Annotated in this window: 100 protein-coding genes, 1 tRNA gene and 7 pseudogenes (2 of these 108 running past the window's edge); 69 read left to right on the plus strand and 39 right to left on the minus strand. The window is 61.5% G+C overall.

Translation table 11 applies throughout. The features are described 5' to 3' along the window. A pseudogene (locus P6U28_RS37190) lies at positions 1-944 on the plus strand (mucoidy inhibitor MuiA family protein) (it extends 734 nt beyond the left edge of the window). Positions 945-1,371: 427 nt separating this feature from the next. Here P6U28_RS37190 and P6U28_RS37195 read toward each other — a convergent pair. The 5 genes from P6U28_RS37195 to P6U28_RS37215 all read right to left on the minus strand — a co-directional run bounded on the left by P6U28_RS37195 (position 1,372) and on the right by P6U28_RS37215 (position 7,321). After that, the gene (locus P6U28_RS37195; protein WP_129144623.1) at positions 1,372-2,727 is read right to left on the minus strand and encodes an esterase-like activity of phytase family protein; all 1,356 of its coding nucleotides are present in this window, start codon (positions 2,725-2,727) and stop codon (positions 1,372-1,374) included. 131 nt (positions 2,728-2,858) lie between these two features. Further along, the gene (locus tag P6U28_RS37200) at positions 2,859-3,758 is read right to left on the minus strand and encodes a carbohydrate ABC transporter permease (RefSeq protein ID WP_407120789.1); all 900 of its coding nucleotides are present in this window, start codon (positions 3,756-3,758) and stop codon (positions 2,859-2,861) included. After that, positions 3,751-4,707 (minus strand): carbohydrate ABC transporter permease, encoded by a 957-nt coding sequence (locus P6U28_RS37205; RefSeq protein WP_122405575.1) that lies wholly within the window; start codon positions 4,705-4,707, stop codon positions 3,751-3,753. The genes P6U28_RS37200 and P6U28_RS37205 overlap by 8 nt, the downstream gene beginning before the upstream one ends. A gap of 133 nt (positions 4,708-4,840) precedes the next feature. Then, complete coding sequence (locus tag P6U28_RS37210; RefSeq protein ID WP_407120790.1) at positions 4,841-6,190, minus strand: ABC transporter substrate-binding protein; 1,350 nt, start codon at positions 6,188-6,190, stop codon at positions 4,841-4,843. Positions 6,191-6,277: 87 nt separating this feature from the next. Continuing rightward, positions 6,278-7,321 (minus strand): C-terminal binding protein, encoded by a 1,044-nt coding sequence (locus P6U28_RS37215; protein ID WP_407120791.1) that lies wholly within the window; start codon positions 7,319-7,321, stop codon positions 6,278-6,280. 252 nt (positions 7,322-7,573) lie between these two features. Between P6U28_RS37215 and P6U28_RS37220 the strand changes: the two genes are divergently transcribed. Beyond that, positions 7,574-9,259, plus strand: coding sequence for a methyl-accepting chemotaxis protein (locus P6U28_RS37220; protein ID WP_122405572.1), 1,686 nt, complete (start codon positions 7,574-7,576; stop codon positions 9,257-9,259). Positions 9,260-9,471: 212 nt separating this feature from the next. Here the strand turns inward: P6U28_RS37220 and P6U28_RS37225 are convergent, their stop codons facing one another. Together P6U28_RS37225 and P6U28_RS37230 are read right to left on the minus strand one after the other, a co-directional pair. After that, the gene (locus tag P6U28_RS37225; RefSeq protein WP_407120792.1) at positions 9,472-10,449 is read right to left on the minus strand and encodes a Bug family tripartite tricarboxylate transporter substrate binding protein; all 978 of its coding nucleotides are present in this window, start codon (positions 10,447-10,449) and stop codon (positions 9,472-9,474) included. 232 nt (positions 10,450-10,681) lie between these two features. Beyond that, positions 10,682-11,617 carry a DMT family transporter gene (locus P6U28_RS37230; protein WP_162500443.1) on the minus strand — a complete coding sequence of 312 codons (936 nt, stop codon included), beginning with the start codon at positions 11,615-11,617 and terminating at the stop codon, positions 10,682-10,684. 105 nt (positions 11,618-11,722) lie between these two features. On the opposite strand from P6U28_RS37230, the gene P6U28_RS37235 reads away from it, so the two are divergent. Then, positions 11,723-12,112, plus strand: coding sequence for a DUF1330 domain-containing protein (locus P6U28_RS37235; protein ID WP_209295126.1), 390 nt, complete (start codon positions 11,723-11,725; stop codon positions 12,110-12,112). Between the two features lie 91 nt (positions 12,113-12,203). Here P6U28_RS37235 and P6U28_RS37240 read toward each other — a convergent pair whose 3' ends face one another. Continuing rightward, positions 12,204-13,136, minus strand: a complete 933-nt coding sequence (locus P6U28_RS37240) for a DMT family transporter (protein WP_129144626.1) — start codon at positions 13,134-13,136, stop codon at positions 12,204-12,206. A 133-nt stretch (positions 13,137-13,269) separates the two neighbouring features. Between P6U28_RS37240 and P6U28_RS37245 the strand changes: the two genes are divergently transcribed. From P6U28_RS37245 to P6U28_RS37255, 3 genes and pseudogenes are all read left to right on the plus strand, one after another. Continuing rightward, positions 13,270-13,407: a hypothetical protein gene (locus tag P6U28_RS37245; RefSeq protein WP_160118923.1), complete on the plus strand. Its 138-nt coding sequence runs from the start codon at positions 13,270-13,272 to the stop codon at positions 13,405-13,407. Positions 13,408-13,562: 155 nt separating this feature from the next. Then, entirely contained in the window at positions 13,563-14,855 is a 1,293-nt protein-coding gene (locus tag P6U28_RS37250; RefSeq protein ID WP_122405567.1) for an adenylosuccinate synthase, read from the plus strand. Between the two features lie 37 nt (positions 14,856-14,892). After that, positions 14,893-16,496, plus strand: a pseudogene (locus P6U28_RS37255) (hypothetical protein). Between the two features lie 73 nt (positions 16,497-16,569). Here P6U28_RS37255 and P6U28_RS37260 read toward each other — a convergent pair. The 3 genes from P6U28_RS37260 to P6U28_RS37270 all read right to left on the minus strand — a co-directional run bounded on the left by P6U28_RS37260 (position 16,570) and on the right by P6U28_RS37270 (position 17,576). Then, positions 16,570-16,842, minus strand: coding sequence for a hypothetical protein (locus tag P6U28_RS37260; protein ID WP_312016176.1), 273 nt, complete (start codon positions 16,840-16,842; stop codon positions 16,570-16,572). A gap of 246 nt (positions 16,843-17,088) precedes the next feature. Then, on the minus strand, positions 17,089-17,295 hold the full coding sequence (locus P6U28_RS37265; RefSeq protein ID WP_162500441.1) for a hypothetical protein: 207 nt from the start codon (positions 17,293-17,295) through the stop codon (positions 17,089-17,091). Positions 17,296-17,333: 38 nt separating this feature from the next. Then, positions 17,334-17,576 (minus strand): cysteine rich repeat-containing protein, encoded by a 243-nt coding sequence (locus P6U28_RS37270; RefSeq protein ID WP_162500440.1) that lies wholly within the window; start codon positions 17,574-17,576, stop codon positions 17,334-17,336. Positions 17,577-17,721: 145 nt separating this feature from the next. On the opposite strand from P6U28_RS37270, the gene P6U28_RS37275 reads away from it, so the two are divergent. Both P6U28_RS37275 and P6U28_RS37280 read left to right on the plus strand, forming a co-directional pair. Then, positions 17,722-18,147 (plus strand): DUF5413 family protein, encoded by a 426-nt coding sequence (locus P6U28_RS37275; RefSeq protein WP_122405563.1) that lies wholly within the window; start codon positions 17,722-17,724, stop codon positions 18,145-18,147. Between the two features lie 58 nt (positions 18,148-18,205). After that, positions 18,206-18,748 carry a DUF4112 domain-containing protein gene (locus tag P6U28_RS37280; protein ID WP_407120793.1) on the plus strand — a complete coding sequence of 181 codons (543 nt, stop codon included), beginning with the start codon at positions 18,206-18,208 and terminating at the stop codon, positions 18,746-18,748. Between the two features lie 196 nt (positions 18,749-18,944). On the opposite strand, the gene P6U28_RS37285 is transcribed toward P6U28_RS37280, so the two are convergent. The 4 genes from P6U28_RS37285 to msrA all read right to left on the minus strand — a co-directional run bounded on the left by P6U28_RS37285 (position 18,945) and on the right by msrA (position 20,878). Beyond that, positions 18,945-19,238: a hypothetical protein gene (locus tag P6U28_RS37285; RefSeq protein WP_174221610.1), complete on the minus strand. Its 294-nt coding sequence runs from the start codon at positions 19,236-19,238 to the stop codon at positions 18,945-18,947. A 213-nt stretch (positions 19,239-19,451) separates the two neighbouring features. Continuing rightward, a complete protein-coding gene (locus tag P6U28_RS37290; RefSeq protein ID WP_162500439.1) occupies positions 19,452-19,616 on the minus strand; it encodes a DUF3309 family protein in 165 nt (54 codons plus the stop codon). 108 nt (positions 19,617-19,724) lie between these two features. Beyond that, positions 19,725-20,144, minus strand: a complete 420-nt coding sequence (msrB, locus tag P6U28_RS37295; protein WP_122405559.1) for a peptide-methionine (R)-S-oxide reductase MsrB — start codon at positions 20,142-20,144, stop codon at positions 19,725-19,727. 29 nt (positions 20,145-20,173) lie between these two features. Continuing rightward, positions 20,174-20,878: a peptide-methionine (S)-S-oxide reductase MsrA gene (msrA, locus tag P6U28_RS37300; RefSeq protein WP_122405558.1), complete on the minus strand. Its 705-nt coding sequence runs from the start codon at positions 20,876-20,878 to the stop codon at positions 20,174-20,176. Positions 20,879-21,026: 148 nt separating this feature from the next. On the opposite strand from msrA, the pseudogene P6U28_RS37305 reads away from it, so the two are divergent. Beyond that, positions 21,027-21,140, plus strand: a pseudogene (locus P6U28_RS37305) (tetratricopeptide repeat protein); the annotation flags it as partial. Positions 21,141-21,191: 51 nt separating this feature from the next. Here the strand turns inward: P6U28_RS37305 and P6U28_RS37310 are convergent. After that, on the minus strand, positions 21,192-22,307 hold the full coding sequence (locus P6U28_RS37310) for an ATP-dependent RecD-like DNA helicase (RefSeq protein WP_162500438.1): 1,116 nt from the start codon (positions 22,305-22,307) through the stop codon (positions 21,192-21,194). A 378-nt stretch (positions 22,308-22,685) separates the two neighbouring features. Between P6U28_RS37310 and P6U28_RS37315 the strand changes: the two genes are divergently transcribed. From P6U28_RS37315 to P6U28_RS37330, 4 genes are all read left to right on the plus strand, one after another. After that, a complete protein-coding gene (locus tag P6U28_RS37315; protein WP_407120794.1) occupies positions 22,686-23,891 on the plus strand; it encodes an LLM class flavin-dependent oxidoreductase in 1,206 nt (401 codons plus the stop codon). Positions 23,892-24,106: 215 nt separating this feature from the next. Further along, on the plus strand, positions 24,107-24,601 hold the full coding sequence (locus P6U28_RS37320) for a septal ring lytic transglycosylase RlpA family protein (RefSeq protein WP_407123148.1): 495 nt from the start codon (positions 24,107-24,109) through the stop codon (positions 24,599-24,601). A 141-nt stretch (positions 24,602-24,742) separates the two neighbouring features. Continuing rightward, complete coding sequence (locus tag P6U28_RS37325) at positions 24,743-25,525, plus strand: helix-turn-helix transcriptional regulator (protein ID WP_407120795.1); 783 nt, start codon at positions 24,743-24,745, stop codon at positions 25,523-25,525. A 118-nt stretch (positions 25,526-25,643) separates the two neighbouring features. Then, a complete protein-coding gene (locus P6U28_RS37330) occupies positions 25,644-26,504 on the plus strand; it encodes a L,D-transpeptidase (RefSeq protein ID WP_162500436.1) in 861 nt (286 codons plus the stop codon). 133 nt (positions 26,505-26,637) lie between these two features. Here P6U28_RS37330 and P6U28_RS37335 read toward each other — a convergent pair whose 3' ends face one another. Further along, complete coding sequence (locus P6U28_RS37335) at positions 26,638-27,450, minus strand: hypothetical protein (protein ID WP_245509576.1); 813 nt, start codon at positions 27,448-27,450, stop codon at positions 26,638-26,640. A gap of 22 nt (positions 27,451-27,472) precedes the next feature. Then, positions 27,473-28,654 carry a YncE family protein gene (locus P6U28_RS37340; RefSeq protein WP_164937049.1) on the minus strand — a complete coding sequence of 394 codons (1,182 nt, stop codon included), beginning with the start codon at positions 28,652-28,654 and terminating at the stop codon, positions 27,473-27,475. Positions 28,655-28,982: 328 nt separating this feature from the next. On the opposite strand from P6U28_RS37340, the gene P6U28_RS37345 reads away from it, so the two are divergent. From P6U28_RS37345 to P6U28_RS37395, 11 genes are all read left to right on the plus strand, one after another. Beyond that, positions 28,983-30,017: a Cj0069 family protein gene (locus tag P6U28_RS37345; RefSeq protein WP_407120796.1), complete on the plus strand. Its 1,035-nt coding sequence runs from the start codon at positions 28,983-28,985 to the stop codon at positions 30,015-30,017. Between the two features lie 3 nt (positions 30,018-30,020). After that, a complete protein-coding gene (locus P6U28_RS37350; RefSeq protein ID WP_407120797.1) occupies positions 30,021-30,617 on the plus strand; it encodes an ATP-binding cassette domain-containing protein in 597 nt (198 codons plus the stop codon). Continuing rightward, positions 30,614-31,420 carry an ABC transporter permease gene (locus P6U28_RS37355; protein WP_407120798.1) on the plus strand — a complete coding sequence of 269 codons (807 nt, stop codon included), beginning with the start codon at positions 30,614-30,616 and terminating at the stop codon, positions 31,418-31,420. The genes P6U28_RS37350 and P6U28_RS37355 overlap by 4 nt, the downstream gene beginning before the upstream one ends. Before the next feature lie 126 nt (positions 31,421-31,546). Beyond that, entirely contained in the window at positions 31,547-32,713 is a 1,167-nt protein-coding gene (locus P6U28_RS37360) for a cytochrome P450 (protein WP_407120799.1), read from the plus strand. A 540-nt stretch (positions 32,714-33,253) separates the two neighbouring features. Continuing rightward, positions 33,254-34,204, plus strand: a complete 951-nt coding sequence (locus P6U28_RS37365) for a sulfonate ABC transporter substrate-binding protein (protein ID WP_407120800.1) — start codon at positions 33,254-33,256, stop codon at positions 34,202-34,204. 38 nt (positions 34,205-34,242) lie between these two features. Then, positions 34,243-35,196 (plus strand): sulfonate ABC transporter substrate-binding protein, encoded by a 954-nt coding sequence (locus tag P6U28_RS37370; RefSeq protein ID WP_407120801.1) that lies wholly within the window; start codon positions 34,243-34,245, stop codon positions 35,194-35,196. A gap of 8 nt (positions 35,197-35,204) precedes the next feature. After that, positions 35,205-36,371 carry an FMNH2-dependent alkanesulfonate monooxygenase gene (gene ssuD / locus P6U28_RS37375; protein WP_407120802.1) on the plus strand — a complete coding sequence of 389 codons (1,167 nt, stop codon included), beginning with the start codon at positions 35,205-35,207 and terminating at the stop codon, positions 36,369-36,371. Further along, positions 36,368-37,174: an ABC transporter permease subunit gene (locus tag P6U28_RS37380; protein WP_129144635.1), complete on the plus strand. Its 807-nt coding sequence runs from the start codon at positions 36,368-36,370 to the stop codon at positions 37,172-37,174. The genes ssuD and P6U28_RS37380 overlap by 4 nt, the downstream gene beginning before the upstream one ends. Positions 37,175-37,194: 20 nt before the next feature. Continuing rightward, positions 37,195-38,031 carry an ATP-binding cassette domain-containing protein gene (locus tag P6U28_RS37385; RefSeq protein WP_407120803.1) on the plus strand — a complete coding sequence of 279 codons (837 nt, stop codon included), beginning with the start codon at positions 37,195-37,197 and terminating at the stop codon, positions 38,029-38,031. A gap of 32 nt (positions 38,032-38,063) precedes the next feature. Further along, complete coding sequence (locus P6U28_RS37390) at positions 38,064-38,645, plus strand: flavin reductase family protein (protein WP_407120804.1); 582 nt, start codon at positions 38,064-38,066, stop codon at positions 38,643-38,645. Positions 38,646-38,742: 97 nt separating this feature from the next. Beyond that, a complete protein-coding gene (locus tag P6U28_RS37395; RefSeq protein ID WP_164937050.1) occupies positions 38,743-38,898 on the plus strand; it encodes a hypothetical protein in 156 nt (51 codons plus the stop codon). 87 nt (positions 38,899-38,985) lie between these two features. On the opposite strand, the gene P6U28_RS37400 is transcribed toward P6U28_RS37395, so the two are convergent. The 9 genes from P6U28_RS37400 to P6U28_RS37440 form a co-directional block, all read right to left on the minus strand. Continuing rightward, positions 38,986-40,134: a M20 family metallopeptidase gene (locus P6U28_RS37400; RefSeq protein WP_407120805.1), complete on the minus strand. Its 1,149-nt coding sequence runs from the start codon at positions 40,132-40,134 to the stop codon at positions 38,986-38,988. Between the two features lie 224 nt (positions 40,135-40,358). Further along, positions 40,359-41,744, minus strand: a complete 1,386-nt coding sequence (locus P6U28_RS37405; RefSeq protein WP_122405545.1) for a sigma-54-dependent Fis family transcriptional regulator — start codon at positions 41,742-41,744, stop codon at positions 40,359-40,361. 51 nt (positions 41,745-41,795) lie between these two features. Continuing rightward, entirely contained in the window at positions 41,796-42,146 is a 351-nt protein-coding gene (fliN, locus tag P6U28_RS37410) for a flagellar motor switch protein FliN (protein WP_122405544.1), read from the minus strand. Positions 42,147-42,149: 3 nt separating this feature from the next. Further along, positions 42,150-42,773 (minus strand): FliH/SctL family protein, encoded by a 624-nt coding sequence (locus tag P6U28_RS37415; RefSeq protein WP_122405543.1) that lies wholly within the window; start codon positions 42,771-42,773, stop codon positions 42,150-42,152. Next, complete coding sequence (gene fliG / locus P6U28_RS37420; RefSeq protein ID WP_122405542.1) at positions 42,773-43,867, minus strand: flagellar motor switch protein FliG; 1,095 nt, start codon at positions 43,865-43,867, stop codon at positions 42,773-42,775. The genes P6U28_RS37415 and fliG overlap by 1 nt, the downstream gene beginning before the upstream one ends. Positions 43,868-43,896: 29 nt before the next feature. Beyond that, positions 43,897-45,510 carry a flagellar basal-body MS-ring/collar protein FliF gene (fliF, locus tag P6U28_RS37425; protein WP_407120806.1) on the minus strand — a complete coding sequence of 538 codons (1,614 nt, stop codon included), beginning with the start codon at positions 45,508-45,510 and terminating at the stop codon, positions 43,897-43,899. A gap of 180 nt (positions 45,511-45,690) precedes the next feature. Next, positions 45,691-45,966 carry a DUF1153 domain-containing protein gene (locus tag P6U28_RS37430; RefSeq protein ID WP_002714638.1) on the minus strand — a complete coding sequence of 92 codons (276 nt, stop codon included), beginning with the start codon at positions 45,964-45,966 and terminating at the stop codon, positions 45,691-45,693. A 371-nt stretch (positions 45,967-46,337) separates the two neighbouring features. Continuing rightward, positions 46,338-47,042, minus strand: a complete 705-nt coding sequence (locus P6U28_RS37435; protein ID WP_407120807.1) for a flagellar hook assembly protein FlgD — start codon at positions 47,040-47,042, stop codon at positions 46,338-46,340. A gap of 13 nt (positions 47,043-47,055) precedes the next feature. Then, positions 47,056-48,699, minus strand: coding sequence for a flagellar hook-length control protein FliK (locus tag P6U28_RS37440; protein WP_407120808.1), 1,644 nt, complete (start codon positions 48,697-48,699; stop codon positions 47,056-47,058). Positions 48,700-49,048: 349 nt separating this feature from the next. Between P6U28_RS37440 and mnmA the strand changes: the two genes are divergently transcribed. From mnmA to P6U28_RS37460, 4 genes are all read left to right on the plus strand, one after another. Further along, positions 49,049-50,230 carry a tRNA 2-thiouridine(34) synthase MnmA gene (mnmA, locus tag P6U28_RS37445; RefSeq protein ID WP_122405538.1) on the plus strand — a complete coding sequence of 394 codons (1,182 nt, stop codon included), beginning with the start codon at positions 49,049-49,051 and terminating at the stop codon, positions 50,228-50,230. Positions 50,231-50,440: 210 nt separating this feature from the next. Continuing rightward, on the plus strand, positions 50,441-51,079 hold the full coding sequence (locus P6U28_RS37450) for a class I SAM-dependent methyltransferase (RefSeq protein WP_407120809.1): 639 nt from the start codon (positions 50,441-50,443) through the stop codon (positions 51,077-51,079). A 46-nt stretch (positions 51,080-51,125) separates the two neighbouring features. Further along, a complete protein-coding gene (locus P6U28_RS37455; protein WP_122405536.1) occupies positions 51,126-51,482 on the plus strand; it encodes a hypothetical protein in 357 nt (118 codons plus the stop codon). A 218-nt stretch (positions 51,483-51,700) separates the two neighbouring features. Then, a tRNA-Met gene (locus P6U28_RS37460) sits at positions 51,701-51,777 on the plus strand. On the opposite strand, the gene P6U28_RS37465 is transcribed toward P6U28_RS37460, so the two are convergent. Both P6U28_RS37465 and P6U28_RS37470 read right to left on the minus strand, forming a co-directional pair. Next, a complete protein-coding gene (locus P6U28_RS37465) occupies positions 51,734-53,392 on the minus strand; it encodes a recombinase family protein (RefSeq protein ID WP_407123149.1) in 1,659 nt (552 codons plus the stop codon). The two genes, P6U28_RS37460 and P6U28_RS37465, sit on opposite strands and share 44 nt — an antisense overlap. Positions 53,393-53,770: 378 nt before the next feature. Further along, positions 53,771-54,029, minus strand: a pseudogene (locus tag P6U28_RS37470) (IS481 family transposase); the annotation flags it as partial. A gap of 939 nt (positions 54,030-54,968) precedes the next feature. Between P6U28_RS37470 and P6U28_RS37475 the strand changes: the two are divergent. The 3 genes and pseudogenes from P6U28_RS37475 to P6U28_RS37485 form a co-directional block, all read left to right on the plus strand. Further along, positions 54,969-55,157: pseudogene (locus tag P6U28_RS37475) on the plus strand (integrase core domain-containing protein); the annotation flags it as partial. A gap of 517 nt (positions 55,158-55,674) precedes the next feature. After that, positions 55,675-58,779 carry an efflux RND transporter permease subunit gene (locus P6U28_RS37480; protein WP_407120810.1) on the plus strand — a complete coding sequence of 1,035 codons (3,105 nt, stop codon included), beginning with the start codon at positions 55,675-55,677 and terminating at the stop codon, positions 58,777-58,779. A 1,025-nt stretch (positions 58,780-59,804) separates the two neighbouring features. Beyond that, a pseudogene (locus P6U28_RS37485) lies at positions 59,805-60,970 on the plus strand (MFS transporter). 313 nt (positions 60,971-61,283) lie between these two features. Here the strand turns inward: P6U28_RS37485 and P6U28_RS37490 are convergent. Both P6U28_RS37490 and gmd read right to left on the minus strand, forming a co-directional pair. Continuing rightward, positions 61,284-62,243 (minus strand): GDP-L-fucose synthase family protein, encoded by a 960-nt coding sequence (locus tag P6U28_RS37490; protein WP_407120811.1) that lies wholly within the window; start codon positions 62,241-62,243, stop codon positions 61,284-61,286. After that, the gene (gene gmd / locus P6U28_RS37495) at positions 62,224-63,309 is read right to left on the minus strand and encodes a GDP-mannose 4,6-dehydratase (RefSeq protein WP_122405533.1); all 1,086 of its coding nucleotides are present in this window, start codon (positions 63,307-63,309) and stop codon (positions 62,224-62,226) included. The genes P6U28_RS37490 and gmd overlap by 20 nt, the downstream gene beginning before the upstream one ends. Before the next feature lie 1,003 nt (positions 63,310-64,312). Here gmd and glmS point away from each other — a divergent pair. Both glmS and P6U28_RS37505 read left to right on the plus strand, forming a co-directional pair. After that, complete coding sequence (glmS, locus tag P6U28_RS37500; protein ID WP_407123150.1) at positions 64,313-66,139, plus strand: glutamine--fructose-6-phosphate transaminase (isomerizing); 1,827 nt, start codon at positions 64,313-64,315, stop codon at positions 66,137-66,139. Positions 66,140-66,727: 588 nt separating this feature from the next. Then, positions 66,728-67,342 (plus strand): hypothetical protein, encoded by a 615-nt coding sequence (locus P6U28_RS37505; protein ID WP_407123151.1) that lies wholly within the window; start codon positions 66,728-66,730, stop codon positions 67,340-67,342. Positions 67,343-67,471: 129 nt separating this feature from the next. Here the strand turns inward: P6U28_RS37505 and P6U28_RS37510 are convergent, their stop codons facing one another. The 4 genes from P6U28_RS37510 to dctA form a co-directional block, all read right to left on the minus strand. After that, complete coding sequence (locus tag P6U28_RS37510; RefSeq protein WP_407120813.1) at positions 67,472-67,858, minus strand: response regulator transcription factor; 387 nt, start codon at positions 67,856-67,858, stop codon at positions 67,472-67,474. 85 nt (positions 67,859-67,943) lie between these two features. Next, complete coding sequence (locus P6U28_RS37515; RefSeq protein WP_122405530.1) at positions 67,944-68,624, minus strand: response regulator transcription factor; 681 nt, start codon at positions 68,622-68,624, stop codon at positions 67,944-67,946. Then, positions 68,621-71,296, minus strand: a complete 2,676-nt coding sequence (locus P6U28_RS37520) for a PAS domain S-box protein (protein WP_407120814.1) — start codon at positions 71,294-71,296, stop codon at positions 68,621-68,623. Before P6U28_RS37520 ends, P6U28_RS37515 begins: the two co-directional genes overlap by 4 nt. A gap of 1,090 nt (positions 71,297-72,386) precedes the next feature. Next, the gene (dctA, locus tag P6U28_RS37525) at positions 72,387-73,697 is read right to left on the minus strand and encodes a C4-dicarboxylate transporter DctA (protein ID WP_407120815.1); all 1,311 of its coding nucleotides are present in this window, start codon (positions 73,695-73,697) and stop codon (positions 72,387-72,389) included. 1,175 nt (positions 73,698-74,872) lie between these two features. Here dctA and P6U28_RS37530 point away from each other — a divergent pair. The 30 genes and pseudogenes from P6U28_RS37530 (at position 74,873) to fdxB (ending at position 106,463) form a co-directional block, all read left to right on the plus strand. Next, complete coding sequence (locus tag P6U28_RS37530; protein ID WP_162500643.1) at positions 74,873-75,562, plus strand: molybdenum ABC transporter permease; 690 nt, start codon at positions 74,873-74,875, stop codon at positions 75,560-75,562. Positions 75,563-75,640: 78 nt separating this feature from the next. Then, positions 75,641-76,903, plus strand: a complete 1,263-nt coding sequence (locus P6U28_RS37535) for a serine hydrolase domain-containing protein (protein ID WP_407120816.1) — start codon at positions 75,641-75,643, stop codon at positions 76,901-76,903. Positions 76,904-77,729: 826 nt separating this feature from the next. Further along, on the plus strand, positions 77,730-78,830 hold the full coding sequence (locus P6U28_RS37540; RefSeq protein WP_407123152.1) for a hydrogenase small subunit: 1,101 nt from the start codon (positions 77,730-77,732) through the stop codon (positions 78,828-78,830). Positions 78,831-78,843: 13 nt separating this feature from the next. Further along, a complete protein-coding gene (locus tag P6U28_RS37545; RefSeq protein ID WP_407120817.1) occupies positions 78,844-80,634 on the plus strand; it encodes a nickel-dependent hydrogenase large subunit in 1,791 nt (596 codons plus the stop codon). A gap of 4 nt (positions 80,635-80,638) precedes the next feature. Then, positions 80,639-81,348: pseudogene (cybH, locus tag P6U28_RS37550) on the plus strand (Ni/Fe-hydrogenase, b-type cytochrome subunit). 11 nt (positions 81,349-81,359) lie between these two features. After that, positions 81,360-81,932: a HyaD/HybD family hydrogenase maturation endopeptidase gene (locus P6U28_RS37555; protein ID WP_407120818.1), complete on the plus strand. Its 573-nt coding sequence runs from the start codon at positions 81,360-81,362 to the stop codon at positions 81,930-81,932. Between the two features lie 16 nt (positions 81,933-81,948). Further along, on the plus strand, positions 81,949-82,239 hold the full coding sequence (locus P6U28_RS37560) for a HypC/HybG/HupF family hydrogenase formation chaperone (RefSeq protein ID WP_209296512.1): 291 nt from the start codon (positions 81,949-81,951) through the stop codon (positions 82,237-82,239). A 189-nt stretch (positions 82,240-82,428) separates the two neighbouring features. Continuing rightward, positions 82,429-82,875 (plus strand): hypothetical protein, encoded by a 447-nt coding sequence (locus P6U28_RS37565; protein WP_209296502.1) that lies wholly within the window; start codon positions 82,429-82,431, stop codon positions 82,873-82,875. After that, the gene (locus P6U28_RS37570; protein ID WP_209296501.1) at positions 82,872-83,735 is read left to right on the plus strand and encodes a hydrogenase expression/formation protein; all 864 of its coding nucleotides are present in this window, start codon (positions 82,872-82,874) and stop codon (positions 83,733-83,735) included. Before P6U28_RS37565 ends, P6U28_RS37570 begins: the two co-directional genes overlap by 4 nt. A gap of 100 nt (positions 83,736-83,835) precedes the next feature. Then, positions 83,836-84,930 carry a hypothetical protein gene (locus tag P6U28_RS37575; RefSeq protein ID WP_122406915.1) on the plus strand — a complete coding sequence of 365 codons (1,095 nt, stop codon included), beginning with the start codon at positions 83,836-83,838 and terminating at the stop codon, positions 84,928-84,930. Continuing rightward, the gene (hypA, locus tag P6U28_RS37580) at positions 84,923-85,264 is read left to right on the plus strand and encodes a hydrogenase maturation nickel metallochaperone HypA (protein ID WP_407120820.1); all 342 of its coding nucleotides are present in this window, start codon (positions 84,923-84,925) and stop codon (positions 85,262-85,264) included. The genes P6U28_RS37575 and hypA overlap by 8 nt, the downstream gene beginning before the upstream one ends. Next, positions 85,264-86,220 (plus strand): hydrogenase nickel incorporation protein HypB, encoded by a 957-nt coding sequence (gene hypB, locus P6U28_RS37585; RefSeq protein WP_407123153.1) that lies wholly within the window; start codon positions 85,264-85,266, stop codon positions 86,218-86,220. Before hypA ends, hypB begins: the two co-directional genes overlap by 1 nt. Next, positions 86,217-88,466 (plus strand): carbamoyltransferase HypF, encoded by a 2,250-nt coding sequence (gene hypF / locus P6U28_RS37590; RefSeq protein ID WP_407120822.1) that lies wholly within the window; start codon positions 86,217-86,219, stop codon positions 88,464-88,466. Before hypB ends, hypF begins: the two co-directional genes overlap by 4 nt. A 55-nt stretch (positions 88,467-88,521) precedes the next feature. Beyond that, on the plus strand, positions 88,522-88,701 hold the full coding sequence (locus P6U28_RS37595) for a HypC/HybG/HupF family hydrogenase formation chaperone (RefSeq protein WP_312016232.1): 180 nt from the start codon (positions 88,522-88,524) through the stop codon (positions 88,699-88,701). Then, the gene (hypD, locus tag P6U28_RS37600) at positions 88,698-89,840 is read left to right on the plus strand and encodes a hydrogenase formation protein HypD (protein WP_209296498.1); all 1,143 of its coding nucleotides are present in this window, start codon (positions 88,698-88,700) and stop codon (positions 89,838-89,840) included. The genes P6U28_RS37595 and hypD overlap by 4 nt, the downstream gene beginning before the upstream one ends. Then, positions 89,837-90,883: a hydrogenase expression/formation protein HypE gene (gene hypE, locus P6U28_RS37605; protein WP_209296497.1), complete on the plus strand. Its 1,047-nt coding sequence runs from the start codon at positions 89,837-89,839 to the stop codon at positions 90,881-90,883. Before hypD ends, hypE begins: the two co-directional genes overlap by 4 nt. 390 nt (positions 90,884-91,273) lie before the next feature. Next, on the plus strand, positions 91,274-92,386 hold the full coding sequence (gene ald / locus P6U28_RS37610) for an alanine dehydrogenase (RefSeq protein ID WP_209296496.1): 1,113 nt from the start codon (positions 91,274-91,276) through the stop codon (positions 92,384-92,386). A gap of 660 nt (positions 92,387-93,046) precedes the next feature. Continuing rightward, positions 93,047-93,241, plus strand: a complete 195-nt coding sequence (locus tag P6U28_RS37615) for a 4Fe-4S binding protein (protein WP_122405514.1) — start codon at positions 93,047-93,049, stop codon at positions 93,239-93,241. Between the two features lie 194 nt (positions 93,242-93,435). Further along, positions 93,436-94,932: a Fe-S cluster assembly protein SufB gene (gene sufB / locus P6U28_RS37620; protein ID WP_407120826.1), complete on the plus strand. Its 1,497-nt coding sequence runs from the start codon at positions 93,436-93,438 to the stop codon at positions 94,930-94,932. A gap of 62 nt (positions 94,933-94,994) precedes the next feature. After that, positions 94,995-95,747 (plus strand): Fe-S cluster assembly ATPase SufC, encoded by a 753-nt coding sequence (gene sufC, locus P6U28_RS37625; protein ID WP_209295015.1) that lies wholly within the window; start codon positions 94,995-94,997, stop codon positions 95,745-95,747. 19 nt (positions 95,748-95,766) lie between these two features. Then, the gene (gene sufD, locus P6U28_RS37630; RefSeq protein ID WP_407120828.1) at positions 95,767-97,089 is read left to right on the plus strand and encodes a Fe-S cluster assembly protein SufD; all 1,323 of its coding nucleotides are present in this window, start codon (positions 95,767-95,769) and stop codon (positions 97,087-97,089) included. Continuing rightward, positions 97,086-98,333, plus strand: coding sequence for a cysteine desulfurase (locus P6U28_RS37635; protein WP_209295013.1), 1,248 nt, complete (start codon positions 97,086-97,088; stop codon positions 98,331-98,333). The genes sufD and P6U28_RS37635 overlap by 4 nt, the downstream gene beginning before the upstream one ends. Positions 98,334-98,795: 462 nt before the next feature. Next, positions 98,796-100,298: a nitrogenase molybdenum-iron protein alpha chain gene (gene nifD, locus P6U28_RS37640; protein WP_209295027.1), complete on the plus strand. Its 1,503-nt coding sequence runs from the start codon at positions 98,796-98,798 to the stop codon at positions 100,296-100,298. A 66-nt stretch (positions 100,299-100,364) separates the two neighbouring features. Further along, entirely contained in the window at positions 100,365-101,921 is a 1,557-nt protein-coding gene (gene nifK / locus P6U28_RS37645) for a nitrogenase molybdenum-iron protein subunit beta (RefSeq protein WP_209295012.1), read from the plus strand. A gap of 96 nt (positions 101,922-102,017) precedes the next feature. Beyond that, positions 102,018-103,664 carry a nitrogenase iron-molybdenum cofactor biosynthesis protein NifE gene (gene nifE / locus P6U28_RS37650; RefSeq protein WP_209295011.1) on the plus strand — a complete coding sequence of 549 codons (1,647 nt, stop codon included), beginning with the start codon at positions 102,018-102,020 and terminating at the stop codon, positions 103,662-103,664. A 9-nt stretch (positions 103,665-103,673) separates the two neighbouring features. Beyond that, positions 103,674-105,083, plus strand: a complete 1,410-nt coding sequence (gene nifN / locus P6U28_RS37655) for a nitrogenase iron-molybdenum cofactor biosynthesis protein NifN (protein ID WP_209295010.1) — start codon at positions 103,674-103,676, stop codon at positions 105,081-105,083. Continuing rightward, the gene (nifX, locus tag P6U28_RS37660; protein WP_209295009.1) at positions 105,080-105,475 is read left to right on the plus strand and encodes a nitrogen fixation protein NifX; all 396 of its coding nucleotides are present in this window, start codon (positions 105,080-105,082) and stop codon (positions 105,473-105,475) included. The genes nifN and nifX overlap by 4 nt, the downstream gene beginning before the upstream one ends. 6 nt (positions 105,476-105,481) lie before the next feature. Continuing rightward, positions 105,482-105,958 carry a NifX-associated nitrogen fixation protein gene (locus P6U28_RS37665; RefSeq protein ID WP_209295008.1) on the plus strand — a complete coding sequence of 159 codons (477 nt, stop codon included), beginning with the start codon at positions 105,482-105,484 and terminating at the stop codon, positions 105,956-105,958. Beyond that, entirely contained in the window at positions 105,955-106,155 is a 201-nt protein-coding gene (locus tag P6U28_RS37670; protein ID WP_122405503.1) for a CCE_0567 family metalloprotein, read from the plus strand. Before P6U28_RS37665 ends, P6U28_RS37670 begins: the two co-directional genes overlap by 4 nt. 11 nt (positions 106,156-106,166) lie before the next feature. Continuing rightward, positions 106,167-106,463: a ferredoxin III, nif-specific gene (fdxB, locus tag P6U28_RS37675; RefSeq protein WP_407120832.1), complete on the plus strand. Its 297-nt coding sequence runs from the start codon at positions 106,167-106,169 to the stop codon at positions 106,461-106,463. A 320-nt stretch (positions 106,464-106,783) separates the two neighbouring features. Here fdxB and P6U28_RS37680 read toward each other — a convergent pair whose 3' ends face one another. The 4 genes from P6U28_RS37680 to fixL form a co-directional block, all read right to left on the minus strand. Beyond that, complete coding sequence (locus P6U28_RS37680) at positions 106,784-107,485, minus strand: helix-turn-helix domain-containing protein (protein ID WP_209295006.1); 702 nt, start codon at positions 107,483-107,485, stop codon at positions 106,784-106,786. 258 nt (positions 107,486-107,743) lie between these two features. After that, positions 107,744-108,178 (minus strand): response regulator, encoded by a 435-nt coding sequence (locus tag P6U28_RS37685; protein WP_209295005.1) that lies wholly within the window; start codon positions 108,176-108,178, stop codon positions 107,744-107,746. A gap of 60 nt (positions 108,179-108,238) precedes the next feature. After that, entirely contained in the window at positions 108,239-108,856 is a 618-nt protein-coding gene (gene fixJ / locus P6U28_RS37690) for a response regulator FixJ (RefSeq protein WP_209295004.1), read from the minus strand. A 3-nt stretch (positions 108,857-108,859) separates the two neighbouring features. Further along, positions 108,860-110,377 carry a sensor protein FixL gene (gene fixL, locus P6U28_RS37695; RefSeq protein WP_407120835.1) on the minus strand — a complete coding sequence of 506 codons (1,518 nt, stop codon included), beginning with the start codon at positions 110,375-110,377 and terminating at the stop codon, positions 108,860-108,862. A 204-nt stretch (positions 110,378-110,581) separates the two neighbouring features. Between fixL and P6U28_RS37700 the strand changes: the two genes are divergently transcribed. The 6 genes from P6U28_RS37700 to ccoP form a co-directional block, all read left to right on the plus strand. Then, a complete protein-coding gene (locus tag P6U28_RS37700; protein ID WP_129143757.1) occupies positions 110,582-111,415 on the plus strand; it encodes a universal stress protein in 834 nt (277 codons plus the stop codon). 35 nt (positions 111,416-111,450) lie between these two features. Continuing rightward, a complete protein-coding gene (locus P6U28_RS37705; protein ID WP_407120838.1) occupies positions 111,451-111,876 on the plus strand; it encodes an HPP family protein in 426 nt (141 codons plus the stop codon). Between the two features lie 355 nt (positions 111,877-112,231). Further along, the gene (gene ccoN, locus P6U28_RS37710; RefSeq protein WP_407120840.1) at positions 112,232-113,881 is read left to right on the plus strand and encodes a cytochrome-c oxidase, cbb3-type subunit I; all 1,650 of its coding nucleotides are present in this window, start codon (positions 112,232-112,234) and stop codon (positions 113,879-113,881) included. An 11-nt stretch (positions 113,882-113,892) separates the two neighbouring features. Continuing rightward, complete coding sequence (ccoO, locus tag P6U28_RS37715) at positions 113,893-114,627, plus strand: cytochrome-c oxidase, cbb3-type subunit II (RefSeq protein WP_407120842.1); 735 nt, start codon at positions 113,893-113,895, stop codon at positions 114,625-114,627. A 13-nt stretch (positions 114,628-114,640) separates the two neighbouring features. Continuing rightward, complete coding sequence (locus P6U28_RS37720; RefSeq protein WP_129143753.1) at positions 114,641-114,805, plus strand: cbb3-type cytochrome c oxidase subunit 3; 165 nt, start codon at positions 114,641-114,643, stop codon at positions 114,803-114,805. A gap of 5 nt (positions 114,806-114,810) precedes the next feature. Beyond that, a protein-coding gene (ccoP, locus tag P6U28_RS37725; RefSeq protein ID WP_129143752.1) for a cytochrome-c oxidase, cbb3-type subunit III crosses the window boundary here: on the plus strand, positions 114,811-115,343 show its 5' portion. The gene runs 343 nt beyond the window's last position; the window shows 533 of its 876 coding nt (coding positions 1-533); it begins with the start codon at positions 114,811-114,813; the stop codon falls past the right edge of the window.

Below are 115,343 nucleotides of genomic sequence, written 5' to 3' on the forward strand. Positions count from 1 at the left end.
ATCGCAAGCCGCAACTCGAACTCGTCCGTCGCGCCGAGGTCACGCAGTCGACCGGCGAGGACTGGTCGAACGTGACGCTCGGCGTCTCCACCGTGCGTCTCGGCCGCGGCGGCAGCGCGCCGGAGCTGAGCTCGCTGGTGGCGCAATATCCGCAAGTGCCGAAGCCGCTGGCGCTCGGCACGGCCTCGGATCTGGCGCGGCCTGCACCGATGACGCGTCAGGCGCAATCACCGGCCATGGCCAAGATCGCAGAAGCGGCCGAGCCGCGCGAGCGCGCCGACGAGCAGCAGGCCGTCGCCGAGATCGGCGACTTTCAGGCCACCTTCAAAATTCCCGGCCGCGTCAGCCTCGGCGCTGCCGAGGGCGCCAAGAGCTTGCGTATCGCTTCGGTGAATGTGCCCGCCGATCTCGCCGTGCGCGCGGCGCCGGTGATCGATCCCACCGCCTTCCTCGAAGCCAGCTTCAAGCAGACGGACGACACGACGCTTCTGCCCGGCAAGGTCGCGATCTATCGCGACGGCGTCTTCGTCGGCCGTGGCAAGATCACGGCGTCCGCCAAGGACGACATCGTGCGGCTCGGCTTCGGCGCCGACGACAAGGTGAGAATCGAGCGCACGGTGCTCAAGCGCAACGAGGGCTCGGCCGGCTTGCTCGTGACGACGTCGAAGACCGACGAGCGCGCGTTCAAGACCACGATCCGCAACGGTCACGACTTCCCGATCAAGATCGCGATCGAAGACCAGTTGCCGGTCAGCGAGAACGAGGACATCATGGTCGAGATGCTGCCCTCGAGCACGCAGCCGACCGCAACCAACATCCGCGACAAGCGCGGCGTGCTGGAATGGTCGTTCGACGCCAAGCCCGGCGAGATCAGGGACATCAACTTCGCCTGGCGCGTCCGCTGGCCGAAGGACAAGAGCATGGTGATCGTGCCGGCGGGGTAGATTGCCAGCCGCGAACGAAGTGCGCTCCCTCTCCCGCTTGCGGGCTGGGGTGAGGGCTCACTCCTCTAAAGCATCATCCGGAAAAGTGCGAAGCGGTTTTCCGGAAAGATCATGCGTAAACAACAAGCTAAAGCGCGATGACGATTCATCCAAATCTCATCGCGCTTTAGGGGATTGTCCCGTTTTGGAGACACCCTCTCCCAACGCTCCCCCGCAAGCCCCGTCTACGGGAGAGACCGTGCCCGGGCCGTCTCCGCGACCTCATCGAGGACCGAAGTTCTATCCTCGTCATTGCGAGCGCAGCGAAGCAAATCCAGACTGTCTCCGTGGAAAAATTCTGGATTGCTTCGCTGCGCTACAATGGCGGAGGATGAGCATCTCTGTCATTTGCAACCCTCTCCCCGCAAGCGGGAAGAGGGAGAGAGCTTTACTTCGCCTTCAGGAAATCCGCGACCTCGAGCAGCACGAACTCGTTGTCGTCGGCCTTGTTGGGATCGCGGCTGGAGGAGAACGGCAGGTTATTGTCGTTGCCGACAATGATATGCGTGTCGTCGACGCGATCGACGTTCTCGATGGTGAAGAACGGGAAGGTGTAGACGCCGTCGTTGAGCGGCTTCTTCGCCTTCTTGTCGGGATCCCTGATCTTCATCAGGTCGATATAGCCGATCTTGCGCACGGGCTTGCCGACATTGGCGTCGGTGAGCTCGATCTTGTAGATGCGCTTGAACTTGGCAAGATCCGGGAAGCAATTCTCGCCGCGCGTACCCTGCGGGCACGCCTTGTCGGCGGTGCCTTCGCCGTTGTCGCGCTCGATGACGAGGCCGGAGGCCTGATCGATCATGTTGAAGTCGCCGATGGCGTTGCCGTTCTGCTCGAACACGTACTGCCAGTAGCGGCCGGTGAATTTCTCCGCGGCGACGTCGAATTCGAGGATCCGCGAGGCTTCCTTGCCGTCGACCTTCTCCCAGTCCTTCTTCTCCGCATCCCACAGCGGTCCTTCGAGCAAGCCGTAGATGAACTTGCCGTCCTTCGACGAGGCGAAGCCCTCAAAACCCTTGGAGCGGCGGAGATTGACGTTGGTGTAGGTTGCGCCGGGTGCGCCGGGCGTCGCGACGGCCCAGTTGTCCGGCGAGCGCACCGGCTTGCCGTCGGCGAGGGTCTCGAAAACCGCGAGGATCTTGCCCGATTTATCGGCCTTCAGGACGTAGGGACCGAACTCGTCGCCGATCCAGAAAGTGTCGCCGATGATCTGGAAACCCTCGGTGTCGAAATCGGAGCCGGTGAGATAGCGCTTCTCGGTGTCCTCATGGACGATGCGGAACGGCACCTTCTTGTCGGGATCATGCAGGAAGATGGTCTCCAGCCGCTCGATCTTGCCGTTCGCCCAATCCATCTTGTGGCGGTTGAGGTACAGCATCGAATCCGGCGAGTTGGCGCGCGCACCCATACCGTTATCGGTGATGACCCAGAAGCTGCCGTCGGGCATGGTCTTGATGCCGGAATGGCCCTGGAGTGGCTGGCCCTTGAACGGCAACGACACGCCGGTCGGTCGCTCATAGGACTTGCCCATGACAGTGCCAAGCGCGTCGACCCGCTTGCCAGTGGTGTATTTGCCGGAGGTCTTGAGATCGGTGGGGGCATCGGCCGGAGCATCGATGAAGGTGGCGGCCGGCATCACCACGTGGCCGGCGAGCTTGGCCGGGAATTCGCCCTCGCTCTGCGCGAGCGCGGTGCTTACGGTGAGAATGATCGTTGCGACGGAGCTGAGAAAAGTCGCGCGCATGTGCGTCTCCTGTTGGCGGACGCACGCCTTATGCGGATCGCATGTTGCAGTATTGTGAAGCCGGGCCAAAGGCCGCAGCCCTCTTCGCCTCTCCCCGCAACAACGGGGAGAGGCAGGGCGAGAGAGCGAGGCTACTCCTTCACCGCGCCGGTCAGCGAGGACACGTAATAGTCCACGAACAACGAGTAGAAGATCGCAACCGGCAGCGAGCCGAGCAGTGATCCCGCCATCAGCGCGCCCCATTGGTAGACGTCGCCGGTGACGAGCTCGGTCAGGATCGCGACCGGTACGGTCTTGTTGGCGCCGCTCTGGATGAAGGCGAGTGCGTAGATGAACTCGTTCCAGGACAGCGTGAAGGAGAAGATGCCGGCCGAGATCAGCCCGGGCACCGCAAGCGGCAGCGTAATCCGGCGCAGGATCTGCAGCCGCGTCGCGCCGTCCACCAGCGCACACTCCTCGAGCTCATAAGGGATCGACTTGAAATAGCCGATCAGGAGCCAGGTGCAGAACGGCACCAGGAAGGTCGGATAGACCAGGATCAGGGCCAGCGGCGAATCGAACAGGCCGAACTGCACCACCACGGTGGCGAGCGGAATGAACAGGATCGACGGCGGCACGAGATAGGCGAGATAGATGCCGAGGCCGACATAAGGACTGCCGCGGAAACGCAGGCGTTCGATGGCGTAGGCCGCCAGCGTGCTCGCGATCAGCGACAGCGTGGTCGCCCCGATCGCGACCATCATCGTCGTCCACAGCCAATGCGGATAAGCGGTGTTGAACAGCAGGTGCTTGATGTGCGCCAGCGTCGGCGAGGAAATCCAGAACGGATTGTGCTCCTTGTAATTCATCAACTCCGCGTTCGGCTTGAACGAGGTGATCGCCATCCAGTAGAACGGGAACAGCAGGATCAGCACGAAGCAGCCGAGCGGCAGATAGATCATCATCAGCCGCCGCAGCCCGGAATCCCAGGCCATCGTGTCGGGCGCTGCCTTCGCGTCGGCGACAGCGGCTTGCGCGACAGTATCAGTCATTGCTCTCTCCCTGCTGCCACTTGCGGCGGGCCAGGCCGAAATAGGAGAACAGCGTCGCGAACACCAGGAACGGGATCATCGACACCGCGATCGCGGCACCTTCACCGAGCTCGCCGCCGGCGATGCCGCGCTGGAACGCCAGCGTCGCCAGCAGATGAGTCGAGTTGCCGGGCCCGCCACGGGTGATGGCGTAGACCAGCTGGAAGTCGGTGAATGTGAAGATGATCGAGAAAGTCATGACGATGGCGAGGATCGGCATCATCATCGGAAAGGTGATGTAGCGGAATCGCTGCCAGGCGCTGGCGCCGTCGAGCATCGCAGCCTCGTAGAGCGAGGGCGAGATGGTCTGCAGCCCCGCCAGCAGCGAGATCGCGACGAAGGGAATGCCGCGCCAGATATTGGCGGCGATCAGCGAGAAGCGCGCCGGCCAGGGCGAGCCGAGGAAGTCGATGTTGTCGCTGCGCCAATGCAGCACGTCGACCAGCAGGTAGGAGATGATCGAGAATTGCGGATCGTAGATCCACCAGAACGCCAGCGCCGACAGCACGGTCGGCACGATCCACGGCAGCAGGATGATCGCGCGCAGCACGCTCTTGAACGGAAAATGGTTGTTGAGCAGCAGCGCGAGCCAGAAGCCGAGTGCGAATTTCCCGAACGTCGCGATGGCCGTGTAGACCACGCTGTAGAACACCGCGTTCCACCACAGGGAATCGGTGAGCAGATACTGGAAGTTCTCGAGTCCGACGTAGCTGCCACGCTGGCCGATCGTGGTGTCGGTGAAGGCGAGCCAGATACCGAGGCCGAGTGGATAGGTGAGGAAGACCGTAAGCAGCCCGATCGCAGGTGCCAGACACATCATGATCAGGAACGGCTTGTAGTCGAACAATCGCACCAGCCAGTTCGGTTGCCGCTGGGCCAGCGCGGGAGAGGGGAGGGTGGTCACGGACATCAGCTTTTTGTCCTGTCGTTGAACGTCATCCCACCGCCATTGCGAGGAGCGAAGCGTCGAAGCAATCCAGACTGTCTCCGCGGACGCGCTCCGGATTGCTTCGCTTCGCTCGCAATGACGATCGCTCAGCTGCCTAACGGTTTTGCCGCCGGAAGTACCGCTTGCAGCGCTGCTCGGCTTCCGCGGCCGCGGCCTCTGGCGTGGCCGCGCCGGTCGCGACCGACGAGAACATCTGAATCAGCACGTAGTCTGCGCTGACCGCCCCCGTCGCCGTCGAGATCGGGCCCTTGTAGCCGTCGTAATAGGTGCTGTTCATCGTGTCCTTGAACAGCTTCACTTTGGGATCCTGCGACCAAACGGCGGCCTCGGCATAGGCCGCGAGCGGCTGGGCCCAGTAGCCGGAATTGGCATTGAGCCACGGCTCGTACTGGTCCTTTTCCAGCATGTATTGCAGGAAGGCCTTGGCGGCGTTGGGGTACTGGCTGTGCTTGAACACCATCGCGTTCAGGGTCAGGCCCGCCATCGGCGAGACCTTGGCCAGGCCCTTCGGCAGCAGCTGATGTTCGCTGTCCTCGGCGATCGCCTTGGTGGCAGGATCGTTCTTCAATGAGAAGTACAGCGACACGCCGTTGGCGGTCAGGGAAATCTCCTGCGAGGAGTAGGCGCGGTTGTTGCTGACGTCGTTCCACGACGTCGTGCCGGCGATGAAGGTCGGGTACAACTGCTTGACCCAGTTCAGCGCGGCGATGGTCTCCTTGCTGTTGATGGTGAGGTTGCCCTCTTCGTCGAGCAGGGCGGCATTGTGTGACCACAGCGCCCAGTTCGCAAAACCGTTGCCGTCACCCTTGGCGTTGCCGAGCGCGAAACCGGCCGGCTTGCCGGCCTTGTGCAGCTTTTGGCACAGGTCGACGATTCCGGCATGGTCTTCCGGCACCTTGTCGAAGCCGACCGATTGCAGGACCGACTTGCGGTAGATCAGGGGCCCCGCGGTGGCGCCGAACGGCAGCCCGATCCAGGTCTCGCTCTTGTTCTTCTTGCCGTAGCGTTGCGCCAGCGGCAGCCAGCCGCCATACTTCTTGCCGACATAGTCCGCGATGTCGGTCAGCTCGATCAGCTTGTCGATATAGATGTGCGGCGCATCGGAGAAGCCGATGATGATGTCAGGACCGGCGCCGGAATTGGCGGTCACCGCGGTCTGCTGGTTGATGTCTTCCCAGCCGACGAAGTCGACCTTCACCTCAACGCCGGTCTCCTTGGTGAACTTCGCTGCATTCGCGCGGAATACATCCTCATCCGCCTGGACGAAACGTACGGGCCGCAGCATGCGTAAGGATGCGCCCTTCTCGATCGGCAGCTTGGGCGCCGGAACGTCGGCGGCCTTGATCGCTGATGGTGGTGTTTGCGCTGCAGCACCGGTGGCCGCGAGCGTTGCAGCGGACAGGCCCAGCGCCAAGGCATCACGACGTGTGATGTCGTTCCTCATCAGTAACCTCCCTATGATGTTCCCTTCCCGGCGTTGATCGCCGGTGAAGGGCCGTTTCGGTCGTCGGCGCGTTTTACGCCGGCCCGTCTAGCTGTTCGGTCCGCGGTCCATGCTGACGGGCTGCCAGCGGCGGAGTGCGGTGTTCTGCAGCACCGACGGATTGACGCAGCTTACCGGCCACATGCCCTGAAGCACCAGTGACAATTCGTAGCCCACCCGGCGCTTGCGCGCTTCGTCAAACCGTGCCGAGGCCGAGGCGACGTGGGCTGTCAGCGTCACGTTCTCCATGCCGAGCAGGGGATTGTTGTGCGAGGGGGGCTCCTTCTCCAGCACGTCGAGGGCGGCATGCGCGATCCAGCCCTCTTGCAGCGCCTTGATCAGGCTCTCCTCGTCCACGGTGGCACCGCGCCCGGTGTTGATGAAGATCGAGCCCTTCTTCATCTGCCGGAAGTGCTTTTCGGTCAGCATGTGATGCACCTCGGGCCTCGCCGGCGCGTGCATCGAGACGAAGTCGGATTGCGACAGCACCTCGTTCAGCGTCGCCGGCATCACGCCGTGGTCGTACATCAGCGTTTCCTGGATGAAGGGATCATAGGCCATCATGCGCAGGCCGAACGGCGCGGCGCGTTTCGCAACCGCACGCGCCACGCGGCCGAACGAGATGAAGCCGAGCGTCTGGCCCATCAGCCTCGGGATCTTGAGCAGTGCCGGCCGGCCCTCGGCCCAGCGGCCGTCGCGCACCATGCGGTCCTGCTCGACCAGGCGGCGGAAGCCCGCGAGCAGCAGCATCATGGCGTGGTCGGCGACCTCCTCGATGAAGGTGTCGGGGATGTTGGTGACGGGAATTCCGCGGGCGGTGGCGGCCTTGACGTCGACACTGTCGACACCGACCGAGCCGAGCGTGATGACCTTGCACCTCTCCAGCGCGTCGATGATGGATTTGGTGATCGGGATGCCCTTGGCATAGATGGCGTCGGCATTCTTGGCGGCGGCGATGAACCCGGCCTCGTCGGCCGGCGCCTCGACGATCTCGGCATCGATCGGATCGAGTGCCTCGCGCTCATAGGAATAATCGCTGCCCGCGACGGTGAAGCTCGCACCCTTCGGCGTCACCACCCTGTATTTCGGCATGTCCTGCTCCCGATTTGGTTTCTTGTTGTGACCCGCCTTCGTGGCGGGCCTTTGCGTCTTTTACGCGAAATCGCGGCCGGTGCGTACAATTCGCGGTTGTCGTGAGCGAGGTATATTTCCGATTTTCCGCGCGCGGTCCGGGCTTCTACGGAGGCACGTAAGTAACTTGCTAAGGGCTCGGCCACTAAAAATTGATTCGATTTTGATCGATCTGGTCGCGTGCCCGTGTCCCACTTTTGCCGGAGCTAACCTGTGAAGTTGAGCAATCTGAAGATCGCCCCCAAGCTGGGCATTCTCGTCGGCGTCACCTTGTTCGGCCTTTGCGCCTCCGGTGTTCTCGCCGGCTATCTGATGAAGCGCGAAATGGTGAATGCGCGCGTCGACCAGACCAAGGCAATCGTCGAGCTGGCCCGCAACTACGCCGCGACGCTGATGAAGCGGGTCAATGCCGGCGAGATGACCAAGGACGCCGCGCTCGCGGACCTGCGCCGCTACGGCAACGCGATGACTTACGACAAGGGCTCCGGCTATCTGTTCGGCACCACCTATGACGGCATCACGCAGCTCGCGCCGGATCCGAAGCAGATCGGCCAGAACCGCATGGACGTGGAGACGAATGGCCGCAAGCTGTCCCGCGAGATCATGGACGGCGTCAAGGCCAACGGCGAACTCCTGCTCTTCTATGAGTATGTGAAACCCGGACAGCCAAAGCCGATCCGCAAGCTCGGTTACGCGGTCGCCATCCCCGGCTTCGACATGTATCTGGGCACGGGTGCCTATCTCGATGACATCGATGAGAAGATGGGGCCGGCCTACTGGCTGCTCGGCCTTGCCATGCTCGGCATCGTCATCGTTGCCGGCAGCGTCGCCTGGATGATCGGACGCAGCATCAGCCGTCCGCTGGCGCTGCTCGGCATGCGCATGAAGGATCTCGCCGAGGGCAAGCTCGAAGGCGACATCCCCGGTGTCGGTCGCGGCGATGAGGTCGGTGAGATGGCTTCGACCGTACAGATCTTCAAGGACAATGCAGTCCGCATCCGCGAGATCGAGCGAGCCGAAGCCGATGCCAAGGAGCGCGCCGCGGCGGAACGTCGCAGCGCGATGGAGGATATCGCCAACGACTTCGAACGCAGCGTCAACGGCATCGTCCGCTCGGTCTCCTCGGCCGCGGCGGGCATGCAGACGACGGCGCAATCGATGACTGCCACTGCCAGCGACGCCTCCTCGCGTGCGGCAACGGTCGGCGCTGCCTCGCAAAAGGCTTCCGGCAATGTCGGGACGGTCGCGGCGGCCGCCGAAGAGCTGTCGAGCTCGGTTGCGGAAATCTCCCGCCAGGTCACGCGCTCGACCGAAGTGGCGAGCCGTGCCGTCAATGACGCCGAGCGTACCAACGCCACCGTTCAGGTGCTCTCCTCCGGCGCCGAGAAGATCGGCGAGGTCGTCAAGCTGATCCACTCGATCGCGGCGCAGACCAACCTGCTCGCGCTCAACGCTACCATCGAAGCGGCCCGAGCCGGCGAGTCCGGCCGCGGCTTCGCCGTGGTCGCCTCCGAGGTCAAGGCGCTCGCCAATCAGACCGCGAAGGCGACCGAGGAGATTTCCGCCCAGGTCGCTGCGATGCAGACCTCGACCAGCGACGCGGTCGCGGCCATCTCCGGCATCACCCAGACGATCGCCGAGATGAGCGAGATCACGGCCGGCATTTCCGCATCGATCGAGCAGCAGGGCGAGGCGACCCGCGAGATCGCGCGCAACATCCAGTCGGTCGCGGCCGGCTCGAGCGAAATCAACGCCCATATTGGCAGTGTCACCTCGGCCGCGGAAGCGACCGGCAGTGCCGCCACCGACGTGCTCTCCAACGCCCGCGAACTGGACAACCAATCCGGCGCGCTGCGCACCGCCGTCGACAACTTCCTCGCCAAGGTGCGCGCGGCGTAGTTTTCGCGCGTGCACCGACGCTTCGATCTGCTCCGCCGTCCGCCCGGGACAAGCCCGGCCATCACGGAGAATGCGGAGATCTCGTGCTCCGGACGCAGCGCAGCGCTCCTTCAGCGATGCGCTGCTGAGCCGGGGGCATGCGGCGGTCGGGATCCCGGCTCTGCGATGCATCGCGGACGCGCTGCATCTTGTCCGGAACACGGGGACTGATCCTACTGCTTTTCGATCTTCGCGTTGGTGATCAGCTTCTCCCACAGCACGAGCTGCTCATTGACGAAGGTGCCGAGCTCCTCCGGCGTACCGGAGAAGGCGTCCATGCCGAGTGTGGCGAGCTGCGCCTTGATTTCCGGCTTCTCGACGACCTTGCGGATCTCGGTGTTGAGCCGCGTCACGATCTCCTTCGGCATGCCGGCGGGGCCGAAATAGCCCTGCCAGGACGAGATGTCGAAATCCGGCACGCCCGCCTCCTGCATCGAGGGCAGGTGTGGCACCAGCGGCGAGCGCTCCTTGGTGGTGACGGCGAGCGCGCGCAGGGCGTTGCCGTTGACATGGGGCAGGCCGGTCAGGATGTCCACGAACATCATCGAGACGCGGCCGCCAATGACGTCGTTGAGCGCCGGCGGCGAGCTCTTGTAGGGCACGTGCAAGAGGTCGAGCCCGGCATTGTGCGCGAAGGTCGCACCCGACACGATCGCCGACGACGAGCCCGAGGCGTAGCTCAGCTTCCCGGGATTGGCCTTGCCATAAGCGACGAGCTCGGCGACGGACTTGGCCGGCACTTCCGGATTGATGACCAGCATAAAGGGCAGATCGCCGGTACGGGCGATCGGGGTAAAATCCTTGACCGGATCGTAAGTGAGACTCTTGAGCAGATAGGGGTTGGCCGAATGCGTGGTGTTGGTCGTCACCAGCAGCGTGTATCCGTCGGGGGCGGCCTTCGCGACGTAGGTCGCGGCGAGCATGCCGTTGGCACCCGCCTTGTTCTCGATGAAGATGCCGACGCCGAGCGCCTGCGACAGATGCTGCGAGATCAGGCGCGTCGTGGTGTCGGTGCCGCTTCCGGCCGCGAACGGCAAGACCAGCGTGATGTTGCGGCTGGGATAAGTGTCGGCCTGAGCCGTGCAAGCTGCGGCGAGGCAAAGTGCGGCCGCGCCGATGGTGCGCAGGTTTCGAATCAGCCCTGAAAGCATATGTGGTCGTTCCCTCTTTTTCGTTGGCGGGAAACTAGCGTCTGTTCGCTGAAATCGGAAGACGGGAGTTGCGTGCCCCGGGCGCAGTGCAGCGCGCCGCTTTCGCGGCGTGATGCGCTGCCGAACCGGGGCCGACATTCGCGGCACACTGGATCCCGGCTCCGCGATGCAGCGCTTAGGCGCTGCATCTTGTCCGGACACGAGATCGCACGCGCCCGTCCGTCACGCGGAATTACTTCGCCGCCGAGCCCTGGCGCGATGCGAGCACGACGCCGGCGAGCACCAGCGCATAGCCGATCAGGTGGAACGGCTGGAGCTTTTCGCCCAGCAGCAGGATCGCCATCGCCGAGCCGAACACCGGCACGAGATGGAAGAACGGCGAGGCGCGGTTCGGGCCGATCAGCGCCACGCCGCGATTGAAGAAGAGGTAGGCGAGGGTGGAGGGAAAGATCAGGATGTAGCCCAGCGTCGCCAGCGTCATCCCGTCGAAGTGCAGCACGCGGCCGCTTGCCGCCTCCCAGATCGCGGTGGGAAGCAGCATGGTCGCGCCGCAGCAGGTGGTGAAGGCCAGGAAGGAGAGCTGATGGATCTTCGGCCGCCGCGGGATGAAGGCTGAGTAGAGGCCGAACGCCACCAGCGAGGAGGCGAACATGATGTCGCCCCTGTTGAAGCTGATGCTCGCGAGCGCGGCGAGGTCGCCGCGCAGGATGATGATCAGCACGCCGGCCAGCGAGATCGCGATGCCGCCGAGCTGCGCTCCGGTCAACCGCACGCCGAACAGCACCAGCGACCACAGTGCCACGAACAGCGGCCCTGCCGATTGGATCAGCAGCGCGTTCAGCGCCTCTGTGTATTGCATCGCCCAGTACGAGATCGCATTGTTGAAGGCAAAGCCGACCAGCGACAGGAACAGCATCAAGGGCAGGCTCTTGCGCAAGGCAGGCCAGTCGCGCTTCAGATGCGGCCAGGCGAACGGCAACAGGATCAGGAACACGCCGAACCAGCGGATCGTGGTCATCGTCAGCGGCGGCACGTGCGCGCCGACATGGCGGGCGAGCACGATGTTGCCGGCCCAGAACAGCGAGCTCAGACTGAGCAGCAGATAAGGCTGGTTGTTGAGCCGACTGGCCGGACTGGCGGTCGGTGTTGCGGGCGAAGCGATCGTCATGGGCGTTGCATGCAAGCTTGCGCCGGATCGCCGAGATGACACAAGTCACAGGGCCGCAATGCTACAATGCGCGCATGAGCTGAGGAGGTGCCGTTGGCGGTTAATATGTTGAACATCGAGGGCCTGGAGAAGCTCGAACCGAATGCGCCGGTGGTGATGCTGAACCTGATGCGCTTCCGCGCGCGCTCGCGCGACGGCGATGGGTCCGGATGGGACGCGTATCTGCGCTACAGCGCGATCACGGTGCCGATGATCAGGGCGCGCGGCGGCACGCTGCTTTGGACCGGTGAAGCGAAGGCGGTCGCGCTCGGCCCGCATCGGGGTAACCAGTGGGACTTCGTCGCGCTGGTCTATTACCCGTCCGTCGCGGCCTTTCTCGACATGATGACGTCGGAAGCCTACGAGCGTGAAGCCGATCCCCATCGCGTCAACGCCTGCGCCGAGCACGTCATCATCGCGACAAGCGAAGCGTACAGCAAGTTCAGGCCCAAATAGGCATACCCGTCGCGCGGCGTGCACTTTTCCCCTCTCCCACAACAAGGACAACAAGGGGGAAGGAAGTGCAGAGCCGCGCTCCTGGTGGCGCCTACGCCGCCTGCTTCCTCGAGGCCGCGAACACGCCCGCCAGCACCAGCGCGAAGCCGATGAAGTGGAACGCCTGCGGGTGTTCGCCCAGAAATGCCATCGCCATGATCGAACCGAACACCGGCACGACGTGGAAGAACGGCGCGGCGCGATTGGCGCCGATCAGCCGCACGCCGCGATTGAAGCAGAGATAGGCGAGCGCCGAGGGGAAAACGGCGACGTAGAACAGGGTCAAGAGGTTCGGCCCGTCGAGCTTCATGACCGGACGCGCGGACAGTTCCCAGATCTCCAGCGGAACGAGACAGGCGGCGCCGCAGCCGAAGGTGAAGGCGAGGAACGAGAGGCCGTGCATCGGCGGCCGCTTCAGTGACAGCACCGAATAGAGCGCGAAGATCAGGAGCGCGAGGAGGAAGATCAGGTCGCCCTTGTTGAAGTCGATGCTCGACAGCGTGGTGAAATCGCCGTGCAGCAGGATGGTCAGCACGCCGCACATCGACAGCAGCACGCCGAAAGCCTGTGCCGCGGTGAGCCGGATGCCGAGGATGACCAGCGACCACAGCGCCACCAGCAGTGGCGCGGCCGACTGCAGCAGCAGCGTGTTGAGGGCCTGGGTATGCTCCAGCGCCCAATATTGCAGCGTGTTGAAGGCGCCGATGCCGGTGATCGAGAGCGTGACCATCAGGCCGAGCTTGCCGCGGATGGCCGGCCAGTCCTGCACGAGGTGCTTCCAGGCGAACGGCAGCACCAGCAGGAAGGCGAAGAACCAGCGCAGGAACGACAGCGTGACCGGCGGAATGTGGCCGGCGGCGAGCCGCCCGACGATGGCGTTGCCGGCCCAGCACAGCGCCGTGATGCTGAGCAGCAGATAAGGCTGGTTGGCGACCCAGCTGTGGCCGGATGTTTCCGCGCTCGTGGTCTGGCCGGTGGCGGACATTGTGATGATGCGGGCCCCGCGTGGAGTACGCCGAGCCCTCCGGCCCGGCGGGATCCGGGCCGGCTGATCACCCGGCAGCATCCAAAGACACGGAAAACGAGGTTGCATCAACGGGGGCGGACGCATCGCGACCATGCTGGCGGCGGAGGCGGCCTCTCAGGCTTTGGTCGAAGCCAGCGCGCCGGCTGCGAAGGTTTCTGGATTTTTCGGCGATATCAAAGGCTTGGAGCGCGCGCTGGGCCCGAAAAAAGCCCCGTTCTTGCTTGCCTAGAGGGGCCGCTTCCTTTATCCGGTTGGGCAGCCTCGCGTGCGACCGGCCTCGGCCGGGAATTGGGCTGGGCGCAGGCATGATCCCGGAAGAGTGGGTCCCGGTTTTCCGTTCGGATCATGCCACTTACAGAGAAATCTTCGAAGGATTACCCGCGCATGGCCAATGTTGTCGTCGTCGGCGCCCAGTGGGGCGACGAAGGAAAGGGCAAGATCGTCGACTGGTTGTCGGAGCAGGCGGATATCGTCGTTCGCTTCCAGGGCGGTCATAACGCCGGCCACACGCTGGTGATCAACGGCAAGACCTACAAGCTCGCGCTCCTGCCCTCCGGCGTGCTGCGCGAGGGCAAGCTGTCGGTGATCGGCAATGGCGTCGTGTTCGATCCCGCCGCGTTCCTCGACGAGGTCACCAAGCTCAGGGCCCAGGGCGTGGCGGTCTCTCCGGACAATTTGCGCATCGCCGAGAACGTCACGCTGATCCTGCCGCTGCACCGCGAGCTCGATGCGCACCGCGAATCCGCCAGCGCCGCGACCGCGATCGGCACCACCCGCCGCGGCATTGGCCCGGCCTATGAAGACAAGGTCGGCCGCCGCGCCATCCGCCTGATGGATCTCGCCGACCTCGATACGCTCCCGCACAAGATCGACCGGCTCCTGGCTCACCACAATGCACTGCGCCGTGGCCTCAATCTGCCGGAGTTCGACGGCAAGGAGATCCTGAAGGAGCTGACCGCGCTTGCGCCGCAGCTGCTGCCCTATGCCGAGACGGTGTGGCGGCTGCTCGACATCGAGAGGCGCGCCGGCAAACGCATGCTGTTCGAGGGCGCGCAAGGCGCGCTGCTCGATGTCGATCACGGCACCTATCCTTACGTCACCTCGTCCAACACGGTGGCGGCGCAGGCCGCGACCGGCGCCGGCCTCGGGCCTGGCGCGGTCGGCTACGTGCTCGGCCTGTGCAAGGCCTATACGACCCGCGTCGGCCAGGGCCCGTTCCCGACCGAGCAGGATAACGACATCGGCCGTAAGATCGGCGAGCGCGGCCGCGAGTTCGGCACCAATACCGGCCGTCCGCGCCGCTGCGGCTGGTTCGACGCCGTGCTGGTCCGCCAGGCGGTCCGGACCTGCGGCATCAATGGCCTCGCGCTGACCAAGCTCGACATCCTCGACGGCTTCGATTCGATCGAGGTCTGCACCGGCTACAAGCTCGACGGCAAGGAGATCGACCATTTCCCGGCCGGCGAGGGCGCGCAAAGCCGGGTCGAGCCGATCTACGAGACCATCGAGGGCTGGAAGGAGCCGACCGCCAGTGCGCGGTCCTGGGCCGACCTCCCGGCCCAGGCCATCAAATATGTCCGGCGGATCGAGGAATTGGTTGGGTGCCCGGTCGCGCTGCTTTCCACCAGCCCCGAACGCGAAGATACTATCCTGGTGCAAAATCCGTTTGAGGCTTAACGATATCTTACCGGGACGCGCGTATAGTTGAGTAGAAATGGCTGATTACTACCCGCTGATCGCCCGCGCTATTGCCGCCCTGGACCCCAACGCTCCCGGCGAAAGCCGTCGCGCGCTCTATGAACGGGCGCGCACGGCCCTGATCGCGCAGCTGCGCAGCGTGCAGCCGCCGCTTTCCGAATCCGAGATCACGCGCGAACGGCTGTCGCTGGAAGAGGCCGTCCGCAAGGTCGAATCGGAGGCCGCCCAGCGTGCCCGCGAGGCCTCGCGCCCAGGTGGGGCAGGTGGGGCAGGTGGGGCGGGGCGCCCTGGCGGCAGTGGCGATGCCTTCCGCCGCGCCAGCACCCGTGCCACCGAGGGCAACCCGGCTGCGGCTCCGCCGCGCACGCGTCCGGCCCCGACGCCGCCGCGGGCCGACCGCCCGTCCTTCAACGTCGATGATCAGGGGAGGCCCCGCGTCCGCCGCGCGCTCCCCGTTTCGACGCCCCGCGCCAGGGAGGACCCGCCGCCCCGCCGCCGACGCCGGAGCCGCCGGCCGGGCGCGATCGCCAAGGTGCGCGCCGTCCGCCCGACGCGGGACCGCCACCGCCGCTGCCGCCGTCGCCCGGCGTGCGCGGCTTCCGCGACATCACGGCCGATGCCAATGATCTCGGCGGCGCTGCCGCGCAGGCCAGCCGCGCCGCGCGGCGCACCTATGCCAACGTGCCCTCGCCCTCGCCGGAATTCGACCGGCTGGAGCCGAGCCTGGAAAACCGCGCCGGCGAGTCCGAGGCGCCCTATTCCTACGACGAATCGATCGAGGAGGCCGAGCGCTACGCGCCGCCGTCGCCGCGTCCGCGTATCGCGCCCGACCGCGACGCCAAGAAGCGCGCCCGCACCCGCTCGGGCTTTCCGTTCAAGAGCGCGATCGCCGCCGGCATCGTGCTGATTCTGGTCGGGGCCGGCATTCTCTGGGGCAAGCAGCTGGTGCAGACCGCCACCAATCTGTTCAAACCGTCGGCAACGCAGGTGGTGGAGGCGCCAAAGGATGCCTCGCAGCCGCAGAGCAAGCCAAAGATTCCCGATCGCGTCGGCCAGCCCAGCGACCAGCCGGTCGCACCGGTGGCGCAGAGGGCCGTGCTCTATGACGCGGATCCGTCCGACCCGAAGGGCAAGCAGTATGTCGGCTCGGTGGTGTGGCGGCTCGAGCCGATCAAGGCCTCCGGCAACCAGAAGGCCGACGTTGCCGTGCGCGCCGACATCGAGATCCCCGACCGCAAGTTCAAGATGACGATGTCGTTCCGCCGCAACACCGACTCCTCGCTGCCGGCGAGCCACACCGCGGAGCTGACCTTCATCCTGCCGCAGGATTTTCCCGGCGGCAGCGTCTCCAACGTGCCGGGCATCCTGATGAAGTCGAACGAGCAGGCGCGCGGCACGCCTCTCGCTGGCCTCGCGGTCAAGGTCACCGACGGCTTCTTCCTGGTCGGCCTCTCCAACGTCGACGCCGACCGCAGCCGCAACGTGCAGCTCCTGAAGGAGCGCTCCTGGTTCGACGTGCCCTTGGTCTACGCCGACCAGCGCCGCGCCATCATCGCCATCGAGAAGGGCGCCCCCGGCGAGCGCGCCTTCAACGACGCCTTCGCCCAGTGGGGCGACTGAACTCTTCACCTCTCACTACGGGAGAGGTGAAGCGAGTCCTCTCGCGACGATCATTCAACCAAGGTTGAGCCGGCTACTGCGCCGCGGCTTCCCGCTTGCGCGCTGCTGCGGCGGCTGCGTGCTCGCGGTCCATCACGGCGCGGCAGCCGGGGCTGACATGGGCCTTGTTCCTGACCATGCAGGCGGTGATCCGCGGGATGTCGGGAATCTCGCTGGAGCACAGCCGCATGGCGTCAGCCGAGCACATCTGCTGGGCTTCCTGCGAGAAGGCGAGACTGGGTGATGTCTGGAGTGCGAAGGTGCTGGCGAGTGCGAACAGCGAAGCGATGGTCTGATAGCGTGTCATGAAGGATGGTCCCCGAGTTCCCCTGGGCTTGAGCCGCTTGGTTTTGGGGCGCCGCACGCGGCTTGATCTGCCGCACGTCACAGCCTTCACGCCGGGATCTTGATCCCGCATGTGGTCGCTCGATTACTTGATGTTCGAATCGAAAGTGCTACGCCGCCCGAGCGAAGTATGCGCCATTGTCACGGACCTGCAATGGTCAGCGCAAAGGAATTCGCAATTGTTGCGCGCGAGTCACGTCGCGCGCGATCAGATCTGTTCCGCATCGATCCCGCCGAGAGCGGCGGCGTGTTCCTCGATGGCGGTGACGCCCTTGGCCGTGAGCTCGAACAGATCGCCGTCCTTCATCACGTAGCCCTCGGCGATAAGCTGCCCCACCATGCCCTGCCGGTCGTCGGCAAACGCAACGGATTGGCTGATGTCCCGCAGGATCGAGAGTTGTTCGTCGCGCAACATGGCTTCACACTCCGTTCGCGGGGGATGGGGTTCGGTCCTCACATGCCGTGGCTCTGAAAGACCTTGCTGCAAGCGCGCGACAATTTGGATCGGTTGGCTTGCAGGCAGCTCTGCACCGCGCCGTCATTGCCGAGATCCTTGCGGCAGAAGCGCGAGGCGTCCCGCGAGCAGGCCTTCTGCTCCTGCGGCGTGCCCATATGGTCTTGCGCAAGAGCGGGCACGTCGGACAGGCCGCTCAAGGCTGCCAGCGCGATCGTCGCCAGGAGAAGTTTGCGGGCCATCGGCCCCTCCAATCCGCGAGGGAAAATTCTGGTCCTGTCTGAACTCGTCGTCCTGCCACTTGTTCCCCTAGGCCGCGCCCGCGCCCCGGCTGTTCAAGGTTCCCGCGGCGCTGTTATAACGCTGGCGAAGTGTGAGGGTTGTTGGATGAAACGCTATCTGGTGTTTGCCCTGGTTGGCCCGTTCGTCGGCGGGTTCCTGCTGCTGCTGACGACGACCTACCAGTCCGGCTATTGGGCCCAGACCAGTCTCGGCGAGGTCGGCAAGCTGTTCGTCGTGTTTTTCAAGACCCTGCAATACAGCTATCTGTTCGGCTTCCTGCCCTCACTGATGATCGGCGCGGTCGACGACATCCTGATCCACATTCGCCGGATCGGCCCGGGTTTGCGGATGCTCCTGGTCGGCCTGTTCGCCTTCGCTCTGGCCTCGCTCACCTACAGCTCGCGCGGACCGGATTCGGGCGCGGTGCAGTTCATCCTGTATGGCCTCGTCGGGTTCGTGCCGGCGGTGATGTCGTCCTGGCTCGTGCATCGCTATATCGAGGAGCCGCGAGCGGCGGCGGCGTCGACCTGATGCGCCGCGTCAGGTCGCGGCAGCAACCTCCGCCGCGCTGGCGCGTTCACCGAAAGCCATGATCATGTCCGAGGACGACATCCTTGCTCCGCGCAAATCCCGTACGGGCAGCAGCTCGCGCGCGACCTTTTCTCGCCATGAGGCGCGCGGGCCGATCATCGACCAGGAGGGCCACGAGATCAGGCCGGAAAGCCTGGAGCAGGGGTTTCGCGAGTTTCGCTTCGAGTTCGGGCAAGCGAGCCCGTTCGGCAATCTGACACGCGAGCAGCGGATCGCGCGTTTCGAGGCGATCGCAAAGCTGCTCGACGTCGCCTTCATCCTGCCCGGCACCAACATCCGCTACGGCATCGACGGGCTGATCGGACTGATCCCCGTCGTCGGCGACATCATCACCACCGCGATCTCGCTGTGGCTCGTGCGCGAGGCCCGCGCGCTGGGAGCGCCCTGGTACCTCACCGCGCGCATGCTCGGCAATGTCGCGGTCGACGGCGTGGTCGGCCTGGTCCCGTTCGCGGGCGATGCCTTCGACGTGATGTTCCGAGCCAACATGCGCAACGTCCGTCTCTTGCGCCGCTGGCTGGAGAAGCAGCCGCGGATGTAGCGTCTCTCTAGTTCCTCTGCCTTGCTCTCGTGTCCCGGACGCACCGCAGCGCTCCTTCAGCGCTGCGCTGCGTCCGGGGCACGAGAGTCGTCGCCTCGCTTCCACAAGCGGGAGAGGGAGAACCCAAAACGCAAAAGGCGCGATGACCTCTCGGTCACCGCGCCTTTTGCGCACATCGAAGGTTTTTACGAAAAGCTTACGCCGCGTCGGCGTCAGTCTCCGCAGCCGGAGCCGGCTTGGGCCGACGGGGCAGCGGGAAGGCATCGCTCTCGTACAGCGAGCGAATGCCGTTCTGGTCGAAGCGCGCTTCCTCGACCTGGAGATAGGCGCCGTTCAGCGAGTCCGTCGGCAACTGCTCCATCGCGAACTGCACGGCCTCGGCCGCAGTGCCGAACCGCCGATAGGTGAAGCCTGCACGCTTCTTCTTGCGGATCGCGGCGGGGAAGAGTTCGGCGGAGGTGTTGAAGTTGAACGGACGCATTGGACGCATGGTCAAAGACCTCGTGATCTTCTCTGGGGCTTTAAGCGCGTGGGGTTTGGGGAGGGCAGGGGCCGCAATCGAGCGGGCCCGCCGCATGTCATTTTCGCCCACTAATATAAGCCGATTTGACAGAAATGCGACCCCCGCGATGCGAGATGATGAATCCACGCATGGCAGCTCCGCAGCCGGAATAAATCGAGTAATATCAATGTGTTAAATGGTTTAAATCTTGCCAAGAAGCAGTAGCACGATCAGCACCACGAGAACGACCCCGCCGATGCCCATGCCGGAATGGCCGAGGCCATAGCCGTAGCCGCCGAACCGGCCGGACAGGCCGCCGACCAGATAGATGATCACCAGGATGATCAGGATGGTCCCAAGCGTCATGGCATCCTCCCTGGGCGGTCGCCGAGATGCGATGATCGGCCGCACCGCCAGAGGAGAAAAGCACATCACGCCGCCGGGTTCCACGGGGGAACCCGGCGCGCGCGGCGTTTATTTCGGCTCCAGCTTCAGCGCCGCCGAGTTGATGCAGTAGCGCAGACCGGTCGGCCCGGGGCCGTCGGGAAAGACATGGCCGAGATGACCGCTGCATTTGGAGCAGAGCACTTCGGTGCGGATCATGCCGTGACTCGTATCCCGTTCCTCGTCGATATGGCTCTCGACCGCGGGCTGGGTGAAGCTCGGCCAGCCACAACCGGAATCGAACTTGGCGTCGGATTCGAACAGCACATTGCCGCAGCCGGCGCAGACGTACGTGCCGGCACGCTCTTCGTGCTCATATTCGCCGGAGAAGGGACGCTCGGTCGCCTTCTCGCGCAGCACGGCGTATTGCATCGGCGTCAATTCGCGCCGCCACTGCTCTTCGCTCTTGATGACCTTGTCGTCGGTGGTTTTCGTCTTGGTGTCGGGCATGGGTCTCCCGTTTTCTGGTGATCTCGCGATCAGTTGGTGGCCTTGCTGGCATTCACCAGCGTCGGCTTCTCAATGTAATTGTCCGCGAACAGCTTTTTCAGGTTCTCGACCTTCGGGATGTCGTTGTAGGCGATATAGGGCTGGTTCGGGTGCAGCGTCAGATAGTCCTGGTGGTAAGCCTCCGCCGGATAGAATGCCTCGAGCGCGCCGATCTTGGTCACGATCGGCTTGTTGAAGACCTTCGCACTGTTGAGCTGCGCGATATAGGCCTCCGCCACCTTCTTCTGCTCGTCGGAAGTGGTGAAGATCGCGGAGCGATATTGCGGGCCGACGTCAGGGCCCTGGCGATTGAGCTGGGTCGGGTCGTGCACCACCGAGAAGTAGATCTGGAGGATCTTGCCGTAGGAGATCTTCTTGGGGTCGTACTTGATCTCGACCGACTCGGCGTGGCCGGTGCGGCCGCTCGAGACCGTCTGGTAATCGGCGGTCGCCTTGGTGCCGCCGGCATAGCCGGAGACGGCGTTGACGACGCCTGCGGTGTGCTGGAAGACGCCTTGCACGCCCCAGAAGCAGCCGCCGGCGAGCACGGCGGTCTGGATGCCGCTCGCGGGCGCCGCGTCCACGGCGGGGGCGGGGATCACGACCGCATCCTCCGCGGCCCGGGACGGCATGGTGAAAGCCAGCGTCAGGGCGGTGGTTGCGGCGAGCAGGGAGGCGAGTGCGGTTCGGCGCATGGCAATCCTCTTTCGGAAGGGCTGACAGTCTAGGGCGGTCGCGACCGGGCGAACAGTCTGCCCGGGGATGTTTTCGCATCATTCGAGATACGGGCACCGCCGGTGATTGTTACGGCGGGGTGGACACGAGGCCGTGAAGACCGGCGCCTGGACCAATCGCGCCCGCGCGCGAACGCTGATGAAGGATTTCGACGGTGCAATCGCGGATTTCGCCGAGGCCGAGAAGATCGATCCGTCCGCGCCGCAGATCGCCGGCAACCGCTGAGTCACCTACGGCATGATGCGTAAATTCGACCAGGCCCTCGCAGCGGTTCTAAACTACGATGCTCAGCCTTTTCGCCGCCCGCGTGATCCCCGTGTACAGCCACCGCGCCCTGGACTCCTGAAACGCAAAGCTCTCATCGAACAGCACGACGTCGTCCCATTGCGAGCCCTGCGATTTGTGCACGGTCAGCACGTAGCCGTAGTCGAACTCGTCGTAGGGCTTGCGCTGCTCCCAGGCGATCTGCTCGATGCCGCCCTCGAAGCAATCGGCGCGCACCGAGACTTTCGTCACCTTGTGGCCGAAATCCTCGTCCGGCGACAGCCGCATGGAGAGGATGCGCGACTTCGAGCGCGAGGTGTTGCGCGACTTGACGCGCCACAGGCCGCCGTTGAACAGGCCTTTCTTGCGGTTGTTGCGCAGGCACACCAGCTTGTCGCCCGCGACTGGAAACTGGTCCTCGATGTTCTGGCGCTGGCGGACCCTCATGTTGTAGGCGCGGCGGGTGTTGTTGCGGCCGACCAGGATCTGGTCGGCGCCCATGACGCGGTCGGGGTCGAGCTCCTTGCGCGAGACGACCTCGCTCTCGCCATAGCGGCCGATGTCGAGCTCGCGTCCCTCGCGCACGTCCATCGACATCCGCACGATCGGATCGTCCTGAGCCTGGCGGTGCACCTCGGTCAGCATCGCGTCGGGCTCCGAATTGGTGAAGAAGCCGCCGCCCTGGATCGGCGGCAGCTGCGCGGGATCGCCCAGCACCAGGAGGGGACAGTCGAACGACATCAGGTCGCGCCCCAGTTCGGCGTCGACCATCGAGCATTCGTCGATCACGATCAGCTTCGCCTTGGAGGCCGGCGCGTCGTCCCACAGCTCGAAGCTCGGCTGCTCCTCGCCGGATTCCCGGGCACGGTAGATCAGCGAGTGGATGGTTGAGGCGCCGTCGCAGCCCTTGTTGCGCATGACGAGCGCCGCCTTGCCGGTGAACGCGGCGAACTTCACCTCGCCATCGACGCCATCGGCGATGTGCCGCGCCAGCGTGGTCTTGCCGGTGCCGGCGAAGCCGAACAGGCGGAAGATCGGCGGCGTGCCGCCCCGGCCCGGCTTGGCCTTGAGCCAGTCGCCGACGGCCTTCAGAGCGGCATCCTGATGCGGGGTGAAAGTGGCCATGTCTGTCTTGATGAAGGGCGAAAGGCGGCGATTCGCAATCCTCAAAACTAACCATTCGTCCCGCCGGTTCAAGCGCAGGGCAGGCCGTTTCTCTGCGGTCCATCCTTCGGGACGCCCGCCTCTGGCGGGCCCTCCTGCGCGTCGTCCGGATGCATCAAGCACACGCCCTCGGGGAAAGCTCTGAACAGCTCGGCCACGCGGCGTCACGGTGCCGGAATGTCAGTGCTCCAGCACGCGGCGGCCCGACAGCCAACAGGGAGAGTGCTGCTATGCCAGGCTCGGAATCGTTCTCCCGCGCGGCGAAATTGCAACGCCGTGGACAGCGCCGCCTCGCCTATTAAGATGACCTCAACGACAAGAATGCGGGAGAGCGACGCCATGAAGTTCGGCATCTTCTACGAGCTGCAATTGCCACGGCCCTGGGTGGCCGGCGACGAGCTCGCCCTCTACCAGAACGCGCTGTCGCAGATGGAGCTCGCCGACAAGCTCGGTTACGACCATGCCTGGGTGGTCGAGCATCACTTCCTCGAGGAATATTCGCATTCGCCTTCGCCGGAATCCTTCCTCGCCGCGGCGAGCCAGCGCACGCAGAAGATCAGGCTCGGCCACGGCATTCTCCAGCTCACCACCAATCACCCGGCGCGCGTCGCCGAGCGCGTTGCGGTGCTGGATCTGCTCAGCAACGGCCGCTGCGAGTTCGGCATGGGCGAGAGCGCATCCATTACCGAGCTCGAGCCGTTCGGCCGCGACATGGAGACCAAGAAGGAGGTGTTCGAGGAGGCGGTCGCCGCGATCTTTCCGATGTTCAAGGATGCCGGCAGCGAGCATCACGGCAAGTATTTCGACATTCCGTTGCGTAACGTCGTGCCGAAGCCGGTGCAGAAGCCGCACCCGCCGCTCTGGATGGCCTGCTCGCAGCTGCCGACCATCGAGCGCGCCGGCCGCCACGGCTTCGGCGCGCTCGGCTTCCAGTTCGTCAGCGCCGATGCCGCGCATGCCTGGGTGCACGCCTATTACAACGCGATGACCAAGCGGCTGCACAAGCTCGCCGACTACGAGATCAATCCGAACATGGCGCTGGTCTCGTTCTTCATGTGCGCCAAGACGGACGAGGAGGCGCGCGCCCGCGCCGACGGTGCCACCTTCTTCCAGTTCGCACTGCGCTTCTACGGCGCCGCGCAGAACCGCAAGCGTCCCGCGCCCTACACCGTCAACATGTGGGACGAGTACAACAAGTGGAAGCGCGACAACCCCGAGGCGCAGGAGGCGGCGCTGCGCGGCGGCCTGATCGGCTCGCCGGAGACCATCCGCAGGAAGCTGAAGCGCTTCCAGTCTTCGCATATCGACCAGGTGATCCTGCTCAATCAGGCCGGCAAGAACAGGCACGAGCACATCTGCGAATCGCTCGAGCTGTTCGGCCGCGAGGTGATGCCCGAGTTCCAGAACGATCCGGCGCAAGCGGCCTGGAAGCAAGGCGTGATGAGCGGCGAGATCAAGCTGGAAGAGATCGACACCCGGGCTTTTACGGATCGCTACGGCAAGCTCGCGATCAATGTCGCCCCGGTGAACGCCGCGGCGGGCTAGGCTGTCCGTTAAGTCATGTTGCTGACGCAATCTCTGTCTTAGTCGGTGACAACTTAAAACACTGCGTGGGAACCGCCCTGGTTCGCACACCGGTTCCATAGCCAAGGGGTTGGCGCGAATCCGCAAAACATCGGCGCAAGCATCATGAACGCATTCGCGTTCGCTTGCCCGCGTTTGCGGGGCCGGGAACCGGACGACGAAAAATCAGAGGAGTTATGATGACGTTCCGCTCGAGCGCCGCACTTTGCGGCGCCCTGGTTGCGCTTGCCGTGTCTGTTACCGTTGCTAGATGTGAAACGCGTGGGGTCCACTCAAACGCCGTCGCCGATGCCGCCTCCAGGGATGCGGTCGTCGGCGCTGCATCCATGTACAATCCATTCAAGCCGGGCAAGGAGGAGGGCGGACCGCGCACAGCCTCCGGCGAGCGTTATGATCCCTCTGCCTGGACGGCTGCGATCAAGACGAGCCTGCGAAAGAAATTTGGTGGGGTCCAATTTGGCGCGAGGCCGAAATATGCCCTCGTCGAGGCCGCAGGCAAGAAGGTCATCGTCAAGATCAATGACGTGGGTCCACTCAGGCCCGGCCGCATCATCGACTTCAACGAGCGCACGATGCGCCATTTCGATCCGAGCCTTGCGCGCGGAGTCATCAAGGACGTGAGAGTCAGCCCGCTCTCAGGGGGCGATTGGCCTTTGGGGCCGGTGGGCTGAACGTCGCACGCGGTCGAATGACAAGCCGAACTCGTCGCTTGAACTGCTCAGATGACGATCGGGGGGCTGAAAGGTCTCTGCCTTCCGCCGAAATCACCTTGCTGCTATCCTCCCGCAAAACAAGATCTTGCGGAGGAAACGATGCAATCTCAGGCGATGCCCGCAAATCCGGTACCTGGCGATGTCACGTCCGCGGTGCTCGCCATCGGCCGCCCCGATTTCCCAAAAGTCCTGATCGACACGCTGCGCCGGCAGGCAGAGGTCGGTCACTGCATGGTGTTCGCGCTGAGCCGGGCCGGTGCCGCGCGCTGCCTGCTCGATGCCGGCAACATCCCGATCGGTGGCGATCTCGGGGCGGCCTATGCCGGCCAGTTCCACGAATCCGATCCCAACCGCGATGCATTGTTCGAAGCCGAGGGCAGCGCGCCGATCGTGCTGCCTCAGTTCGCGCCGCGCATGTACGGCGCGCGTTACCGCAAGATCTTCTTCCAGGATTCCGGCATCGTCGACAAATGCGCGACCGCGATCTGGACCGGCGACACCTGCTTCTACATCAATTTCTACCGCATCGCCGCGCAGGGACGTTTCAGTGCCGCGCAGCGTGAGCGGCTTGAGGCCATCGCGCCGGCGATCGCGGCAAGCGTCGCCCGCCATTTTCAGGAGGCGGCAACGCCGGATCAGTCTCTCGCCGCACTGTTTGCGACCCGCCCGCCGCTCTCCGCTCTCACGCCGCGCGAGCAGGACGTCTGCCGCCGCATCCTGGCAGGCTTCAGCTCCGAGGCGATCTCGCAAGCGCTCCGCATCAGCCTGCATTCGACGCTGACCTACCGCAAGCGCGCCTATGAGCGGCTCGGTATCTCCTCGCAGAACGAGCTGTTCGCAATCGTGCTGCGGCTGCTCTCGGCGCCTCACGGCCTCAACTGAGTTGCCGAACTAGTTCGGCGTTAACCATCTCTGACGGTTCCGGCTTGGGCGATATCGCTTCGAAGTTTCTTAAATTTTGCTGGGTACCTCTTCCAGGCATGGTGACCTGGGGAAAGACATGAGCAAGCGGGCCAAACGCAGAAAGGCAGAGGCCCTCGCAATACCCATGGCCGCGAGAGTCGCAATCGGCGCCGTGGCTGTCGCCGCATTGGGGTACGGTCTGCTGTATCGCCCGGCGAGCGTGCAACCGGTCCGCAAGCCGTCCGCACAGGAAGCCAAGGCATCGTCAACTCCGGTTTACGTGGCACCTCCAGTTCATGCATCCGTGCCGGCTCCGGCACCGATTCCGGCCGCGGCGCCGCTGGTCGAACCACCAAAAGCCGACGCTGACGTTCCCGGAGCATTGGTTCGGCAGGTGGTCGACTACGCCAGTCACCAGGCGCCGGGCACCGTGATCATCGATACCGGAAACACGTTCCTCTATTTCGTCCTGAACGACAGGCAGGCAATGCGCTATGGCATCGGCGTCGGCCGCGAAGGTTTCACATGGTCCGGTGAGCAGACCGTGGCCCGTAAAGCCGAATGGCCGGATTGGCATCCGCCTGCGGAGATGGTCTCGCGTCAGCCTTATCTGCCGCGGTTCATGGCAGGCGGTCCCGGCAACCCGCTCGGCGCGCGCGCGATGTATCTGGGCGAGACCGAATATAGAATTCATGGCACCAACAAGCCCGATACGATCGGCAAGCGGGTTTCGTCCGGCTGTATCCGGTTGACCAACGAGGACGTCGTGGATCTCTATGAGCGGGTGAAGGTCGGAGCGAAAGTGATCGTGCTTCCGGCAAATGCTGCCCGCAGGCCGTCCCAGGGAGCGCCGGCCGACGCCGCCTCCCGATCGCCCGACCCGGCGTCGTCCAACCGGACCTCGGCAGCCAACGCGCAGATGCTGTCACCTGAACCGAAGATCGCCGAGGCCCGGTAACTCGGTCCTCCGTCTACGCGTAGGAAAGCGAAGGCAATCGCGACCGTAGCGAGCACGTCGACACGTACAGCGCTCGCGAAACGGTAAGCCGCGACTGGCGGGCTCACCCTGATCGCCTGGAATCGTTGGAGCTTCAACGCAGGCCCGGCAACGCGTCCCGGTGTGCGGCGTGGCTCACGATTGACGACAGCGGGAAGCCGAATGTCAGGCCGGCGCGAATTTCGTTCACTGGATGATGGTTCGTCAGTGCGTGACGGACGGCGATGTCGAAACTGAGATTGTCGCGAACCCGGTAGATCAAGCCGACCAGTCCCGATAGCGTCTCCGCCTTTCCGAACTCGTTTTCGTAGAAGACCTCGGCGACGGGCCGGACCGTCCAGGTCGACGGACCTTCGAGGATCGCACCGACGAAGACGTCGGCATGATGGTTTCGGGTCAGCACCGTCTCGACGTTCAAATGGATCGTTCCCCAGTCCCAGCGTTGCGAGACGATGCCGGCCAGGCTGGCACCGACGCCCGAATTGCCGGTGCTGTCGGGAAGCAGGACACCGAACTCCGTCGCAATGCTCGGCCCCGTCTTGTCCTGGAGGCTGCCGGGAACCACGACGTGCTTCAGGAATGCGCCCGCAGCCGTGAGGTTCGTTGCTCCAGGCGGCGAGAGCGGCGTCTGGCCGATCCCTTCGAGCACGGCCTCCCAATCCGCGGTCAGTCCATAGTTGATGACCGTGCCCGGCGCGATCAGGCTCGCCCCGCTCTCATCGCGCAGGCGTCCGGCAGGCTGCAGCTCGATTTCGACTTCGCCCTTCGCCGCGACCGCGGCATCGGTGCCGTCGAATGGACGATAGGCCAGCACGGGCCGGGACCATGCCACGAAGCACAACGCCGCGATGCAGCCCTTCACAAGCTCTTGCGGAATGCTCGCACAATGACGACGTCGCTTGGACATGGCGACCTCCCACCCGCATACGTCAAGGTCTTGGTCTCAATATCCATATCGCCGCTGGCCCGGCGAGGCTCTCTCGGACGGCCACGATCAGCCGATCCATCTCCGGAACGAACAGCGACGTCCGCGCTCCGGCGACGGTCGGAACGCGAGCTATTTGTCGATACGCGGCGCCATTTGCCTCGAGGACGTCGACAAAGCCCTGGCCGCAACTGACATAGATGCGCTTGCGCCTGGCATCGACAAAGAGATCGTCAACGTCCCTGCATGTCTCGACGGTCGCGACGGACTTGCCGCCGCTCAACTCGAGGACTCCGAGTTCGGGCGGTTCGCGGAACGCGATAAGAAGCGCATTTCGCTCGCGGTCGATCGCCATCGCATAGTTTCCGCTCTTCTCCACGGGCCAGTTGGCGAGCTGCCTGCCGGATTTTCCATCCACCACGGCCACGGCGTGAGCGCCGGGAAGGTTGATGAAAATTCGATTCGTGTCGGGATCGAGCTGAAAGCTCTCGGGGTGAGCCTTTAGCGGCGAGCTCCGGACCTTGCTGCGGGTCACCGGATCGATGTAGCCCAAAGAGCCCTTGCCGTAGCCGACAATCACGACCCGCGCGGCGACGTCGATGCGGATGTTGTCGGCATCTCTTCCGAGTTCGATTTGCCCCGCCGCCCTGTAGTCGTTGCCGTCAAACAGCTTGACCGTACCGTCCTTGGCGTTGGCAACGAAGACAGTGTCGGTCGTTGGCTCATAGCCGACGCCTTGCGGCTCCTTCAATCCGGAGATCGTGTGAATCACGCTGCGATTGGCGAGATCGACGATACCGACGCTGTCGTTGCCAAGCTCAGCTATGAACAGACGTTGACGCTTCAGATCGACCGCCATGTGATCGATCCGGCCCCGCACGTGGCCGAGCAATATTTTGGCTTCCAACTGCAAGGGCCCGCCGTCTTGCGATTCAGCGCCTGCCGGAACGCCGGCGAGCAAGACGCTGGCCAATGTCGCGACCAGTATCTTGAGCGATACGGAGGCGATGCCTTTGATCCTGAGACGAGCTTGCGTGACCCACACCGTGCGGCCGCGTCCGTTGTCCTCGGTGGCGATGTCGCTGCATCGGTGCCACGCCGCTCCTTCGCTCAGCGCCGGTGCAGCTGCCGTGCCGACCAATCGAGACGGTTTGTCGGGCGAAATGGAGGTGTATGCTGAAGACATGCGGCGCCCTCGGTGACTAAGGACGCGATACTTGGGCATGTCGCCTCGCGGGGAGATCGCAGATCCCCGAGCCCGGAATAGAACCCCTGATGAGGAGGCTGTCAACCCGCTCGAGCTCGACAGATCGCGCCGGAAACGTCACCAAGATTTCCCTGGTTCCAACCGCTCCTGCGATGCGACCCGAGCTGCGGTCCTGCACCCGAAATCCCGACCCGTCGTCTTGAAAGATCCAGACGTTCTCCCGTAGAGTGTTCCCAAGGGGGAAAGCAGACCCCCCTAGAGACTTCGGTCCAAGCTCTGCGCAGCACGCACCACGTGGAGCTCGCGCATGGACACCGAACATCGTTCCCCTCTCCGACATTCCGTAGCCATTCTCTCGCGGGGCGATGCTTCCGCCCGACGGGACGCGACCGCGCACAACAGCCGCTTCGTGCAGGTCTTCGACGCGCTCGCTGCCTTCGGCATCGATGCGCGCCCTGTGATCTACGATGAAAGTTTCGCCGAGGAGGTCCGCGAACAGCTGCTCGCGGTCGACGGCGTGCTCGTCTGGGTCAACCCAATCCAGGACGGCCGAACCCGCGCCGGTCTTGACGCCTTGCTGTGCGACGTCGCCGCGCGCGGCGTGTGGGTCAGCGCTCATCCGGACGTCATCCTCAAGATGGGCACCAAGGAGGTGCTCTATCGTACCCGCTCGATGGGCTGGGGAAGCGACACGGCGCTGTATCAAACCGTCGAGGCGATGCGCGACGAACTGCCGGAGCGGCTCGTCACCGGTCCACGTGTGATCAAGCGCAGCCGGGGCAATGGCGGCCAGGGCGTTTGGAAGGTCGAGAAGCTGCCGACTTCTGCCATGCTGAGGGTGCTGGACGCGACCAAGGACGCATCCGAGGAATTGACGCTTGACGATTTTCTCCGCCGCTGCGCCGAATACTTCGAAAACGGCAGCGTGGTCGATCAACCATACCTGCCTCGCTTGGGCGAAGGTGTCGTGCGCTGCTATATGGCAGGCGATCGCTGCGCCGGTTTCGGCCACCACAAAGTCAAAGCCCTGGTCGACTCGCCCGCCGCGCGTTCGGAGGCTGGACCGCGGCTGTACACATCCAACGCAGACCCGCGATTCCAGCGGTTGCGTCGGTTGATGGAAGACGAGTGGACGCCGCAGCTCGCCTCGTCGCTCGATATTGCGCGAGGTGACCTGCCGATGATCTGGGACGCCGACTTCATGCTTGGCCCGGTGCAGAGGGACGGGAGCGACAGCTACGTGCTGGGCGAGATCAACGTCAGCTCCGTGTATCCTTACCCGGACGAGGCGCCGGCGGAGATCGCCAGGCGGGTTGCCGACCGGCTGCGGGACAAGCTTTGACACATGCTGACGGTCGACGCGCTCAAGCGCTTGCACATCTGCGTCTCATTCGACTTGCATGACGGGGAATGCATCGCCCTGCAAGGACCGTCCGGCGCCGGGAAGACTCTGCTGCTTCGCTCCATCGCAGATCTCGATCCAAACGAAGGAACAGTCAAACTGGACGGAACGCTGAAGGAGGCCATGCCCGCCCCCGTCTGGCGGAAACGAGTGACCTACCTCGCTGCAGAGCCGGGCTGGTGGTCGGATACGGTGCAAGGGCACTTCAACGACTGGAATGATGCATTGCCGCTGGTCGAACGATTGGGATTGCCGCCCGGTTGCGGATCTTGGTCGATCCAGCGACTTTCCACCGGAGAGAAACAGCGGCTGGCACTTGCGCGGGCCCTGATGCTGCGATCGCGGGTTCTTCTCCTGGACGAGCCGACTTCGGCACTCGACGCGGCCTCGACCACGATCGTGGAATCCTTGATCGCTGAACGTATTTCGAATGGAACGAGCGTCATTTGGAGCACGCATGACAACGCCCAAGCCCGTCGCGTCGGGTCCAGGGTCCTGGTGATGAGTGCCGTCGGCGTGCTCGGGGAAGATCGGTCGTGACTTACATTCAATTGGCCTACGCTGATTTGATCCTGCCCGCGCTCCTCGTCGTCATGGACGGCGCCCTCTCGATTGTTTTGCGCCTCAAGCTTGAAAGACAACTGGCCATCGCGGCCCTGCGGATGGTGCTCCAGCTCGTCCTCGTTGGTTACGTACTGACGTTCCTGTTTGCCGCGGTTTCGCCGCTTTGGACCGCCCTCACGGCCTTCATCATGGTTCTCTTCGCCTCACGGGAAATCGTCGCGAGGCAGAAGCGGCGCCTGCCAGGCATTTTGAGCTACGGCCTGGGCGCGGGATGCACACTGCTCGCAGCCGGTACGGTTACGATCTTTGCGCTGTTGACGGAGCTGCGGCCGGATCCCTGGTATCATCCGCGCTATGCGCTACCCCTGTTGGGAATGATCCTTGGCAACACCATGACCGGGATAAGCTTGGGCTTGGATGTGCTGACAAATGGCTTGGTGCGTGAGAGAGCCGCGGTCGAAGCCTGTCTTGCGCTGGGGGGCACCCGGTACCAGGCCGTGCTGCCAGTCATACGGGACGCCCTAAGAAGCGGTTTCATGCCAATCATTAACAGCATGGCGGCGATCGGCCTTGTTTCCTTGCCGGGGATGATGACTGGCCAGATCCTTGCGGGCGTCGAACCGGTCGATGCAGCAAAATATCAACTGCTGATCATGTTCCTGATCGCCGGTGGGACCGGGCTGGGAACGCTGGCCGCCGTCTTGGGTGGCGCACATCTGCTGACCGACCATCGACATCGATTACGTCTCGATCGAATTGCGGCCGAAAGCTCAGTTTAACTGTTTCTCCTTTGGTTGCGATCGATGCAGGCTCGTCCCGAAGCCGCCCGTCCCAATCGCTGGGGACAGACGGCGGCCCCCTAAGGCGCTAGCCTCGGCTTTGAGGACACAACAAGGGAGCGAAGCTTGAGCACGGCGCCGCGCATCGAGATCGACCCCGCCGCATTCTGGGCAGATCCCTATCCGATGCTCGCCAGGATGCGGAAGGAGGCGCCGATCGCGTTCGTGCCGCAGCTCGGCTCGACGCTGCTGACGAGCCGCGACGACATCTCGATCTCCGAGAAGCAGATCGACGTGTTCTCCTCGCACCAGCCGGCCGGTCTGATGAACCGGCTGATGGGCCACAACATGATGCGCAAGGACGGCGAGGCGCACCTGGTCGAGCGCCGTGCGATGTTTCCGACGGTGTCGCCGAAGACGGTGAAGGCGCACTGGACTGCGCAGTTCCAGGCCCATGCCGATCGCATCCTCGACGCCATCGTGCCGGGGCGGATCGATTTCATGCGCGACTTCGCGCTGCCGTTTTCCGGCGAATGCCTGAAGTCGATCACCGGCCTCACCAATATCGGCTTTGAGGACATGGATGCGTGGTCGCAGGGCATGATCGAGGGCATCGCCAATTACGCCGGCGATCCCGCGGTCGAGGCACGCTGTCACGCCGCGACAGCGGGCATCGATGCCGCGATCGACGACATCCTGCCGGTGATGCGCAAGCATCCCGACCAGAGCATTTTGGGCGTGCTGCTCGCCTCGGGCATGCCGATGGAGAGCGTGCGCGCCAATGTCAAGCTCGCGATATCGGGTGGCCAGAACGAGCCGCGCAAGGCGATCGCCGGCACGGTATGGGCGCTGCTCACCCATCCCGAGCAGCTCGATCTGGTCCTGCGCGGTGAAGTGTCCTGGCTGCAGGCCTTCGAGGAATATGCCCGCTGGATCTCGCCGATCGGCATGTCGCCCCGCCGCATTGCCAAGCCCTGGACCATTCGCGATGTGTCGTTCGAGCTCGACGAGCGCGTGTTCCTGATGTTCGGCTCCGCCAACCGCGACGAGAAGCATTTTGACCGCGCCGATCAGTTCGACGTGCGTCGCGACACCACCAAGAGCGTCGCCTTCGGCGCCGGCCCGCATTTCTGCGCCGGCGCCTTCGCCTCGCGCGCGATGATCGCCGACGTCGCGCTGCCGACATTGTTCGCGCGTGCAAAGCGCATCGAGATTGCCGACGACGAGCCGGTGCGAATCGGCGGCTGGGCGTTCAGGGGGCTGCAGAATCTGCCGGTGATGTGGTTGCATTAGGCCGGTGGTGCTTGTGGCACGTGACCCGTCACACGTTCGGTGTCATCGCCCGGCTTGACCGGCGATCCAGTACTCCGAGGCAGTCGTGGCTGAATCGATGGGCCGCGGCGTACTGGATTCCCCAGTGCGCAATTGCGCACAAGGCGGGGAATGACAGCGAGGTGGTGGAGGGGCCTTGCGTCACTCCAGCCCCAGTCCGCGATGATGCCATTCTGCTCCTGTTTTGCCCGACGAGTCAAACGAACTTCGGATAATGCGTAAGTCGTTGTTTTCGCACGCCCCGTCTACGGTGCATGGGGTTGTTTTCCGACTTTTTATTCTCCGGTCGTCTGGGCTCGGACGGAATCCGAGCGGCTCTCACATTCGCGTGCGGAAAATTCCGTCTGAATCCTCGCGACCGCTTGAAAGATTAATCATGCGGTCCGCCGCACACGCAGTGCTCGCATCGCTATTTTTCCGCGCGTCTCGACACGTCCGATAAGGCGCACCATCATTCCCGAACGCAGACGAATGACGGCCGCGTGCGGCCGGGAGTGTGGAATGCAGCGTCGGGACTTTCTGAAACTGTCGATTGGAACAGCGGCCGCCGCTGTCTTCGCGTCACCCGCCATCGCGCAAGGCGCGGTGAAGGAAATTCGTATCGGCTATCAGAAGACCGGCGTGCTGGTCATCACGCGCCAGCAGGCCGCGCTGGAAAAACATTTCTCGCCGCAAGGCATCGAGGTGAAATGGATCGAGTTCTCCTCCGGTCCCCCGATGATGGAGGCGATGAACGTCGGCAGCGTGGATTTCGGCGCGGTCGGCGATTCCCCGCCGGTGTTCGCCCAGGCCGCGGGCGCCGCGATCGTCTATGCCGCCGGCCAACCTATCACCAACGGGCAGGGCATCCTGGTGCCGAAGGATTCACTGATCCGCGACATCGCCGACCTGAAAGGCAAGCGTATCGGCTTCACCAAGGGGTCCAGCGCCCACAACATCGCGGTGCAGACGCTCGAGAAGGCCGGCCTCACCTATGCCGACGTCACGCCGGTCTACCTGACGCCGCCGGACGCGGGCCCTGCGTTTGCCAATGGCAGCATCGAGGCCTGGGCGATCTGGGATCCGTATTTCGCGATCGGCGAGACCAAGCAGAACGGCCGCATCCTGATCAATGCGCGTGAGGTCACCAAGACCAATTCCTTCTACATCGCCAATCGCGAGTTCGCGAAGAATCACGGCGCGATCTTGCAGCAGATCGTCGATGTGACCACCGCGGCCGGCAAGTGGGCCGAACAGCATCGCGACGAAGTCGCCAAATCGCTGGCGGCGATCACCGGCCTGCCGCTGGATATCCAGACCGTCGCCGCCAATCGCGCGAACTTCGTGGTCGGCCCCGTCACCGACGACATCATCGCGACCCAGCAGGGCGTCGCCGACCGCTTCCACAAGCTCGGCCTGATCCCCAGGCCGATCGTGATCCGCGACATCGTCTGGCGCAACCCGGCGGCCTGATCGTGCCGACCGATCTTCCCATCCAAAAAGGTCTGAACATGAAGCGTATCGTTCAACGCTTGATCGCAGCCATCGTGCTGTCGATCGGCATCGTCGCGGCCGCTGTCGGCACCTCCTACGGTCAGGACAAGGTGGTCCGCATCGGCTACCAGAAATACGGCAAGCTGGTGCTGCTCAAGAGCAAGGGCACGCTGGAGCCGAAGCTCGCTGCCGATGGCTACAAGGTGGTGTGGACCGAGTTTCCGTCCGGGCCGCCTCTGCTCGAAGCGCTCAATGTCGGCGCGATCGATTTCGGCAACACCGGCGAAGCCCCGCCGATCTTCGCGCAGGCCGCCGGCGCGCCGATCCAGTATGTCGCCTATGAGCCGCCGGCGCCGAAGGGCGAGGCGATCCTGGTGCCGAAGGACAGCCCGCTGAAGTCGGTCACTGATCTCAAGGGCAAGAAGGTCGCGCTCAACAAGGGCTCCAACGTCCATTATCTGCTGGTCAAGGCGCTGGAGAAGGCCGGCGTCAAATACTCGGAGATCGAGCCGGTATTTCTCGCGCCGGCCGACGCCCGTGCCGCCTTCGAGCGCGGCGCTGTCGATGCCTGGGTGATCTGGGATCCGTTCCAGGCGGCGGCGGAAGCGGCCACCGGCGCGCGCACGCTGGCCGACGGCACCGGCACCGTTGCCAACTACCAGTTCTACTTCTCCTCCAAGAAATTCCTCGAAGCCAACCCGAAGATCGTCGAGGCCGTGTTAGCCGAGCTCAGCACGGTCGACGATTGGGCCAAGGGCGACATCCATGCGGTGGCCGAGCAGCTCGCGCCGTCGATCGGTCTTTCGGTCCCCGTGGTCGAGGTGGCGCTGAAGCGGCAGGCCTACGGCATCAAGCCGATCACCGACGCTGTCATCGCCGACCAACAGCAGGTTGCCGACGCATTCTTCGCGCTGGGCCTGATTCCCAAATCCATCAGGATTTCCGACGTGGCTCGGAAGTCAGGTTCGTGAGCACAGTCATGAGTAAGCAAGCAAGCGCCAACATCCTCTGGTTCCTGCCGACGCACGGTGACGGCCGCTATCTCGGCACCGGCATCGGCGGGCGCGAGGTCAACTTCAACTATCTGCGCCAGATCGCGCAGGCCGCGGACCAGCTCGGCTATTTCGGCGTGCTGCTGCCGACGGGGCGGTCCTGCGAGGATTCCTGGATCGTCGCTTCCTCAGTCGCGCCGTTCACCGAGCGCCTGCGCTATCTCGTGGCCGTGCGCCCCGGCCTGCAGTCACCGAGTGTCGCGGCGCGCATGACCGCGACGCTCGACCGTGTCACCAATGGCCGGCTTCTCGTCAACGTCGTCACGGGCGGCGATCCCGTCGAGAACAAGGGCGACGGCATCTTCCTCGCTCACGACGAGCGTTACGAGGTCACCCGCGAGTTCCTGGGCGTCTACAGCGACCTGCTTGCCGGCAAGACCGTGAACGTCGAAGGCAAGCACATCCATGTCGAAGGCGGCAAGTTGCTGTTCCCGCCGGTGCAGTCGCCGCGGCCGCCGCTCTATTTCGGCGGCTCGTCCGATGCGGGCATCGACGTCGCGGTCGACACCGTCGACAAATATCTCACCTGGGGCGAGCCGCCGGCGCTGGTCGCCGAGAAGATCGCGAAGGTGAGGGAGGTCGCGGCCGCGCGTGGCCGCAAGCTGTCATTCGGCATCCGCCTTCATGTGATTGTCCGCGAGACCAATGAGGAGGCCTGGCGCGCCGCCAACGAATTGATCAAGCACGTGAGCGACGACACCATCGCGCTGGCGCAGAAGAACTTTGCCCGCATGGACTCGGTCGGTCAGCAGCGCATGGCGCAGCTTCATGGCGGCAAGCGCGACAAGCTCGAGATCGCCCCGAACCTGTGGGCCGGTGTCGGCCTCGTGCGCGGCGGCGCCGGCACGGCGCTGGTCGGAGACGCCCAGACGGTGGCGGCGCGCATTAGGGAGTATCAGGACCTCGGCATCGATACCTTCATCATGTCGGGCTACCCGCATTTGGAGGAAGCCTATCGCTTCGCCGAGCTGGTGTTTCCGCTGCTCGCGCTGGATCAGCCCGGCAACGTGACCAGGCTGCATTTCAACGGCGGCCCCTTCGGCGAGACCGTCGGCAGCGATTTCCGTCCGCAGCATCGGGTGTCGCAATCATGAGCCTCATCGACAGCATCTCGCTTCCCCGCAGCATCCGCCTGCCGCGCGTGGACGGCCTGATCCAGTGGATCCTGCCGCTCGCCGTCATCGCGATCTGGCAAATCGCCTGCGTCACCGGCTTCGTGCCGACGCGCGTGTTGCCGGCCCCGAGCGACGTCGCGCTGGCCGGCTGGAAGCTGCTGCTCTCCGGCGAGCTCGTCCGCAACATCTGGGTCTCGTTCTGGCGCGCCTCGGTCGGCTTTTTGATCGGCGGCAGCATCGGCTTCGCCTTCGGCCTCGCCAACGGCCTGTCGCAGCTCTCGGCCAAGCTCACTGACACCACGCTGCAGATGGTGCGCAACGTGCCGCATCTGGCGCTGATCCCGCTGGTCATCCTGTGGTTCGGCATCGACGAGAGCGCCAAGCTCTTCCTGGTGGCGCTGGGCGTGTTCTTCCCGATCTACCTCAACACGCTGCACGGCATCCGCACCGTCGATCCGCAGCTGATCGAGATGGGTCGCATCTACGGCATGACCGATGGCGAACTGTTCCGCCGCGTCATCTTCCCGGGCGCGCTGCCCTCGATCTTCGTCGGCATCCGTTTCGCGCTCGGCATCATGTGGCTGACGCTGATCGTCGCGGAAACGATCGCGGCCTCGTCGGGCCTCGGCTACATGGCGATGCAGGCGCGCGAGTTCATGCTGATCGACGTCGTCGTGCTCTCGATCCTGATCTACGCCCTGCTCGGCAAGCTCGCCGACAGCGCCTCCCGCCTGCTGGAGCGGGCGACGCTCGCCTGGCACCCCGCCTTCCAGAAACGTTGAGCAGAAATACTGGGACTCACATGCAGACAGCGCTTCGCACCTCCCTTTCCGAGACCGAGCTCGCCAGCCGCTCCAATTTCGCGCCACATGCCCGCGTGGTGCGCGAAGAGCGCCCTGTTCACACCAGCGGCCTGCCGCTCAGCATCCGGGGCTTGCGCAAATCCTTCGGCGATAACGAGGTGCTGCGCGGCATTGATCTTCACATTCCCGCTGGCCAGTTCGTCGCGATCGTCGGCAAGAGCGGCTGCGGCAAGAGCACCCTGCTGCGCCTCATCGCTGGTCTGGAAAAAATCGATGCCGGGAGCATCAGCTTCGGCCAGGACATCCAGCCCGAAGACATCCGCGTGATGTTCCAGGAGCCGCGGCTGCTCCCCTGGGCGCGCGTGCTGGCCAATGTCGAGGTCGGCCTCGGCCGCGATCGTGCGTCGAAGGATGCGCATGCCCGCGCCGAGAAGGCGCTGACCGAGGTCGGCCTCGCCGACAAGCGCGACCAGTGGCCTTCGCTGCTCTCGGGCGGCCAGAAGCAGCGCGTCGCGCTTGCGCGCGCGCTGGTGTCCCGCCCGCGCGTGCTCGCCTTCGACGAGCCGCTCGGCGCCCTGGACGCGCTGACCCGGATCTCGATGCAGCGCCTCCTGGAGCGGGTCTGGCGCGACCAGGGCTTTACCGCGATCCTGGTGACCCACGACGTCTCCGAGGCGGTGGCGCTGGCGGACCGGGTGCTGGTGATCGAGGAGGGCCGCATCGCCCACGATGTCGTGGTTAATGCAGGCAGGCCGCGCCAGCGTGGATCGGCCGAGCTGGCCGGCCTCGAAGGCTCGATTCTGAGCCACCTTTTGTCGGCGGACGATCGTACCTAAATAGAGGGAACCCCATTTCGGGGAGCAATGCCATGAATGTAGTGCCCCGCGATCTCATGACTGAAATCCCCGTTTCGCCCGCCGATTTCCGCGGCGCCATGCGCCACCTCACCGGCGGCGTCAGCATCATCACCGCGGGGCGGGGCAAGGATATCACCGGCATGACCGTGACCTCGGTGACGTCACTGTCGGTCGAGCCGCCGACGCTGCTGGTCAGCATCAATCGCGACGCCTCGTCCTTCCCGCTGATTAAGCGGCATGGTGCCTTCGGCGTGAACATCCTCAATGCCGACCAGCTCGATGTTGCCGAGCGCTTTGCCGGCAAGGGTGGCTTCAAGGGTGCCGATCGATTCGCGGGCAGCCAGTGGGTGACGGCGGTCTCGGGTGTCCCGCTCCTGGTCGGCGCGCTCTCGGCCTTCGATTGCGAAGTCGAGGAGATCGTCGAACGCCATTCGCACGGCATCGTCATCGGACAGGTCAGGAACATCAGGAGCTCGGCTCGCACCGCTGCACTGGCCTATTGGCACGGCCAATATGTGGCGGTCGATCAGGACGAAGATGCGGCCAGGCTCGCAGATGTCAGCCTTCCCGCACGCGGCCGGCGCGGCATTTGATCGCCGCGGGCTATCGGCGCAGGGGCTGGCCTTTTCCCTGACACCGCTCTAGAAGCGCCCAGAGCCTTCCGCATCGGGACGGCAATGGAGCGGGACAATGAAGCGCGTGGCGACCTGGTTCTTCTACGCCATTGGTGCGCTCGCGATCGTCTATCTCGCGCTCTACGCTTACACGATGTTCTCGGGCCAGCCGATCGTGCCGGGCGATCCCATTCACATCTTCCGCAAGCCCGACGCGCCGAGTTATTCGTGAGGTGACCGCGCGCGGCGAATGTGGCGCGCGGCTCTCTCGACCGTCACGCCCGGATCAAGCCGGGCATGACGAGCGAGCGCGCAACGGCTACCCCCGCAAAATCGCCAGTGCCAGCGCCTGCGCACGCGGGACGATGCTGTCGATATCGAGATATTCCTCCGGCGTGTGCGCGAGCCCGCCGACCGGGCCGAGGCCGCAGATGGTCGGCGTGCCGACTGCGGCGGTGAAGCCGGAATCGGCGCAGCCGCCGGAGAACTCGCCCTGCAGCGTGGTGAGGCCGACCTGTCTTGCCGCGGCCTGATAGTTCTCGAACAGCGCCTTCGACTCGGCGCTCTGCACCACCGGCACGAACTCGCCCTTGATGGTGAGCGTCGCGCTCGTGCCCGGCACGTACGACGTCGCGGCGATGTTTTCGATCGCGGCCATCACGGTCGCCCGATCTGCCGGATCGACGTAGCGCAGGTCGATCTGGCCCTCGGCGTAAGGCGCCGTCGTGTTGACGGACTGACCGCCCGAGACGAGGCCGACATTGAGCGTGATGCCCTTGTCCAGATTGGTCAGCGCGTGGATCTGCACGATCTTGTGCGCGAGCTCGCCGATCGCGCTGACGCCGGCTGCGAAGTTCGCACCGGAATGCGCGGCCTTGCCGGTGATGGCGAGATGCATGAAGATGCCGCCTTTACGTCCTGTGACCACATTCCCGGTGGGACGGCCAGGCTCGGAATTGAACACGGCGCGCGCGGCGCGTCCCTCGCGTTCGATCACGGGCCGGGAGGAAGGCGAGCCGATCTCCTCGTCCGAGGTGATCAGCACCTTGATCGGATGCGGCGCGCCGCCGAATTTGTGGAAGGCTGTTGCGACGAACACGTTCATGACGAGGCCGGACTTCATGTCGGCGACACCAGGTCCATAGGCGCGGCCATCTCGGATCGTGAACGGACGCCGTCCAGCCTCGCCCTTGCCGAACACGGTGTCGCGATGCCCCATCAACAGCACCGGCTTCTCGTTGCTGCCGGGCTTGGCCACCTCGGCATGGATCGCATCGCCGAAGCTGTCGTTTTCCTCGCGCCGAAAAGGAATGCCATGCTCGGCAAAATGCCGCTCGAATCGTGCCCCGACCGCATCGACGCCTTCCTTGTCGTAGGACCCGGAATCGATGTTCACGACGTCGCGCAGCAGGTCGATCATGGCCTGCTTCTGCGACGCCAGCCATTGCGTGATTTGAGCTTCAGACATGTGGTCCCTCGCGTGGTTGTCGAGCGGGGTTATAGGGCCTGGCGCACGCGTGACCTAGTCGCCGGATGCGGTGCGGCCATGTGTTCAGCTCCCGTAGATGGGGTAACGGGCCGACCAACCAAGCCGCCCGCTCCCCCCATCTACGAGACCTTCCCGGTGGACGCACGAAACAAAATGCCCGGGACCAGCCCGGGCATTCGTATCCTCTCGACGATCGTAGCCGGTCACGCCCCCACCATCGGCATCCGCGGATACTCACCCGGCGTTCCCGCAGGGGGGATCGGGATGCCGCCGTCGGCGTATTCGTTGAGCTTGTTGCGCAGCGTGCGGATCGAGATGCCGAGGATGTTGGCGGCATGGGTGCGGTTGCCGAGGCAGTGCTTCAGCGTCTCCAAGATCAAGTCGCGTTCGACGTCGGCGACGGTGCGGCCCACGAGCGCGCGCGTCACCTGCTCGGCGGCCATGGTCGCATGCGCCACGGCCGGAGGCGTCCTGGCGAGATCGAGACGGTCGCCGTCCGGAGTGATGATCGCGTCGGGTCCGATCTCGTCGCCCTGCGCCATCAGCACGGCGCGGTGCATGGTGTTTTCGAGCTCGCGGACGTTGCCCTGCCAGCGGTTGGTGGAGAGCACGCGGCGGGCTTCCGCCGAGATCGGGCGCAGCGGCACGCCGTTGGCGTCGGCGTATTTCTTCACGAAATGCTGGGCGAGCTCCAGGATGTCGGCCGGTCGCTCGCGCAGCGGCGGGATCTTCAAATTGACCACGTTGAGGCGGAACAGCAGGTCTTCGCGGAACGTGCCCTCGCGCACGGCCTCCGCCAGGTTGCGGTTCGAGGTCGCGACGATGCGGATGTCGACCGGCACCGGCTTGGTGCCACCGACGCGATCGATCACGCGCTCCTGGATGGCGCGCAGCAGTTTCGATTGCAGGCGGACGTCCATCTCCGAGATTTCGTCGAGCAGCAGCGTGCCGCCGGTCGCTTCCTCGAACTTGCCGATACGACGCGCGACCGCGCCGGTGAAGGCGCCCTTCTCGTGGCCGAACAGCTCGGACTCCAGGAGATGCTCGGGGATCGCGGCGCAGTTGATCGAGATGAAGGGCCGCTTGGCGCGGGCCGAGCGGGAGTGAACGTAGCGGGCCAGCACTTCCTTGCCCGTGCCGGATTCGCCGGTGATCATCACCGAGGCGTCGGAGCCCGCGATCTGCTGGGCGAGCTTGATCACCTTTGCCATCGCTTCGTCACGATAGACCAGCTCGCGGGAATCGTTGGCGACGGCAGCCAGCACCGCGGCAATCAGCTCCGGATCCGGCGGCAAAGGGATGTATTCCTTGGCCCCCGCGTGGATCGCGGCGACGGCGGCGCGGGCGTCGTTGGTGATGCCGCAGGCGACGATCGGAGCGTGGATGTGCTCGGCCTCGAGCCGCAGCGCGAGGTCACGGATGTCGAGCGCGACATCGACGAGCAGGAGGTCGGCGCCCTTGCCGCCACGCAGCACACGCATCGCCTGCTCGTGATCTTCGGCATGGGTCACGGTGGCGCCGTTCTCCATCGCAATCTTGGTGGCGGTGGTGAGCTGGCCCTTCAATGTGCCAACGATGAGAAGCCGCATGTCAGTCTCCTGTCCGTCTGCCCGCGCTGCCGCGCGTCATGTCCTTGTGTGTTAGCCGCGTTCGGCCTTGATGATTTCCGTCATGGTTACGCCGAGCTTGTCCTCGACCAGGACGACTTCGCCGCGGGCGACCAGCTTGTTGTTGACGTAGATGTCGATGGCTTCGCCGACGCGGCGGTCCAGCTCGAGCACGGTGCCTGGTCCGAGCTTCAGGAGCTCGCCGACGTCCATCTTGGAGCGGCCGAGCACGGCCGAGACCTGCACGGGAACGTCGAACACCGCTTCGAGGTCGGCGGCCGCGCGCGCCGCATATTCGTCCTCGTTGTAGCCGATGTCGGTGCCGGCAGGCGGCATCGGCCCATTGAGATCGGGCAGCGGGACCTGTCCGTCAGTGTCGCTCATGGTTTAGCTCCCCCTGCGGGACGCGATATAGCGTCCGACCATTTCATCGATCTTGGCCGCGATGGCGCCGCGCTCCAGCACGACGCCGCCATCGGCCCATTCGATCCGGCAGTCGCCGGTGGCAATGTCCGGCTCGGCCAGGATCACCAGCCGGCCCTCGAAGCCGCTCTGCTTGGCGAGCCGCTCGATCTTCTCGCGTGCGCTGTCGTAGAGCGAATCGTTGATGCGGACGACGAGATGCGGCGTCGCGACCAGATGCGAGAAGCAGTCCTTGACCAGCGCGATGACCTCGCCGAGCGGCTCGGCCGCGATGAGATCGGCGCACAGCTTGCGCGCCACCGCGACGGCGACCTCGACCGCCTCGGTCTCCATCTTGGTCTCGATGCTGCCGATGCCCGAGGCGACGCCCCGAATTGAGATGTTGATTTCTTCCATGGCGAGTGCAACGCGGCGGTCGCTCTCGGCCTTGGCTTCGCGCTGGCCGGCGGCAAAGCCGTCCTGATAGGCGCGCGCCTCGGCTTCCGCGACCTTCTGAGCGATCTCGGCTGCGGTCGCGGCTTTCTCGTGCGTCGACCGCTCGGGGGCCGCGAAGTCGGTGTCGAACAAGAATTTTGCCGGAGCGGCCATCAGTACACCAGCTCGTCGTCGGCGCGGTTCTTGGTCAGCATGATCTCGCCCTTGGCGGCGAGGTCCTTGGCGAGGTTGACCAGCAGAGCCTGGGCCTCGTCGACGTCGCGAAGTCGGACCGGGCCCATCGCCGCCATGTCGTCCTGGAGCATCTTGGCCGCGCGCGAGGACATGTTGCCGAAGAAGAAGTTGCGGACGTCCTCGTTCGCGCTCTTGAGCGCGACGCCGAGCTTGTCCTTGTCGACGTTGCGCATCAGGGTCTGGGCGGAGCCGGAATCGAGCTTCACGAGGTCGTCGAAGGTGAACATCAGCGCCTTGATGCGCTCGGCGGATTCGCGGTTGTCCTCTTCCAGCGAGGTGATGAAGCGGGTCTCGGTCTGGCGGTCGAAGTTGTTGAAGATCTCCGCCATCACCTCGTGGGCGTCGCGGCGGCGGGTCTGCGACAGGTTGGACATGAATTCGGTCCGCAGCGTTTTTTCCACGCTCTCGATCACCTCCTTCTGCACCGCTTCCATCTTCAGCATGCGGTTGACGACGTCGAGCGCGAGCTCCTCGGGCAGGATGGCGAGCACCCGGGCGGCATGCTCCGGCTTCAGCTTCGACAGCACCACCGCGATGGTCTGCGGGTATTCGTTCTTGAGATAGTTGGCGAGAACCTCCTCCTGCACGTTGGAGAGCTTCTCCCACATGTTACGCCCCGCGGGACCGCGGATCTCGTCCATGATGCCGTTGACGCGCTCCGGCGGCAGGTATTGCTGGAGCAGGCGCTCGGTGGCGTCGAAATTGCCCATCAGCGCGCCCGAAGCCGACATGCGCGAGACGAATTCGAGCAGCATGTCCTCGACGGTGTCGACCTCGACCGTGCCGAGCGTCGACATCTCCAGCGAGAGCTGGCGCACCTCGTCGTCGTCGAGCAGCGACCAGATCTTGCCGCCATATTGCTCGCCGAGCGCCAGCATCAGGATCGCGGCGCGCTTCGGCCCGGTCAGACCTTCGGTCTTGGCGCCGCCCGCGCGGTTGCCGGCGCGCTGACCGAGCGTTGAGATCACGCTGGTGATGTCGTTGGAGTTGGCGTTTTGCAAAGAGGCGGCCATGTCAGATCACTTCTTGATTCGCTTGGCTGTTACTTGGCTGGCTCGGTCAGCCACTGGCGGATGATGGCGACGGTTTCGTTGGGGTTGCGCTCGGCGAGTTCGCCGACGCGATGAACGGACTGGGCGTGGACCTGGCCCTGGATGGTGGCGACGTCGATGGCGCTGGCGGCGCCGCTCGGCAGCAGCGGCTGGCCAGCTGCCGGTGCTGCCTCTTCCGAGGCGGCTGGGCCCGTCAGCACGCCGGAGATGGCGGCGGCGACCTCGTCGGAGGCCAGGATGCGCTTGACCAGCGGGCGGATCACCAGGAACAGGACGACGAGGCCGAGCAGCATCATCACGCCGAGCTCGACGAAGTACATGACATCGTCCTTCGTGAACTGCAGCATGCCGAGGAAGCCTGAGGGTTCACCGATCGGGGCGGTGGAGGGGGCGTCGGCGAAGCGCAGGTTGACAACCTCGACCTGGTCGCCGCGCTTCTGGTCGAAGCCGATCGCCGAGCGCACCAGCGCAGCGATGCGGTCGAGCTGCTCCTTGGTGCGGTCCTGATAGGCCAGCTCGCCCTTGTCGTTCTTGGTGTAGATGCCGTCGACCAGCACCGCGACCGAGATGCGGTTGACCCGGCCGGCCTCGGTCACCTCGGTCTTGGTGGTGCGGGAGATCTCGTAATTGTTGGTCTCCTCGGTCTTCTTGCTCTGGTCCTTGGCCGCGACGCCGTTGTTCTGCTGGTTGCCGGGCAGCTCGTTGTTCACGGTGACCTGGCCGTTGTTGTCGGCCGTCATGCGCTGCTCTTCGCGGGTCTGGCTCGAGCGCAGCACGCGGCCTTCGGGGTCGAACTTGTCCGAGGTCTGGGTGATCTTGTTGAAGTCGAAATCGGCGGAGAGCTGCACCCGGGCGCGGCCCGAGCCGACCACGGAGGAGACGATGTCCTCGACCTGCTTGCGCATCCGCTTTTCGAAGGCGATGCGGCGCTCGTCGCCGACCGCCTGTTCCGGATCGGTCGCCGCGCCATCGGCGAGCAGCTGGCCGGCCTCATCGACGATCGAGACCCGCTGCGGCTTCAGTCCGTTGACGGCGGAGGCGACGAGGTGGCGGATGGCGCGGATCTGCTGGGCTTCCAGCGAGCCGCGGACGCGCACCACGATCGAGGCCGACGGCTCCGGCGCCTCGCGCGCAAACAGGGGGCGCTCGGGCAGCACCAGATGGACGCGGGCGGCCTGGATGCGGTCGATGGCGCGGATGGTGCGGGCGAGTTCGCCTTCCAGCGCGCGCAGGTGATTGATGTTCTGGACGAAAGAGGTGGTGCCGAGGGCGTCGGACTTGTCGAACACCTCGTAGCCGACACCGCCGCCCTTGGGCAGGCCGCCCTCGGCGAGCTTCATCCGCAGCCGGGTGACCTTGTCCTTGGGCACCATGATGATGGAGCCCTCATTGCGGATCTCGAACTGGATGCCCTGGCGTTCCAGGTCTTTGATGATGCTGGAGGAATCCTCGACGGACAGATCGGTGAACAGCGTCGTCATCTGCGGCGTGGTGACGCGCATGATGACGAAGGCAAAGAAGCCGATGAGCGCGGCAGTGACCGCGATCATCGCCCCGAACCGGGCGGCACCGATACTCTTCAGAAAGTCCGCAAGCCCTTGCAAGCAACCGCCCCACAGATTCGGCTGCTTTCACCGGAAAGGCCGACTGGGCAATTATTGCCTAGGTGATGGTTTCCATATGGTTAACGAAGATTAAGAGGTCGGACAAAACTGCCTCATGAAAAAAATCGGCCTCGCAGGGCGAGGCCGATTTTCGTCGAAAGCCGCAGATTTCCGGATCGCTTACTGGCGATATTGCTGGATGCGGGTGGTGCGAAGACCCGCCAGACCGTGCTGGTCGATGGAAAACTGCCAGGAGAGGAATTCGTCGACCGTCAGGGTATAACGGCTGCAGGCCTCCTCGAGGGAGAGAAGTCCGCCACGGACAGCGGCGACGACTTCGGCCTTGCGGCGGATGACCCAGCGTTTGGTGCCGGGTGCAGGCAGATCCGCGATCGTCAACGGACTGCCGTCCGGCCCGATGACGTATTTTACCCTCGGGCGATGGGGTTCTGTCATGGCGTACTCACAAACTCTCAACCACTGAACTCACGCCGTAACCCTACGCCTCGCGGCTTAAAAATCCGCTAAGCCTAAGGCTTCAATACAATTCTCGTTGAAACTTGCGGGAACGCGGCCGGCCCGGCGGGCTGAAAGGCCGGCCGGGCAATGCAGAAGGTAAATACTTTACTAACGCCGAACGGCTTTTGCGGGCTCGGCGCGAGCCCGGAACTCTGATCCACCTCTCCCGGAGGGCCGGAGGGAGAGGTCGGACCGCATCCGAAGATGCGATCCGGGTGAGGGGTTACGCTCTCACCGGACGCTGCGGCTCCTCACCCGGACTGCTGCGCAATCCGACCTCTCCCCGTCGGGGAGAGGTGTTACGAGCCTCAATTGCTGCTCGCGATGATGCTCTTGACCTGGCTCAGCGTGTAGCTGGCGCCGTCGATGGTGAGCAGCGGCGGCGACTGGGTCAGGTCGACCGACGACACCACGCCCTGCACCTGCGCGGCGATGCCGACATTGTTGTTCGCAACGTCCTTGCCCGTGGCCGAGATCGTGTACTTGCCGTCGGGCCATTGCGTGCCGTCATTGCCCATGCCGTTCCAGGTGAAGGGGATGTCGGTGCCGGCGGCGGCAGTGTATTTGCCGGTGAACACGGTCTGGCCGCTGGAATTGGCGATGGTGATCTCGACAGTGGAGTCGGTGGGCACGTTGAGATGCCAGGTCGCCGACGAGTTCTTCATCGTCGCGGTCGAGCCGTCGACCAGGGCGGTCTTGCCCACGAAGCCCAGCGCCTGGGTCGCCTGCGTGGTCTGCTGCAGGGTGACGAGCTGCGACAGCGAATCGTTGGTCTTGAGTTGCTGCTCGACGCCGGCGAACTGCACCAGCTGTTGGGTGAACTGGTTGGTGTCGAGCGGATCGAGCGGGTTCTGGTTCTGCAGCTGCGTCGTCAGCAGCGTCAGGAAGGTCTGGAAATTGCCGGCGAGCGTCGACCCCGTGGTCGAGCTCATCGACGAACTCGACGAGGATTTCGGGATGTCGGTCGTCCCGGAGACGGGCGTCGGGGCGGTGGCGGCATTCGTGGTGGTCATTGTCGAATACTCCTCACACTCTGATGTCGACGCCGCCGCTCGATCCGAGCATGCGGCCATAGCCGCGCCCGACGGGCGCCGCGGGAACGCTGTCGTCCTCGCTGATGATCAGCCGGCGGGCATTGCCATTGTCGTTGTTTTGGCCGGACTGCTGTCCCGATGAATTCTGGTCGCGCAGACTGAAGGACAGCCCGTTGTTGCCGGTCTTGAAGCCGGCATCGTCGAGCGCGCGCTGCAATTGCGGCGCATCCTGACGCAGCATTTGCAGCGTCTCCGGCTTCTCCACGGTGAGGTGCGAGGTAACCTGGCCGTTGCGGTCGACATTGATGCGCACGTCGATGCGGCCGAGCTCGGCCGGGTCGAGGCTGATATCAAACCGGGATTTGCCGGCGCGAATGGCGGCTGCGATCTCGATCGGCACGCCGCTGATCGGCACGGCGGTGTGGGTCGCCGCGGTCGCGGTGAGCGTCGCGGTCGATGCCGTGGCAGCCGAGGTCGTGTTGGTCAGCGGCGCCTGTACGGCGGAAGCGGCTTGTGCGCTGGTGTCCGTCGGGGCGGCAGCGGCTTGCGTGCCCGCATGCGCGGGCGCGGCCGGCGCGCCTTGTGTCGGATCGGCGGGACCTGCCTTCGCGTCGGTCGCTCCGCCATCTGCCTGTGGCTTGACGCCTTGGGCATGCGAGGCGGTCACGGTCGCTGTTGCCGGAGCCTGCGTCGTCGCGGCGTTCGCCTTGCCGGCGTCCTGGCCGATATTCGAGACGTCGGTCTGAGCCTGCGCGGTGGCGGCGGCCTTGAACGAGGTTTTTGGCGTGCCCTGGCTGACGACGGCGATCAGCCCGCCATTGGCCTTGGCATCGGTCGCGGCGGCCTCGCTCGTGCCGGTCGCGATCTCGCCGAGCGCCGTCGTGGTGCCGGCATCGACCTCGGCGCCTGCAGTCTTGGCACCTGCAGCCTTGGCGCCTGCAGCCTTGGCGCTCTTGTCGCCGGCGGTGGCGGTATCGGTCTTGGTGCCGGCGATCTGCGCCGCAGTGGAGGCACTGGCGGCTAGACCTGCCGCGGCGATCGTCAACGGTGAGGCGGCGGCATCGCCGGCCTGGCTCGCAGCCGCATTCGGATCGACTGGGACGACCGGCGCGGCAACGACGACGCTGGGATCGGGCAGGGCAGTCTGCGCCGCATCGGCCGCCACGGCGGCAGCCGCATCGGACGCGGCGGTGAGGGCGTCGGTGCCCTCGGTCTTGTCGGCCTTCTCGTCGGATTTGTCCGCCGGTTTGGCGTCCGATGTCTCGGACTTGTTCTTGATCTTGCCGGCGTCCTTGCCCGCGTCCTTGGCCGGATCGCTGGTCGCATCGCTCTTGTCATTCTTCGCCGGCGCGGGCGTATCGGTATCGTCGCTCGCCTTGCTCTGCGCAGGCTGGTCCGTGGACGAGGTGTCGCGTGAACTCCGGTCGGATGCAGTCGAGGATGACGCGGAATCGCTCCGGCGCGGCGCGCTGTCCTGCGCCTGCGCATTGTTGCTGATCGCCTGGGTGTTGCTGTCGACCAGCGAGCCGAAGGAGTCTGTCGCGGACGCGTCCTTCGGGGCCTGTGAGCGGGCAGGTTTTTGCTGCGCGTTTTGGACTTGCGCGCTTGCCACGACATCTGACGTACGACCAACCACAGCAACCCCTTGGAAGCAACTTCGGACAAGTGGTAGCAAGGAGCGGGCCAGCGTCTCTTCGCGTCAGTTTATCTAGCAAAATCAACATTTTGACGATTTGCGGCGGCAGCCGGGCAGCGCTCTGCGGCCCCGCCATTTCTGCCGCCTCGGCAAGAATTGCCCAAAGCCGGCGGCCCGCGTGATTGCTTCACCGGAATGCCGCCTATATTAAAGAGGTTACTCTCAACCGCTTTCGACTTGGGCAGTCGTGCTCTTCGGGAACTAAAGTTCCGGGGGATTGCCGATGTCCCGCGAGAAGGCACAGCAATCGCGGATCGCGCTACGCCGCCGTCACAACGCTTTAGGGCCCATGCTCAATAGTCTGGATCTCGAAGGCCGTCCCGAGGACACAAGAGTCGTCGTCGCCATGTCGGGCGGTGTCGATTCCTCGACGACGGCTGCGCTGCTGAAGGCTGAGGGCTACGACGTCGTCGGCATCACGCTGCAGCTTTACGACCATGGCGCGGCTACCCACCGCAAGGGCGCCTGCTGCGCCGGCCAGGACATCCACGACGCCCGCGACGTCGCCGCCAAGCTCGGCATTCCCCATTACGTGCTCGATTACGAGGACCGCTTCCGCGAGTCCGTCATCGACAATTTCGCCGACTCCTATGCTCTTGGCGAGACGCCGGTGCCCTGCATCGAGTGCAACCGCAGCGTCAAATTCCGCGACCTCCTGAAGACCGCGCGCGAGCTTGGCGCCCAGGCGCTCGCCACCGGCCATTACGTCGCCTCGCGCCGTCAGCGCGACGGCTCGCGCGCGCTGGTTTGCGCGGCAGACAGCGACCGCGACCAGAGCTATTTCCTGTTCGCGACCACGCAGGAGCAGCTCGACTTCCTGCGTTTTCCGCTCGGCGACATGACCAAGCCCGAGACGCGCGAGCTCGCGCGACGCTTTGGGCTCGCGGTCGCCGACAAGCACGACAGCCAGGACATCTGCTTCGTGCCGACGGGCCGTTACACCGACATCATCACGCGCCTTCGCCCGAATGCGATGGATCCCGGCGACATCGTCGATCTCGACGGACGCGTGCTCGGTCAGCATCACGGCATCGCCAATTTCACCGTCGGCCAGCGCCGCGGCCTCGGCATCGCCTCCGGCTCGCCGTTGTTCGTGGTGCGGCTGGATGCAGCGCACCGCCGCGTCGTCGTCGGCCCGCGCGATGCGCTGAAGATGCACCGCATCAGCTTGCGCGACGTCAATTGGATCGGCGGCGGCGACATCGACCGCGCCATCGGCGGCGGCCTCGAAATGTTCGTACGCGTGCGCTCGACCCGCAGCCCCCAGGCAGCGTGGCTGCGCGGCGGCAATGGCCATTACGAGGTCGAGCTCGTTGCCGGCGAGGAAGGCGTCTCGCCGGGACAGGCCTGCGTGTTCTACGACGCACCTGGCGGCCAGGCCCGCGTGCTCGGCGGCGGCTTTATCCAGAGCGCCGCGGCGAAGGTCACGAACGATGCAGCGAGGCCACTGGTGGAAGCAGTCCGCGGCTGAGGGATGACGAAATCTAGCGCAACTGATTGGGCTGGGTTTACCTCTCCCCGACGGGGAGAGGTCGGATTGCGCCTGGCGATGCGAAGCATCGTCCCGTGCAATCCGGGTGAGGGGCCGCAGCTGTCATTCAGACCGCAACCCCTCACCCGGATCGCATCGTCGATGCGATCCGACCTCTCCCTCCGGGAGAGGTAAAGAAGGGCAGGGGGCATGGCAGCAGACATCTCGCGGGCCGGGGTCGAGAGGGCCTATGGCCGCTGGGCACCGGTCTATGATCTCGTGTTCGGCAAGGTGTTCGACGCCGGCCGGCAGTCGACCATTGCGGAAGCCGACCGCATCGGCGGCCGCATCCTCGACGTCGGCGTCGGCACCGGGCTGTCGCTATCGGACTACGCGCGCACCACGAAGATCTGCGGCGTCGACATCTCCGAGCCGATGCTGCGCAAGGCGCAGGCGCGCGTGCGCGCGCTGCGCCTCTCCAATGTCGAAGTGCTCTCGGTGATGGATGCGAAGAACCTCGCCTTCCCCGACAACGCCTTCGACGCGGTGGTCGCGCAATATGTCATCACCGCCGTGCCCGATCCCGAAGGCACGCTCGACGAGTTCGTGCGCGTGCTCAAGCCCGGCGGCGAGCTGATCCTCGTCAACCACATCGGCGCCGAAGACGGCCCTCGAAAATTGTTCGAGCTCGCCTTTGCCCCCATTGCCCGCCGCCTCGGCTGGCGCCCGGAATTCCCGTGGGCCCGCCTCGAGGGCTGGGCCGCCAAGCACGGCGGCATCACCCTCACCGAGCGCCGCCCCATGCCGCCGATGGGCCACTTCTCGCTGATCCGCTACCGCAAATCGTAATGTTCTGGGAGCGGAACAGCCCGCCCACCGCGCGCGTTTTTCTCTCATGCGCACGACATCAAACATCATTCTGGTCGGCCTCCTGATCGCCGCTTCAGGCGCTGCGATCGCGCAGGCCCCGCCCGCCCCGGCGACGCCGCAGCAACAGACCGCGCCGCCATCCCCGCAACATGCGACGGGTTGCACCCCGCAGGACCGTCCGAATCGCCAGTCCGACGGCACCACCACCGGCCAGTCCCGGGAACCGCTCGGAGACAAGCTGGCCAAATCGGAGGGCGTGCTTTGCCCGCCCTCCGGCATCGACCCCGAGATGCACGCCCCGGCCCCCGACACCGGCGCCAATACCCCGGTGATCCCGCCCCCCGGCAGCCCCGGTGGCGACCCCAATGTGAGACCGAAATAGGGGTCTCGTCCTTTGGCTCTCCCCGCGCGCGGGGAGAGGCCGAAATCCTGCACGGATTTCGGGTGAGGGGACTCAGCGCGAGTCTGAAGCCTGAAACAAGCGAATTCGATCGCTAAATCAGCCGGCCTCGCCGGCTACTTTGCTTGACAGCCCGCCGCCCCCTTCCTTATATGCCGCGCGTTCGCGAGATCGGCCTTATTCGCCGCCGCGATCCCTGTGGCGGGGTAGCTCAGCTGGTTAGAGCACGGGAATCATAATCCTGGGGTCGGGGGTTCGAGTCCCTCCCCCGCTACCACCTTTCCCCACACTCCTTTGACTTGGTTGGGATAGGCCTTTTCCCCAAGCAGGGCATTTAGCCGGCCTGCTATCTCCACGGCTACACCACCGGGCCGGGCTTTATCGCGGAACACAGTGACTGTGTCGACCAGGTCTCTGATGGCTTCGGCGGCCTCTCCGTCGCCCGCACTAGCACCTTTTGCTAGCGCTTCTTCAAGCCGGCCGAGCTGCTCCTCGTATCGTTTGAGGATGGCCGGATGCAGCGCGACTTCCTTCGGGGCGAGCGGTTCACTCTGCAACTCCTCAGATATCCGCCTTCGTTGGGCATCTAAGGCCGTCGATCGCGGCCCGAGAACGGATGGATCGCCATGTCCTTTTGCGATCGCATCCACCAGTCGTTCGATTTCCCGGTTTAGTTCCCCAAGCTGCTGCTCTAGGCGGTGCCGTTTTGCATTGGATGAAGCCGCGAGGCGCTTCCGCTCCTCGAGATACGTGCGCACGTATTCCGAAATAACCTTCGGCGCGCGCAATTCGGCCTTTAACCCACTGAGAACCGCACTCTCGACTGTGTCCAAATAGAAAGTCTTGCCATCAGGACATGTGCCGCTCTCTGTCGATGCCGAGCAGCGAATACGCACGCGCCCCGATTTGTCGCGCCCATTCGTTGCCATACCCGAGCCGCATGAACCGCAACGGAGTAAGCCAGATAGCATCCGACGGGCCCGACGTTGATGGCTGGGGTGGCCGTGGCTGCGCTCCCCTTTGCGTTGCTGGGCAGCAGTGAATAGTTCTGGATTGACAATCGCAAGATGCGGCACTTCAGCAACCTGCCAGTCACTCTTCGGATTAGGTCGTGACAGGCGCTTTCCCGAGTCGGGATCTTTCACCATCCTGACCTTATTCCAGATGAGGCGTCCTACATAAAGCTCGTTCTGCAGAATTCCGGCGCCGCGCTCAACGTTGCCATTGATAGTTGAAGCATTCCATGCACGCCCTCGCGGAGGTGATACCCTTTCCTTGTTGAGATCGTGTGCGATCTCGCGAGGCGTTCGACCGTCCACGTATTCCTGAAAGATGCGCCGGATCACTTGTGCCTCGGCCTCGAGGATGACCCGTTCGCCGCTTTTTCCCGCGACAGCGGCGTATCCGTATGTCAGGCCACCTCCCGCCAAACCTTGCTTGACCCGCCCTGCTTGGCCACGACGCACTTTGTGAGCGTTGTCCTCGCGATAGAGTTGCCCGACCAGGCCGCGAAGGCCGACCAGCACCGTGTTAACGACGCCTTCGTGAACCGCCCGGATCTCGATCCCGAGAAATGACAGCCGCTTATGAATGCCAGCGAGATCTTCCATGTCGCGAGAGAGGCGATCGAGCGCTTCGACGATCACCACGTCAAAGGATTTCTCCCGCGCTTGGTCCAACATCCGCAAAAGGCCTTCGCGGCCCATGACAGACCCACCTGAACGAGCCCGATCTTCATGGGTACTGACAACAGTCAAGCATTCGCGCTCGGCATAGCTCTGACAAAGTGAAACCTGATCCTCAATCGATCTCTCGTTCTGTAGATCGGTTGAGAATCGAGCATAGATCGTCGCCCTTTTCCTTATCGCTTCCATCGGTGAGCTGTCTTTCATGATCTTCCCTCGCGGCCACACGCGCAAGTACTCGCGCGAGACGTAAGATCGCCTTGTCTGGATTCGTATGCAACGAAAAGTTGCGATTGACATCCCGCACGATCGAACCTTTAAGCCATCGCGCAGCTCAACCAGGTGCACGCACCTGCGCTGGGGCCAGTGGACAAGACGTTGGGGGAGCTGATCATTTCGAGCATCCTGCTCGGATGAGAACTAATTGCAACGGGCCCTGTGAGCTCGTCGTGCAATCGGATGCCCAGGCGAAGAAAAAGAGAGAAGCCAATGGCTTTGCTTGTGCGGAATTGATACCGCTGGGAAGGTGCGCACCCTCTCCATCTAGCGCATACCTGAGTGGAAACTCCGGGCCTCGCCAGAGCTCTAGGTCTTTAGTCCCGGCATTTGCTGGAGCAGGTTGAGTTTGAATCGCTCTGGCTGGGACGTCCAGCTTTTGCAGATGTATTCGTAGGGTGTGAAGCCGGTCTTCAGCCGCCGGGCGTAGGTGAGCTTCGAGCTGATCGTGTAGATCGTAATGGTAGCGTTGGACGGTCGCTTACTTGATCGTGCGGTTCATGCGCTCGACCTGACCATTGGTCCAAGGACGCTTGATCTTGGTCTGCTGATCTTCGATCCCGTTTTCCTGGTGTCGAATAAGCGGCGCGACGTATTCGGGTTCGAATGGCCAATCCTGGGCCTTTCGTTTTGCAAATTGCTGCGCAGCTCTGTCAGCTTTCGGTAAGCTAGCCTCGATAAAAGATTCGTTGGGTTTAACGGGGCGTGGCAGAGACAGCGCATGAGCTGAAGGACCACCGTGTGCCGAGTCACGCTTCCGTTAAGCTCATTGCACTGCGGCAAAATAGTGCCTAATGATGCCCCCCACCGAAAGGCGCCGAGCCGCGTTCGCACCGCTTCTAACTCACGAATTACTTCTCGTTCTCTCGATTTTGCTCTTTTTGCGAGCTGATAAGCTCCCGATCAGCTTCTTGCCACCGGTTGAAGCTGAGTTTGGAGCAACTAGCTGGGTTGGAGGGACAGCGCTGCCCCTGTGTATGCGTGCGGGACAAGCGCTGGGTCAAGTTCTGCTAAGTTCAACTGGCAGTGCGGGCGGGGTAGGGACAGCGTCTGCTCCAGCGCAACCAAGCGACGCCGAGTCGCGTCCGCACTGCTTCCGAAATCACCAGCAACACCCAGGAAGAAAAGGGCATTGCCTGGCTGAATTCCGTCCGCTGTTGTCTTGATGCAATTGTCTCCGCCAAGGGGATGACCTCCCCCATTCTTCGGTACTTCCTGTCGCGTTTTTGAGGTCTCGGATAATCTTTCCAACGGACTGCTTCTATCGCGCTCAGTCTGGATTTACTCCGCCAACATCCTTGCGTCTCTAATGTGTGTTTGGCCTATCATTCTTGTTCATGCAACGCGCACGTGTCTGGACATGCTGGTGTCTCCAATTTCTTCAAGGCAAAGACCCAGCTTAGAGAGTCGCCGATGAGGACGGGACCAACCGATTTTGGTAGGTGCCCTTCGTTACTTCTCGAAGATAAAACTTGGTAGCCCTTGAGAATTTGAGCCACTTGGGAGCAAAGAGGAATTTTTGAACGCGACCCTGTTCACTTCGCTGGCCCAGGCCAGGGTCGAACTCGGACATTGGCGGGCCGACCACAACGATACGCGACCCCTCGCAGCTCGGATGGAAAACACACCATCCGAGTTCGCCGTCACCTGCAATCCGCGACGGGATCTGGCGCTGCGCTATGCCGATGGCTCCACACGGAATATCGTGGGGCCGAGAACTTTCTGTCCTGCAACATCACGACTTGCGCAATGGCGATCAGCGAACCAATTCGACAAACGTTGGTATAGTGCTTTTCACCTCAAGCTATATCACCCATTTACCTTTGTAGAGTTGAGCAGGCGTCAGATCGCTTGTACTTTCGATGTCGAACCTGGATCATTCGGTCTGCGAGTCAGTGCAACCTGAACTGATGCATTGCTATGAGCGCTTGATCAGGTGTCGGACCTTTGGCCGATAGCACGCAAGAAGACAGGGGCTTGATACAAAGTGCCCACCATCGAGATCGCGATCTGCCATATCAGAGCAACGGAATAGCATTCACTCGAGCGACGAAGATGGAAGCGAAGGATAAGGCGTCCGCGCTCGCGAGCCCTTAGAGTAGCGAACAGCACGTCCCTCATACGGGGGCTCTAGCACAGCCCCCGCATTGGTCATCATTGCCGCTTTACGAGTTGCGGCGAATTTGCCTCCCCCTTTTGAAACGCGAATCGAGATGGCATTTACCGAGCTTTTCATCAAACGTCCGGTATTGTCTATCATCGTCAGTTGCCTGATCTTACTGATCGGCTTTCGCGCGGCCGCCGTCCTGCCGATCCGGCAATATCCCAAGCTATCTAATACGGTCGTCAATATCACGACTTCCTATCCTGGGGCCTCTGCCGACATGATCCAGGGGTTCATCACCACTCCGCTAGAGCAGGCAGTCGCTTCCGCCGAGGGCGTCGACTACATTAGTTCCTCATCGGTGCTCGGTACCTCCACGATCCAAGTCTACATCAAGCTCAATTTCGATCCCAACGAAGCGCTCACCGAGGTGCTCTCGAAGGTCAACTCAGTCAAATACCTAATCCCGAAGGAATCAAACGATCCGGTCGTCAGTAAGTCGACCGGTCAGGCCACCGCTGTCATGTATATCGCCTTTTCCAGCGAGGAACTGGCGGCCAGCGCGATCTCCGACTACCTCTCGCGCGTTGTGCAACCTGTTATGTCAACCGTCGACGGCGTCGCAGCGGCAGACATTCTGGGCGGCCAGAGTTTTGCGATGCGGCTATGGCTCGATAGCGCGAAAATGGCAGGGCACGGCGTGTCGCCGGCTGAAGTTTCGGCTGCAATCGCCGCTAACAACTTCCAGGCCGCGGCGGGCCAGACCAAGGGTCATTTCACTATCTCCGATGTCACTGCAAACACGGATCTGCGGAGTGTGGATGACTTCAAGCGCATGATCGTCAAATCCAATGACGGTGGCTTTGTGCGCATGGAGGACATTGCGGTAGTCGAGCTTGCCGCGCAGACTACAGACACTAGCGTCGCGATGAACGGCGAGCACGCGGTCTTTGTCGGCGTTCGAGCAAGCCCGCAAGGCAATCCGCTAAACATAGCGCGAGGCGTTCGGGCGCTGTTTCCAGAAATGGAGCGCAACCTGCCGCCGTCACTGAAGATGAAAGTGGCCTATGACTCCACCAAATTCATTCAATCGTCGCTCGATGAAGTGGAGAAGACGCTCATCGAGGCCATCGTGATCGTGGTGGTGGTAATCTTCCTGTTCCTGGCCTCGCTGCGGTCTGTCATCATTCCTGTGGTCACTATTCCGTTCTCGCTCGTTGGTGTCTGCAGCATGATGCTGGCGCTGGGGTTTTCATTCAATCTCCTAACTTTTCTTGCAATGGTTCTCGCAATCGGTCTCGTGGTTGATGACGCGATCGTTGTGGTGGAGAACATTCATCGCCATTTAGAAGACGGTGCGCCGCCTCTACAGGCTGCTATAAGGGGCGCGCGCGAGATCGTCGGCCCCGTTGTCTCCATGACGATTACCTTAGCCGCCGTATATGCCCCAATTGGGTTTCTCGGTGGCCTCACTGGTGCGCTGTTCCGCGAGTTCGCATTTACGCTAGCGGGAGCGGTGATCGTGTCGGGCGTGATCGCTTTGACGCTGTCGCCGATGATGTGCTCGGTCTTTCTCAGGCGCGCTGAGGGGGGGCGGTTTGCAAGCATTGTGAACCGCGGGTTCAGCACCATGACACGATGGTACGGTGGCAAGCTTGACCGCTCGCTCGACTATCGTCCGATTACCGGCCTGTTTGCGCTGACCATGCTGGGCCTCGTCGCCTTTCTCTATATGAATACTTCCAAGGAGCTCGCACCTGAGGAGGATCAAGGTATCGTATTCGCTGTAACCAAGGCGCCGAAATACGCCAATATCGACTACCTCGACTATTACGGCACCAAGCTCGAACACGCGTTGCAGAAATTTCCAGAGACTGATTTAAGTTTTGTGCTCAATGGCGTTGGCGGCCAGCAGAGTGGCATGGCCGGCATGTTGCTCAAGTCATGGGACGAGCGCAAGCGATCATCGATCGTGCTAAAGTCCCTTGTCCAGGCCGAGCTGTCCAAAATCGAAGGCATCAACGCGTTTGCCTTTAGCTTGCCGCCACTTCCGGGCGGTTCGGATGGCTTACCAGTGCAGATGGTGATCAATTCGACGCTCGACTTCCAATCCGTCTACGAGCAGATGTCGAAGCTGAAGGAAGCCGCGCGGAAGAGCGGTCTGTTCGTGGTGAGCGACTCCGACCTCGAATTCAACCAGCCGGTGGTACGAATCAAGGTTGATCGATCCAAGGCCAACGAGCTTGGCATCACCATGCAGACCATCGGAAACGCGCTCGCCACCTTACTTGGCGGAAACTACGTCAACCGCTTCAATTTGCAGGGCCGCTCCTACCAGGTGATCCCGCAGGTGCCACGCGAGGAACGCTTGGTGCCGCAAGCAATCGGGAGCTATTATGTGAAAACTGCGGCGGGGTCGATGCTCCCGCTGTCGACAGTAGTCTCCATCGAGACTGCGGTCGATCCGAACGCGCTCACCCACTACAACCAGCTCAACTGCGCGACCTTTCAGGCCGTGCCGATGCCCGGCGTCACGATCGGTCAGGCTGTGGACTTCCTCGAAGCGGAGGCGAAGAAACTGCCCGCAGGTTTCAGCCACGATTTCCTCGCCGAGGCGCGCCAATATGTGCACGAGGGCAACCAACTGGCCATTGCCTTTGCATTTGCACTCATAATCATATTCTTGGTGCTTGCGGCACAGTTCGAAAGTCTGCGCGATCCCCTCATCATCCTAATCAGCGTGCCGATGGCAATCGTCGGCGCCTTGATTCCGCCATTCTTTGGCTGGGCGACGATGAACATCTACACCCAGGTGGGACTGTTGACACTGGTCGGGTTGATTTCCAAGCACGGCATCCTAATGGTTGAGTTCGCCAATGAGCTGCAGCTCAGGGAGAGACTTGACCGTCGCTCGGCTATTGAGATGGCGGCGCGCGTCCGACTGCGTCCAATCTTGATGACAACTGCGGCGATGGTCGCGGGCTTCATACCCTTGATGACCGCAACGGGAGCTGGCGCGGCGAGTCGCTTCTCGATCGGACTCGTGCTCGTCGCGGGCATGTCCGTGGGTACGCTGTTCACGCTCTTCGTGCTGCCGGCGGTCTATGTCGCGATCGCGTCCGATCATCGTGCCGATGCGAGCTCCGGCCGCGCGAAGTTTGGCACCGAGCTCAACCCCACCGGCGCTGCTGATGCCCAGATGGCCAAGCCATGATGATAAAATCAATCCGGGTTGGCTCAGTGTAGCGAGCGAAGCAGCCTGCGGTGCGCTCCCTACGCATTGAGATCGTCACGCCCGTGCTGCCGAGCTTGGCGATCATCAGTTGCCCGGTTGAGAACACGTCCGGTGATCCGCGGCTGCTCCGCTAAGGTGAATTGCACGCGACTTCACGGCAGCGGAACGCAAAAGCGCGACCTCGCCGATGAGAAGAGAATTCATGGTCTCCTGAAAGAAGATGGCGTTGCCTCTTGTGTCAAGGGCTTTTGAGGGACAACTAATTGCTTCCGCCCGACCGCGTTGCATTGCTATCTGAAAAAAGATACCGCTGGTTTGAACCGCCTTAGGATTGATTGAGTTCAATTCTCTGGACGAACGGATCGAGAACGGTCGTCGTCAGGAGCCCTCTATACATGACCGACGCAGGTCATCTTGAAGTTTTCGTCAACGTCCCCCCTCGTCAATCTGAAGGCCATGCCGGCGGCTTGGAGACGAGTGCCACCTTGCTTTTCTTGCCAGGCCTTGCGCAGCAGGCGCGGTGCGGGGAACAGCAAAAAAGGAATATTCGAATATCAAAATTGTTTTGGCTGACATTGACAGCCTGCGTACGATGGCGGTCGACTTAGTGAGTCAACGCGATTACTCGCGATGAGAGCTGCCGATTTTGCAGAAGCTGTCGGAAAACCTACGACGGGTTTCATGCCAGGTACATTTGTGGCGCGGGCGCCGTTGGCCTTCCAGGGTTTGTAGGCTTTGCGACAAAGCCATCCTGAGCGTTGCGCCTCCGTTGTCGCAGACCAGCGAGAACTGTCATCACCCCTCGCATGGCTAATCCATCCGGGAAGGGACAGCCGAAACACCGTATCTACGGGCTCGATGATTGCCGCCTAGTTGGCACTCGCCCAGTCACGTAGTCCAGTTTGCGACGGCATTGCATTTGCAGGGATAGAGAATGTCAACTTGAGGCATTGTCGATAGCCGTTTGCAGGCGGCGCACGCAGGATGAGGAGCGTCGCGCTCGCATGCCCGTTCTCTCAGGAGAGCCCGTGATACTGTCTGCTAATTGGTATGCGGGCCTGCTTGGGACACGGCTCGCATTCTTTGTTGCCGGGTTCGGCCTCGCGGCCTGGGCGCCTTTGGTGCCACTCGCCAAGCAGCGGCTCGCGGTGGATGACCGCATGCTTGGTCATCTACTGCTCTGTCTCGGAACGGGATCCGTTATCGCAATGGTTTTGACCAGCGTGTCGAGTGCGCGGTACGGCAGCAAGCCCATTATCCTCGCGGGTGGACTTGGACTCGCGATAATGCTGCCGTGCCTTGCAATTGCCGACACACCTGTCAGGCTCGGTGCTACGCTGTTTGCTTTCGGCGGTTCACTCGGTTCGATCGATGTAGCCATGAACATTCATGCGATTGATTGGAGCGCGCCACGGGGCGTCCATTGATGGCTGGCTTCCACGCCCACTACAGCATTGGGGAATTCACCGGCTCTGCCGCCGCGACCTCGTTCCTGTCGCTGCAGCTTGGCCCGTCTTTTTCGACGTTGGTCTGTTCCGCGTTAATGACGATCGCGATTGTATCAGCCTGGCCGGGGTTGCTCGCGACGGGTTCGGGACAGAAGGACCCATTATTTATCTTACCCCATCGCAGTGTGTTGCTAATAGCTGTGCTCGCGGCTATCACCTTTCTTGTCGAAGGTGCAATCCTCGATTGGAGCGCTTTGCTTCTCGTTGAACGAGATCTTGTCGCGGAGGCGCACGGGGGCGTTGGTTGTATGCTCTTCTCAATCGCAATGGCCGTAGGACGTCTCAGCGGAGATGCCGTGGTGGCACGAATCGGCGACCGTGCCACATTGATGCTGGGGACTCTGCCTATCGTGACAGGCTTCTTGGCTGTGATGGCCGCGCCATTTGCCTTAATTGGTATGGCGGGGTTCCTGCTTATTGGATTAGGTATATCAAATGTCGTACCCGTACTGTGTCGGTGCGCCGGCAAACAGAAAGTGATGCCAGTAGGCCTTGCGATCGCGGTCATCACGACTGGGGGCTATGCGGGTATACTCGTCGGACCCGCCGGCGTTGGGCTCGTCGCCTACATCTTTGGCTTACCTTTGGCGTTCGGGATGTTAGGCGCGCTCATGTGCATCGTTACGCTGTCGGCGAGAATAATAATGACAGACCATCGTTAACTCGTTGGTCGGAAGGAAAATTCCGGCTAACGACATTCCACGGCCGGCGTTTAGGGGCTTAGAGTCGATGAGCTCTCAAGTTGGTGGCGGCAGGTTTCGACCATGGTCACTCTCCTTTTCCTGGAAGTGGTTGGTCGCCTCGTATCGAGGATACGGCGCGTGACTCGGGGGTCTTGTCGGACTGAGCCCGGTTGTTGACAATGAACGCTTATCAATTGCGAAGCAAAGTAGGTCGTACGTGAGCGGCAAGTTCAGTAGGCTAGACATTCACTGCCGATTGGTAGCTTGGATTGGCTCGTTATGGGGGAACCGATCACTCTGGTGCCACTGCATCGCTGTCGGCGCGATACGCCCGGTATGCCAGCCGAATGCCGTCCTCAAGTGAGGTCGTGGCGCGCCAGCCGAGCCCGGACAGCCGCTGTACGTCGAGCAGCTTGCGCGGTGTGCCGTCAGGGCGGGACGTGTCGAAGCTGATCTCGCCGCCAAAACCGATCGCAGCCGCGACCATGAGTGCTAACTCGGCGATGGTGATGTCCTCGCCGGTGCCGATATTGATCAGTTCCGCTCCGGAATAGGTCTTCATCAGGTGCACGCAGGCGTCGGCCATGTCGTCGACATAGAGGAACTCGCGGCGCGGCGTGCCGGTGCCCCAGACCACCACGCTCTTCGAGCCCGCGAGCTTCGCCTCGTGGAAGCGGCGGATCAGGGCGGCGACCACGTGACTATACTCCGGGTGATAATTGTCGCCGGGACCGTAGAGATTGGTCGGCATCACGCTGATGAAGTCGCTGCCATACTGGCTGCGATAGGCCTCCGCCATCTTGATGCCGGCGATCTTGCCGATCGCATAGGGCTCGTTGGTCGGCTCCAGCGGGCCTGTCAGCACCGAGTCCTCGCGCAGGGGCTGCGGCGCGAGCTTCGGATAGATGCAGGAGGAGCCGAGTAACATCAGCTTCTCGGCGCCGCTTTGCTGCGCGGCCTGGATCACGTTCGCCGCGATCGTGATGTTGTCGTAGATGAACTCGGCGCGCAGCGTGTCGTTGGCGACGATGCCGCCGACCTTCGCGGCGGCGAGGAATACGACCTGCGGCCGCACCCGCGCGAACCACTCGAACACGGCGGCCTGGTTGCAGAGGTCGACCTCACGCCGGTCCACCGTGATGATCTTGACGTTCTCGCGCGCCAGCCGGCGCACCAGCGCGCTGCCGACCATGCCCCGATGGCCCGCGACGTAGACGCTCTTGCCAGTCAGCTCAAACGCTGCGCTTGCCATGGACCGCGTCCCGTTTCGCCTCGGCGAGATCGCTCGCCATCATCTCCTCGACGAGCTGGGCAAAGGTCCGCTTCGGCTTCCAGCCGAGCTTCTCGCGCGCCTTGCTGGCGTCGCCGACCAGGAGATCGACCTCGGTCGGCCGGAAATAGGTCGGATCGATCTTCACCACGGTCTTGCCGCTCTTGGCATCGATACCGATCTCATCGACGCCCTTGCCGCGCCATTCGATGCGGCGGCCGACCTGCGCGAAGGCAAGCTCGACCATCTCGCGCACCGATCGCGTCTCGCCGGTGGCGAGCACGAAATCGTCCGGCTTGTCGGCCTGAAGGATCATATGCATGCCCTCTACATAGTCTTTCGCGTGACCCCAGTCGCGCTTGGCCTCGAGATTGCCGAGATAGAGCGTCTGTTCGAGACCGACCTCGATGCGCGCGACGCCACGGGTGATCTTGCGGGTCACGAAGGTCTCGCCGCGAATCGGACTCTCGTGATTAAACAGGATGCCGTTGGACGCGAACATGCCATAGGCTTCGCGGTAGTTCACGGTGATCCAATAGCCGTAGAGCTTGGCGACGCCATAGGGCGAACGCGGATAAAACGGCGTCGTCTCCTTCTGCGGGATCTCCTGCACGAGGCCGTAGAGCTCGGAGGTCGAGGCCTGGTAGAACCGCGTCTCCTTCTCCATGCCGAGGATGCGGATCGCTTCCAGGAGCCGCAGCACGCCGATCGCATCGGCATTGGCGGTGTATTCGGGGCTCTCGAAGCTGACGGCGACGTGGCTTTGAGCTGCGAGATTGTAGATCTCGGTCGGCCGGATCTGCTGCACCAGGCGGATCAAATTGGTCGAATCCGTCATGTCGCCATAGTGCATCAGGAATGGAACCTCGCCGACATGCGGGTCCTGGTAGAGATGGTCGACACGCGCGGTGTTGAATGAGGACGAGCGCCGTTTGATGCCGTGCACGACGTAGCCGAGCGACAGCAGATGTTCGGCGAGATAGGCGCCGTCCTGGCCGGTGACGCCCGTCATCAGCGCAACGCGCCCCTTTGATTCCTGAGCCGCCATGGTCTCCCTTAGTTGCGCCGCAAAGAGCCTCGCTGTGAAACACCATTGCGAAGCCGTTTCTCGAAAAATCTAGATGCGCACGCGCGCTCCCACCCGCCATTAAAGGAAAGCGATCGTTAGCTCCAGTCATACACATCATGCAGGAATGCACACTATATACATTGATTTATATTTGGACTGGAGGAGCCTTGGGCTTCAAAGATGAATCTCACTAACCCCAGCGACGCGATACTTAGCAGGCGAGATGGATGGCAAAACGCCATTACGCCTGGGCGCGCTTGCCCTCGGGCAATCTTTCCAATGAGATCAAAGTGAGGTCCGTGCTGCTTATCTATCCGCGGGCGCATGTGCGCATTCGCGTGGTCTCGTCATGGCGGGAGAGAGCGCGACGTGCTGAGGCCGCATTCGTCAATGCATTTGTTGGAATGACGGCATGCAAGCCAGCACACAGACAAGCCTGCCCATAGAGCCGCAGTCTACAAAGCGCTGTTAACTGCCGAACAGAATACGAAGTCTGCAGGTCCACTCACAAAGCGCCGTTGCCAATAACCAACTCGCGGCAGGCAGTGGACGGTCGACGCGAGACAAAGTGAGAAGGAGTAGCAAACGTTGGTATAGATCGTCGAACGTTTTAATGCCGAGAGCTTACCTTCGTACAATGGAGCTTCGACGCCAATCCTTTAATCTTGACCGAGCGTAAGTTGCCTCGGTTCGAGTATGATAAGTCTCTTAAATCCGCGCCGGAAAAATGTCTCCACTAAGACAGGACAATTCAAGTTAGAGCTGCTGCGCGGTTTGAAATCGATCGGCGGCCAAAAGCGGGATGTAGCCGGGCGAAGCGATAGGGCTGAAAGAGATCTAACTCACGCTTGTGAATGCGGCGGCGATACAGGCGGCCTCGAAAGATCCCGAACTTGACACCGTTAGCATGGGACAAGCGAATTTCATGACCGAGTTCCTGTAGAGGACGTCGGAATCCTTAACTTGGGCTGCATTGATCGATATGTGTGGAATTGTTGGCATTCTGGGGCGCGGACCGGTCGTTGGGCAGTTGGTCGCGTCGCTCAAGCGATTGGAATATCGCGGGTACGACTCCGCAGGCCTCGCGACTCTCGAAGGTCTCCGTATCGAGCGCCGCCGCGCTGAAGGTAAGCTGAGAAACCTTGAGGAGCAGCTGCGCTATTGTCCTCCGTCGGGTCATACCGGCATCGGTCATACCCGCTGGGCGACACATGGAAGGCCGACTGAGAGCAATGCTCACCCGCATGCGACGGAGAACGTCGCGGTCGTTCATAATGGGATCATTGAGAATTTCCGCGAGCTGCGAGCCGAACTGGAGCGGAATGGGGCCCATTTTAACTCAGAGACAGACTCGGAGGTGGTGGCGCATCTCGTCGAATCTTATCTCCAGAAGGGCTACTCGCCGCAGGATGCGGTACAAGCATCGCTGCCGCGGCTGCGTGGTGCCTTCGCACTGGCATTCCTTTTCAAGGCCCACGATGACCTTTTGATCGGTGCGCGTAAGGGGTCGCCCCTTGCGATTGGACATGGTAACGGCGAAGTGTATCTAGGATCGGACGCGATTGCGCTCGCGCCTTTGACCGACACCATCACCTATCTTGAGGACGGCGACTGGGCAGTGCTTACGCGCACGATGTGCGTGATTTATAGCTCAGACGGATCTGTCGTCCAGCGGGAAACATCAAAGTCTGGCGTATCGTCGCTGCTTGTAGACAAATCGAATTATCGCCACTTCATGGCGAAGGAAATCCACGAGCAGTCGACGGTGGCCGGCAAGACATTGGCGCATTATCTCGACATCGCGGCCAAGCGCGTCGCCCTGCCGCTTACATTGCCGTTCGATTTTAAATCCATACAGCGCATCTCAATTACCGCGTGCGGCACTGCAAGCTATGCCGGACACATCGCCAAATACTGGTTTGAGCGGCTGGCGCGCTTACCTGTTGAGATCGATGTGGCGTCCGAGTTCCGCTACAGGGAGGCGCCTTTGCGCCGGGGCGATCTCGCGATCGTCATCTCGCAGTCGGGCGAAACCGCTGACACGCTAGCTGCCCTGCGATACGCCAAGGAGCAGGGCGTGCACACGATATCTGTGGTCAACGTCCCCACGTCGACGATTGCGCGGGAGAGCGAATCCGTTCTGCCGACGCTCGCGGGGCCGGAAATCGGCGTCGCCTCGACCAAGGCGTTCGTCTGCCAGCTAATGGTATTGGCCGCGCTTGCCGTGGCAGCGGGAAGAGAGCGCGGTAAGCTGTCTGAGATCGACGAATCGAACCTTGTGCGTGAGCTTATCGAAGTGCCGCGGTTGATTGCTGCGGCGCTGTTGATCGAGCCGCAGATCGAGAAGCTCGCGCGTTATATCGCCGATACAAGAGACGTGCTCTATCTCGGTCGTGGCACATCGGCCCCCTTAGCGTTGGAGGGCGCACTCAAGCTGAAGGAAGTTGCCTATATCCACTCAGAAGGCTATGCCGCCGGCGAGCTCAAGCACGGACCGATCGCACTGATAGATGAGGCAATGCCTGTGGTGGTGATCGCGCCTTATGACGAGGTCTTCGAGAAGACCGTCTCGAATATGCAAGAAGTGGCGGCTCGGGGCGGCAAGATCATCCTGATCACCGATTCGAGGGGTGCTTTGGAAGCGGCAGTGGACACACTCATGACCATTGTTCTGCCGGAGATGGTCGCAAGCTTTACGCCGATGGTCTATGCCATTCCGGTTCAGCTCTTGGCTTACCATACCGCCCTCGTAAGGGGCGCGGACGTGGATCAGCCGCGTAATCTAGCAAAATCGGTGACTGTGGAATAAGGCGGCAGTGTTATGTCTGCACTAATGCCTTGGGCGAGCTCAAGGAGAACAATCCCAGCTAAGACAGGTCAATCATAGACCGCGATCCAGCTCGATGAGCAGAGTTAGTCCTGCTCGCGTCACCACCGGCAACCAACTAACGTCAATAGGAGGGAGCCTTACCTTCCTGTCGCTCGAGCGGAGCAGTCGAGAACAAGTGGGAATTGCGGACAATTGGGAAATCCAGGTCGGCTTTCGGTTACCCAGCCTGCTATCTGCTTTGCAGGGCCAATTAGCCTGAAGCTCGGTGCAAAACAGATACTCTTTAACTCATCCTCCCGCCTTGCTGAAGCCGACGAGCAAGTCAGTGCACACATAGGCTTCGGGCCGCTTATTCGCTGGCAGCGCACACGCGCGACAACTTACCTTTCCCGATTGCCAGCATCCGCCCCATGGCGGGCAAGTTGAGCATGCACTTCGATCCCCGGGGACGATGGCTTAGGATTACCAGTTCAGTTTGTTTAGATCGCGCGTAGCAGCGGCTTACGCAATCCGGTTGGACTATACGCGCCACCGCGGCCTTCCCAGCTGCTGTGTGTCATCAAATGGATTCTCTACGTTGGTAAAAGGGTGGCAATATCCGTCGACGGACATGCTCTGCGCTTGGCCATAAGCGGCAGCTATCCCTGGAGAGACGAGGTGGAAATTACCGTCGAATCTGTGCCGCCAATCGCCCACACGCGCGCCCTGCGCCTGCCGGAGTGGTGCAGCGCGCCGGAGACGAGCAGCCTGAACGGCGAGCTTGTGAATTGCGAGCCGCGCAAGGGCTATTTACAGATTCGCCGAACGTGGCGGCAGGGAGATCGCGTCAAACTATGGCTGCCAATGCAAGTGCGTCGCGCATACGGCCATCCACAAATTCGCAATTTGGCCGGCAAGGTGGCCATCCAACGTGGCTCCTTAATTTATTGTTTGGAGGAAGCCGACAACGGGACCGAGTTACACAACGTGTGGCTTCATGCAGAGAGTCGGTTTTCCGTTATCGAAGGAACTGGTCTCTTTAGGGGCAACCCATCTCTTGCCTCGCCGAGCGCTCTCGCGCCAGCTCCACTCTCCAATGGAGTATGTAGCTTCGATCCAGAGGAGTTAAGAAGTGCTCAGGGCCGTCGATTGCCTTTGGAGAGCATTACGTTTGAAGTCGACCTACAGAATGAGTCGAGCTAGCGTGCCTTGCGGCCCTCGCCCGAGTTTTAGAGCAAGTGGCGTGTTTGACTGCGAAGAGGTTGATCGGTGGCGAGATCGACGCGCGGAGCGTTTAGATCGGACATCAATTCAAGCCACAGCTTGATTGCGTCAGATGCCGCTTCGGCCGTCATACGCGTTCAGTGCGGTGTCGAGGCACTCGATTAACGCTTGTCCGGCAAAGGGTTTGGCGAGGAAGCCAATCGCTCCGGCGCCCAGCGCTGACGCGCGCACGCGGTCGTTGGGAAAAGCGGTAATGAAAATGAATGGTGCGTCGTAACCACGTGTCCGCATCTCTGCCAACAGCTCCAGGCCGCTCATAGCCGACATCTGCATATCGGTAATGACACAGGATGTCTCGTCCAATTGCGGGGACGTCAGGAGTTCCTCGGCGGACGCAAATATTTGGGCGATGTAGCCACGCGATTTCAAAAGATTCTCTGTCGCCGCACGGACTGAGGCGTCGTCGTCAACGACGGAAATCAAAGACGTGGACAAGACGAGTCCTCCTCAAGCGGGAATAGCGGCTGCAAGCATTAGCCACCTTGCGCGAAAAGTGGGCTCGACTGATGAAATTGTAAAATCATACTTGGGTTTGCTCAGGACGATTAGTGCGAATTCCCAGCGTCTCAGTCATTCTGATCAGGTCGGCCAGCGAGCGTGCACGCATCTTTTTCATTACGTGTCCCCGGTAGATCTTGACCGTAATCTCGGCGAGCCCAAGCTCGGCGGCGACCTGCTTGTTCATCAGGCCGGCAGCGACCAGTTTCATCACCGCCTGCTCGCGCGGGCTTAAGGTCTCAAATAAAGACTGCAGATTCGCGACCGTCTGCTGAGCCTCCCGTCTTTTGCGATCGCGTTCGGTCGCCGCAACCACGGCATCAAGCAGTTCCTGATCGCGAAACGGTTTGCTGAGAAAATCGACCGCTCCCTCCTTCATGGCCCTGACAGTCATTGGAATGTCGCCATGACCGGTGATGAAAATGATCGGAATATGTATGTTCAACCTCGCTAGCTCAGTCTGGAAGTCAAGACCGCTCAAGCCTGGCAGCCGGACATCAAGAACTAGACAGCTAATAACGTCCGGAATTGTGCTCTGCAGCATTTCGCGGGCCGATCCGAATGCAATGACGTCTAACCCTACCGATTGAAAAAGGTTCGTAAGCGAGCGACGCATTGAGATGTCATCCTCGACGACGAAGACGGTCGCCTTCGTCGAGGCCTCGGCATTGCTGCCTTCAAGCGCGTCAAATCGTGCTGTCACGAGACGGCCTCCTTATGCTGCGGTAAGGCAAACTGGAAGGTCGCGCCCGGTCCACTTTTGTGGACCATTGACAGTCGTCCTCCATGAGCTTCCACGATCGACCGGCAGATCGAAAGACCCATTCCAAGGCCAGTCGATTTGGTGGTGAAGAAGGGATCCAAGACGCGGTCCGCGTCGTTCTCGGCGATGCCGACGCCGCAATCGGTCACGGCAAGGTGGACGTGCCCCGCATCGTCCTTCGATGATTGAATCAGCAGTTCGCGCGCCCTGTCTGTAACTGCGTCCATGGCTTCGATTCCGTTCATCACCAGATTGATGATGACCTGTTGTAGCTGAATCCGATCGCCGACGATCCTAGGCAGCCCTGCCGTCAACTCGGTTCGTAACGTCACTCGGTGGCTCACCAGCTCTCGTGTTACCAGCGCAATGACGTCCTTAACGACCTCATTGATATCGAGCGGCACCATCTCAATCTCGCCCTTCTTCGCGAGCGCGCGAATACGACGGATCACCTCGCTTGCCCGGATTGCGTCTTCGATGATCCACTCCACCGAAGAGCGTGCTGCGGAAAGATTAGGCGCTTCCCGCCCCATCCAACCGAGGCACGCATCGGCGTTGCTGATAATAGCGGCGAGTGGCTGGTTTATTTCGTGGGCGATGGAGGTTGTCAGCTCTCCTAAAGTCGTTACGCGCGTCACATGCGCGAGCTCCGACTGTGCCTTTCGTAGTTCTTGTTCGGCTTGATCGGCGCGAATGGTAGCGGTGATGTCAGTGCTGACGCCACGGTAGCCGAGAAAATTGCCCTTTCCATCGAAAAAAGGCTTGCCACTCGTGCGGACGTAGATCGGAGAACCTGTCCGATTCACGGTGCGGTAGACGAGATCCCGAAACGGAAGATGGGCCTCCAGCGTCGCCCGATGCTGCCGCCACTTCTCGGGTTCCTCTTCGACGTCGCACGCAATGTCCCAGCGAAGCAGGCCCATCAATCCTGTCGCCAAAATTCCCGCAGCGCTGGTGTGCTCGGATAAGCGAGTGACCTGATGATCCGGCCCGGTCTCCCAGAGCCAATCGGAAGCTGTTTCGGCGTAGTCGCGAAAGCGCTGTTCGCTTTCGCGCAGCGCGGCAAGTGTGTTTTCCAGGCGTTCCCTAGCTGCGTGTTGCTCGGTCACATCCATATGTGTTCCGATCAGCTCGCTGACGTTGCCATCGCTGCCAACCACCACGTGCGCAACGGAGTGTATGCGTCTTATCCCGCCATCTGGTAGAAGGATACGAAAATCATATTCGAACCGCCGCTCCTTGTGTTCAATCGCCTGGCGCTGCACCTCCTGTAGCCGCGGCAAGTCCTCCGGATGGATGCGCGATCGAATGGTCTCGATCGATACCGGCTCTTGTGGGCTAAAGCCAAACAGACGATCGACCTCGGCGGACCGATATATGAAATCTAGACCGTAGACGTCCCAGGACCAGCTGCCCGTGTGGCTGAGATGCTGGGCCTCGGCCAGATAGGCCTCGCTGCGGCGCAGCTGCTGTTCTGCTCGCCTCGCGGCCGTAATATCCGTAGCTGCCCCAACAAACTCGATGTCACCAGAGGCTGTTCTCGTCGCTCGTGCCTGCGCATGGATGTGCTTTACCGAGCCGTCCGGTAGCAGAAGCCGGTATTCGTGCTCGAAATCACTCAGCTCTCGCATCGCGCGATCGATAATTTCCTTAACCGAAGCCCTATCATCTGGATGAGTGCGCTCAACGACGAGCTGCGGCCCCGGCGGCACTGTCTCAGGATCTAATTGGAAAATCCGAAATGTTTCCTTTGACCAGAAGGCCTCGCCCGTAGTGGGGTTCCAGCTGAAGCTGCCTGTGTGACTCAACTCCTGCGCCTGGGCCAAATGTGCTTCGCTCCGCTGCAGGGCAAGTTCGGTCCGCCTTCGCTCCGTGATATCTTCGCAGGCGATAAGGACAATGGGCTGCTCATCGCCCCAGAGCATGGCTTTGGCTTTTTCACGTACCCACAACACCGAGCCGCCCTTCCTGACTTTCTGGACGTCCCACGTTCGCGTTTGTCCGACATCCTCAAGGCACGTCCGAACGCATTCGCGAACGAACGCGCGATCCTCCTCGAGAAATACGTCCAGCACGGATCGACCGATCAGTTCAGCACGAGCATAGCCGAGTTGTGTCGCGCCGAGCGTATTGACGTTGAGGACAGTGCCGGCTTCATCGACCATGAAGTACATGGCCGGATTGTGCTCGAAGATAGCGCGCCACCGCTTTTCGCGATCCTTCAAATCGGCCGCACTCCGCTGAAGCTTGGCCGCAACCACACGCGCAGCCTCTCTTTCCTGGCGGAGCTTTTCGATCAGGTGCGCTCCCACAATCGAGGCAATAAAGAATGCAACAACCACCGGCAGATCTTGGGGGTCATCGATTCGCAGGCTGAACGCCGGCGGCGCAAAGCAGTAAGCGAGAGCAGCGATGGCTACGATGCAAAGCGCAGACGACGCGATGAAGCTGCCCATCAACGAAAACAGCAATACCACTAACAAATAGGCGAACGCCGTCGCGGCGAAATGCGCGTGAAGGTACAAGTAGGCCAATGTTACCACGGCAAGCGTTATGCTGCCGAAGGTAAACTGAAGGGCTGAACGTTCTAAACTGCTGATTTGGCTACGCATTCTGATACCGTCCGGCCTGTTCTCCGGCGGGAGAGCTATAACGTTTTAGGCAAAAATAGGGCAATACTCGGCACCAGCACTCGCTGGCGAGCGCTTCCGAGATCGATTGCTTCGTGCTAAGCAGAGCACGCGCGGAGAAAAAATGCATCACAGACCTACGTATAGTTGTCCTAAACCTTTCAATATGGCGAGCTGACACGGCTGCAATCGAAACTCTGATGTCTGCCCCCGCTGCCTATTACTCCGGGCAGGCGCTCGAGGCTGCTGCCGAGGACAATTCCCTTACGCCAGCCGCACGAGGACAGCGGCTGCAGTTCAGTCAAGACTTTGAGCCGGAATAATCAGGCGCGCCTAGTCGAACCGGAAAGAACAGAGACAAGCTGCCGGACCACTCATCGCGCCGGTACGATCGGTCATGCGGAAGAAAGCGCAATGGCACTGTGCCGAGATACGAAGGCGAAGCTACGCGACTGCTTTGTATCTCCTAAGGCCGTCACGCCTGGGTGCGGAGGACTTGTCTGGTTGGCCCGAAACGAGCTCGCGCAGCGACGCCGAGCCCCACACTAGCCGTGTAGGACGCCACGGCTCCGCCGAGGTGCCATCTAATCAGTGCTGATCACAGCATCGATCTAATGCGGCAGCGCGGACCGTGACAAGGGATGACGAGTTGGGGCAGCAAGATCTCAACCAAGTCGTCGGTCGGACGGTCGGACGACGCAAGCGCAGAGCGCGCACATGGGCAATTGTAGGCGGAGCAGCACCTACGTCCGTCAGGCTGGACACGTTCTGTCGCAGTCCTGTTATGTTGCACGGCAGGCGTTCAGATGTCCGGGGGCTTGAAGGCGCAAGACGTGAAGGCGCAAGACGCGATTGAAAATGACGCTTGAAAGCTCCTACTGTTTTGCTCGGCTGGCATCTTTTCAGGGCGGCTGCGGGGGGCAGACGCGGGGCAAGGGCTGCGCACCGAAGATCGCGCGTGAAAGTTTGGGCTCGTCTCAAGTCGGCTGTGTCGATTCGAACAACGAGAAATGTGGCTGCGCTTGTATTCGGTGCGTCTTCGAACGGCGGTTGTTAAGTTACGGGGCCTATCTCATCGTGTGTCGATAGTGGTGGAAGCAGTGGGCTCGTTGAGCCGCGCCTGCAGCGTCGCGTGCTCGAGCTCGTCTTCCCACCAGGATACGAACACGGCGGCGATGCCATTGCCGGTGATGTTTGTAAGGGCGCGCACCTCGCTCATGAACTTGTCGATCGAAAATACGATTGCCATGCCCGGCACCAGCGCTGGGTTGACCACCGACAACGTCGCAGCAAGCGTGATGAAGCCCGCGCCGGTGACGCCGCTTGCTCCCTTCGACGTTAGCATCGCCACGAGCAGGATCGTGAGCTGCTGGCTAAAGGTGAGGTCCACCCCGAGTGCCTGGGCAATGAACAATGTCGCAAGTGTCATGTATATATTGGTGCCGTCCAGGTTGAAAGAGTAGCCAGTTGGCACCACCAGGCCGACCACGGGCTTCGAGCAGCCCAGCCGTTCGAGCTTCTCCATTAATTGCGGCAGCGCGCTTTCAGAGGACGATGTGCCGAGCACGATCAGAATCTCGTCCTTGATATAGGCAATGAACTTGAAGATTGAAAAGCCAACGAGGCGCGCGATCAAACCGAGCACGACCATGACAAATAACGCCGCCGTCGCGTAAAACAGCGCGATCAGGCCGATCAAATTGCCGAGTGCTGCCGGCCCGAATTTGCCGATAGTGAAGGCCATGGCGCCGAAAGCGCCGATCGGGGCCGCTTTCATGATGATAGCGATCACGCCGAACACCGCGTGCGCGACGTCGTCAATCATTCCTCGCAGCCGCTCCCCACGGCTTCCTAACGCCATCAGCGAAAAGCCGAATAGGATCGCGAACAGGAGAACCTGCAGAACATCGCCACGAGCGAAGGCGCCGACCACGCTATCGGGAATGATGTTGAGAAAGAAATCGACGGTCTTCGAGGCTTCCGCCTGCTTGACGTAATTGGCGACCGCCGCAGCATCCGGCTTCACCGCAAGGCCATGACCGATTTGGACCAGATTGCCCATAAGAAGGCCCAACACCAAGGCGAAGCTGGAGACGATCTCGAAATAGACCAGCGCCTTGACGCCGACGCGCCCGACTTTCTTTGCATCCTGAATATGCGCAATACCAGATGTGACGGTGCAGAAAATAATCGGCGCGATCACCATCTTGATAAGCTTGATAAACCCGTCACCGAGCGCCTTGACCCAGTCGTTGGTCGCGACAGACGGCCATAGGCAACCGACCATAGCGCCAATTAAGATCGCGATCAGCACCTGCACGTAGAGAATCTTATACCAAGCTTGCGACGCGCGTGCGGGCGCCGCAGTTGCCATGGTGGTCATGACGCTTCCTTCCCGAATATACTCGAATGTGAGCCGCCGCGTCATTGAGAGACGACAGCGTCATACGAGACTCATCGTTTTTAGCCGTGTCCGATTGAAGACGGTTCCGAGAGCCGGTGCGTCGTTCCAAAGGCAGGCGTTTAGTTGCGTTATCCTTTCTCGTTAAGCAAGATATGCACCAGTTGCCCAAAGTGCGCCCGATTAAGAGTCTCGGACAAACCGTCTGTCTCTGGGCTGCATCGGTTTGAGTGCTCGGCCCGCGTTCGCAAGGTCGAACAAAAAGTTGCAGTGAGACGCGTAACTTGATCGGCTGAGCGCATTAGCGGAGTCCCGTCTCGGGATGGAAGCCCGAGCGTTATCGATATGCGCCAACTGCTGAGATGGATGCAACAGTAGATGACATTGGTAAAATTGATAGTTTGGATTGTACTCATCCACGCGATGGAAGCCTGGTTTAGGAGCTCGATTGCGCGGCAATAATCTTGAATCGATGCACTGCCTTGTCACTAGCGGCAAAGCTCGTTCGTGCACGAGGCATTTGTCTCCAGGTCTGCGCTAACGATACGCATTAGGCAGGTTGGTCGAGAGACGGCCTTCGCTGTTGGCCCCTCAGCGCCTTTTGCCGCGTCGCAGAAGCACCGTCACGATGATTACTCAGCTAGATCGTTCGCGTTGCTGCCAAAGGGCAGGATTCCTGCGATCCGTTCTATTACCGGCAGCGAGTGCGGCGTTTGAGCGACCGACAAACCAAATAGGCATCTCTGGCGGCGTCAAATTCTGCCGTTCCGTTGCGCGACCGTCGCTGTCTGCTCGGCAACAGAGATGCCAGAAATCTGACATGGCGTTAGGTCCACGCCACAGCGACGTCGAACGTCTATGCGAATTTCCTCCATGTTGCGCATAGCGCGTCCCATAGTTCGCACGCGGCACAGGAATTGCTGATTTCAACGAGGAGGTGCCGCCGTCAGATGGATGGAAGCGGCCCTGTCACAGGAGTTGCCGATGAGACTTGCGACGCTACTCTTGCTCGTAGAAACGACGCGTGTGAATGTGACGGCCGCCATGAAGTGCGGCGCGACTAAAAGGCGATCCGCGCCACATACCTGGGCGAGCCGGACATGCAGGCGATCACTGGGCCCGTAAGCCGACCTACTTTCATTTTTGGGCTGACGCATATGGATGTCTTTTCGGCAGAGATTGCGCAATCCGTTGCGCTCACGATTGAGCTCGCCAGCGTAACAACCGTGATCCTCCTCGTGATTGGTGTGCCCCTCGCTTGGTGGCTAGCGCGCTCAAAGACTCTTTTGAGCGAGGCGGTGACGACGATGATCGCGCTGCCGCTAGTGCTACCGCCGACGGCTCTCGGCTTTTGCTTACTCGTGTTGCTCGGCCCAAACGGACCGGGTGGCGTTCTCGCCTCTTTGTGGGGCGAGCGCACGCTCGCTTTTACCTTCGCGGGAATCGTGATCGGATCGGTCCTCTCGGCGCTGCCGTTGGTGGTGCAGCCGATCCGTAACGCCTTTGTTGCGATAGGAGATCACCAGATGGAAACTACGGGGCGCGTTTCGTCATTGTATGCCCTCATTACCATCAGGGGGCCGCTGGCGCGATTGGAATTCGTTAAAGCCGCCGTGGTTGGCTTTTCTCATACGATTGGCACATTTGGCGTCGTGATGATGATCGGCGGCAACATTCCTGGGCGCACCAAGGTTTTGTCAGCCTACGTGGTAGACTACGTCCAAGCATCGCGCTGGCGCGAGGCAAGTGTGCTTGCCGGCGGTATGGTGATGTTCGCCTTTGCGGCAATCTTCACCTTATCCCTCATCGACAGACACTGTGCCAGGAGAGGCACCGAGCCGTCTTAGGTTAGCCGGCCGGACATATCCGATCACGACCGAGCAGCAGTAATGCAAGCCGGATCCATCAATCCTTGCGAGGCTACAATGAACAAGCTTGTTATGGCCGTAGCGGCTGCTGGAATCGGCTTCAATTCAGTGCACTCCGCGCCTCTGCCCGAAGCGACGGCCCATGACGTCGGCGTTTCTCAGCAGCGCCTCGCCAAGCTCGACGAGTTCTTCGCTCGCGAAGTCGCTAGTAAACGCGTGCCGGGTGCGGTGGTTGCAATCGCCAGGGACGGCAAGCTGATTCACTACAAGGCGTACGGGCAACTCGATCCTGCAAAAGGAAAGTCGATGCGGCTCGACGCGATGTTCGCACTTGCGTCTATGACCAAGCCGATGGTGGCCGTTGCGGGACTTATCCTCATGGAGCAAGGCCGCCTGCCTCTACGGGCCAGGCTTGCGGATTATTACCCGGAATTCGCAAACATGAAGGTGGGAGTGCCACAGCATGACGGCTCATTGGAATTTCAAACGCAGAGTTCTCCGATCTACATCCACGATCTCTATCGCCACACATCCGGGCTCACCTATGGCGTGCCCCCCGACAGCTCAGACCAAGTGGCGCGTCTCTATCCCGATTTCGCCGCTCCGCCACTAAGGGGCGATAAGCAGGCGTTCATCGAAGCAATTACTAAGCTGCCGCTAGCGCACCAACCGGGGACGGAATTCGAATACGGCTTCTCGACCGATGTGCTGGGAGCTGTCGTGGAACAGGTCAGCGAACAGCGATTGGGCGACTATCTGGCCAGAAATCTGTGGACGCCCATCGAAATGCAGGATGCCACTTTCCATTTGTCTGAATCGCAACGCGAACGCATCGCTCATCCATTTCCAGCCGACCCGCTTACGGGAAAGCCACAGGACATCGAGCTCCTCGAAAGTTCGACGAAGTTTGACTGCGGGGGAGCCTGCGCATTTGCGACAGTCGGTGACTACGTGCGCTTTGGACAAATGCTGCTCAACGGCGGGGAGCTCGATGGGCAGCGCATTCTCGGTCCGAAGACGGTGCGCCACATGATTTCCGACCATCTCGGGGCAGAGATCAAAAATAAGGTGGCCAATGTGGAGGCGCACCGTGCCGGCTTCGGCTTCGGGCTCGGAGTAGCTGTACGCATAAACGAGGGTCTCTCGGCGGTTCCGGGCAATCCAGGTGAGTTCACTTGGACTGGCGCCTACGGGACACAATTTTTCTGCGACCCAAAGGAGCGTCTCGTCGTGGTGGTCGGAACGGCAGCGCCCGGAGAAATCCGGAAGTATTACCGCGAACAAGTCCAATATATCGTCTATGCTGCAATAATCCGATAATCCGCTTTCGGCCGAAAGGCTCGGCCAACAATTTTTTGGGGTGGTCGGCAGACAGTGCTGCTACTGCGCATCAATTCGATTGAAGGTCGGCGCCGTTACCTGCTATCCGCGTTGGGGCGGATGGCGCCAGTGCTTCAACAACGAGATCGGCTTCGCTATCCCGAAGAAGCTCTTGCAAGCGGGTTTGCCGTCGCGATGCGCCAAGACGATCGCGCATTGCTGTCGATCGGCTCGCGCGATGAACGCTCCTGTGATAGCTCCGAACGTCCAGGCTCTCGCTTACGATCCTGCAGCGATGCCGTGCGGCAAGGCGCTTTGAATTAAAGGCAGACTGGATCGATCAGACCAAAAAAGCGAGGGCGGTGTCCGACTCACATTGCTGCTTCTCTTCGTCTATCGACAGACGCTTTGGTACGGGCTGCTTGCGCAGTTGCGACTATGAGCGGATTAACGCCCCTTTGGTCAACAATCGGCAAGTCTGATTAACACTGGGGGGCAGTTCGGTGCCCGTCAACTGCACCAATTCCATTGAACAACCGGCATAACACGTGAGTGTCGCGGTCATGCAAACGGGAGCAAGACGTAGTCGCCGTGCAGTGGTGAAACATCGTGCTGCTCTGTTGAAGTGCTCACATGGACGTCCAAAACCGGACACCATTGGCATGACAGATCAATCGCGCAGCTTGTGGCTCGCTGGCTGCTTTCGACAGTCCGCAAATCCCGAAGCGGTGACATGGTATCTGTCAAGTGTTTCGCTTCGGTGGCTTGTTTCTTGCTGAACGTCAGTAATTCGTTACGGCCGAAGACAACTCACATGGAACGCTTCATGAGTGGTGCAACGGAAACGTTCTACAGCGTGATCAGACGTCAGGGTATGACGCGTCGTAGTTTCCACAAATTCTGCAGTTTGACTGCCGCGAGCTTGGGGCTTGGTCCGCTCGCCGCAAGCAGTATTGCCAATGCCCTGGAGACCAAACCGCGTTTGCCCGTCATTTGGCTGCACGGGCTCGAGTGTACCTGCTGCTCGGAAAGTTTTATCCGCTCGGCCCATCCCTTGATCAAGGACGCGCTGCTGTCGATGATTTCGCTCGACTATGACGATACGATCATGGCGGCGGCGGGACACCAGGCCGAAGCCATCTTGGAGGAAACTCGTGCCAAGTACAAAGGCAGGTATGTGCTCGCCGTCGAAGGCAATCCACCGCTGAACGAGGGTGGCATGTTCTGCATTGACGGCGGCAAGCCGTTCGTTGAAAAGCTCAGGTCCATGGCGGAAGAGTCCATGGCCATCATCGCTTGGGGTACGTGTGCGTCTTGGGGATGCGTGCAAGCGGCCAAGCCCAATCCGACTGGCGCGGCGCCGATCGATAAGGTGATCACGAACAAGCCGATCATCAAGGTGCCTGGGTGCCCGCCTATCGCGGAGGTCATGAGTGGCCTCGTGACTTTCATCACCACGTTCGGAAAGCTTCCGGAGCTCGATCGCCAAGGGCGTCCAAGTATGTTCTATTCCGAGCGCATTCACGACAAGTGCTATCGGCGTTCCCATTTCGACGCTGGCCAATTCGTCGAAGAGTGGGACGATGAGTACGCACGCAAGGGCTATTGCCTGTACAAGATGGGCTGCAAGGGGCCAACCACCTACAATGCCTGTTCGTCCCTTCGGTGGAACGGCGGCGTTTCATTTCCGATTCAATCCGGCCATGGCTGCTTTGGCTGCTCCGAAGACGGCTTCTGGGATAAGGGGTCATTTTACGACCGACTCACAACCATCAAGCAGTTCGGGATCGAGGAGAACGCCGACCAGATCGGCATGGCCGCTGCCGGCGTAGTTGGGCTAACCGTCGCTGCACATGCGGCGATCACGGCCGTGAAGCGGATGACCCACAAGCCGGATCGCGCACCCCACAAAAGCAAACCGAGTTGAGGAGGGGGCGACGGTGGCCGTCCAGACACCGAATGGGTTCAATCTTGATCGTTCAGGCAGGCGAATCGTCATCGATCCGTTGACGCGGATCGAAGGCCACCTGCGTGTCGAAGCCAATCTCGATTCCGACAATGTGATCCGCAATGCGGTCTCGAGCGGGACGATGTGGCGTGGTATCGAAGTCATCCTGCGCGGGCGCGATCCTAGAGACGCCTGGGCGTTCACCGAGCGGATTTGCGGGGTCTGCACCGGCACCCATGCGCTCACCTCCGTGCGCGCGGTTGAAAATGCACTAGGAATTGCGATTCCGGAGAATGCCAATTCGATCCGCAACATCATGCAGCTGTGCCTGCTCGTGCATGATCACCTCGTACATTTCTATCACCTGCACGCACTGGATTGGGTCGACGTGGTCTCCGCGCTCAAGGCCGATCCGAAGTCGACCTCCGCGCTCGCGCAGTCTATCTCGCCCTGGCCGCTGTCGTCCCCTGGCTATTTTAAGGATTTGCAGATCCGGCTCACCAAATTCTTCGGATCAGGGCAACATGGTCCGTTCAAGAATGGCTATTGGGGGCATCCGGCCTACAAGCTGCCACCGGAAGCCAACCTCATGGCTGTAGCGCATTATCTGGAAGCGCTGGACTTCCAGAAGGAGATCGTCAAGATCCAAGCTATCTATGGTGGTAAGAACCCGCATCCGAACTGGCTGGTCGGCGGCGTGCCCTGTGCGATCAATATCGACGGAACTGGTGCGGTGGGTGCGATCAATATGGAGCGACTGAACATCGTCTCCTCGATCATCGACCGTTCGATCGAGTTTGTCGAACACGTCTATCTGCCCGACATTGTCGCGATCTGCTCGTTCTATAAGGACTGGCTCCATGGCGGCGGACTTTCGAGCAAGAACGTGATGTCGTATGGCGACATCCCCGAAAACGCAAATGACTGTTCCGCCAAAAGCTTTAAGCTGCCGCGCGGGGTCATTCTTGGGGGCAATCTGAACGAGATACTGCCGATCGACCATGGTGATCCCGAGCAGATCCAGGAATTCGTCGCGCATTCATGGTATAAATATCCAAGTGATTGCTGTGGACTGCATCCCTGGGACGGTATCACCGAGCCGCGTTTTGAACTTGGGCCAAAACTCAAAGGCAGCAAGACAGATATTAAGGAGCTCGACGAAGGCGGCAAGTATTCCTGGATCAAAGCGCCGCGCTGGCGCGGCCACGCGGTGGAAGTCGGGCCGTTGGCGCGATACATCATCGGTTATGCGCAAGGCAAAGCTGGGTTCAAGGAGCCGGCCGAGAGACTGCTCAAGGGGCTCAATCTTCCCCTGACTGCGCTGTTCTCGACGCTTGGCCGCACTGCGGCGCGGGCGCTCGAATGCCAGTGGGCGGCGCATCAGATGCGTTATTTCCAGGATAAGCTGGTAATGCACATCAAGGCAGGCAATACGGCAACTGCCGATGTCAGCAGGTGGAAGCCGGAAAGCTGGCACAAGGAGGCCAAGGGCTACGGGTTCAGTGAAGCCCCGCGCGGTGCGCTTGGGCACTGGATCAAGATCAAGGGCGCCAAGATCGACAATTATCAATGTGTCGTGCCAACGACGTGGAACGGATCTCCTCGCGATGCCAAGGGCAATATTGGCGCTTTTGAAGCCTCCTTGATCGGTACCCCGATGGTCGATCCACACCGGCCCCTGGAGATCTTGCGCACGATCCATTCCTTTGATCCGTGCTTGGCTTGCTCGACCCACGTGATGAGTCCCGACGGCCAAGAAATGGCTTCGGTCAATGTTCGTTAGCGACATGCTGGATAGAGCCCGAAAGCTCCTTGCCGCCGCCGATGCGGAACCCATTGACCGGAGCATCGGCGCTGGCACCGCCTACGCGCCGGTGCGACTGTGGCATTGGGTTAATGCGGCGGCAATTCTGATGCTGAGTTTAACCGGCTATCTCATTGGAACCGGTACACCCGCGATGTCGGGAGAGGCAAGCGGCAATTTCCTGTTCGGCTATATCCGCTTTGCTCATTTCTCGGCGGGATATGTGCTCAGTATCGGCTTTCTTCTGCGGATCTACTGGGCGTTGATCGGAAACGCGCATGCCATGCAGATATTTTGGTTGCCGCTCTGGCGCAGGTGCTTTTGGCGCGAAGTGTACCACGAGATTCGCTGGTACGGGTTCCTTACAGTTGAGCCCGAGAGGCGGCTCGGGCACAACCGTCTTGCTCAGTTAGCAATGTTCTTCATGTTTACGCAGACGATGACGTTCATGGTCGTCACCGGCTTTGCACTTTATGGGCAAGGTGCCGGTACTGACAGCTGGCAGTACAAGCTGTTTGGTTGGGTATTTTCAATTTGGCCGAACAGTCAGGATGTCCACACCGGGCATCATCTCGGCTTGTGGATGATCGTGACTTTTGCGCTGGTCCACATCTACGCGGCGGTTCGGGAAGACTCATGTCGCGCCGGAGCATCTCTTCAATGATATCGGGTGAGCGCGGGTTTCGCGATTGACTGGGCAGCGGATGAATCCGGAAAACAAGAAAAGGATTCTGGTGCTCGGCATCGGCAATATACTGTGGGCGGATGAGGGATTCGGCGTAAGGGTGGTCGAGGAGCTTCACCGCCGCTACGCGATCGATGACAACGTAACCGTCCTCGATGGCGGTACACAGGGACTCTATCTCGTCAGTTTTCTGGAGCAGGCCGATTGCCTGATCGTCTTCGATGCCGTCGACTATGGAATGCTGCCCGGGCAGTTGAAGCTGGTGCGAGATGACGAAGTGCCAAAATTTACCGCCGCCAAGAAGGTGAGCCTGCATCAGACCGGCTTCCAGGAGGTCTTGAGTGCGGCCGACCTGCTTGGTCGGTGCCCGCGGGAGCTCGCTCTCATCGGCTGTCAGCCGCTGGACCTAGAGCATTGGGGCGGTCCGCTGACAGTCCCGGTACGCCTTCAGATTGCGCCTGCGATTGAACTGGCTTGCAAACTCCTGGCGCAGTGGGACTCGCCGGCAAAGCCGCGGACCTCGCCGCTGCCTGCATCAGAACGGCTGTTAGCGAACAATATCGACGATGCAAACTATGAGATGGGGGCTTAGCTGGCGCCGACTGATCATGTGCCTTGGATTGCCAATGACGATTATCGAGACCGACGGCATCACAGCGCTGTGCGAGTATGGCGATGAACAGCGGCGCGTCTCGGTCGTGCTGCTCTCCGACGCCTCGGCCGGCGCCAAGGTGCTCGTTCATATCGACAGCGCGGTGCGGCTTTTGGACGAAAATGAAGCAAGGCTGATCTCGGAGGCACTTGAGGGGCTTGAGGCCAGCCTCAACGGCCAGGACTGCGATCGCTTCTTTGCGGACTTGATCGCTCATGAGCCGCAATTGCCGGAGCACCTGCGCTAGCAGTTCCGCTCGCCAGTTGCGCCGACCAGGCTTCTCACAAATCGTATCCCAGTCGCACGTACCTTTGCATCGAAAATGTCAGGCGCCTCGACCCGCTGGTTCGAGCGCGAGACGCGGACAGAAAGTGATTGGCATACCCCTTGCTATTACCCTGCTAGCGGAACCGAACATTGTCAGGGAAGGCGTGTGATGAAGTTGCAGCCGACGCAGCATGGTCTGGCGCGACCCGCTCCATTCGACGTGGAGGGCGTCAGCGTCGATGCGCGCCTGGTCGCGAACGCTCCCGTGAGGGCGGCCGTGATGCCGCTGCCGGTGGCCGATCCCCTATATTTGCTCCGGATCATCCACGTCGCATTCTTACTTCCTGAGATGGTCAATACGTTTCGGCGGCGCAGGCAAGGTGCAGTGCCTGCGCGCGGCGTAGGTGGCGAACTGGTTGAGTGGCTCGGCCTACGAGCCCCGTCGACGCTGATCCTCGGCCAACGGCACGATACACTCCGCCTGATCGGCAGGAGGCCGGTCCCTTTCATCGCGATCGATCGCATTTCGGTACCGATGGTTCGGCCACACGCCGGCAGCGCTTGTGTCGGCAAGTGCATTGCCTCTCGATCCAGCCAACGGATCATCGCATTATGAAAACAGCGATCCGCGTTATATCCGATGGCGCCGACGGGGCGGCGAATGACCTTGCCACGGGCACTAGAAGTCTCGATGTATTCTACAGCGGGTTGACGAGTGCGCGTGCGCTCGCCCAGCGAGCCTGGCGCGACGGCAACGAGCTTGCAAGGACCTATCCGAATGCCACCGCGGTACTATCGAACGCCGCTGCTGCCGTCGCCAGGCAGAGAAGCGGCGCTCGGACGCAACTGTACGGCCTCGCTAATCTCAGCGATCCCGAGCGCAAGCTGATAGCCGAAGTGCTCGGCGCAGGTGAGGTCGCCGGCGTGGTTGCGCTGCCAGATGGCTCTTTGGCGCAAATCCGTGAGTCCGTGCTTGCAGGAATTTGGCGCGTGCGCATCGGAAGCGGGCCAGCGCGCGAATATCTTGAGGTCGGAGCGATCCCGCAGATTGTCCGGCGCGCTGCAACTGACCTGACGTCCGTCGATCTTGCGATCGGCCCGGCGCCGGTGGGCGCAATGAACGTGCAACCGGTGCTCGCCGAAATACGCGAGCGGGCCCGCGGCTGGCGCTTTGGCATGCGCGCGCATGTCATCAATCTCACCTTGCTGCCGATGAGCGTTATCGACCTAGCATTCCTGCAGCAAAGCCTGGGCAATGGTCCGGTCCAACTCATCTTTCGCGGCTACAGCACGTGCCGTGTGCAGGCGACCGGGATCAGGAACGTCTGGTCGGTGCAGTTCTTCAATTCTACGGACAATATCATCCTTGATACGTTGGAGATCGGCGACGTTCCAATTGTTGCGTTGGCTGCCGACGAGGATTTCCAGGACTCTGCCGAGCGCATGCAGGAAATTATTGAGGCGTACTTCACATGAAGAGCTTGGAGAGCGCTCGCCGTCCGGTGAGATTCCGTAGATGGCGCGGGCGCAGCGACCGCCGGCTTACGTGGCGCAGGATGTTGGTGGAGCGGTGCGCATGAGCCTCGCTGCCGGCAACAAGATCGATGTCACCGTATCGCTAGCTTCCGACGTAGTCGCCGCGATCGAGATCCTGCCGCGAGTCCGGCCTCCGCTGGCACGGCTGTTCGCTGGCAAACAAGCCTCGTCGCTGCTCAACGTGCTGCCGCGGCTCTTCGCATTGTGTGCCGCTGCACAGCAAATTGCACTACTGTCCGCGGTCGAGACGGCGCGCGACGAAGCGATCACTCGCGCAACAAAACAGCGTCGTATTGCGCTTATCGTTATTGAGCGCATTGCGGATTTGCTACGCAGTCTGTTTGTCGGACATCTTGCGCAAGACGTCGCGGGTGCGGCGGCAATCCGCTCCTTGATGCGGGGAATGTCAGCGCTTCTTGGCAGCGCACACTCACCCTGGGGCTCTGCCCAATGCGAAGCAACAGCGCGGATCGTAGGTGCGCTGAACGCGCTCGGCATGTCGGATGAGGGGCGCGCGGTGAGGTCCGGTAGCCCATTGGCGCTTCGCATTGCAGCGCTTGATGAGATCGGCCTGAAGCCAATTCCAGCGGACCACTCGTTCCTGTCCGTTGCTGACGACCTCAATATCGTTAAACGGCTGCTCGTGGATGGCCCGACATTTTGCTATCGTCCGGATCTTGACGGACATGTGCCCGAGACGGGTCCATGGGCGCGCCAAATGACGCGTGATCGGCTCCCGCCGAGCCCCTCCGGTGCGGCCGAGCGGCTGGTTGCCAGAATTGCTGAAACGCTCCGATTATGTGCCTGGCTCAAGGCCGGTGCTCAGATTGACTCGGCGGAGCATGGGATTGTCGAAAGATATAAGTTAGGATTCGGCCGTGCGGCGGCCGCGGTCGAGTGCGCCAGGGGGCGTCTCTACCACGCGGTTGAGCTTGATCCTCAGGGCCGGATATCCCGCTTCGAATTCCTTGCGCCGACGGAGTGGAATTTCCACCCGTGCGGACCGCTTGTCCGCAGCCTGCAGGGCGCGGTGCTGACGGGTAGACCACGTCGGGATGCAGTCGATGCGGTGATTGCATCGCTCGATCCGTGCGTCGGGTTCACTCTCAGTTTTCGCGAAGTTGGCCATGCATGAAATGGCGATTTGTCTTGGCGTCATTCAAATTGTCGAGGAGGAAGTACGTCACGGATCGTTTTCGCGGGTGCGGAGCGTCTGCCTAGAGATGGGTGCGCTGAGTCATGCCGCGCCTGAAGCGATCAGGTTCTGCTTTTCTGCGGTTGCAGCGCGGACCGTTGCCGAAGGTGCAGTCCTTAACATCATCGAACTGCCAGGCGTTGCCTGGTGCATGAGCTGTTCGAAGAACGTCGAGATTGCGCAACGCGGTGAGTGCTGTCCTTGCTGCGGCAGCTATCAGTTGCAGGTAACCGCGGGCGAACAGATGCGCGTGAAAGAACTGGAGATCGATTGATGTGTACCGTTTGCGGCTGCAACGAAGGGTCGCCGTCGACCAAACGCGCCAAGGCGCATGATGTGGAGAGACATGAGCGATACGATGCCCATGTGCAGGTCGATTGCGATCACCATTATGCCCGTCCGCCTGGCGAGCAAGGCCTTCAGCGTTTAAACCATGCTGGCGATAGTCATAGTCGTCACCGCTGCTCTGCCCATCACCAGGCTCATGGCGGGCAGGCGCTTCTGAGCGGCGCCGAGCCGGCTGGCTTGAAGGTCGCCGGCGTGAGCAGGGAACGGGTCATTCAGATCGAGCGCGATATTCTTGCCAAGAATAATGGGATTGCGGCGGACAACCGCGCGTTCTTCGTCGCTGATGACCTGTTTGTATTTAATCTTTTGTCCAGTCCTGGTGCAGGTAAAACGACGCTGCTCGTCCGCGCCGTGTCTGAGCTCAAGCGCAGCCGGCCAGTCGGGGTCATCGAGGGCGACCAGCAGACCTCGAACGATGCCGAACGCATTCGGGCCGCCGGCGTGCCAGCCATCCAAGTTAACACCGGCAAGGGTTGCCATCTCGACGCGGCGATGATTGGCGAGGCCTATCGCCGTTTGCCGCAGCTCACGGGTGGTATTCTCTTCATCGAGAACGTCGGCAATCTGATCTGTCCCGCCGCCTTTGATCTTGGCGAGGCCTGCAAGATCGTAATGCTGTCGATTACCGAAGGTGAAGACAAGCCGCTCAAATATCCTGATACGTTTGCCGCGTCTTCGCTCATGGTGATCAACAAGATCGATCTGGCTCCGCTGCTTGATTTCGATTTCGGCAAGACGATCGAATACGCCAGACGAGTCAATCCAAAGATCGAGGTGCTTGTCGTTTCGGCTCGCACAGGCGAGGGGTTTGGCGCGCTCTACGCCTGGATCGATAGGCAGGCGGGGCATCAGAGGCGCTCCATAGAGGACACAAGGCGATGAGCGCCGCAACCACCTGCGGAACGCGGCTGCGCGTGCGCGTGAGTGGGACAGTGCAAGGGGTCGGGTTTCGTCCTTACGTCTATGGACTCGCCAAGCGCCACGGATTGGCGGGCTTTGTCATCAATGGCCCGGAGGGCGTTACGATCGAGGTCGAGGGCCGCCGCGCGTCGGAGTTTGTGGCAACGTTGCCGCTCGAGGCGCCTCCATTGGCACGCATCGACCACATCTGCGTTCGGGAGACTGCAGCGCTGGGGGCGAAAGACTTTTCGATCGGCACGAGCGAAGGCGGCAAGTTGTCAACGCAGATTGCCCGTGATGCCGCCGTCTGCCAGCAATGCCTCAATGAGCTGTTCGATCCAGAAAATCGCCATTACCTTTACCCCTTCATCAGTTGCTGCCATTGCGGCCCACGCTACACCATCTCCGAACGGATTCCGTACGACCGCCGCAACACTGTGATGAGGGCTTTTAGGCTGTGCGCCGCTTGCGCGGCCGAATATGCCGATCCGGCGAGCCGCAGGTTTCATGCGGAGGCGATCGCGTGTCCGACATGTGGGCCTCGGCTCAGCCATGCGATCAGCGCCATTGTCGCTGCAATCGCGGGAGGACAAATCGTGGCGATAAAGGGGCTGGGCGGATACCAGCTTCTTTGCGATGCGCGTAACCAGGATGCCGTGCAGCGTTTGCGCAGGAGAAAGCAGCGCCTTCAGAAGCCGTTCGCGGTCATGGTCGATACCGCGGCCCGCGTCAGCGACATCGCGGAGGCGAACGCACCCGAGCTTGCGCTGCTCCAATCCGTAGCACGTCCCATCGTCCTTCTGCCTTCGCGCAACAATCTGGCGCCCGCCATAGCTCCTGGCTTATCGCGTGTGGGTGTTATGCTGCCTGTGGCGCCGCTGCATCACCTCATCCTTCATGCGCTTCGCTCGGCAGGAGCATGTGCGGGGACCGGCCCGGTCATCGTCGCCACCAGTGCCAATCTTTGCGGCGAACCGCTCCTGATCGACAACGCGCAGGCGCTGCGTCGGCTCAACGGGATCTCCGACCTTATCGTGACCCATGATCGCGATATACTGACGCGTGCTGATGACTCCGTTGTGTCGGTGGTGGCTGGCCAGCCACAATTCATTCGTCGCGCCCGTGGCTATGTTCCCGAACCGATCAGGCTTGCGAAGTCTGTGCCGCCCGTGCTCGCCGTCGGCGGCGCGCTGAAATCGACCATCACCATCACGCGGGGCAACCAGGCGTTTGTCTCTCAGCATATTGGTGATCTGGATACGGCCGAAGGCATCTGTGCGTTCGAGGAGACGATCCGACACCTCACATCGAGCCTTGATGTGGAGCCTGTCGCGATCGCCCATGATCTGCATCCCGATATGGCTTCTACCCGGTTTGCGGAAGCAAATGGCCGCGAGCTGGTCGCGGTCCAGCATCACCACGCCCACGCTGCCGCAGTGATCGCCGAGCATGGCCATGCAGGACCTGCGCTTGCCCTCGTGCTCGATGGCCATGGCCTTGGCTCAGAGGGCGGTAACTGGGGTGGCGAGCTATTGTTGTGCGAAGGAACGAGGTGCCGACGCATCGGGCACTTGGCGCCCCTGCAAATGCCTGGTGGAGATCGTGCAGCCCGCGAGCCGTGGCGCATGGCCAGCGCAGTATTGCACTTGGTCGGCCGGGGTAACGAAATCGGGCTGCGCTTTGCGGCGCAACGACAGGCCGGATCTGTGTCGGCCTTGCTCGATCAGCCGGGCGGGGCCACCACGACCAGTGCGGGCCGGTTGTTCGACGCGGTGGCGGCGCTGCTGGGGATTGCGTGTTTGCAGAGCTATGAGGGCGAAGCGGCGATGAAGCTCGAGGCGCTGGTGCGGCGGACTGCGATTCTCGAAGGCGGCTGGACGATCGAGGACAGCGTGCTGTCACTTCGTCCGCTGTTTGCACGTTTCATTGAAGATGACATTGACGCGGTGGGCGGCGCCGGGCTGTTTCATGGCACCTTCGCCGCTGCCTGCGTTGACTGGGTCACGCGGTCTGCCCGGACAACGGGCGTTAATACCGTCGTTCTGAGCGGCGGCTGCTTCCTGAACGCGGCGCTGGCGGATGAAATCCCGCGCGGTTGCATCGCGTCTGGCCTTACGCCGCTCGTGCCTCGGCGGGTGCCGCCCAATGATGGCGGTTTGAGCCTTGGCCAGGCCTGGATTGCCGCTCTGCAGATAGCTCAACAGTCCGCCAGGGGAGGAACAGCCTGATATGTGCCTTTCGGTTCCGGCAAAGATTGCGAAGATTCTTCCCAATGACATGGCCATGGTGTCCATCGATGGCATCAGCCTGGAGATATCGATTGCTCTCCTCGACGGGCTCAAGGTCGGCGATTGCGTCCTTGTCCATGTCGGCTATGCGCTTGCCAAGATTGATCCGGCGGAAGCCAAGCGCACGCTGGAGCTGCTCCAGGAGCTAGGCAGCGCAGGGGAACGCCGATCATGAAATATGCCGACGAATTTCGCGACAAGGCCATCGCGCAGGGAATTGCGCGTGCGATTGGCGTCGAGGTCAATTCGCAAAGAGAGTATCGTTTCATGGAATTCTGCGGCGGGCACACTCATGCGATTTCCCGTTATGGCCTCGAGGATCTGCTGCCCGCGAACATCCGCATGATCCACGGGCCCGGTTGTCCCGTTTGCGTTCTGCCCGCCAGTCGAATCGATATGGCGATCCGGCTTGTCGACCGACCAGAGGTCACGCTGTGCGTCTACGGCGACCTGCTGCGCGCGCCTGGGTCGCACGGACAGTCCCTGTTGCGAGCTAAAGCGCTCGGCGGCGACATTCGGGTGGTCTACTCGACGCTCGACGCTATCCGGCTCGCCCAACAGGCGCCGAGCCGCGAGGTGGTCTTCTTTGCCATCGGATTTGAGACCACGACGCCCGCAACGGCGGTGATGATCCGAATTGCCGAGAAGAAGCGCCTGAAGAACCTCAGCGTGTTCTGCAACCACGTGCTTACACCCTCTGCGATGCACAGCATTCTCGAGAACCCCAAAATCCGCGACATCGGCGGGGTTTCAATTGACGGCTTCATCGGGCCTGCACATGTCAGCACCATTATCGGTACGCAATCTTACGAGCCCCTGGCAGAACAATTTGGCAAGCCCATCGTGGTCGCGGGATTTGAACCGCTCGATGTGATGCAGGCGATCCTGATGCTGGTGCGGCAGGTGAACGAAGATCGCTACGAGGTGGAGAACCAATATAGTCGAGCCGTGACGCGTGAAGGCAATCGGCGCGCCAAGGAGGAGGTATCGCAGATATTCGAGCTGCGCGAGCAGTTTGAATGGCGGGGGCTCGGAGCCGTGCCCAACAGCGGACTGGAGCTGAAACGGGCATACGCGCAATTCGACGCTGAGACGCGTTTTGCGATCCACGATCTACGTGTCGCAGACAATCCGGCGTGCGAGTGCTGCGCAATCCTGCGTGGCGCCAAGCGGCCGGTCGACTGTAAGCTGTTTGGAACGGTCTGCACGCCGGAAACTCCCATAGGGTCCTGCATGGTATCATCGGAAGGCGCCTGTGCGGCGTATTGGACCTATGGTCGAGTTCGCGATGAACCGTTGAGGCGGCCGTCATGAGCGCAAAGGGCTATCAACGCAAGCTCGACATCGCGAACGGACTCGTTGATCTTTCCCACGGATCGGGGGGCCGTGCCATGGCGCAGCTGATCTCCGGCCTTTTTCACCAAGCCTTTGGTAATGAATGGCTCGCCCGCTGCAACGATCAGTCCGCGTTTGACGTTGCCGCAGGCAGGATGGTGATGACGACCGACGGCTATGTGGTCTCGCCGCTGTTCTTTCCAGGCGGCAATATCGGGTCATTGGCTGTGCACGGCACGATCAATGACGTCGCGATGTCCGGCGCGCGTCCCCTCTATCTGTCAGCCAGTTTTATCATCGAGGAGGGTTTCCCCTTTTCTGATCTGAAGGCGATCGCGGATTCCATGGGTGCCGCAGCACGCAGGGCCGGCGTTCACATCATTGCCGGAGACACCAAGGTCGTCGAGCGCGGCAAGGCGGATGGTCTGTTCATCTCTACGACCGGGATCGGGATTGTGGCCGATGGGCTCGATCTCTCCGCCGACAAGGCAAGGGTCGGGGATCGTGTGCTTGTGTCCGGTAGCCTCGGTGATCATGGGGTGGCGATCATGTCAAAACGTCAGAACCTCGCTTTTCAGACCGAGGTCGTCTCGGATTCCGCCGCGTTGCATAACCTCGTAGCTTGCATGGTTGCCGCCGGCGGTAGCGGCATCCGGGTGATGCGCGACCCGACGCGCGGTGGGCTTGCCGCGACCCTCAACGAGATTGCGCATCAATCCGGGCTCGGGTTCCGTCTGCAGGAAGCATCCATTCCGGTGAAGCCGGCGGTCGCGGCTATCTGCGAACTCCTTGGACTCGATCCGATCCATGTCGCCAACGAAGGCAAGCTCGTTGCGATCGTCGCGCCTGATTTGGCCGATGCGGTGCTTGCAGCCATGAAGGCGCACCCGCTCGGGGCCGAGGCAGCTGATATCGGCGAAGCGGTGGCTGACGAACGGAAGTTTGTGCAGATGGCGACCGGTTTCGGCGGTCGACGAATCGTCGATTGGTTGTGGGGCGAACAATTGCCTCGCATCTGTTGAACGCGCTGCGCATCGTCCAGCTTTCGGAAACCAAGTTTATGATCAATGGTCATGAGCCGTTACCCATCACCCAGTAGCTGACGGAAACTATCCCTTCTATCGGCAATCTGCCCAACCGGCAGACTGCGACTTCGCTCTTTAGGCGTGCTGAGTTTCGCTTGTTAGCTTTTCCACGAGCCGAGAACGAAGTTCGAGACGATTCAGCGCCATCGCGCAGTTTCGACGGTAAAGCTCAGGGAGCATGGTGACACGACCCGCTCGGTACCCATGGGTTTGAAATCCTGCGAAGCTTGTCAAATATCGTTGAATTTCTGCGCCATTTTGATGGCTGGGTCGCAATATCGCTGCTCGCTTCCGATTAGAAAGGCGCTCCAGGCAGGGAGTTTTTAAATGAAGGTCGGAGTCCCCAAGGAAATCAAGGTGCACGAATATCGCGTGGGCCTTACCCCGGGAGCTGTCCGCGAATACGTGGCGGCAGGCCATAGCGTGATGATCGAGACCAATGCCGGCGCTGGCATTGGTGCAACCGACGACGATTATCGCAATGCTGGTGGAACGATTCTAACTTCCGCAGCTGAGGTATTCGCCTCGAGCGAGATGATCGTAAAGGTTAAGGAACCTCAGCCGTCCGAGTGGTGTCAGCTGCGGGAAAACCAAATCCTGTTCACTTATCTGCATCTTGCCCCCGACCTGGATCAGGCCAAGGGCCTCCTGAAATCTGGATGCACTGCGATCGCCTATGAGACCGTAACAGATGCGCATGGTGGTCTTCCGCTGCTCGCGCCGATGAGCGAGGTCGCGGGTAGGCTTGCGATCGAAGCGGCTGGTAGCGCCCTGAAGCGGAGTGCAGGCGGACGAGGGCTGTTGATCGGTGGGGTGCCCGGTGTTCAGCCTGCCCGGATCGTGGTGATCGGAGGTGGCGTCGTTGGTACGCACGCGGCACGCATGGCGGTTGGTCTGGGCGCAGAGGTGACCATCATCGACCGTTCGATACTCCGGCTCCGCGAGTTGGACGAGCTATTCGAAGGACGCGTTCGCACCAGGTTTTCGACTCTCGACTCCGTGGAGGAAGAGGTATTTGCGGCGGATGTGGTGATTGGTGCGGTGCTCGTTCCGGGTGCGAGCGCGCCGAAGTTGGTCCGCCGGAGCATGCTTAGCTCGATGCGCAAGAGGGCGGTGCTTGTGGACGTCGCTATCGATCAGGGTGGCTGCTTTGAGACGTCGCACCCAACCACTCACGCTGAACCTACTTACGAAGTGGATGGCATCATTCATTATTGCGTGGCCAATATGCCCGGGGCCGTGCCGCTAACCTCGAGCCAGGCACTGAATAACGCGACCCTCCCGTTTGGCTTGGCTCTGGCCAACAAGGGCTTTTCCGCCGTGCTCGAGAATCCGCATTTGCGCGCAGGCCTCAACGTCCATCGGGGCCGGCTAACTTACAAAGCGGTCGCCGAAAGCCTCGGACTGCCCTTCTCACCGATCGAACAGGCTGCGGCCTGATCCCAGAGGCCCTTATGGGCATTTTCCTCCCTGACTTAAGCCACCCTTCGGGGTGGCTTTTTTTTGCTCCATCGATCTGCCGACCGGCGGCGGCATTTATTTCCAACGCGAAGCGAAGCGGAGGATCACCAGACGAGCGCGCCTGGCTTTAGTCCCCGCACGACGCGAGACAATTCCATACAGCGCATATGAATGCCGGTTTTTGCCAGGTAATCCAAGGCAATTGAGAATGCGTCCCGCGGTTGGAGACGCCGACCGGCAGGCGATGAATGCGCGCATTGTTGTCGTGGTGTTGTCGATGAAGCCGCCGCCGCCCCGGTGAGTGGAACCATTAAGATGCGGCGGCGGGTCGACCTGACACACCGGCGGAGAACGTTTGGAAGTCGCGCGGCGCATCCATCATTGCCGCGGCATGGCGGCCTTAGGAAGGATCGCAGATCGTTCCCTGACGCTGGCGAACGCAGTTCACCTAATCGCTGACTGCCATGAGATGCGCAACCCCACAAGCGACTGTCATGCGCGTTGTAGGATTTGCGACACGCAGTCGAGGCGGCGACTTGCGTCAGTAGAAAATAGCTCAAACAAAATCAATTTTAACCCTGGCACGAGACTTGAAGGCCAACAAACTGTCCCGCAACTTTCGCTCATGGAATCGCAGTGATGGCCTACAAGATAATCGCATCCCAGTGCACGGTCTGCGGTGCATGTGAGTTCGAATGTCCCAATGCCGCGATCAGCCTGAAGAACGACATATATGTGATCAATCCGACCCAGTGTACCCAATGTGAGGGGCACTTTGACGTGCCGCAATGCGCCGTCGTTTGCCCGGTGCCCGACACCTGCGTGCCGGCATAGGTGGAGTTGCCGATGAGAGGAGCTCCTGCGCGAAACGTTATGAAGACGGTATCGACAGCCGTCGCCTATTGGACTCGTCTTCTGTTTCTCTCACTCGCTGGCCCCGCGTCGGCGGCGCCTTGCGCGATCCACTCAGAAAGATCGCGGCGGAACCCTCACCGGCGGGAGTTGTCGTTGCGCCGACGGAGCGGGCAATGGTAGCTGTACAAGAGACGATCGAGCGCGTCCGGCGCATCGACGTCGATCAGTATCGATATGGCTTTGAGACACTGATCGAGTCCGACAAGGCTCCGAAAGGGCTGTCGGAAGACACCGTCCGCTTTATCTCCGCAAAGAAGAGTGAACCAGCCTGGATGCTGCAGTGGCGGCTGGAGGCCTATCGGCGCTGGCTGACCATGACGGAGCCGACCTGGGCGCGCGTCGACTATCCCAAGATCGACTTCCAGGACCTCTATTACTACGCGGCACCGAAGCCGAAGAAGACCGTCACCTCGCTCGACGAGATCGACCCGGAGATCCTCAAGACCTACGAGAAGCTCGGCATCCCCTTGCGGGAAGTGGCCATGCTCGAAGGCGTGGAACCCAAGGTCGGCGAGGAAGACCCGGCCCGCCGCAAGATCGCGGTCGATGCGGTGTTCGACTCGGTTTCGGTCGCGACCACCTTCAAGGCCGAGCTGAAGAAGGCCGGCGTGATCTTCATGCCGATCTCGGAGGCGATCCGCGAGCATCCTGAACTGGTGCAGAAATATCTCGGCTCGGTTGTCCCGACCTCCGACAATTTCTACGCGACCCTGAACTCGGCGGTGTTCTCCGACGGCTCGTTCGTCTACGTGCCGCCGGGCGTGCGCTGCCCGATGGAGCTGTCGACCTATTTCCGCATCAACGAGCGCAATACCGGCCAGTTCGAGCGCACGCTGATCATCGCCGACAAGGGCTCCTACGTCTCCTATCTCGAAGGCTGCACCGCGCCGCAGCGCGACGAGAACCAGCTGCACGCCGCCGTGGTCGAGCTCGTCGCGCTCGACGATGCCGAGATCAAATATTCGACGGTGCAGAACTGGTACCCCGGCAATTCGGAAGGCAAGGGCGGCATCTACAATTTCGTCACCAAGCGTGGCGACTGCCGCGGCGCCCATTCGAAGATCTCGTGGACCCAGGTCGAAACGGGATCTGCGATCACCTGGAAATATCCGAGCTGTATCCTGCGCGGCGACAACTCCCGCGGCGAGTTCTACTCGATCGCGATCTCGAACGGATTCCAGCAGGTGGATTCCGGCACCAAGATGATCCATCTCGGCAAGAACACGTCGAGCCGCATCATCTCCAAGGGCATCGCCGCCGGCAAGTCGCAGAACACCTATCGCGGTCTCGTCACCGCGCATCGCAAGGCGACCGGCGCGCGCAACTTCACCGCCTGCGACTCGCTGCTGATCGGCGACAAATGCGGCGCGCACACCGTGCCCTACATCGAGGCCAAGAACTCCTCGGCGACGTTCGAGCACGAGGCGACGACCTCCAAGATCTCCGAGGACGTGCTGTTCTACTGCATCCAGCGCGGGCTCAGCCAGGAAGAAGCGGTCGGCCTCGTCGTCAACGGCTTCGTCAAGCAAGTTCTGCAAAAACTGCCGATGGAGTTCGCAGTGGAGGCGCAGAAGCTAATCTCGATCTCGCTCGACGGATCTGTCGGATAAACACCCCGCGAGCCGCCTCGAATGCGGCTCGCCAGATGACGCGTTTCAGGGATCAGATCAGAATGGCGTTACTCGAAATCCGAGATTTGCATGTTGGTGTCGAAAACCGCGAAATCATTCGCGGCCTGCATCTTAACGTCAATGCGGGTGAGGTGCACGCGATCATGGGGCCGAATGGCTCCGGCAAATCGACGCTCTCGCACGTCATCGCCGGCAAGCCGGGCTATGAGATCACTGGCGGGCAAGTCTTGTTCAGGGGCGAGAACCTCTTGCGGATGGAGCCAAATGAACGCGCTGCCAAGGGCGTGTTCCTGGCCTTTCAGTATCCGGTCGACATCCCCGGTGTGACCACCACGAACTTCCTGCGGGCGGCACTTAACGCCCAGCGCAAGGCGCGCGGCCAACAGGAATTCTCCACCCCCGAGTTTCTGAAAAGAGTCCGCGAGGTCGCCGGGTCGCTGAATATCCCGCAGGACATGCTCAAGCGCGGCGTCAATGTCGGCTTCTCCGGCGGCGAGAAGAAGCGCAACGAAATCTTGCAGATGGCATTGTTCGAGCCGAGTCTGTGTATCCTTGACGAGATCGATTCCGGCCTCGACATCGACGCGCTGCGCATCGTCGCCAGCGGCATCAACGCCTTGCGTTCGCCGGAACGAGCAATGATCGTGATCACGCACTATCGGCGGCTTCTCGACCATATCGTGCCCGACGTTGTGCACGTGATGTCGAAAGGGCGGGTCAGGAAGAGCGGGGGCAAGGAACTCGCGCTGGAGCTCGAGGCTCGTGGCTATGCCCAATTTGAAGACGCGGCCTGACGGCCTTAGGGATTCCCCGATGAAGCAGGTTTTGGCCAAAGCCGACGCCGAACGCGCAACGGGCGATGTTTTCGCTGCGGCGCGTGGACGGCTGCCTGGTGTAGGCCTTGTCGCCCAAATCCGGGCGAGGGCATTCGACGTCTACAAGCGTGCCGGCCTCCCGCATCGGCGCATGGAGGATTGGAAATACACTGATCTGCGCGCCCTGATCGGCGAGGTGCTGCCACTCGCTCCGCGACCGGACGCGGAGGCGCTGGTGCGCGCAAAGGTGTCGGCCAAGCAAGTGGCTGCCGATCAGGCGGTCAAACTCGTTTTGGTAAATGGCATATTCGCGCCGGAGCTATCCGATGTCGGCAGGGTAGAAAATGGAGTCGTTGTTCGGTCGCTGCGAGAGGTTCTGGAGGATTCGGCCACTGGGGCTATGGCCGGTCTGGTGCTGTCCACGACGAGCGATTCGGCGATCTCGCTCAATGCCGCAATGGCGACGGATGGTCTGGTGATTACGGTCAACGACGGCAATGCGGTGAAGCGTCCAATTCAAATCGTTCATGTCGCAACCGGCTCGTCGGTGTCCACCTATACACGCTCCTATCTGCAGCTCGGAAAAGAAGCGCATGCGGCCATCGTGGAAAGTTTCGTCCCGGCTGAAGGCGCGAGCGGCTATCAAGCCAACGATGCGATGATCGCCCTGGTTGGTGACGAGGCAAGCCTTTCGTATATCCGGGTGGCAGCCGCTGCCTCAGACGCCGTGAACATCTCGTCGGCAATCATCGCCGTCGGCGCAAGGGCTAAGCTCGACCTCTTCAGCATGACCTGTAGCGGCTCCATCAGCCGCTATCAGGGATTCATAACGCTGACCGGCGAAGGAACCAAGCTCTCGGCGAATGGCGTTAATCTCGTCAGGGACAAGCTCCACGCGGACACAACGATCGTGGTCGACCACGCTGTGCCATATTGCACCAGTCGGGAGAAGTTCCGCGCGGTTATCGACGATTGCGGCCGTTCGGTGTTTCAGGGCCGAATCGTCGTTCGTCCCGCCGCCCGGAAGACGGATGCCACCCTGATCAGCCGAGCATTGCTCCTCTCCGACCAGGCCGAGGCCGACAACAAGCCGGAACTTGAAATCTTAGCTGACGACGTGGTCTGCAGCCACGGAGCGACATCGGGTGCGCTGGATGATACTCTCTTGTTCTATCTGCGCGCTCGGGGGCTATCCGAGAAAGATGCGCAGATGTTGCTGATTAAAGCGTTCATTGGTGAGGCGATTGAGGAGATCACGTCCGGGAATCTGCGCGATTTTGTGACAGTGCAAACTGAACGCTGGCTGCAGGCGCGGCGATGAGCGCACATCCGGCCGTGAGCGATGGCAGTTACGAGGTGAACCGTCTGCGTACGGACTTTCCTGCGCTCGCCATGACGGTGCACGGCAAGCCACTTGTTTACCTCGATAACGCTGCATCCGCGCAAAAGCCCAACGCGGTTCTTGACCGTATGATGCAGGTGTACTCCAGCGAATACGCCAACGTTCATCGCGGCTTGCACTACCTCGCTAACGCGGCGACCGAGGCGTATGAAGGCGCCCGTACCAAGGTGGCGCGGTTTGTGAACGCGCGTCTAAACGAAGAGATCATCTTCACCCGGAGCGCCACGGAGGCAATCAATCTAGTCGCGCAGACTTTTGGCCGCGAGCGCATTACTCCAGGTGATGAGATCGTTCTCTCGATTATGGAACACCACTCGAACATTGTGCCATGGCACCTTCTCAGGGAACGACTCGGTGCAGTGATCAAATGGGCGCCAGTGGATGATGACGGAAACCTCTTGCTCGATGATTTTGAGCGACTGCTGACCCCGCGCACCAAGATGGTTGCAATCACACAAATGTCGAACGTGCTCGGCACGGTATTGCCCGTAAAAGACGTGGTGAGCATCGCGCACGCTCGTGGTATCCCAGTGCTGGTCGACGGCTCGCAAGGATGCGTCCATCTGAGCGCCGATGTCTGCGATATAGATTGCGATTTCTACGTCATGACGGGCCACAAACTCTATGGTCCGACTGGGATCGGTGTGCTTTACGGCAAGTCTGAGCATCTGGCATCGATGCCGCCCTTCAATGGGGGCGGGGAGATGATCCGCGAGGTCTCGTGTTCCGGCGTCATTTACGGCGATCCGCCACATCGCTTCGAAGCGGGTACGCCGCCGATCGTCGAAGCCATCGGGCTAGGCGCGGCTATCGATTACATCAATTCAATAGGCAAGGTGCAGATCCGCAGGCACGAGAGCGTACTGCTCGCTTACGCGCAGGAGAGATTGGCGGAGATCAATTTCGTGCGCATGATCGGGACCCCGGTCGACAAAGGACCGATCATTTCATTTGATATGAAGGGTGCGCATGCGCACGATATTGCAACCGTCATCGATCGCGCCGGTGTAGCGGTGCGGGCGGGGACCCATTGTGCGATGCCGCTGCTCAAGCGCTTCGGCGTGCTGGCGACGTGCCGTGCGTCCCTCGGACTTTACAATACACGTGATGAGATTGATGTGCTCGTGCGTGCGCTTATCAATGCGCGGCAGCTGTTCTCCTGACGGCGAGCCTACGATGTCCAGGTGGCAAGGCAGCTCGCATTGAGGTCTGGAGGATGAGGTCACGCACCTCATCGCATCGCAGCAGGTAAGCACCTGTAGCGCGCCGCAAGAATAGATAACATTGGCAGGCCTGTGTCGGCCAGCCGCCCCTGCGGCCGGTCTTGCGGTGCGGCGCCTTCGGCGAGCGCGATCGGAGAGTACTGCGACCCGCGGACACGCGCGAGAATTGGCGGGCAATTTTATAGCTAACCAGCCCTGTTTCATTTCGAACAGGGCCAAACCAAGAGTTTTCTGCCCAAAGCGTGATGTCGGGTTCGCAACAAATCCCCCCGTCACCGCACGAGGCGCGTTAAGCGATTTTGATTGCTCTGTTTTTTGCGCCCAAGAGACCCTGGCATGCTGGTTGCAAAAGTCTTGGTCAAGAAGTCGCCGTCGCAACAGCTAACCTTTGAAGGACATCAGATGAGTCTCGCCTCGACCCAGAGCATCGCAGAAATCAGGGCTCGCAACAAAGAACTGATCCAGGAGGTGCTGAAGGTCTATCCGGAGAAAACCGCGAAACGGCGTGCCAAGCACCTCAACGTTCACCAAGCCGGCAAGTCGGATTGCGGGGTGAAGTCCAACATCAAATCCATACCTGGCGTGATGACGATCAGAGGCTGCGCCTATGCAGGGTCAAAGGGGGTGGTCTGGGGACCGATCAAGGACATGGTCCATATCAGCCATGGCCCGGTCGGCTGCGGTCAGTATTCGTGGGGATCGCGACGCAATTATTACGTTGGCACGACGGGCATCGATAGCTTCGTGACCCTTCAGTTCACCTCCGACTTCCAGGAAAAGGATATCGTATTCGGCGGCGACAAGAAGCTGGTCAAAATTCTTGACGAAATCCAGGAGCTGTTTCCGCTCAACAACGGCATCACGATCCAATCGGAATGCCCGATCGGATTGATCGGTGACGACATTGAGGCCGTGTCGAGAGCGAAATCCAAGGAATATGGCGGCAAGACCATCGTGCCGGTCCGCTGTGAGGGCTTTCGGGGCGTGTCGCAGTCACTAGGCCATCACATTGCCAACGACGCGGTGCGCGATTGGATTTTCGACCAGGTCGAGGCCGATGGCAAACCAAAAGTTGAGCCGACGCCGTACGATGTTGCGATCATCGGAGACTACAATATCGGCGGCGACGCCTGGTCATCGCGAATTCTGCTGGAGGAGATGGGCCTGCGGGTGATCGCGCAGTGGTCTGGCGACGGTTCACTGGCTGAGCTCGAGGCAACGCCGAAGGCAAAGCTCAACATTCTGCATTGCTATCGTTCCATGAACTACATCTCGCGCCACATGGAAGAGAAGTTCGGTATCCCCTGGTGCGAGTACAACTTCTTCGGACCTTCAAAGATCGCAGAGTCTCTGCGCAGGATTGCGGGCTATTTCGACGACAAGATAAAGGAAGGCGCCGAGCGGGTGATTGAAAAGTACCAACCGCTGGTGAACGCTGTGATCGCAAAATATCGCCCGCGCCTGGAGGGCAAGACGGTGATGCTGTACGTCGGCGGGCTCCGTCCGCGTCATGTGATTGGCGCATACGAGGACCTCGGGATGGAAGTCATTGGCACCGGATACGAGTTCGGTCACAACGACGACTATCAGCGCACAGCTCAGCACTACGTAAAGGACGGCACGCTCATCTACGATGACGTCAATGGCTATGAGTTCGAGCGCTTCGTCGAAAAGCTCCAGCCTGACCTCGTCGGCTCGGGCATTAAGGAAAAATACGTTTTTCAAAAAATGGGTGTGCCGTTCCGGCAGATGCACTCCTGGGACTATTCGGGCCCATATCACGGCTATGACGGTTTTGCGATCTTCGCACGTGACATGGACATGGCGATCAACTCGCCGGTCTGGAAGAAAACGAAGGCCCCTTGGAAGGAAGCTTCGAGGGCCAATCTCCTGGCTGCAGAATAAACCAACTCATCTCGCTCTGTGGGAAAGCCGGGGCGACACCAATCTCGATAGTGAAGGATTTCAACAATGGCGCAGAGTGCCGAACACGTGCTCGATCACCTCGAGCTGTTCCGCGGTCCAGAATACCAGCAGATGCTGGCCAAGAAGAAGATGTTCGAGAATCCTCGCGATCCCGCCGAGGTCGAACGCATTAAGGAATGGACGAAAACGGCCGAATATCGCGAAAAGAACTTTGCGCGAGAGGCACTCGCGGTCAATCCGGCCAAGGCATGCCAGCCGCTTGGCGCCGTATTCGCCTCTGTTGGCTTTGAGGGCACGCTGCCCTTCGTCCACGGCTCGCAAGGCTGCGTGGCTTATTACCGCAGCCATCTGTCGCGGCACTTCAAGGAGCCGGCTTCCTGCGTCTCTTCGTCGATGACGGAAGACGCTGCTGTATTCGGCGGCCTGAACAACATGATCGACGGGCTCGCGAACAGCTACAACATGTACAAACCCAAAATGATTGCGGTCTCGACGACCTGCATGGCCGAGGTGATTGGCGATGACCTCAACGCCTTCATCAAGACGTCGAAAGAAAAAGGCTCAGTTCCGGCCGACTTCGACGTGCCATTCGCCCATACGCCGGCGTTCGTCGGCAGCCACGTCACCGGTTATGACAATGCGCTCAAGGGCATTCTTGAGCATTTTTGGGACGGTAAGGCCGGAACTGCGCCGAAGCTGGAGCGCAAGCAGAACGGGGCGATCAACATCATTGGTGGGTTCGATGGCTATACCGTCGGAAACCTTCGCGAGATCAAGCGCATCTTGGCGTTGATGGGCATCCAGCACACGATTCTGGCGGATAATTCTGAAGTCTTCGATACTCCGACCGACGGCGAATTTCGGATGTATGACGGTGGTACGACGCTGGAAGATGCGGCCAACGCGATACACGCCAAGGCGACAATCTCCATGCAGCAGTGGTGCACCGAAAAAACGCTGCCATTTGTGGCTGAGCACGGCCAGGATGTCGCATCGTTCAACTACCCGGTGGGCCTATCCGCGACGGATGACCTTATCGTGGCGCTGTCACGCATCAGCGGCAAGGAGATTCCCGAGCAACTCGCGCGAGAACGTGGCCGTCTGGTCGACGCCATCGCTGATTCTAGCGCGCATATCCATGGCAAGAAGTTCGCGATCTATGGCGATCCCGATCTTTGCTACGGGTTGGCTGCGTTTCTGCTCGAACTTGGCGCCGAACCCACACATGTGCTGTCCACCAATGGCAACAAGGCCTGGCACGAGAAAATGCAGGTGCTGCTTGCAAGCTCGCCATTTGGGCAGGACTGCCAAGCCTATCCGGGCCGAGACCTCTGGCACATGCGCTCACTCCTGTTCACCGAGCCGGTCGATTTTCTAATTGGCAACACCTATGGCAAGTATCTGGAGCGCGATACTGGAACGCCACTGATCCGCATCGGCTTTCCGATTTTTGATCGGCATCACCATCACCGCTCCCCCCTATGGGGGTACCAGGGCGGCCTGAATGTTTTGGTGAAGATCTTGGACAAGATCTTCGATGAGATCGACAAGAAGACGAACGTTCTTGGCAAAACTGACTCCAGCTTCGACATCATTCGCTGATGAGCGCCCGTGCCGTGCCATCGCCCAAGCACTCGACGATGGCACAAGCACATGACGGTCGACCATGCAATTAGCCCGCGCTGAGAGGAAAAAGGGATGAGTTCACTAGCGGCCACGGTCCGGAATATTTTCGACGAGCCTGGCTGCGCCAAGAACGGCAGTAAGTCGGAGGCTGAACGCAAGAACGGATGCACCAAGCAACTGCAGCCGGGTAGCGCTGCCGGCGGCTGTGCTTTCGATGGCGCGAAGGTTGCGCTGCAGCCGTTCACCGATGTCGCTCACTTGGTGCATGGTCCGATCGCGTGCGAAGGTAATTCCTGGGACAATCGCGGCGCGGCGTCGTCCGGCTCGAATCTGTGGCGGACCGCATTCACAACCGATTTGAGCGAAACCGATATTGTATTCGGAGGCGAGAAGCGGCTCTGCAAAGCGATCAAGGAAATCATCGACAAGTGCGACCCGCCCGCCATCTTCGTTTATCAAACCTGCATCCCGGCGATGATCGGCGACGACATCAACGCAGTCTGCAAGGCAGCATCTCAAAGGTTCACAAAGCCGGTGATCCCGATCAATTCCCCAGGCTTTGTCGGCTCGAAGAACCTCGGTAACAAGCTCGCCGGCGAGGCGTTGCTCGACTACGTGATTGGGACGCAAGAGCCGGATTACACTACGCCGTACGATATCAATCTGATCGGGGAATACAATCTTTCGGGAGAGCTCTGGCAAGTAAAGCCATTGCTAGACGAGCTTGGAGTACGGATTCTCTCCTGCATCTCCGGCGATGGCAAATATCGGGAAGTCGCCTCATCTCATCGCGCGCGGGCGGCGATGTTGGTCTGCTCAAAGTCCATGATCAACCTCGCACGCAAGATGGAGCAACGCTACGGGATCCCGTTCTTCGAGGGGTCGTTCTACGGTATTCAAGATTCGAGCAAATCGCTGCGTCAGCTTGCTCGCTTATTGGTTGAACGCGGCGCGCCGACAGATCTGCTCGGACGCACTGAAGCGGTGATCGAGCGCGAGGAAGCGCGAGCCTGGGCTACGATAGAGCCGTACAAGCCTCGATTTGAAGGCAAGAAGGCCTTGTTGATTACCGGCGGCGTCAAGTCATGGTCGGTCGTTGCGGCACTCCAGGAAGCCGGGCTCGAGTTAGTCGGAACCAGCGTCAAGAAATCAACCACGAAAGACAAGGAGCGCATCAAGGAGCTCATGGGGCGGGACGCCCACATGATCGAGGATATGACGCCGCGCGAAATGTACAAGATGTTGAAGGACGCAGAAGCGGACATCATGCTATCGGGCGGCAAGTCGCAGTTCGTCGCGCTGAAAGCGGCGATGCCCTGGCTCGATATCAATCAGGAGCGTTGCCACGCCTATATGGGCTATGTCGGAATGGTCAAGCTGGTGGAGGAGATCGACAAATCGCTCTCCAATCCCATGTGGGAGCAGCTACGTCGACCCGCACCATGGGAGGCATTGGCAAAGGCAGTGGAGCAGATGCAATCGCCGTTGGCCGCGATCGCCTGCGATCCGGCGTTCGCCGAAACCACGCGCCACGCGAGGAAAAACTGCGTGTGTAACACGGTCGATCTGGGCACGTTTGAGGATGCAATCTACGCGCACGGGCTGAGGAGCGTCGCAGCGGTCAGAGAGCATACCAATGCGGTCGGTGACTGCTGCCAAAGACGTCCCGAAGGGATCTTGGTGTCCGAGCCATCTGCCATGCGACAGGCCGCAGAATAGGGAGGCGTCATGGCCATTGTCACGGCGCCGACGAAAGCCTGCGCTGTCAACCCGCTGAAGATGAGTCAGCCGATCGGTGGCGCTTTCGCCTTCATGGGCCTGCGTGGGGCGATGCCGCTTCTGCACGGCTCCCAGGGATGCACATCCTTCGGGCTCACGCTCTTTGTCCGGCATTTCAAAGAGGCAGTACCGCTGCAGACCACCGCGATGAGCGAGGTCGCGACCGTGCTCGGCGGTTATGAGAATCTTGAGCAGGCGATACTGAACATCTACAGCCGTGCCAAGCCAAAGATCATCGGAATCTGCTCGACCGGTGTCACTGAGACCAACGGCGACGATGTGGATGCCTACCTCAAGCTAATCCGGGGCAAGCATCCGCAACTCGCAAACTTGCCACTGGTCTATGTCTCGACGCCTGATTTCAAGGGCGCGTTCCAGGACGGCTGGGAGAAGGCTGTGGAGCGCATTGTGGACGTGCTGGTGGAAGGGCCCAGCGCCAATGGGCTGCGGGATCCATCGAAGGTGAATGTTCTGCCGGGATGTCACCTCACGCCCGGCGATCTTGATGAACTCCGCGTCATAGTGGAGGATTTTGGCTTGTGCCCGTCCTTCCTGCCTGACCTGGCGGGATCGCTCGATGGGCATATCCCCGATGAGTTTACGCCAACGACCATCGGCGGCATCGGCGTCGACGAAATTGCGAGCATGGGCCGCGCCGGATGGACGATTGCAATCGGGGCGCAGATGCAGCGTGCGGCAGAGGTCATGCAGGTCAAGACCGGCGTGCCTTTTCGTGTGTTCGAGCGGCTGTGTGGTCTCGGTCCGAACGACGAATTCATGATGTTCTTGAGCGAGATCAGCGGCCGCCCCATACCCTTGAAATATCGGCGTCAGCGCGGTCAACTCGCCGATGCAATGCTGGATGCGCACTTCCATATTGGCGGTCGCAAAATTGCTATCGGCGCTGAGCCAGATCTTCTGTTCGATCTGTCCGGCATGCTGCATGACATGGGCGCGCAGGTGACCGCGGCCGTGACGACCACTCAGTCGGAGGTGATCGAGCGGATCAAGACCAAGGAGGTACTCATTGGCGATCTCGAGGATCTGGAAGCGCTTGCCAAGACAAACCATTGCGATCTGCTGATCACCCATTCGCATGGCAGGCAAGCGGCGGCTCGGCTGAAATTGCCCTTCTATCGTACGGGTTTTCCGATGTTCGATCGACTTGGTGCGGGACACCAACTGTCCGTGGGCTATCGTGGTACCCGGAATCTGATCTTCGAGATCGCCAACCTCGTGATCGCGCACCGCGAGGAGAACGATCAGCCTACGCCCGATACATGGCGGACTGCGGCCGGACTGCCGCGATGCTCAGGCAATCGCAGCTCCACCGGCGCGGCCGGGAGGTCAATTGCATGAAGGTCGCGTTTGCCACTCAAGATCTGAGACGAGTCGATGCCCATTTTGGTTGGGCAAAGAATATCGCGATTTACGATGTCGCCCCTGGCGGGCACGTGTTTCTCAAAGCGATTGAGTTTGACGGCGACCTTAAGGAAGACGGCAACGACGATAAGTTGGCGCCGAAAATCGAGGCGATCAAGGATTGCGCGATTCTTTACGTCGCTGCCATTGGCGGTGCCGGGGCTGCGCGAGTGGTGGCCAACAAGATTCTTCCTATCAAGGTGAATAAGCCCGAAAGCATTCTGGTGTTGCTCGAAAAACTCGAGCGCGTCCTGAAGGGCACGCCACCTCCCTGGCTACGCAAGGCTATGGCAAAGGACCGACGGCGTACGTTCGACTTCGACGAATGAGGTGATATGACCACAAAACGAGAGCAGAAAGGCAGCGCCGTCGACGCGCCGTTCCTAAAGGAGTTAATTAAGATTTGGCGCGTTCACGGTATCAATGGAGCCTTGAAGGCAAAGAGCGATCTAGATCTGCTCGAACCCTATATTCTGGACGGAGAGAAGGGGCGCGCATTGCCGATTATCGGTGATCCTGATCCCGATACGCTGCGGCGCCTTGAGCTGTTCTTCCATGCGGTCGCCCTCTCGATCGAGAGGGCGACCGGCGTGTTGATCCAGCCGATTCTGAACCTGCAATATGAAGGCGTGGGCCGCGTGGTGCTGATCTCCGGGCGGCTGATCGTCGTAAACAAGCAGCTTCGGGATGGACATCGCTTCGGTTTCGATAACTTGGCAAAGCTCGCGGAGGCGGGCGACAAATATGTCAGCGACGGAATCGCCCTGATTCGGAAATTTCCAGACGTGGCGAACCATTGGGGATACTCATGAAAGATCGTGAAACACTGAAGGCCGAACTAAGGAAGGTGTCCGCCAAGGCGACGCAGGCCAAGATGGATCTGCACGATCTTTCGGAAGAATTGCCCATCAACTGGACCTCGATCATGGTGGTGGCGCAGAAGGCGTACGATGCTTATGCCGAACTTGAGCGCAAGAGCCTCGACTTGAAGGCGCTGGAAAATACTTAAAGGGGCAATGCATGTCGTTTCAAACACGAGACGGACGCGACTGGACGCCACAATACCTGACCTCGATCGATGCCAAGAAGTGCATCGGCTGTGGCCGCTGTTTCAAAGTGTGCGGCCGAGATGTCATGACTTTGAAAGGAATCAGCGAGGATGGTGAATTTGTCAACCTCGATGACGACGACGATGAGATCGAAAAGAAGACTATGGTTCTGAATGATCAAGGTGCTTGCATTGGGTGCGGTGCATGCGCCAGGGTTTGCCCGGCCAACTGCCAGGCTCACATTTCAGCCGTACCGGAAGCGGCGTGAGCGAACACACTCGTCCTGTCGCGGCAGGCGAGATAAGATATAGGTGAGGAAAGATGCCATTTTGATCAGGTGAACTCAACGTGAGGACGGCGCGTTCAGAACGGTCTCGATTAGACATCGAATAGCTAAAGCGCAAGCATTGCCCGGTGATGGTTGGGCGGCGGCTATGCTGTGCCGATACAATAGGCGTTGCTCACAAACCACTCGTCTCCAAGGTGCGCCTATTCGTAGAAGGCGAGCTGCGTCTAGCGCAGGACCAAGTGGATCGAAGTGCCCGTCACGATGGAATCTGAAGACCATAGTTCAAAGGCAGGTAGCCATTACAAGGCGTCGATATTGCGCAGGCGCTGCCGGTTGCGAAGCTCGATCTGCCGTGCGCCGGAAAGGCCGAGAATGCCCTGTGAGTGAAGCTGCGAGAGCGCGCGCGAGACGGTTTCGAGCGTGAGGCCCAGATAGTCTCCGATGTCGCGGCGGCACATCGGCAGTGCCATCATGCCGGCGACTGCAAGGCGACGATCCATTTCGAGCAGGAAGGTTGCGACCCGCTCCATCGCGGTCTTGCGTCCCAGCAGCAGCATGTGGTCTTCAGCGTGGCGCAGCTGGCCGGAGGTCATGGCCCAGAGCTTGCGGGCAACGTGCACGTCGATGCCGGCGACCTTCTCCAGGCTCGCGCGATTTACAACGCGCACATTGGTCTCGATGATGGCTTCAGCGGTAAGGCGGTGGCTGGCGCCGGATTCGAGGCCGAACACGTCGCCGGGGAGGTGGAAGGCGCCGATCTGGCGGCGGCCGTCTGAGAGGAGCTTGTAAGTGCGGACCGCACCTGACACGACCTGGTAGACGTATTCGGCCGGCTCGTCCTCGCCATAGATCTCCTCCTCCTTGCGGTACGACAATTCGGTGGCGATCAGTCCGACATGGTCGGCGATGGCAACAAACTGGTCAGATGCGGGAAGTGCCGAGCCAATCTTGCCACGAACTTGCGTGTTGATTGCCTGGGTATTGATCGTTTGGGTCAGCATCCGCGCCATCTCCGTTGTGATGACGGAGTTCCTACGCCGTGCCGGGTCGGTTGAAAAGTTCGCGTGATATCTTAAGGGCGTACCCTTACGTAGAACTCCGTAGGTCACTTGCAGGGTCAGATACCGCTCGAGGGCGACCAGATAGCAGCCCCAACTTGGAGTGTTGCCTGTATGACCGATCTTGGCCCAAGAGCGTGCTGCGAACCGATCTGGATTTTTGCGATCCCCCAGCGAGGTTCGCCGCACAGGGAGCGCGGTCTAGCGCCGCACCGAGTTTCCACGTCTGCTCTGGATCGCGTGGCGGATGCGCTTGACCAGGTTTTCCGCCAGAAGCGGCTTCAAGATCACGTCCGTGACGCCGGCGGCGGCCGCCCGAGGCGAGATATTTTCGTCCGGATAGCCTGTGATCAGGATCACGGGGGGTTCGCCGTACGACTGGCGCAGCCGGTCGGCGAGCTCAATGCCGTTGATATCCGGCATCTTGTAGTCGATTACGTAGCAGTCAGCGCCAGGCTTGTTCATAGCACTTAGCAGCGCCGTGGCGTTCCGGAAAGTTCGCACCGCGAAGCCGTCGGTCTCCAATAGGAAGCGCAGCGATCGGAGCACGGCATCATCGTCGTCGACGACGTAGACAACCGGCTGTCCGGGTGCCTCCATTATCAGCCGATTACGATGGGAACCGATCTCGCTCATTCTGTTTGGTTTAGCACACGAGAAATGGGCCCGTGTTGACCTACCTCAAGACGGTTTGCCTTAATCCTTCACGATCCCGGCGCGCATGGCGAGTCGCACCAGTTCCGACAAGCTGCCCGCCTGCATCTTAGTCATCACATTGGCCCGGTAGACCTCGATGGTGCGCGGGCTGATGTCATAGTGGCGGGCGATCAGCTTGTTCGAGAGGCCCGCGACCAAGCCTTCCATCACTTGGCGCTCCCGCGGGCTCAAGGAGGCGACACGGGCGGCGATGTCCTGCGCGATGGCGTCGTTCTTGGCGGCCGGCGCCGCCTGGCGGATGGCTGTCTCGATCATCGCGGTGAGTCGGTCGTCCTCGAACGGTTTTTCCAAGAAGTCGACAGCCCCTAGCTTCATCGCCTCGACCGCGAGCGGCACGTCGCCATGACCGGTCATGATCAGGATCGGGAACGGGCTTTGCTGCGCCTTCATCCGCTTCAACAGCTCGATCCCGTCGAGACCCGGCATGCGCACGTCGGACATGACGCAGCCGAAGCCGAGGCCGGGCAGGGCATCGATGAAGCTCTGCGCATTGTCGAACAGCGTGACGCCGAAGCCGGCGGCATCCAGCAGGAAATTCAGCGAATCCCGGATCGCCGCGTCGTCGTCGATGACGTAAACATGTCCCTTGGTCGTCATGGCTCAGGTCTCGTCGGCTGTCGGCAAGGTGAAGCGGAATGTTGCGCCGCCCGACGCGTTGCTTTCGGCGACCATGCGGCCGCCGTGAGCCTCGATGATCGAGCGGCTGATCGACAATCCCACACCCATGCCGGTCTCTTTGGTGGTGAAGAAGGTCTGAAACAGGTTTGGAATGACATCGTCCCTGAAGCCGGAGCCGGTATCCGACACTTCCACCTCGATCATCTCGTTACCAACGCGCCGATTGGTGACGACGAGCTCTCGTCGCTGAGACTGCCCCATCGCTTCCAGCGCGTTGCGGAATAGATTGACAAGCACCTGCTGGATCTGCACGCGGTCGGCGAGGACGAGATCAGCGCTCGGATCGATGATGAAGCGGAGCTGCACGTTCTGTTCGCGCGCGCCAGCAAGTCCGAGCGCGCCGGCTTCCTCGATCAGCTTGGAGAGGCTTTCGACCCGCTTCTCGGATTCGCGGCGAGAGACGAAGTCGCGCAGGCGTCGGATGATCTGGCCGGCGCGCAAGGCCTGTTCGGCGGCGCGGTCCAATGCACTCTCGATCTTCGGCGTGTTCGGGTCCTGGCTTCCGGCCAGGAGGCGTCGCGATCCCTTCATGTAATTGCTGATCGCCGCCAGCGGCTGGTTCAGCTCATGCGCCAGGGCCGAGGCCATCTCGCCCATCGCGGTCAGCCGCGAGACATGGACGAGCTCGGACTGCAATTCCTGGAGCCGGGCCTGGGTCTGCTGATGCTCGGTGAGGTCGCGGACGAAGCCGGTGAAATAAAGCTCACCGCCGCGCTGCGTTTGCCCGACCGAAAGGTGCATCGGAAAGGTCGTGCCGTCGCGGCGCTTGCCGGTCACGATGCGGCCAATGCCGATGATGTGCGGGTCATTGGTCTTGAGATAGCGCTCCAGATAGCCGTCGTGACGTGACTTGTCCGGCTCCGGCATCAGGATGCTGACGTTCTGGCCGATGGCTTCCTGCTTGCTGTAGCCGAACAATCGCTCGGCTGCGCTGCTGAACAGCTCCATGATGCCGCGCGAATCGATGACGATCATGGCGTCCGGCACCGTTTCGAGAATCGAGCGCAGATGATTCTCCTGGGCGCGCAGGGCTGCCTCGAGATGCTTCTCCTCGTTGACGTCAAGGAATATCCCGCTCAGATGGCGGGCGGTACCGGTCTCGTCCCGGATCACGGCGGCCCGGGCGCGGATCCACTGTCCCGCGCGGGAGGCGCCAGCCACCTTGAACGACACGTCGAGGCCGCCGCCGCGTTCGGAGACGCGCCTGATCGCGCTCTCGACGCGTGCGCGGTCTTCGGGTTCGATGCGTGACAGGAACGACTCATAGCTCGGCTGTTCGCCTTCCGCGACACCGAGCAGGGTCCGCGCAGTATCAGACCATTCCAAATCCCGCGTGGCCAGGTCGAAATCCCAGGTGCCGACGCCGAACCCTTCGATCCGGACCCGGAAATGCTCACCGCGGCTATCGTCCGGCGGATGCGTGACTCGGATCGACGGCAACCGGGGCTCCCATTTCCGTGCGGCGGGCATGGCGCCGCAACCCTGGCGGCAATTTCGCCCAAGGCCGGGCCGGAGGCAAGTTCCGATGTCTGTTTCCATCGGCGATGCCCGCGACACGCCGCCCGGCGATTTGATCTATCTCATCCCGCCGGGCGCCAACGCGGCTAGATTTCGCCGCGGTCATTGCCTTTTCGGAGCATCCCGATGACATACGCGACCGTGATGGTCAGCCTGGCGCTCGATCAGCCCAACGAGCCGCGTCTAGAGGTCGCGGGCGAGCTCGCTGAACGATTCGAAGCCGCCATTGTCGGCGTTGCAGCCGCGCAGTTCGCTCCGCCGCTCTATTTCACGGACAGCGCCGAGGCGCAGGGGCTGATTGATGAAGGCGAAGCGTCCATCAAGCGGCGTCTGGCCGGGCTGGAAGCGGAGTTCCGGGCCGCCACGAAGAATCGCGGCGGACATGCGCAGTGGCGCAGCGCACTGGATTTTCCGGCGCGGTTCGTCCTGGCGCAGGCGCGCTGTGCCGACATCGTCGTCAGCGGCGCACGCAGCCCGGCCTTCTCCGACGCCTTCGCGCGCGCAAGTCCCAAGGACCTCGTCATGCAGGTCGGTCGTCCGCTTCTCGTCGTTCCCGACACCGTCAACTGGCTCGACCTGCGCAACGTCCTGGTGGCGTGGAAAGACACGCCAGAGGCACGGCGCGCGGTGGCCGACGCGCTGCCGCTGTTGCGCAAGGCGAGAGACGTCACCATTGCCATGATTCCGGAGCAGGGCGACGATCGCTCGGTCGCGATCGCCGGCGTCACCGACGTTGCCGACTGGCTCGCCCGTCACGGCATCACCGCGACGGCGCGCATCTGCGAGGGCGCGCCGAACGAATCCGCCGCCGCGCAGTTGGAGAGAGTCGCCGGTGACCTCGGTGCCGGCCTGATCATCGCGGGCGCCTATGGTCATTCGAGATTTCGCGAACTGATCCTTGGCGGCGTCACCCAGCATCTGGTCACGCAATCCGCGCGGAGCGTGCTGCTGTCGCACTGACGGCCGGCCGCAAAGGTCATCGAGGAGGACGCGCCGTGTACAAATTTCTGGAACAGACCGTCGACGGTTACATGACGCGCGAAGTCGCGACGGTGAGGCGCGACCTCGACATGCTCGCGCTTAGCGAGATGTTCGAACGCGACGATTTTAACTCATACCCGGTCGAGGACGACGGGCAGGTCGTCGGCATCGTCACCAAGTTCGACATCCTCAAGTGCTTCGCCTTCACGTCGGCCCAGATGCTGCCGCGCTATCACGAGCTGATGGGCCGCAAGGTCGGCGACGTCATGACGCCAGAGTTCATCTATGTCAGCCCCGACACGCGTCTGACTCGCGTGCTCCAGATCATGGTCGAGCACCGCATCCGGAGCATCATCGTGCTGAATGCCGCGCAGAAGCTGGTCGGCATCATCACCCGGGAGGACGTCATCGCAGCGCTCAAGGCGACGGCGAGCGACTGATAGGGACGCAGATCGGGCTATTCCCTTTGTTGCGGACTCCAACGCATCCTTCGAAACGCCCGCCTTGGCGGCCCTCAGGATGACAGTGGAGTACGCGTCGGAACTTTCAAGAGCGCGCAAGACGGCGCTGAGCCTCATCCTGAGGAGACGCGCGGCGGTCGTCTCGAAGGACGAGGCGCGCGTTCAGGCCGCATACGGACCATATGCGATCGCCCTGCGCACAAAGGAACAAGGGCATTTCAAGTCGTGACGCATCGGCCTCACATTAACAGAAATCCATCCATCTTGATTTCAATCAATTCCCCGCGAAGGCGAACGTGGTTTCTGGTGCTGTGTTCTTTCAGAGAGAATCCGCATGAGCCAGCCCTCCATCTCCAAATCCATGACCATCGGTGAAAGCGGATTGGCTGTGGTGTTCGCAGTCACTGCCTTCCTGTGCGTGGTCGCCTCGGCCAAGGCCCTCGATGCGCCCTTCGCCTTCCACGCCGCGCTTGGCGCGGCGGCGAGCGCGGCTGCGGTGTTCTGCATCATCAACCGTTACCTCGATCGCCCGGCGGCGCTGCCGCCGGCCGAGATCAACGGTTGGCCCAACTATAATATGGGTCCGATCAAGTTCTCGTCTTTCATGGCGATGTTCTGGGGCATTGCCGGCTTCCTGGTCGGTCTCATCATCGCCTCGGAGCTGGCCTGGCCGGCGCTCAACTTCGACCTGCCCTGGATCCAGTTCGGCCGGCTGCGGCCGCTGCACACCTCGGCGGTGATCTTCGCCTTCGGCGGCAACGTGCTGATCGCGACCTCGTTCTATGTGGTGCAGAAGTCGTGCCGCGTGCGCCTCGCTGGCGAGCTCGCCCCCTGGTTCGTCGTGCTCGGCTACAACTTTTTCATCCTAATCGCCGGTACCGGCTATCTGCTCGGCGTCACGCAAGGCAAGGAATACGCCGAGCCAGAATGGTACTCGGACTTGTGGCTGACCATCGTCTGGGTTGTCTATCTGCTCGTCTTCCTCGTCACCGTCATCAAGCGCCAGGAACCGCACATCTTCGTCGCGAACTGGTTCTTCCTCGCCTTCATCGTGACGATCGCGGTCCTGCATCTCGGCAACAATCCCCCGCTGCCCGTCTCGGTGTTCGGCTCGAAGTCCTACGTCGCCTGGGGCGGCATCCAGGACGCCATGTTCCAGTGGTGGTACGGCCACAACGCGGTGGGATTCTTCCTGACCGCCGGCTTCCTCGCGATCATGTACTATTTCATCCCCAAGCGCGCCGAGCGGCCGATCTATTCCTACCGCCTCTCGATCATCCACTTCTGGGCGCTGATCTTCCTCTACATCTGGGCCGGTCCGCACCATCTGCACTACACGGCGCTGCCGGACTGGACGCAGACGCTGGGCATGACCTTCTCGATCATGCTGTGGATGCCCTCCTGGGGCGGCATGATCAACGGCCTGATGACGCTGTCGGGCGCCTGGGACAAGCTGCGCACCGACCCCGTGCTGCGCATGCTGGTCGTCTCCGTCGCCTTCTACGGCATGTCGACCTTCGAAGGCCCGATGATGTCAATCAAGGTGGTCAACTCGCTCAGCCACTACACCGACTGGACCATCGGCCACGTGCATTCCGGCGCGCTCGGCTGGGTGGGCTTCGTCTCCTTCGGCGCGCTGTACTGCCTGGTGCCGTGGGCCTGGAATCGCAAGGGGCTCTACAGCCTGAAGCTCGTCAATTGGCACTTCTGGATCGCGACCCTCGGCATCGTGCTCTACATCTCGGCGATGTGGGTGTCCGGCATCCTCCAGGGCTTGATGTGGCGCGCTTACACCTCGCTCGGCTTCCTCGAATATTCGTTCATCGAGACCGTCGAGGCGATGCATCCCTTCTACATCATCCGTGCCGCCGGCGGCGCGCTGTTCCTGATCGGCTCGCTGATTATGGCCTACAATCTCTGGATGACAGTTCGCGTCGGCGAGCAGGAAGTCCAGATGCCCGTCGCTCTTCAGCCGGCGGAGTGAGGAGCAAGACAATGTCGTTCTGGACGCGCCACCAAGTCTTTGAGAAGAACTCGATCATCCTGGTCGTCGGCATCCTGCTGGTGATCGCGATCGGCGGTCTCGTCGAGATCACCCCGTTGTTCTACCTCAAGAGCACGATCGAGAAGGTCGATGGGGTGAGGCCCTACACGCCGCTGGAGCTCGCCGGGCGGAACGTCTACGTCCGCGAAGGCTGCTATCTCTGCCATTCGCAGATGATCCGGCCGCTGCGCGACGAGGTCGAGCGTTACGGCCATTTCTCGCTCGCGGCCGAGAGCATGTACGACCACCCGTTCCAGTGGGGCTCAAAGCGCACGGGGCCGGACCTTGCCCGCGTCGGCGCCAAATATTCCGACGACTGGCATGTGACCCATCTGACCAATCCGCGCGCGATCGTGCCGCAGTCGGTGATGCCCGGCTATCCGTTCCTCAGCGCCAGTGAGGTCGACCCTGACGCCATCGCCGACCACATGCGTACGCTGCGCACGGTGGGCGTGCCGTATACCGACGACCAGATCGCCAACGCTGGGGCCGATCTGAAGGCCCAGGCCGATCCCGACAATTCCGGCGCGGATGCCTTCAGCAAGCGCTACCTCAAGGCTGTCGTGCGCAATTTCGACGGCAAGCCTGGCACACCGACCGAGATGGACGCGCTGATCGCGTACCTGCAGATGCTCGGCACGCTGGTCGATTTCAAGATCTACAACGAGAAAGTCAATCTTCGCTGAGAAGGCATCAACGATGAAAGCCATCCTGACACTCGACAATCTCGCGTCCGGTCTGGTGACCACGATCTGGACGCCGGTGTTCGTCGTGATCTTTCTCGCGATCATCGCCTACGCATTCTGGCCCCGTAACAAGGCTACGTTCGACGAGGCGGCACGCCTGCCGTTGCGGGAGGAGTAGAGACCATGACCGATCATCATAGCGACATCGATTCCCTCTCCGGCAAGTCCACGACCGGACACGAATGGGACGGCATCAAGGAGCTCAACACGCCGCTGCCGCGCTGGTGGGTGATCACCTTCTATCTCACCATCTTCTGGGCGATCGGTTACTGGATCGTCTATCCGGCCTGGCCGCTGATCTCCAGCAACACGACCGGCGTGTTCGGCTACTCCTCGCGCGCCGACGTCGCCGTCGAGCTCGCCAATCTCGAGAAGATCCGCGGCGACAAGATGGTGGCGCTGGGCGCGGCCTCGCTCGCCGACATCGAGAAGGATCCGGCCCTGCTGGCGCTCGCCCGCGCCAAGGGTAAGACCGTATTCGGCGATAATTGTGCGCCCTGTCACGGCTCCGGCGCGGCCGGCGCCAAGGGGTACCCGAACCTGAACGATGACGACTGGCTGTGGGGCGGCACGCTCGACCAGATCATGCAGACCATCCAGTTCGGCGCGCGTTCCGGTCACGCCAAGGCCCATGAAGGCCAGATGCTCGCCTTCGG

This window comes from Bradyrhizobium sp. STM 3561 (genome assembly GCF_045571455.1).
GTDB classification, from domain to species: domain Bacteria; phylum Pseudomonadota; class Alphaproteobacteria; order Rhizobiales; family Xanthobacteraceae; genus Bradyrhizobium; species Bradyrhizobium vignae.

Excerpts from the sequence above, each read along its gene's own strand:
- P6U28_RS37195 (WP_129144623.1), bottom strand. The coding sequence starts at position 2,727 with ATGCGCGCGACTTTTCTCAGCTCCGTCGCAACGATCATTCTCACCGTA.
- P6U28_RS37200 (WP_407120789.1), bottom strand. The coding sequence starts at position 3,758 with ATGACTGATACTGTCGCGCAAGCCGCTGTCGCCGACGCGAAGGCAGCG.
- P6U28_RS37205 (WP_122405575.1), bottom strand. The coding sequence starts at position 4,707 with ATGTCCGTGACCACCCTCCCCTCTCCCGCGCTGGCCCAGCGGCAACCG.
- P6U28_RS37210 (WP_407120790.1), bottom strand. The coding sequence starts at position 6,190 with ATGAGGAACGACATCACACGTCGTGATGCCTTGGCGCTGGGCCTGTCC.
- P6U28_RS37215 (WP_407120791.1), bottom strand. The coding sequence starts at position 7,321 with ATGCCGAAATACAGGGTGGTGACGCCGAAGGGTGCGAGCTTCACCGTC.
- P6U28_RS37225 (WP_407120792.1), bottom strand. The coding sequence starts at position 10,449 with ATGCTTTCAGGGCTGATTCGAAACCTGCGCACCATCGGCGCGGCCGCA.
- P6U28_RS37230 (WP_162500443.1), bottom strand. The coding sequence starts at position 11,617 with ATGACGATCGCTTCGCCCGCAACACCGACCGCCAGTCCGGCCAGTCGG.
- P6U28_RS37235 (WP_209295126.1), top strand. The coding sequence starts at position 11,723 with ATGTTGAACATCGAGGGCCTGGAGAAGCTCGAACCGAATGCGCCGGTG.
- P6U28_RS37240 (WP_129144626.1), bottom strand. The coding sequence starts at position 13,136 with ATGTCCGCCACCGGCCAGACCACGAGCGCGGAAACATCCGGCCACAGC.
- P6U28_RS37245 (WP_160118923.1), top strand. The coding sequence starts at position 13,270 with ATGCTGGCGGCGGAGGCGGCCTCTCAGGCTTTGGTCGAAGCCAGCGCG.
- P6U28_RS37250 (WP_122405567.1), top strand. The coding sequence starts at position 13,563 with ATGGCCAATGTTGTCGTCGTCGGCGCCCAGTGGGGCGACGAAGGAAAG.
- P6U28_RS37260 (WP_312016176.1), bottom strand. The coding sequence starts at position 16,842 with ATGACACGCTATCAGACCATCGCTTCGCTGTTCGCACTCGCCAGCACC.
- P6U28_RS37265 (WP_162500441.1), bottom strand. The coding sequence starts at position 17,295 with ATGTTGCGCGACGAACAACTCTCGATCCTGCGGGACATCAGCCAATCC.
- P6U28_RS37270 (WP_162500440.1), bottom strand. The coding sequence starts at position 17,576 with ATGGCCCGCAAACTTCTCCTGGCGACGATCGCGCTGGCAGCCTTGAGC.
- P6U28_RS37275 (WP_122405563.1), top strand. The coding sequence starts at position 17,722 with ATGAAACGCTATCTGGTGTTTGCCCTGGTTGGCCCGTTCGTCGGCGGG.
- P6U28_RS37280 (WP_407120793.1), top strand. The coding sequence starts at position 18,206 with ATGATCATGTCCGAGGACGACATCCTTGCTCCGCGCAAATCCCGTACG.
- P6U28_RS37285 (WP_174221610.1), bottom strand. The coding sequence starts at position 19,238 with ATGCGTCCAATGCGTCCGTTCAACTTCAACACCTCCGCCGAACTCTTC.
- P6U28_RS37290 (WP_162500439.1), bottom strand. The coding sequence starts at position 19,616 with ATGACGCTTGGGACCATCCTGATCATCCTGGTGATCATCTATCTGGTC.
- msrB (WP_122405559.1), bottom strand. The coding sequence starts at position 20,144 with ATGCCCGACACCAAGACGAAAACCACCGACGACAAGGTCATCAAGAGC.
- msrA (WP_122405558.1), bottom strand. The coding sequence starts at position 20,878 with ATGCGCCGAACCGCACTCGCCTCCCTGCTCGCCGCAACCACCGCCCTG.
- P6U28_RS37310 (WP_162500438.1), bottom strand. The coding sequence starts at position 22,307 with ATGGCCACTTTCACCCCGCATCAGGATGCCGCTCTGAAGGCCGTCGGC.
- P6U28_RS37315 (WP_407120794.1), top strand. The coding sequence starts at position 22,686 with ATGAAGTTCGGCATCTTCTACGAGCTGCAATTGCCACGGCCCTGGGTG.
- P6U28_RS37320 (WP_407123148.1), top strand. The coding sequence starts at position 24,107 with ATGATGACGTTCCGCTCGAGCGCCGCACTTTGCGGCGCCCTGGTTGCG.
- P6U28_RS37325 (WP_407120795.1), top strand. The coding sequence starts at position 24,743 with ATGCAATCTCAGGCGATGCCCGCAAATCCGGTACCTGGCGATGTCACG.
- P6U28_RS37330 (WP_162500436.1), top strand. The coding sequence starts at position 25,644 with ATGAGCAAGCGGGCCAAACGCAGAAAGGCAGAGGCCCTCGCAATACCC.
- P6U28_RS37335 (WP_245509576.1), bottom strand. The coding sequence starts at position 27,450 with ATGTCCAAGCGACGTCGTCATTGTGCGAGCATTCCGCAAGAGCTTGTG.
- P6U28_RS37340 (WP_164937049.1), bottom strand. The coding sequence starts at position 28,654 with ATGTCTTCAGCATACACCTCCATTTCGCCCGACAAACCGTCTCGATTG.
- P6U28_RS37345 (WP_407120796.1), top strand. The coding sequence starts at position 28,983 with ATGGACACCGAACATCGTTCCCCTCTCCGACATTCCGTAGCCATTCTC.
- P6U28_RS37350 (WP_407120797.1), top strand. The coding sequence starts at position 30,021 with ATGCTGACGGTCGACGCGCTCAAGCGCTTGCACATCTGCGTCTCATTC.
- P6U28_RS37365 (WP_407120800.1), top strand. The coding sequence starts at position 33,254 with ATGCAGCGTCGGGACTTTCTGAAACTGTCGATTGGAACAGCGGCCGCC.
- P6U28_RS37370 (WP_407120801.1), top strand. The coding sequence starts at position 34,243 with ATGAAGCGTATCGTTCAACGCTTGATCGCAGCCATCGTGCTGTCGATC.
- ssuD (WP_407120802.1), top strand. The coding sequence starts at position 35,205 with ATGAGTAAGCAAGCAAGCGCCAACATCCTCTGGTTCCTGCCGACGCAC.
- P6U28_RS37380 (WP_129144635.1), top strand. The coding sequence starts at position 36,368 with ATGAGCCTCATCGACAGCATCTCGCTTCCCCGCAGCATCCGCCTGCCG.
- P6U28_RS37385 (WP_407120803.1), top strand. The coding sequence starts at position 37,195 with ATGCAGACAGCGCTTCGCACCTCCCTTTCCGAGACCGAGCTCGCCAGC.
- P6U28_RS37390 (WP_407120804.1), top strand. The coding sequence starts at position 38,064 with ATGAATGTAGTGCCCCGCGATCTCATGACTGAAATCCCCGTTTCGCCC.
- P6U28_RS37395 (WP_164937050.1), top strand. The coding sequence starts at position 38,743 with ATGAAGCGCGTGGCGACCTGGTTCTTCTACGCCATTGGTGCGCTCGCG.
- P6U28_RS37400 (WP_407120805.1), bottom strand. The coding sequence starts at position 40,134 with ATGTCTGAAGCTCAAATCACGCAATGGCTGGCGTCGCAGAAGCAGGCC.
- P6U28_RS37405 (WP_122405545.1), bottom strand. The coding sequence starts at position 41,744 with ATGCGGCTTCTCATCGTTGGCACATTGAAGGGCCAGCTCACCACCGCC.
- fliN (WP_122405544.1), bottom strand. The coding sequence starts at position 42,146 with ATGAGCGACACTGACGGACAGGTCCCGCTGCCCGATCTCAATGGGCCG.
- P6U28_RS37415 (WP_122405543.1), bottom strand. The coding sequence starts at position 42,773 with ATGGCCGCTCCGGCAAAATTCTTGTTCGACACCGACTTCGCGGCCCCC.
- fliG (WP_122405542.1), bottom strand. The coding sequence starts at position 43,867 with ATGGCCGCCTCTTTGCAAAACGCCAACTCCAACGACATCACCAGCGTG.
- P6U28_RS37430 (WP_002714638.1), bottom strand. The coding sequence starts at position 45,966 with ATGACAGAACCCCATCGCCCGAGGGTAAAATACGTCATCGGGCCGGAC.
- P6U28_RS37435 (WP_407120807.1), bottom strand. The coding sequence starts at position 47,042 with ATGACCACCACGAATGCCGCCACCGCCCCGACGCCCGTCTCCGGGACG.
- mnmA (WP_122405538.1), top strand. The coding sequence starts at position 49,049 with ATGCTCAATAGTCTGGATCTCGAAGGCCGTCCCGAGGACACAAGAGTC.
- P6U28_RS37450 (WP_407120809.1), top strand. The coding sequence starts at position 50,441 with ATGGCAGCAGACATCTCGCGGGCCGGGGTCGAGAGGGCCTATGGCCGC.
- P6U28_RS37455 (WP_122405536.1), top strand. The coding sequence starts at position 51,126 with ATGCGCACGACATCAAACATCATTCTGGTCGGCCTCCTGATCGCCGCT.
- P6U28_RS37465 (WP_407123149.1), bottom strand. The coding sequence starts at position 53,392 with ATGAAAGACAGCTCACCGATGGAAGCGATAAGGAAAAGGGCGACGATC.
- P6U28_RS37480 (WP_407120810.1), top strand. The coding sequence starts at position 55,675 with ATGGCATTTACCGAGCTTTTCATCAAACGTCCGGTATTGTCTATCATC.
- P6U28_RS37490 (WP_407120811.1), bottom strand. The coding sequence starts at position 62,243 with ATGGCAAGCGCAGCGTTTGAGCTGACTGGCAAGAGCGTCTACGTCGCG.
- gmd (WP_122405533.1), bottom strand. The coding sequence starts at position 63,309 with ATGGCGGCTCAGGAATCAAAGGGGCGCGTTGCGCTGATGACGGGCGTC.
- glmS (WP_407123150.1), top strand. The coding sequence starts at position 64,313 with ATGTGTGGAATTGTTGGCATTCTGGGGCGCGGACCGGTCGTTGGGCAG.
- P6U28_RS37520 (WP_407120814.1), bottom strand. The coding sequence starts at position 71,296 with ATGCGTAGCCAAATCAGCAGTTTAGAACGTTCAGCCCTTCAGTTTACC.
- dctA (WP_407120815.1), bottom strand. The coding sequence starts at position 73,697 with ATGACCACCATGGCAACTGCGGCGCCCGCACGCGCGTCGCAAGCTTGG.
- P6U28_RS37530 (WP_162500643.1), top strand. The coding sequence starts at position 74,873 with ATGGATGTCTTTTCGGCAGAGATTGCGCAATCCGTTGCGCTCACGATT.
- P6U28_RS37535 (WP_407120816.1), top strand. The coding sequence starts at position 75,641 with ATGAACAAGCTTGTTATGGCCGTAGCGGCTGCTGGAATCGGCTTCAAT.
- P6U28_RS37540 (WP_407123152.1), top strand. The coding sequence starts at position 77,730 with ATGAGTGGTGCAACGGAAACGTTCTACAGCGTGATCAGACGTCAGGGT.
- P6U28_RS37555 (WP_407120818.1), top strand. The coding sequence starts at position 81,360 with ATGAATCCGGAAAACAAGAAAAGGATTCTGGTGCTCGGCATCGGCAAT.
- P6U28_RS37560 (WP_209296512.1), top strand. The coding sequence starts at position 81,949 with ATGTGCCTTGGATTGCCAATGACGATTATCGAGACCGACGGCATCACA.
- P6U28_RS37565 (WP_209296502.1), top strand. The coding sequence starts at position 82,429 with ATGAAGTTGCAGCCGACGCAGCATGGTCTGGCGCGACCCGCTCCATTC.
- P6U28_RS37570 (WP_209296501.1), top strand. The coding sequence starts at position 82,872 with ATGAAAACAGCGATCCGCGTTATATCCGATGGCGCCGACGGGGCGGCG.
- P6U28_RS37575 (WP_122406915.1), top strand. The coding sequence starts at position 83,836 with ATGAGCCTCGCTGCCGGCAACAAGATCGATGTCACCGTATCGCTAGCT.
- hypA (WP_407120820.1), top strand. The coding sequence starts at position 84,923 with ATGCATGAAATGGCGATTTGTCTTGGCGTCATTCAAATTGTCGAGGAG.
- hypB (WP_407123153.1), top strand. The coding sequence starts at position 85,264 with ATGTGTACCGTTTGCGGCTGCAACGAAGGGTCGCCGTCGACCAAACGC.
- hypF (WP_407120822.1), top strand. The coding sequence starts at position 86,217 with ATGAGCGCCGCAACCACCTGCGGAACGCGGCTGCGCGTGCGCGTGAGT.
- P6U28_RS37595 (WP_312016232.1), top strand. The coding sequence starts at position 88,522 with ATGGTGTCCATCGATGGCATCAGCCTGGAGATATCGATTGCTCTCCTC.
- hypD (WP_209296498.1), top strand. The coding sequence starts at position 88,698 with ATGAAATATGCCGACGAATTTCGCGACAAGGCCATCGCGCAGGGAATT.
- hypE (WP_209296497.1), top strand. The coding sequence starts at position 89,837 with ATGAGCGCAAAGGGCTATCAACGCAAGCTCGACATCGCGAACGGACTC.
- ald (WP_209296496.1), top strand. The coding sequence starts at position 91,274 with ATGAAGGTCGGAGTCCCCAAGGAAATCAAGGTGCACGAATATCGCGTG.
- P6U28_RS37615 (WP_122405514.1), top strand. The coding sequence starts at position 93,047 with ATGGCCTACAAGATAATCGCATCCCAGTGCACGGTCTGCGGTGCATGT.
- sufB (WP_407120826.1), top strand. The coding sequence starts at position 93,436 with ATGGTAGCTGTACAAGAGACGATCGAGCGCGTCCGGCGCATCGACGTC.
- sufC (WP_209295015.1), top strand. The coding sequence starts at position 94,995 with ATGGCGTTACTCGAAATCCGAGATTTGCATGTTGGTGTCGAAAACCGC.
- sufD (WP_407120828.1), top strand. The coding sequence starts at position 95,767 with ATGAAGCAGGTTTTGGCCAAAGCCGACGCCGAACGCGCAACGGGCGAT.
- P6U28_RS37635 (WP_209295013.1), top strand. The coding sequence starts at position 97,086 with ATGAGCGCACATCCGGCCGTGAGCGATGGCAGTTACGAGGTGAACCGT.
- nifD (WP_209295027.1), top strand. The coding sequence starts at position 98,796 with ATGAGTCTCGCCTCGACCCAGAGCATCGCAGAAATCAGGGCTCGCAAC.
- nifK (WP_209295012.1), top strand. The coding sequence starts at position 100,365 with ATGGCGCAGAGTGCCGAACACGTGCTCGATCACCTCGAGCTGTTCCGC.
- nifE (WP_209295011.1), top strand. The coding sequence starts at position 102,018 with ATGAGTTCACTAGCGGCCACGGTCCGGAATATTTTCGACGAGCCTGGC.
- nifN (WP_209295010.1), top strand. The coding sequence starts at position 103,674 with ATGGCCATTGTCACGGCGCCGACGAAAGCCTGCGCTGTCAACCCGCTG.
- nifX (WP_209295009.1), top strand. The coding sequence starts at position 105,080 with ATGAAGGTCGCGTTTGCCACTCAAGATCTGAGACGAGTCGATGCCCAT.
- P6U28_RS37665 (WP_209295008.1), top strand. The coding sequence starts at position 105,482 with ATGACCACAAAACGAGAGCAGAAAGGCAGCGCCGTCGACGCGCCGTTC.
- P6U28_RS37670 (WP_122405503.1), top strand. The coding sequence starts at position 105,955 with ATGAAAGATCGTGAAACACTGAAGGCCGAACTAAGGAAGGTGTCCGCC.
- fdxB (WP_407120832.1), top strand. The coding sequence starts at position 106,167 with ATGTCGTTTCAAACACGAGACGGACGCGACTGGACGCCACAATACCTG.
- P6U28_RS37680 (WP_209295006.1), bottom strand. The coding sequence starts at position 107,485 with ATGCTGACCCAAACGATCAATACCCAGGCAATCAACACGCAAGTTCGT.
- P6U28_RS37685 (WP_209295005.1), bottom strand. The coding sequence starts at position 108,178 with ATGAGCGAGATCGGTTCCCATCGTAATCGGCTGATAATGGAGGCACCC.
- fixJ (WP_209295004.1), bottom strand. The coding sequence starts at position 108,856 with ATGACGACCAAGGGACATGTTTACGTCATCGACGACGACGCGGCGATC.
- P6U28_RS37700 (WP_129143757.1), top strand. The coding sequence starts at position 110,582 with ATGACATACGCGACCGTGATGGTCAGCCTGGCGCTCGATCAGCCCAAC.
- ccoN (WP_407120840.1), top strand. The coding sequence starts at position 112,232 with ATGAGCCAGCCCTCCATCTCCAAATCCATGACCATCGGTGAAAGCGGA.
- ccoO (WP_407120842.1), top strand. The coding sequence starts at position 113,893 with ATGTCGTTCTGGACGCGCCACCAAGTCTTTGAGAAGAACTCGATCATC.
- P6U28_RS37720 (WP_129143753.1), top strand. The coding sequence starts at position 114,641 with ATGAAAGCCATCCTGACACTCGACAATCTCGCGTCCGGTCTGGTGACC.